This is a genomic window from Niveispirillum fermenti (genome assembly GCF_052474395.1).
Map to the genome: position 1 here is coordinate 1,105,001 of NZ_CP156679.1, position 115,343 is coordinate 1,220,343.

General features: G+C 66.0%; 102 protein-coding genes, 2 tRNA genes and 2 rRNA genes (2 of these 106 running past the window's edge). 63 read left to right on the forward strand and 43 right to left on the reverse strand.

All coding sequences use genetic code 11. From position 1 onward, the window contains the following. The 3 genes from ABC728_RS09055 to ABC728_RS09065 form a co-directional block, all read right to left on the reverse strand. A 23S ribosomal RNA gene (locus ABC728_RS09055) occupies positions 1-8 on the reverse strand; it reaches 2,742 nt to the left of the window's first position. 302 nt (positions 9-310) lie between these two features. Further along, positions 311-386, reverse strand: a tRNA-Ala gene (locus tag ABC728_RS09060). A 170-nt stretch (positions 387-556) separates the two neighbouring features. Further along, positions 557-2,045: ribosomal RNA gene (locus ABC728_RS09065) — 16S ribosomal RNA — on the reverse strand. The 16S and 23S rRNA genes sit together here with 1 tRNA gene alongside, the layout of an rRNA operon. Before the next feature lie 891 nt (positions 2,046-2,936). Here ABC728_RS09065 and ABC728_RS09070 point away from each other — a divergent pair. The 3 genes from ABC728_RS09070 to ABC728_RS09080 all read left to right on the forward strand — a co-directional run bounded on the left by ABC728_RS09070 (position 2,937) and on the right by ABC728_RS09080 (position 6,005). Next, positions 2,937-4,952 carry an oxidoreductase gene (locus tag ABC728_RS09070; protein ID WP_416620472.1) on the forward strand — a complete coding sequence of 672 codons (2,016 nt, stop codon included), beginning with the start codon at positions 2,937-2,939 and terminating at the stop codon, positions 4,950-4,952. 25 nt (positions 4,953-4,977) lie between these two features. Beyond that, positions 4,978-5,415 carry a nuclear transport factor 2 family protein gene (locus tag ABC728_RS09075; RefSeq protein ID WP_416620473.1) on the forward strand — a complete coding sequence of 146 codons (438 nt, stop codon included), beginning with the start codon at positions 4,978-4,980 and terminating at the stop codon, positions 5,413-5,415. 65 nt (positions 5,416-5,480) lie between these two features. Continuing rightward, the gene (locus ABC728_RS09080) at positions 5,481-6,005 is read left to right on the forward strand and encodes a PadR family transcriptional regulator (protein WP_416620474.1); all 525 of its coding nucleotides are present in this window, start codon (positions 5,481-5,483) and stop codon (positions 6,003-6,005) included. Between the two features lie 134 nt (positions 6,006-6,139). On the opposite strand, the gene ABC728_RS09085 is transcribed toward ABC728_RS09080, so the two are convergent. From ABC728_RS09085 to purT, 8 genes are all read right to left on the reverse strand, one after another. After that, positions 6,140-6,682 carry a hypothetical protein gene (locus tag ABC728_RS09085; RefSeq protein ID WP_445376355.1) on the reverse strand — a complete coding sequence of 181 codons (543 nt, stop codon included), beginning with the start codon at positions 6,680-6,682 and terminating at the stop codon, positions 6,140-6,142. Between the two features lie 34 nt (positions 6,683-6,716). Beyond that, positions 6,717-8,339, reverse strand: coding sequence for a fumarate hydratase (locus ABC728_RS09090; RefSeq protein ID WP_416620476.1), 1,623 nt, complete (start codon positions 8,337-8,339; stop codon positions 6,717-6,719). 111 nt (positions 8,340-8,450) lie between these two features. Continuing rightward, positions 8,451-8,798, reverse strand: a complete 348-nt coding sequence (locus ABC728_RS09095; protein ID WP_416620477.1) for a RidA family protein — start codon at positions 8,796-8,798, stop codon at positions 8,451-8,453. 229 nt (positions 8,799-9,027) lie between these two features. Beyond that, complete coding sequence (locus tag ABC728_RS09100) at positions 9,028-12,114, reverse strand: efflux RND transporter permease subunit (RefSeq protein ID WP_416620478.1); 3,087 nt, start codon at positions 12,112-12,114, stop codon at positions 9,028-9,030. 29 nt (positions 12,115-12,143) lie between these two features. Beyond that, positions 12,144-13,463, reverse strand: a complete 1,320-nt coding sequence (locus ABC728_RS09105) for an efflux RND transporter periplasmic adaptor subunit (protein WP_416620479.1) — start codon at positions 13,461-13,463, stop codon at positions 12,144-12,146. A 131-nt stretch (positions 13,464-13,594) separates the two neighbouring features. Further along, positions 13,595-14,563: an AEC family transporter gene (locus tag ABC728_RS09110; RefSeq protein WP_416620480.1), complete on the reverse strand. Its 969-nt coding sequence runs from the start codon at positions 14,561-14,563 to the stop codon at positions 13,595-13,597. An 8-nt stretch (positions 14,564-14,571) separates the two neighbouring features. Continuing rightward, entirely contained in the window at positions 14,572-15,774 is a 1,203-nt protein-coding gene (locus ABC728_RS09115) for an MFS transporter (protein WP_416620481.1), read from the reverse strand. 5 nt (positions 15,775-15,779) lie between these two features. Continuing rightward, on the reverse strand, positions 15,780-16,955 hold the full coding sequence (purT, locus tag ABC728_RS09120) for a formate-dependent phosphoribosylglycinamide formyltransferase (protein WP_416620482.1): 1,176 nt from the start codon (positions 16,953-16,955) through the stop codon (positions 15,780-15,782). 193 nt (positions 16,956-17,148) lie between these two features. Between purT and ABC728_RS09125 the strand changes: the two genes are divergently transcribed. Continuing rightward, positions 17,149-17,778: a TIGR02466 family protein gene (locus ABC728_RS09125; RefSeq protein ID WP_416620483.1), complete on the forward strand. Its 630-nt coding sequence runs from the start codon at positions 17,149-17,151 to the stop codon at positions 17,776-17,778. On the opposite strand, the gene ABC728_RS09130 is transcribed toward ABC728_RS09125, so the two are convergent. Beyond that, positions 17,759-24,502 carry a tetratricopeptide repeat protein gene (locus ABC728_RS09130; RefSeq protein ID WP_416620484.1) on the reverse strand — a complete coding sequence of 2,248 codons (6,744 nt, stop codon included), beginning with the start codon at positions 24,500-24,502 and terminating at the stop codon, positions 17,759-17,761. The two genes, ABC728_RS09125 and ABC728_RS09130, sit on opposite strands and share 20 nt — an antisense overlap. 166 nt (positions 24,503-24,668) lie before the next feature. On the opposite strand from ABC728_RS09130, the gene pseB reads away from it, so the two are divergent. From pseB to ABC728_RS09165, 7 genes are all read left to right on the forward strand, one after another. Beyond that, positions 24,669-25,694, forward strand: coding sequence for a UDP-N-acetylglucosamine 4,6-dehydratase (inverting) (gene pseB, locus ABC728_RS09135; protein WP_416620485.1), 1,026 nt, complete (start codon positions 24,669-24,671; stop codon positions 25,692-25,694). Positions 25,695-25,696: 2 nt separating this feature from the next. Next, positions 25,697-26,914: a UDP-4-amino-4,6-dideoxy-N-acetyl-beta-L-altrosamine transaminase gene (gene pseC, locus ABC728_RS09140; RefSeq protein ID WP_416620555.1), complete on the forward strand. Its 1,218-nt coding sequence runs from the start codon at positions 25,697-25,699 to the stop codon at positions 26,912-26,914. A 4-nt stretch (positions 26,915-26,918) separates the two neighbouring features. Then, on the forward strand, positions 26,919-27,683 hold the full coding sequence (locus tag ABC728_RS09145) for an SDR family NAD(P)-dependent oxidoreductase (RefSeq protein ID WP_416620486.1): 765 nt from the start codon (positions 26,919-26,921) through the stop codon (positions 27,681-27,683). After that, a complete protein-coding gene (locus ABC728_RS09150) occupies positions 27,680-28,159 on the forward strand; it encodes a Rieske 2Fe-2S domain-containing protein (RefSeq protein ID WP_416620487.1) in 480 nt (159 codons plus the stop codon). The genes ABC728_RS09145 and ABC728_RS09150 overlap by 4 nt, the downstream gene beginning before the upstream one ends. Continuing rightward, a complete protein-coding gene (locus tag ABC728_RS09155) occupies positions 28,153-29,049 on the forward strand; it encodes an RHO alpha subunit C-terminal catalytic domain-containing protein (protein WP_416620488.1) in 897 nt (298 codons plus the stop codon). Before ABC728_RS09150 ends, ABC728_RS09155 begins: the two co-directional genes overlap by 7 nt. Next, positions 29,046-29,606: a GNAT family N-acetyltransferase gene (locus ABC728_RS09160; protein WP_416620489.1), complete on the forward strand. Its 561-nt coding sequence runs from the start codon at positions 29,046-29,048 to the stop codon at positions 29,604-29,606. The genes ABC728_RS09155 and ABC728_RS09160 overlap by 4 nt, the downstream gene beginning before the upstream one ends. Before the next feature lie 681 nt (positions 29,607-30,287). Then, a complete protein-coding gene (locus ABC728_RS09165) occupies positions 30,288-31,469 on the forward strand; it encodes a hypothetical protein (RefSeq protein WP_445376356.1) in 1,182 nt (393 codons plus the stop codon). A 12-nt stretch (positions 31,470-31,481) separates the two neighbouring features. Here the strand turns inward: ABC728_RS09165 and ABC728_RS09170 are convergent, their stop codons facing one another. Together ABC728_RS09170 and ABC728_RS09175 are read right to left on the reverse strand one after the other, a co-directional pair. Continuing rightward, positions 31,482-32,564 (reverse strand): 3-oxoacyl-ACP synthase III family protein, encoded by a 1,083-nt coding sequence (locus ABC728_RS09170; RefSeq protein ID WP_416620491.1) that lies wholly within the window; start codon positions 32,562-32,564, stop codon positions 31,482-31,484. 71 nt (positions 32,565-32,635) lie between these two features. Further along, the gene (locus ABC728_RS09175; protein ID WP_416620492.1) at positions 32,636-33,625 is read right to left on the reverse strand and encodes a hypothetical protein; all 990 of its coding nucleotides are present in this window, start codon (positions 33,623-33,625) and stop codon (positions 32,636-32,638) included. Between ABC728_RS09175 and pseG the strand changes: the two genes are divergently transcribed. From pseG to ABC728_RS09235, 12 genes are all read left to right on the forward strand, one after another. Then, positions 33,626-34,729, forward strand: coding sequence for a UDP-2,4-diacetamido-2,4,6-trideoxy-beta-L-altropyranose hydrolase (gene pseG, locus ABC728_RS09180; RefSeq protein WP_416620493.1), 1,104 nt, complete (start codon positions 33,626-33,628; stop codon positions 34,727-34,729). 110 nt (positions 34,730-34,839) lie between these two features. Further along, positions 34,840-35,949: an aromatic ring-hydroxylating oxygenase subunit alpha gene (locus ABC728_RS09185; protein WP_416620494.1), complete on the forward strand. Its 1,110-nt coding sequence runs from the start codon at positions 34,840-34,842 to the stop codon at positions 35,947-35,949. 92 nt (positions 35,950-36,041) lie between these two features. Beyond that, positions 36,042-36,404, forward strand: a complete 363-nt coding sequence (locus ABC728_RS09190; protein ID WP_416620495.1) for a hypothetical protein — start codon at positions 36,042-36,044, stop codon at positions 36,402-36,404. Positions 36,405-36,481: 77 nt separating this feature from the next. Next, complete coding sequence (gene pseI / locus ABC728_RS09195) at positions 36,482-37,528, forward strand: pseudaminic acid synthase (RefSeq protein ID WP_416620496.1); 1,047 nt, start codon at positions 36,482-36,484, stop codon at positions 37,526-37,528. Further along, positions 37,525-38,292, forward strand: a complete 768-nt coding sequence (locus ABC728_RS09200; RefSeq protein WP_445376357.1) for a cytidylyltransferase domain-containing protein — start codon at positions 37,525-37,527, stop codon at positions 38,290-38,292. Before pseI ends, ABC728_RS09200 begins: the two co-directional genes overlap by 4 nt. Continuing rightward, a complete protein-coding gene (locus tag ABC728_RS09205) occupies positions 38,289-38,525 on the forward strand; it encodes an acyl carrier protein (RefSeq protein WP_416620498.1) in 237 nt (78 codons plus the stop codon). The genes ABC728_RS09200 and ABC728_RS09205 overlap by 4 nt, the downstream gene beginning before the upstream one ends. Next, entirely contained in the window at positions 38,525-39,355 is an 831-nt protein-coding gene (locus tag ABC728_RS09210; protein WP_416620499.1) for an alpha/beta fold hydrolase, read from the forward strand. The genes ABC728_RS09205 and ABC728_RS09210 overlap by 1 nt, the downstream gene beginning before the upstream one ends. Next, positions 39,352-39,603 carry an acyl carrier protein gene (locus ABC728_RS09215; protein WP_416620500.1) on the forward strand — a complete coding sequence of 84 codons (252 nt, stop codon included), beginning with the start codon at positions 39,352-39,354 and terminating at the stop codon, positions 39,601-39,603. Before ABC728_RS09210 ends, ABC728_RS09215 begins: the two co-directional genes overlap by 4 nt. A gap of 3 nt (positions 39,604-39,606) precedes the next feature. After that, complete coding sequence (locus ABC728_RS09220; RefSeq protein WP_416620501.1) at positions 39,607-39,786, forward strand: hypothetical protein; 180 nt, start codon at positions 39,607-39,609, stop codon at positions 39,784-39,786. A gap of 42 nt (positions 39,787-39,828) precedes the next feature. Next, complete coding sequence (locus ABC728_RS09225; protein ID WP_416620502.1) at positions 39,829-40,980, forward strand: AMP-binding protein; 1,152 nt, start codon at positions 39,829-39,831, stop codon at positions 40,978-40,980. Next, on the forward strand, positions 40,977-41,705 hold the full coding sequence (locus tag ABC728_RS09230; RefSeq protein WP_416620503.1) for an SDR family NAD(P)-dependent oxidoreductase: 729 nt from the start codon (positions 40,977-40,979) through the stop codon (positions 41,703-41,705). The genes ABC728_RS09225 and ABC728_RS09230 overlap by 4 nt, the downstream gene beginning before the upstream one ends. A gap of 9 nt (positions 41,706-41,714) precedes the next feature. Continuing rightward, positions 41,715-42,746, forward strand: a complete 1,032-nt coding sequence (locus tag ABC728_RS09235) for a 3-oxoacyl-ACP synthase III family protein (RefSeq protein WP_416620504.1) — start codon at positions 41,715-41,717, stop codon at positions 42,744-42,746. A gap of 51 nt (positions 42,747-42,797) precedes the next feature. Here the strand turns inward: ABC728_RS09235 and ABC728_RS09240 are convergent, their stop codons facing one another. From ABC728_RS09240 to ABC728_RS09250, 3 genes are all read right to left on the reverse strand, one after another. Continuing rightward, positions 42,798-43,247, reverse strand: coding sequence for a flagellar biosynthesis repressor FlbT (locus tag ABC728_RS09240; RefSeq protein ID WP_416620505.1), 450 nt, complete (start codon positions 43,245-43,247; stop codon positions 42,798-42,800). Between the two features lie 209 nt (positions 43,248-43,456). Next, positions 43,457-45,376, reverse strand: a complete 1,920-nt coding sequence (locus ABC728_RS09245; protein ID WP_445376358.1) for a flagellin N-terminal helical domain-containing protein — start codon at positions 45,374-45,376, stop codon at positions 43,457-43,459. Positions 45,377-45,522: 146 nt separating this feature from the next. Continuing rightward, complete coding sequence (locus ABC728_RS09250; protein ID WP_416620507.1) at positions 45,523-46,905, reverse strand: leucyl aminopeptidase family protein; 1,383 nt, start codon at positions 46,903-46,905, stop codon at positions 45,523-45,525. Positions 46,906-47,041: 136 nt separating this feature from the next. On the opposite strand from ABC728_RS09250, the gene ABC728_RS09255 reads away from it, so the two are divergent. After that, entirely contained in the window at positions 47,042-47,710 is a 669-nt protein-coding gene (locus tag ABC728_RS09255; RefSeq protein WP_416620508.1) for a glutathione S-transferase family protein, read from the forward strand. Positions 47,711-47,805: 95 nt separating this feature from the next. Here ABC728_RS09255 and rpsI read toward each other — a convergent pair whose 3' ends face one another. Together rpsI and rplM are read right to left on the reverse strand one after the other, a co-directional pair. Then, a complete protein-coding gene (rpsI, locus tag ABC728_RS09260) occupies positions 47,806-48,288 on the reverse strand; it encodes a 30S ribosomal protein S9 (RefSeq protein ID WP_416620509.1) in 483 nt (160 codons plus the stop codon). Positions 48,289-48,292: 4 nt separating this feature from the next. Beyond that, positions 48,293-48,757: a 50S ribosomal protein L13 gene (gene rplM, locus ABC728_RS09265; protein WP_416620510.1), complete on the reverse strand. Its 465-nt coding sequence runs from the start codon at positions 48,755-48,757 to the stop codon at positions 48,293-48,295. A gap of 304 nt (positions 48,758-49,061) precedes the next feature. Between rplM and ABC728_RS09270 the strand changes: the two genes are divergently transcribed. Continuing rightward, positions 49,062-49,298, forward strand: coding sequence for a hypothetical protein (locus ABC728_RS09270; RefSeq protein ID WP_416620511.1), 237 nt, complete (start codon positions 49,062-49,064; stop codon positions 49,296-49,298). Positions 49,299-49,358: 60 nt separating this feature from the next. Here the strand turns inward: ABC728_RS09270 and ABC728_RS09275 are convergent, their stop codons facing one another. Further along, positions 49,359-49,814: a PaaI family thioesterase gene (locus tag ABC728_RS09275; RefSeq protein ID WP_416620512.1), complete on the reverse strand. Its 456-nt coding sequence runs from the start codon at positions 49,812-49,814 to the stop codon at positions 49,359-49,361. A 204-nt stretch (positions 49,815-50,018) separates the two neighbouring features. On the opposite strand from ABC728_RS09275, the gene ABC728_RS09280 reads away from it, so the two are divergent. Further along, complete coding sequence (locus ABC728_RS09280; protein WP_416620513.1) at positions 50,019-50,519, forward strand: CoA-binding protein; 501 nt, start codon at positions 50,019-50,021, stop codon at positions 50,517-50,519. 19 nt (positions 50,520-50,538) lie between these two features. Next, on the forward strand, positions 50,539-51,843 hold the full coding sequence (locus ABC728_RS09285; protein WP_416620514.1) for an O-acetylhomoserine aminocarboxypropyltransferase: 1,305 nt from the start codon (positions 50,539-50,541) through the stop codon (positions 51,841-51,843). 50 nt (positions 51,844-51,893) lie between these two features. On the opposite strand, the gene ABC728_RS09290 is transcribed toward ABC728_RS09285, so the two are convergent. Further along, positions 51,894-53,141 (reverse strand): MFS transporter, encoded by a 1,248-nt coding sequence (locus tag ABC728_RS09290; protein WP_416620515.1) that lies wholly within the window; start codon positions 53,139-53,141, stop codon positions 51,894-51,896. Further along, positions 53,138-53,491, reverse strand: a complete 354-nt coding sequence (gene cutA / locus ABC728_RS09295; protein WP_416620516.1) for a divalent-cation tolerance protein CutA — start codon at positions 53,489-53,491, stop codon at positions 53,138-53,140. Before cutA ends, ABC728_RS09290 begins: the two co-directional genes overlap by 4 nt. A gap of 221 nt (positions 53,492-53,712) precedes the next feature. On the opposite strand from cutA, the gene ABC728_RS09300 reads away from it, so the two are divergent. From ABC728_RS09300 to ABC728_RS09315, 4 genes are all read left to right on the forward strand, one after another. Next, positions 53,713-53,789 (forward strand) — tRNA-Pro (locus tag ABC728_RS09300). Positions 53,790-53,995: 206 nt separating this feature from the next. Beyond that, positions 53,996-54,265: a hypothetical protein gene (locus ABC728_RS09305; RefSeq protein ID WP_416620517.1), complete on the forward strand. Its 270-nt coding sequence runs from the start codon at positions 53,996-53,998 to the stop codon at positions 54,263-54,265. Positions 54,266-54,988: 723 nt separating this feature from the next. Beyond that, on the forward strand, positions 54,989-57,718 hold the full coding sequence (locus tag ABC728_RS09310) for a cation-transporting P-type ATPase (RefSeq protein WP_445376359.1): 2,730 nt from the start codon (positions 54,989-54,991) through the stop codon (positions 57,716-57,718). Between the two features lie 38 nt (positions 57,719-57,756). Further along, positions 57,757-58,665: a universal stress protein gene (locus ABC728_RS09315; protein WP_416620519.1), complete on the forward strand. Its 909-nt coding sequence runs from the start codon at positions 57,757-57,759 to the stop codon at positions 58,663-58,665. Positions 58,666-58,754: 89 nt separating this feature from the next. Here the strand turns inward: ABC728_RS09315 and ABC728_RS09320 are convergent, their stop codons facing one another. Beyond that, on the reverse strand, positions 58,755-59,882 hold the full coding sequence (locus ABC728_RS09320) for an acyl-CoA dehydrogenase family protein (protein WP_416620520.1): 1,128 nt from the start codon (positions 59,880-59,882) through the stop codon (positions 58,755-58,757). A gap of 117 nt (positions 59,883-59,999) precedes the next feature. Then, positions 60,000-61,184, reverse strand: coding sequence for an acetyl-CoA C-acyltransferase (locus ABC728_RS09325; RefSeq protein WP_416620521.1), 1,185 nt, complete (start codon positions 61,182-61,184; stop codon positions 60,000-60,002). A gap of 125 nt (positions 61,185-61,309) precedes the next feature. On the opposite strand from ABC728_RS09325, the gene ABC728_RS09330 reads away from it, so the two are divergent. Continuing rightward, a complete protein-coding gene (locus ABC728_RS09330) occupies positions 61,310-62,317 on the forward strand; it encodes an AraC family transcriptional regulator (RefSeq protein WP_416620522.1) in 1,008 nt (335 codons plus the stop codon). Here the strand turns inward: ABC728_RS09330 and ABC728_RS09335 are convergent. Then, positions 62,302-64,206 (reverse strand): potassium transporter Kup, encoded by a 1,905-nt coding sequence (locus tag ABC728_RS09335; protein ID WP_416620523.1) that lies wholly within the window; start codon positions 64,204-64,206, stop codon positions 62,302-62,304. The two genes, ABC728_RS09330 and ABC728_RS09335, sit on opposite strands and share 16 nt — an antisense overlap. 153 nt (positions 64,207-64,359) lie before the next feature. On the opposite strand from ABC728_RS09335, the gene ABC728_RS09340 reads away from it, so the two are divergent. Next, the gene (locus ABC728_RS09340) at positions 64,360-64,689 is read left to right on the forward strand and encodes an MmcQ/YjbR family DNA-binding protein (protein WP_416620524.1); all 330 of its coding nucleotides are present in this window, start codon (positions 64,360-64,362) and stop codon (positions 64,687-64,689) included. A gap of 189 nt (positions 64,690-64,878) precedes the next feature. Then, positions 64,879-65,457: a transglycosylase SLT domain-containing protein gene (locus tag ABC728_RS09345; RefSeq protein ID WP_416620525.1), complete on the forward strand. Its 579-nt coding sequence runs from the start codon at positions 64,879-64,881 to the stop codon at positions 65,455-65,457. Between the two features lie 7 nt (positions 65,458-65,464). Here ABC728_RS09345 and ABC728_RS09350 read toward each other — a convergent pair whose 3' ends face one another. Then, entirely contained in the window at positions 65,465-65,932 is a 468-nt protein-coding gene (locus ABC728_RS09350; protein ID WP_416620526.1) for an outer membrane protein assembly factor BamE, read from the reverse strand. A gap of 271 nt (positions 65,933-66,203) precedes the next feature. Here ABC728_RS09350 and ABC728_RS09355 point away from each other — a divergent pair, with 271 nt between their 5' ends. From ABC728_RS09355 to ABC728_RS09385, 7 genes are all read left to right on the forward strand, one after another. Then, a complete protein-coding gene (locus ABC728_RS09355; RefSeq protein WP_416620527.1) occupies positions 66,204-66,737 on the forward strand; it encodes a ubiquinol-cytochrome C chaperone family protein in 534 nt (177 codons plus the stop codon). Positions 66,738-66,875: 138 nt separating this feature from the next. Beyond that, positions 66,876-67,466 (forward strand): YceD family protein, encoded by a 591-nt coding sequence (locus ABC728_RS09360; RefSeq protein WP_416620528.1) that lies wholly within the window; start codon positions 66,876-66,878, stop codon positions 67,464-67,466. Between the two features lie 98 nt (positions 67,467-67,564). After that, positions 67,565-67,753: a 50S ribosomal protein L32 gene (rpmF, locus tag ABC728_RS09365; protein WP_054166525.1), complete on the forward strand. Its 189-nt coding sequence runs from the start codon at positions 67,565-67,567 to the stop codon at positions 67,751-67,753. A 50-nt stretch (positions 67,754-67,803) separates the two neighbouring features. Further along, positions 67,804-68,886: a phosphate acyltransferase PlsX gene (gene plsX / locus ABC728_RS09370; RefSeq protein ID WP_416620529.1), complete on the forward strand. Its 1,083-nt coding sequence runs from the start codon at positions 67,804-67,806 to the stop codon at positions 68,884-68,886. Then, positions 68,886-69,860: a beta-ketoacyl-ACP synthase III gene (locus ABC728_RS09375; RefSeq protein ID WP_416620530.1), complete on the forward strand. Its 975-nt coding sequence runs from the start codon at positions 68,886-68,888 to the stop codon at positions 69,858-69,860. The genes plsX and ABC728_RS09375 overlap by 1 nt, the downstream gene beginning before the upstream one ends. A 141-nt stretch (positions 69,861-70,001) precedes the next feature. Next, entirely contained in the window at positions 70,002-70,319 is a 318-nt protein-coding gene (locus ABC728_RS09380) for an integration host factor subunit alpha (protein ID WP_445376360.1), read from the forward strand. Between the two features lie 8 nt (positions 70,320-70,327). Then, complete coding sequence (locus tag ABC728_RS09385) at positions 70,328-70,894, forward strand: MerR family transcriptional regulator (RefSeq protein WP_416620532.1); 567 nt, start codon at positions 70,328-70,330, stop codon at positions 70,892-70,894. A 10-nt stretch (positions 70,895-70,904) separates the two neighbouring features. Here ABC728_RS09385 and msrQ read toward each other — a convergent pair whose 3' ends face one another. From msrQ to ABC728_RS09405, 4 genes are all read right to left on the reverse strand, one after another. Beyond that, positions 70,905-71,510 (reverse strand): protein-methionine-sulfoxide reductase heme-binding subunit MsrQ, encoded by a 606-nt coding sequence (msrQ, locus tag ABC728_RS09390; RefSeq protein WP_416620533.1) that lies wholly within the window; start codon positions 71,508-71,510, stop codon positions 70,905-70,907. After that, a complete protein-coding gene (msrP, locus tag ABC728_RS09395; RefSeq protein ID WP_416620534.1) occupies positions 71,510-72,451 on the reverse strand; it encodes a protein-methionine-sulfoxide reductase catalytic subunit MsrP in 942 nt (313 codons plus the stop codon). Before msrP ends, msrQ begins: the two co-directional genes overlap by 1 nt. 161 nt (positions 72,452-72,612) lie before the next feature. After that, entirely contained in the window at positions 72,613-73,278 is a 666-nt protein-coding gene (locus ABC728_RS09400) for a DUF2987 domain-containing protein (protein ID WP_416620535.1), read from the reverse strand. Positions 73,279-73,293: 15 nt separating this feature from the next. Then, positions 73,294-74,112 carry a class II glutamine amidotransferase gene (locus ABC728_RS09405; RefSeq protein ID WP_416620536.1) on the reverse strand — a complete coding sequence of 273 codons (819 nt, stop codon included), beginning with the start codon at positions 74,110-74,112 and terminating at the stop codon, positions 73,294-73,296. Between the two features lie 283 nt (positions 74,113-74,395). Here ABC728_RS09405 and ABC728_RS09410 point away from each other — a divergent pair, with 283 nt between their 5' ends. The 7 genes from ABC728_RS09410 to pth all read left to right on the forward strand — a co-directional run bounded on the left by ABC728_RS09410 (position 74,396) and on the right by pth (position 82,652). Next, complete coding sequence (locus ABC728_RS09410; RefSeq protein WP_416620537.1) at positions 74,396-74,575, forward strand: CsbD family protein; 180 nt, start codon at positions 74,396-74,398, stop codon at positions 74,573-74,575. A gap of 349 nt (positions 74,576-74,924) precedes the next feature. Then, a complete protein-coding gene (locus tag ABC728_RS09415) occupies positions 74,925-75,857 on the forward strand; it encodes a ribose-phosphate pyrophosphokinase (protein ID WP_416620538.1) in 933 nt (310 codons plus the stop codon). A 241-nt stretch (positions 75,858-76,098) separates the two neighbouring features. Beyond that, positions 76,099-77,550, forward strand: a complete 1,452-nt coding sequence (locus ABC728_RS09420) for an amidohydrolase (RefSeq protein ID WP_416620539.1) — start codon at positions 76,099-76,101, stop codon at positions 77,548-77,550. Further along, entirely contained in the window at positions 77,547-78,848 is a 1,302-nt protein-coding gene (locus ABC728_RS09425; RefSeq protein ID WP_416620540.1) for an amidohydrolase family protein, read from the forward strand. The genes ABC728_RS09420 and ABC728_RS09425 overlap by 4 nt, the downstream gene beginning before the upstream one ends. Positions 78,849-79,024: 176 nt before the next feature. Continuing rightward, complete coding sequence (locus ABC728_RS09430) at positions 79,025-81,199, forward strand: TonB-dependent siderophore receptor (RefSeq protein WP_416620541.1); 2,175 nt, start codon at positions 79,025-79,027, stop codon at positions 81,197-81,199. Between the two features lie 215 nt (positions 81,200-81,414). Continuing rightward, positions 81,415-81,996 carry a 50S ribosomal protein L25/general stress protein Ctc gene (locus tag ABC728_RS09435; RefSeq protein ID WP_416620542.1) on the forward strand — a complete coding sequence of 194 codons (582 nt, stop codon included), beginning with the start codon at positions 81,415-81,417 and terminating at the stop codon, positions 81,994-81,996. Positions 81,997-82,034: 38 nt separating this feature from the next. Next, positions 82,035-82,652: an aminoacyl-tRNA hydrolase gene (gene pth / locus ABC728_RS09440; RefSeq protein WP_416620543.1), complete on the forward strand. Its 618-nt coding sequence runs from the start codon at positions 82,035-82,037 to the stop codon at positions 82,650-82,652. 18 nt (positions 82,653-82,670) lie between these two features. Here the strand turns inward: pth and ABC728_RS09445 are convergent, their stop codons facing one another. Beyond that, entirely contained in the window at positions 82,671-83,084 is a 414-nt protein-coding gene (locus ABC728_RS09445; protein WP_416620544.1) for a hemerythrin domain-containing protein, read from the reverse strand. Between the two features lie 163 nt (positions 83,085-83,247). On the opposite strand from ABC728_RS09445, the gene ABC728_RS09450 reads away from it, so the two are divergent. Both ABC728_RS09450 and ABC728_RS09455 read left to right on the forward strand, forming a co-directional pair. After that, the gene (locus ABC728_RS09450) at positions 83,248-84,219 is read left to right on the forward strand and encodes an alpha/beta hydrolase (protein ID WP_416620545.1); all 972 of its coding nucleotides are present in this window, start codon (positions 83,248-83,250) and stop codon (positions 84,217-84,219) included. 113 nt (positions 84,220-84,332) lie between these two features. After that, the gene (locus tag ABC728_RS09455; protein WP_416620546.1) at positions 84,333-85,979 is read left to right on the forward strand and encodes a M28 family metallopeptidase; all 1,647 of its coding nucleotides are present in this window, start codon (positions 84,333-84,335) and stop codon (positions 85,977-85,979) included. Between the two features lie 184 nt (positions 85,980-86,163). Here the strand turns inward: ABC728_RS09455 and ABC728_RS09460 are convergent, their stop codons facing one another. Both ABC728_RS09460 and tyrS read right to left on the reverse strand, forming a co-directional pair. Further along, positions 86,164-88,488, reverse strand: a complete 2,325-nt coding sequence (locus ABC728_RS09460) for an ATP-dependent helicase (protein ID WP_416620547.1) — start codon at positions 88,486-88,488, stop codon at positions 86,164-86,166. A gap of 251 nt (positions 88,489-88,739) precedes the next feature. Continuing rightward, the gene (gene tyrS / locus ABC728_RS09465; RefSeq protein WP_416620548.1) at positions 88,740-90,017 is read right to left on the reverse strand and encodes a tyrosine--tRNA ligase; all 1,278 of its coding nucleotides are present in this window, start codon (positions 90,015-90,017) and stop codon (positions 88,740-88,742) included. Positions 90,018-90,099: 82 nt separating this feature from the next. On the opposite strand from tyrS, the gene ABC728_RS09470 reads away from it, so the two are divergent. The 3 genes from ABC728_RS09470 (at position 90,100) to ABC728_RS09480 (ending at position 94,043) form a co-directional block, all read left to right on the forward strand. Next, the gene (locus ABC728_RS09470) at positions 90,100-91,179 is read left to right on the forward strand and encodes an anhydro-N-acetylmuramic acid kinase (protein WP_416620549.1); all 1,080 of its coding nucleotides are present in this window, start codon (positions 90,100-90,102) and stop codon (positions 91,177-91,179) included. Between the two features lie 135 nt (positions 91,180-91,314). Next, positions 91,315-93,435: a prolyl oligopeptidase family serine peptidase gene (locus ABC728_RS09475; protein WP_445376361.1), complete on the forward strand. Its 2,121-nt coding sequence runs from the start codon at positions 91,315-91,317 to the stop codon at positions 93,433-93,435. A 59-nt stretch (positions 93,436-93,494) separates the two neighbouring features. After that, positions 93,495-94,043 (forward strand): DUF1697 domain-containing protein, encoded by a 549-nt coding sequence (locus ABC728_RS09480; protein WP_416620551.1) that lies wholly within the window; start codon positions 93,495-93,497, stop codon positions 94,041-94,043. Here ABC728_RS09480 and ABC728_RS09485 read toward each other — a convergent pair whose 3' ends face one another. From ABC728_RS09485 to ABC728_RS09500, 4 genes are all read right to left on the reverse strand, one after another. Further along, positions 94,044-95,588, reverse strand: a complete 1,545-nt coding sequence (locus ABC728_RS09485) for a malonate--CoA ligase (protein ID WP_416620552.1) — start codon at positions 95,586-95,588, stop codon at positions 94,044-94,046. Between the two features lies 1 nt (position 95,589). Continuing rightward, positions 95,590-96,477 carry a 3-hydroxyisobutyrate dehydrogenase gene (gene mmsB, locus ABC728_RS09490; RefSeq protein WP_416620553.1) on the reverse strand — a complete coding sequence of 296 codons (888 nt, stop codon included), beginning with the start codon at positions 96,475-96,477 and terminating at the stop codon, positions 95,590-95,592. A gap of 59 nt (positions 96,478-96,536) precedes the next feature. Next, on the reverse strand, positions 96,537-97,586 hold the full coding sequence (locus tag ABC728_RS09495) for an enoyl-CoA hydratase/isomerase family protein (RefSeq protein ID WP_416620554.1): 1,050 nt from the start codon (positions 97,584-97,586) through the stop codon (positions 96,537-96,539). A gap of 246 nt (positions 97,587-97,832) precedes the next feature. Beyond that, the gene (locus ABC728_RS09500) at positions 97,833-98,927 is read right to left on the reverse strand and encodes a branched-chain amino acid aminotransferase (RefSeq protein ID WP_445376362.1); all 1,095 of its coding nucleotides are present in this window, start codon (positions 98,925-98,927) and stop codon (positions 97,833-97,835) included. Positions 98,928-99,267: 340 nt separating this feature from the next. On the opposite strand from ABC728_RS09500, the gene ABC728_RS09505 reads away from it, so the two are divergent. The 5 genes from ABC728_RS09505 (at position 99,268) to ABC728_RS09525 (ending at position 104,609) form a co-directional block, all read left to right on the forward strand. Beyond that, positions 99,268-100,167 (forward strand): LysR family transcriptional regulator, encoded by a 900-nt coding sequence (locus ABC728_RS09505; protein ID WP_416620271.1) that lies wholly within the window; start codon positions 99,268-99,270, stop codon positions 100,165-100,167. Positions 100,168-100,235: 68 nt separating this feature from the next. Then, the gene (locus ABC728_RS09510) at positions 100,236-101,000 is read left to right on the forward strand and encodes an RDD family protein (protein ID WP_416620272.1); all 765 of its coding nucleotides are present in this window, start codon (positions 100,236-100,238) and stop codon (positions 100,998-101,000) included. Positions 101,001-101,117: 117 nt separating this feature from the next. Further along, positions 101,118-102,014, forward strand: coding sequence for a DMT family transporter (locus ABC728_RS09515; protein WP_416620273.1), 897 nt, complete (start codon positions 101,118-101,120; stop codon positions 102,012-102,014). Positions 102,015-102,149: 135 nt separating this feature from the next. Then, positions 102,150-103,319 carry an amino acid aminotransferase gene (locus tag ABC728_RS09520; protein ID WP_416620274.1) on the forward strand — a complete coding sequence of 390 codons (1,170 nt, stop codon included), beginning with the start codon at positions 102,150-102,152 and terminating at the stop codon, positions 103,317-103,319. Positions 103,320-103,415: 96 nt separating this feature from the next. Next, positions 103,416-104,609 carry a class I SAM-dependent methyltransferase gene (locus tag ABC728_RS09525; protein WP_416620275.1) on the forward strand — a complete coding sequence of 398 codons (1,194 nt, stop codon included), beginning with the start codon at positions 103,416-103,418 and terminating at the stop codon, positions 104,607-104,609. 213 nt (positions 104,610-104,822) lie between these two features. Here ABC728_RS09525 and ABC728_RS09530 read toward each other — a convergent pair whose 3' ends face one another. From ABC728_RS09530 to ABC728_RS09540, 3 genes are all read right to left on the reverse strand, one after another. After that, entirely contained in the window at positions 104,823-106,100 is a 1,278-nt protein-coding gene (locus ABC728_RS09530; protein ID WP_416620276.1) for an MFS transporter, read from the reverse strand. A 252-nt stretch (positions 106,101-106,352) separates the two neighbouring features. Next, entirely contained in the window at positions 106,353-108,326 is a 1,974-nt protein-coding gene (locus ABC728_RS09535; protein ID WP_416620277.1) for a multicopper oxidase family protein, read from the reverse strand. A 96-nt stretch (positions 108,327-108,422) separates the two neighbouring features. Continuing rightward, positions 108,423-109,148 (reverse strand): DUF502 domain-containing protein, encoded by a 726-nt coding sequence (locus ABC728_RS09540; protein ID WP_416620278.1) that lies wholly within the window; start codon positions 109,146-109,148, stop codon positions 108,423-108,425. Positions 109,149-109,258: 110 nt separating this feature from the next. Here ABC728_RS09540 and ABC728_RS09545 point away from each other — a divergent pair, with 110 nt between their 5' ends. Then, a complete protein-coding gene (locus ABC728_RS09545; protein WP_416620279.1) occupies positions 109,259-109,960 on the forward strand; it encodes a Crp/Fnr family transcriptional regulator in 702 nt (233 codons plus the stop codon). A gap of 344 nt (positions 109,961-110,304) precedes the next feature. On the opposite strand, the gene fliN is transcribed toward ABC728_RS09545, so the two are convergent. Then, positions 110,305-110,622: a flagellar motor switch protein FliN gene (gene fliN / locus ABC728_RS09550; protein ID WP_416620280.1), complete on the reverse strand. Its 318-nt coding sequence runs from the start codon at positions 110,620-110,622 to the stop codon at positions 110,305-110,307. 38 nt (positions 110,623-110,660) lie between these two features. Further along, a complete protein-coding gene (locus tag ABC728_RS09555; protein WP_416620281.1) occupies positions 110,661-111,188 on the reverse strand; it encodes a mismatch-specific DNA-glycosylase in 528 nt (175 codons plus the stop codon). A gap of 138 nt (positions 111,189-111,326) precedes the next feature. Here ABC728_RS09555 and flgF point away from each other — a divergent pair, with 138 nt between their 5' ends. The 4 genes from flgF to flgH are packed head-to-tail and all read left to right on the forward strand — an operon-like array spanning position 111,327 to position 114,667. Then, positions 111,327-112,049, forward strand: a complete 723-nt coding sequence (gene flgF / locus ABC728_RS09560) for a flagellar basal-body rod protein FlgF (protein ID WP_416620282.1) — start codon at positions 111,327-111,329, stop codon at positions 112,047-112,049. A gap of 26 nt (positions 112,050-112,075) precedes the next feature. Continuing rightward, the gene (gene flgG, locus ABC728_RS09565; RefSeq protein WP_416620283.1) at positions 112,076-112,861 is read left to right on the forward strand and encodes a flagellar basal-body rod protein FlgG; all 786 of its coding nucleotides are present in this window, start codon (positions 112,076-112,078) and stop codon (positions 112,859-112,861) included. 46 nt (positions 112,862-112,907) lie between these two features. Further along, on the forward strand, positions 112,908-113,888 hold the full coding sequence (gene flgA, locus ABC728_RS09570; protein ID WP_416620284.1) for a flagellar basal body P-ring formation chaperone FlgA: 981 nt from the start codon (positions 112,908-112,910) through the stop codon (positions 113,886-113,888). Positions 113,889-113,899: 11 nt separating this feature from the next. Beyond that, positions 113,900-114,667 carry a flagellar basal body L-ring protein FlgH gene (flgH, locus tag ABC728_RS09575; RefSeq protein ID WP_416620285.1) on the forward strand — a complete coding sequence of 256 codons (768 nt, stop codon included), beginning with the start codon at positions 113,900-113,902 and terminating at the stop codon, positions 114,665-114,667. Between the two features lie 86 nt (positions 114,668-114,753). Here the strand turns inward: flgH and ABC728_RS09580 are convergent, their stop codons facing one another. Then, a protein-coding gene (locus ABC728_RS09580; protein ID WP_416620286.1) for a protoglobin domain-containing protein crosses the window boundary here: on the reverse strand, positions 114,754-115,343 show its 3' portion. Its footprint extends 1,072 nt past the window's final position; only the last 590 of its 1,662 coding nucleotides appear in the window; its start codon lies off the right edge, out of view; the stop codon is at positions 114,754-114,756.

Sequence of the window (115,343 nt, forward strand, 5' to 3'; positions counted from 1 at the left end):
GCTTGATCCATTCATCACGCTCACGCGCAGGGACAAGCCCACACATCATGAACACAACAAACAGCACTATCCGCTCTCCAGGTGTCCCTCATCCCGCTGACGCAGAATGACGACAGAACCAGACCTTCTCGGCTAAGAGGCCAGATCCCCTGCAAAGCGGAACCCATTCGGTCACACTTCACAAAACCATTTTCACGATGTCCAAGAACCGGCAGCCCTTGCTGCCTACAGTCACCCTTTCAGGCAACCGATCTGTTGCTTCCCATGGATCCTCACCACCGCCTCAAACTCAACGTTACGCAACGGAGCTTGGTGGAGGCGGACGGGATCGAACCGACGACCTCATGCTTGCAAAGCACGCGCTCTCCCAACTGAGCTACGCCCCCAATCTCTCGGGAAAAGTCAAGCGGTGACCCCAATGACAAAGCCCGGTGCGATCAAGCACCAGGCCCTATCATCTGATCCATGAGAAGGGATGCGGAGACGGCGGACCCATCACCAAGGTGATGTCCCGGATAAGCCCGGGATTACGTCCAAAGGGAAGGTTCTTCCTTAGAAAGGAGGTGATCCAGCCGCAGGTTCCCCTACGGCTACCTTGTTACGACTTCACCCCAGTCGCTGACCGTACCGTGGTCGGCTGCCTCCCGAAGGTTAGCGCACCGGCTTCAGGTAAAGCCAACTCCCATGGTGTGACGGGCGGTGTGTACAAGGCCCGGGAACGTATTCACCGCGGCGTGCTGATCCGCGATTACTAGCGATTCCAACTTCATGCACCCGAGTTGCAGAGTGCAATCCGAACTGAGATGGCTTTTGGAGATTCGCTTCCATTCGCATGGTCGCTGCCCACTGTCACCACCATTGTAGCACGTGTGTAGCCCAACCCGTAAGGGCCATGAGGACTTGACGTCATCCCCGCCTTCCTCCGGCTTGTCACCGGCAGTTCTGCTAGAGTGCCCAACTGAATGATGGCAACTAACAGTGGGGGTTGCGCTCGTTGCGGGACTTAACCCAACATCTCACGACACGAGCTGACGACAGCCATGCAGCACCTGTGTCCCGGTCCCCGAAGGGAAAACCACATCTCTGTGGCGGTCCAGGCATGTCAAGGGTTGGTAAGGTTCTGCGCGTTGCTTCGAATTAAACCACATGCTCCACCGCTTGTGCGGGCCCCCGTCAATTCCTTTGAGTTTCAACCTTGCGGCCGTACTCCCCAGGCGGTCGGCTTAATGCGTTAGCTGCGACACTGAAACCCTAAGGGCCCCAACGTCTAGCCGACATCGTTTACGGCGTGGACTACCAGGGTATCTAATCCTGTTTGCTCCCCACGCTTTCGCGCCTCAGCGTCAGTTACCGTCCAGTGGGCCGCCTTCGCCACCGGTGTTCTTCCCAATATCTACGAATTTCACCTCTACACTGGGAATTCCACCCACCTCTCCGGTACTCTAGCCTGCCAGTCTCAAGCGCAGTTCCCAGGTTAAGCCCGGGGCTTTCACGCCTGACTTGACAAGCCGCCTACGCGCCCTTTACGCCCAGTAATTCCGAACAACGCTAGCCCCCTTCGTATTACCGCGGCTGCTGGCACGAAGTTAGCCGGGGCTTCTTCTCACGTTACCGTCATCATCGTCACGTGCGAAAGAGCTTTACAACCCGAAGGCCTTCATCACTCACGCGGCATGGCTGGATCAGGCTTCCGCCCATTGTCCAATATTCCCCACTGCTGCCTCCCGTAGGAGTTTGGGCCGTGTCTCAGTCCCAGTGTGGCTGATCATCCTCTCAGACCAGCTACTGATCGTCGGCTTGGTAGGCCGTTACCCCACCAACTACCTAATCAGACGCGGGCTGCTCCTTTGGCGATAAATCTTTCCCCCACAGGGCTCATCCGGTATTAGCGTCCGTTTCCAGACGTTATTCCGAACCAAAGGGTACATTCCCACGTGTTACTCACCCGTGCGCCACTCACCAGTCCGAAGACCAATGCGTTCGACTTGCATGTGTTAGGCCTGCCGCCAGCGTTCGTTCTGAGCCAGGATCAAACTCTCAGGTTTTATGCGGCTCGCTCGCCTAAGCAAACAAACCTCGTTGACGGATACGAAAAAACGCCAAACTTCCCAATCGTCTGCCCTAACCCATCCACCATCCATAGACCCGATAAGGTCAATAGCGTGGATGGCGTATAGAGCAACATGTACCAGGATGCTCAAGCGCCATACGTATCCATACGAACCAGACCCTCCAGCTCATAAAGACCCGCCGCCTGCGCATCCCTTCTCAACAGATTCACTTGTCCAAGAACCTTGGCCGCCACAAGGCAAGCCAAACGACACCCGCCAACCGGCTCAACACCGGCCAACCAAACCCCAACATAAAGAAGAGGAAGGCATCAATGGCAGCGACCCCAAGGCCACCGCCCGACCCCTTCTCATCTAGGCCTTCCGGTCTAAACCGTCAAGCCCCAAATCCAGGGATCATTCAACCATCGCCGCCAGAGCGTCTCCGGCGCGTCGGTGGGGCGCTTTCTACTCGCTCCACCAAACCCCGTCAACCAGTTTTTTTCACCGTCCCGTCTTTTTTTTAAACCGCCCAGACAGACGACCCAAAACAACAAAGACAAAACAAACCAGCCAACAGACGCAGGCAAAAATGCCCACAGCCACGATGATCTTTTCCAACAATGTCAGTGGCTTAAAACCACCAAGAACCGCCCGCACCGCCACAACCACCAGGGCCGCCTCGCTGCGGGAGCCGGGGTATAGGACAGACCTTCACTCATGCGCAACAAAAATCTGAACTGCTCAGACACTTTCTTCAGGAAGGCCCGGAACGCCGGCCATGAGAGGCACGCAGGCGGTATCCGTCCGGCCATGTTCTGAAACAGGTTGCGGATGATCCAATAGGCAATCATGGTTTACTCAACCAGTTGCATAAAGGATAACGACATGACGGCCTACCCCCACCTGCTTCAGCCGCTTGACCTTGGCTTCACCAGCCTGCGCAACCGCGTGCTGATGGGATCGATGCATGTGGGGTTGGAAGAGGCGCCAAACGGCTTTGAGCGGATGGCCGCCTTTTATGCCGAGCGGGCACGCGGCGAGGTCGGGTTGATTGTCACCGGCGGCATCGCCCCCAGTGAACGCGGGCGCCCTGCCCCCTTTGGCGCGGTACTGGCGACGGAGGAGGAAGCCGAGCATCACCGGATCGTCACCGATGCCGTCCATAGGGAGGGCGGTAAGATCGCCCTGCAGATCCTGCATTTCGGCCGCTATTCCTATCAGCAGGACCTCGTCGCCCCGTCAGCAATCAAGGCGCCCATCAACCCTTTCGTCCCCCATGCCCTGACGGGGGAGGAGGTGGAGGAGACCATCGCCGATTTCGTGCGCTGCGCCGCCCTGGCCCAGATGGCCGGTTATGACGGGGTGGAGGTCATGGGCTCCGAGGGCTATCTGATCAACGAGTTCATCGCAGCCCGTACCAATCATCGCGACGATGAATGGGGCGGGCCTTATGAGAACCGCATCCGCCTGCCTGTCGAGATCGTTCGCCGCATCAGGGAAAAAGTCGGCCCTGACTTCATCATCATCTATCGCCTGTCCATGCTGGATCTGGTGGAGGGCGGATCGACGCTGGGAGAGGTGGTGCGGCTGGGACAGGCCATTGAGGCAGCCGGCGCCACCATTCTGAATACCGGCATCGGCTGGCATGAAGCGCGCATCCCAACGATTGCCACCTCTGTGCCCCGCGCGGCCTTTGCCTGGGTGACGAAGCAGCTGAAGGGCAAGGTGTCGATTCCGCTGATCGCCACCAACCGGATCAACACGCCCGAGGTGGCCGAGAGCCTGCTGGCGGAGGGTTATTGCGACATGGTCTCGATGGCCCGGCCCTTCCTGGCCGATGCGCATTTCGTGATCAAGGCGCGCGAGAACCGGGCCGATGAGATCAATACCTGCATCGCCTGCAACCAGGCCTGCCTGGACCACACGTTCAGTGGCAAGATCACCTCCTGCCTGGTCAATCCGCGGGCCTGCCACGAAACCAAGCTGGTCATCGCCCCCACGCCCACGCCCAAGAAGATCGCCGTTGTCGGGGCCGGTCCGGCCGGTCTGGCCTTTGCCGTGACCGCAGCGGAGCGCGGGCACAAGGTCACCCTGTTTGAAGCATCAGCGCAGATCGGCGGCCAGTTCAACATCGCCAAGAAAATTCCCGGCAAGGAGGAGTTCAACGAAACCCTGCGCTATTTCCGCCGGCAACTGGACCTGAAGGGCGTCACCGTCCGCCTGAACACGCGGGCCGATGCCGACCTGCTGGCCGCAGGCGGGTTCGATGAGGTGGTGCTGGCCACCGGCGTCGTGCCGCGCAAGCCGGCCATCGACGGCATCGACCACCCCAAGGTGCTGGGCTATCTGGACGTTCTGCGCGACGAGGTGCCCGTGGGCCGGAAGGTGGCTGTCATCGGTGCCGGCGGCATCGGATTCGATGTCAGCACCTATCTGGTGGAACGGCACGAGGCGCCGTCGACCGACCGTTTCTTCAAGCAATGGGGCGTCGATCCCGATTATCGCCGGGCCGGCGGCTGCGCCAAGCCGGAAGTGGTGCATAATGGAAGACAGGTCTTCCTGCTGCAGCGCACGGAAGGCAAGCTGGGTGAGAATCTGGGTAAGACGACCGGCTGGATCCATCGCACCGTGTTGAAGATGCATGGTGTCGCCACCATCGGCGGCGTCACCTATCGCCGCATCGACGATGAGGGCCTGCATGTCACCATCGGCGGCCAGGACAAGGTCCTGGAGGTGGACAATGTCGTCATCTGCGCCGGCCAGGAGCCGCTGCGCGCCCTGCAGGCCGATCTGGAGGCGCGCGGCGTCCGTGTCCACCTGATCGGCGGGGCCGATGTCGCAGCTGAACTGGACGCCAAGCGCGCCATCAACCAGGGCACGCGCCTGGCGGCCACCCTCTGAATTCTGTATGAGAAGGATCAAGACCATGACCACCCATACCGGCCTGCATCCGGCCGCCGCCGCCTCCCTGGCCATCTGGCACGACATCGTCGCCAAACAGTCCATCGACGCCCTGCGTAGCATCACCCATGAACAGGCCGTGTTCCGGTCGCCCGTGGCCCATACGCCCTATCAGGGGGCGGATGCCCTGCTGATGGCGATCGGCAACGTCATGCAGGTATTCGGTGACTTCACCTATCACCGCACGGCCGTGACGGCGGATGGGCTGAATGTCGTGCTGGAATTCAGCGCGACGGTGGAGGGCCGCCAAGTGAAGGGAATCGACTTCATCCGCTTCGACGAGCAGGGACTGATCCGGGAGTTCGAGGTGATGATCCGGCCCTTGAGCGGATTGCAGGCCCTGGCGGCGGAGATGGGCCGGCGCGTCGGCCAGGACATCGCGGCCTTCAAGGCCAAGACCTGATTGGACATTGCCGGGAGGGGGCTCCTATGAAGGCCCCTCCCGCCCCCAAGCACCGGAATTTCCGCATGTCCCTGCCCCATGCCCTGCTGACTGCCCTGATTGAACGTCCCGGCGCCGGATCGGAACTGGCCGGGCGCTTCGACCGGTCCATCGGTTATTTCTGGCAGGCCACGCATCAGCAGATTTACCGCGAACTGGCCCGGCTGGAGGCAGCGGGCTGGATTGAGGGCCGGGCCGTGGACGGCGCACGGGGACGCAAGCGCACCTATCGGGTCTTGCCGGCGGGCCGCGCGGAACTGGCCCGCTGGACGGCTGAAAGCCAGGAACCCCTGCCCATCCGGGACGAGATGATGGTCCGGTTGCGGGCGGAAGCCGTGGTCGGCCCGACGGCCCTGCCGGACAATCTGGCCGCCTTGACGCGGCATCACCGCGAGCGGCTGAAAACCTATGAGGACATCGAGAAGCGGGACTTCACCCCGCCCCCGACCGACCGCGCTCAGCAACTGCGCCATCTGGTCCTGAAAGCCGGCATCGAATATGAGCGGCAACGGGCCGCATTCTGCGAACAGGCGATGGCGCTGCTGTCATGAAGGCTGCCTTATCGTCCGCCCATCGCCGGCAGCGGACAGTGCGCGGCCGACAGGGCGGCGACTAGGTCGGGGACGGCCAGGCCAGGCTCTTCCATCACCCGATCTATGTGCAATTGCCGATTGGTGGCCAGCCATCATGCCTCCCCGGCGCGATAGCGGATCAGGCGGGTGGCCAACGCCGCCGATCCCTGGCCCTGCAGGGTGTCCGCCGTCAGCCGGGAAAGCGGAATGACGAACTGGCCATCGCGGTCACGGACAACGCTGGCCACCAGTCCGGACAAGCCATAGTCCGTCCCCGGCCCCCGGCGCGCCAGAATCAGAAAATGGCGAATGGCCGGACTGAAGCCGACATGCTGCACGGCGTGCACCTGCAGCCACCGCTCCGTAGCGTCCGGTGTGAAATGCTGCTCCACCTGGAAGCGCATCCGAAACACAGCATCCGGCAAGATCTCTTCCGCGTCCGGTGTCTGCGGAAGGGCCACCTGTTCGGTCAACCGGCCCACGGCCGCCACATCGAAACAGTCCGCCTGAAAGCGCCCGGCAGCCTGGACATCGAAAGACAGGGACAGGAGTGCCAGCAGGCAGAGAAACAGGCGTGTCATGCCCGCCATAGTAGCGCAAATCGGCCAAAGAAAGGGCGCCCGGTGGATGCCGAGCGCCCTTTTCATCGCCATCATCCCCCCGCCGGGAATGGCCCGGCGGCGGATATCGTCACTTCGTCGCCTCGAAGAAATCGTTGCCCTTGTCATCGGTGATGATGAAGGCGGGGAAATCCTCCACCTCGATGCGCCAGATGGCTTCCATGCCCAATTCGGGATAGGCGATGCATTCCACCTTTTTGATGCAGTCCTGGGCCAGACGGGCGGCGGCACCGCCGATGGAGCCCAGATAGAAGCCGCCATGCTTCTGGCAGGCATTCTTGACCGCCGGCGAGCGGTTGCCCTTGGCCAGCATGACGAAGGAGCCGCCCGCCGCCTGGAACTGATCCACAAAGCTGTCCATGCGGCCCGCCGTTGTCGGGCCGAAGGAGCCCGAAGCGTATCCTTCCGGCGTCTTGGCGGGGCCGGCATAATAGATCGGATGGTTCTTGAAATAATCCGGCAGCGGCTGCCCGTCATCCAGCAGGGCCCGCAGCTTGGCATGCGCGCTATCGCGCGCCACGATCAGCGGACCGGTCAGGGACACGCGGGTTCGGATCGGATACTGGCTCAGCACCTTGCGGATCTGGTCCATGGGCTGGGTCAGGTCGATCTTGACCACCTCACCCGACAGCGCCGCGTCGTCCACTTCCGGCAGGAAGCGGGCGGGATCGGTCTCCAACTGTTCCAGATAGATGCCGTCTTTCGTGATCTTGGCCAGCGCCTGGCGGTCGGCCGAGCAGGAAACGCCGATGCCAATGGGCAAGGAGGCGCCATGGCGCGGCAGGCGGATGACGCGGACATCATGGCAGAAATACTTCCCACCAAACTGCGCCCCGATGCCCAATCCCTGCGCGGCCTTGAACAGCGCCTTTTCCATATCCAGGTCACGGTAGGCATGACCGCTTTCCGACCCTTCCGTCGGCAGGCTGTCATAATAGCGCGCCGAGGCGAGCTTCACCGTCTTCAGGTTCTGTTCGGCCGACAGGCCGCCGATCACCACGGCCAGATGATAGGGCGGGCAGGCGGACGTCCCCAGCGAGGCCATCTTCTCCTCAATGAAGGGGATCAGACGGTCAGGCGCCAGCACGGACGGCGTGGCCTGGAACAGGAAGGTCTTGTTGGCCGACCCGCCGCCCTTGGCCATGAACAGGAACTTGTATGCATCCTCGCCCTCCGCAAAGATCTCGACCTGGCCCGGCAGGTTGGTACGGGTGTTCTTCTCTTCATACATCGACAGGGGTGCGACCTGGCTGTAGCGCAGGTTGCGCCTGGCGTAGGCATCGGCCACCCCTTCGGACAGGGCCGCCTCGTCGGCGCCCTTGGTCCAGACCCGGCGGCCCTTCTTGCCCATAATGATGGCCGTGCCCGTATCCTGGCACATGGGCAGCACGCCACCGGACGCGATGGAGGCATTCTTCAGCAGGTCCAGCGCCACGAACCGGTCGTTGGGCGATGCCTCCGGGTCCTCCAGGATGGCGCGGAGCTGACCCAGATGGCCGGGGCGCAGGAAATGGTTGATGTCGGAGAAGGCCGTTTCGGCCAGGAGGCGCAGGCCCTCGGGCTCCACCTTCAGCATCGTCTCGCCATCGAAGTCGACGGTGGAGACATGGTCGCTGGTCAGCTTGCGATAAGGGGTCGTGTCAGGACCCAGCGGGAACAGGCTGAAGGATTGGCGCGCGTTATCGTCGGGCATTGGTCTGGCTCCGGGTCTTTCGGGGGCGGCGGGCCGGGGGCCGCCGTTCAAGCGGTTCAGATAGCGCGACGAACGGCCCACCGCCAGAGCGCCGTTCGTCGCGTCTCGAAATCAGACCGCCGCGATGCAGACGATTTCCACCAGATAGCCGGGGGCGGCCAGACGGGCTTCCACCGTAGCGCGGGCCGGCGGGTTTGCTTGGTCCACCCAGGCGTCCCAGACCTCGTTCATGGCGGCGAAATTGCCAATGGCAGAGAGATAGATGGTCGTGGACAGAATCTTGGACTTGGCCGAGCCGGCTTCGGCCAGCAGGGCGTCGATCTGCGCCAGGACCTGGGCCGTCTGGCCCTTGATGTCGGCCGTCACATCGGTGGCCACCTGGCCAGCCAGATAGACAGTGCCGGCATGGATGGCAGCTTCGCTCATACGGCGGCCGGGCTGCAGGCGGGTGATGCTCACCGGATGGTCCTTTCACAGGCTGGGGCCGCACCGGATGGCGGCCTGTCGGCTGCCGGAATAGGATGCCATCCCCCCGCCCGCAAGCCCCGGCAGAAGCCGAATGGCAAATGCCAGACATGCATTGCCGGCCGGTTATTACAAGAATACGGCGAATCCACGTAACAAGATTACGCCCGGATGGCGGGGCCATCCGGGCGTCGTCGATCATGGGTACACAGGAATGACCCGGTTATTCGCCGTCCACCGGGTGGGGGCGCAGGGGCACCTCCTCCTTCGGTGTCAGGAACCGGCCCAGCTTGGGGCTCAGCCAGTGCTGGAAATCATCCATCAGGGTGAACATGATCGGCACAAAGACCAGCGACAGCAGCGTGGAGGTCAAGAGACCGCCGATCACCGCCACCGCCATCGGCTGGCGGAATTCCGTATCCGCGCCCCAGCCCAGGGCGATGGGCACCATGCCGGCCGCCATCGCGATGGTGGTCATGATGATGGGGCGGGCGCGCTTGGCACCGGCATCCATCAGCGCGTCGTGCCGGTTCATCCCGTGGTCCTGCATCGCGGCCATGGCATAATCCACCAGCAGGATGGAGTTCTTGGTCACGATACCCATCAGCATCAGGATGCCGATCAGCGCCGGCAGGGACAGCGCCATGTCGCACATCAGCAACCCGGCCACTGCCCCGCCCAGCGACAGGGGCAACGCCGTCATGATGGTGATCGGCTGGAAGAAATTGTGGAACAGCAGCACCAGCACCGCGATGATCAGCAGGAAGGCGGTGCCCAGCGCCACGGCGAAACCCATGAACAGGATGGCCATCTGTTCCGAACCGCCATAGGCCGGCTTGGTGACACCGGACGGCAGGTGGCTCATGGATGGGAGGGCGTTGATGGCCTTCATGGCATCGCCCAGTTCCACCCCGTTCAGGTCGGCCTGCACCGAGATGCGGCGGGCGCGGTCGAAACGGTCGATCTGGACGGCACCGGCGCCCATCTCAAGCTGGGCCACGGCCGACAGGGGGACGGTTTCACCCGTGTTCGTCCGCACCCGCAGGTTGGCAATGGTATCCAGGTCACCGCGGGCCGCCTGGTCGAGCTGGACGCGGATCGGCACCAGCCGGTCGCCCAGATTGAACTTGGCGGAGTTGGTGTCGATTTCACCCAGCGTGGCCACCTTGGCCACCTGACCGATGGAGAAGACCGACACGCCCTGCTCGGCCGCCCGGTCGAACATCGGCTTGATCTGGATTTCCGGACGCTGCATCGGCGCCGTGGACGTGACGTTCTTCAGGATGGGGAGCGAGCGCATCTCCGCCAGAACCTGATTGGCGTGGGCATCCAGCAGCGGACCATTCTCACTGGTCAGCATGATGGAAACATCGCGGTTGGAGAAGCCGCCCGTGGAGTTGAAGCTGAAACGCGCGCCCGGCAGCTTCTGCAACTCGGCCAGGACCCTGTTCTCGAACTCCTTCTGGTGGACACGGTCCGACCGCGGCTTCAGCAGGACGATGATGGAGGCCTTGCGCACCTGGCCGCCACGTCCGTTGCGGGCCCAGGTCGTCTCCACCTCGGGCTGGGCGGCCAGGATGGCGGCGGCCCGCTGTGATGTGGCGTCCATCTGTTCCAGGTTGACGCCCGGCGCCATCTCGATCTGAAGGTTGGAAAACCCGATATCCTGGGCCGGGATGAAGCCGGACGGCAGCATGGCCGTCAGACCCAGCGACATCAGGAAGAAGGCGATGCCGGCGAACAGCGTCGTCTTGCGATGGCCCAGGCACCAATGCAGGACACCCAGGTACCGCTGCACCCAGCGCCCGCCCTCATGTTCCTCCTTCTGCGACGGGGTCAGCAGATAGGCAGCCATCAGCGGGGTTAGCAGGCGGGCCACCAGCAGGGAGAACAGCACGGCGACGGCCACGGTGATGCCGAAGGACTTGAAGAACTGCCCCGCAATGCCCGGCATGAACGACACGGGCAGGAACACGACGACGATGGTCATGGTGGTGGCCACCACGGCCAGGCCGATCTCGTCCGCCGCCTCCAGCGCGGCCGCATAGGGCCGCTTACCCTGCCGGATATGGCGGACGATATTCTCGATTTCCACGATCGCGTCATCGACCAGGATGCCGACGACCAGGGCCAGGCCCAGCATGGTGATGCCGTTCAGCGTGAAGCCCAGGAAATCCATGACCAGAAAGGTCGGGATCGTGGACAGCGGCATGGCCAGCGCAGAGATCAGCGTGGCACGCATGTCGCGCAGGAACCACCAGACGACACCCACCGCCAGCATGGCGCCGATGACCAGCGCCTCGATGGAGGCCAGATAACTGTCGATCGTGAATTTGACGTTGGAGATGATCAGCTTGACGGTAAGGTCGGGATAGTCCTTCTCAAGCTGGGCAATCGCCTCCTTCACGCCGTTATAGACGGTGACCTCGCTGGAATTGGGGGCGCGGCTGATAGCGAAGCCGACCGCCGGCACACCGTCCAGGCGCGAGACATTGCGCAGCTCCGACGTGCCATCCACGACATCGGCGATATCGGACAGGCGTACCTTGCGGCCGCCCGGAATGGCGATTTCGATATTGCGCAGTTCCTCCACGCTCTGGGCCCGGCCCAGGGTGCGGATGGATTGTTCGGCAGCACCCAGTTCGCCCCGGCCGCCCGGCATGTCGACATTCAGCGCCTGGAGCTGCTGGTTCACCTCGCCGGCCGTGACACCCAGCGCCATCATGCGCACGGGGTCCAGGTTGACGCGGATCTCACGGCTGAGACCGCCCATCCGCTCCACCTCGCCCACGCCGCTGACGCGCTTCAGGCTGCGGGCGATGTCACTGTCGATCAGCCAGGAAAGCTGTTCGACCGTGCGGTGCTTGGACGTGACCATATAATAAAGGATGGCGTCGCCCGTGGCTTCCAGGCGCTGCACCTGCGGTTCGTAGATATCCTGCGGCAAGTCCGACCGGATGCGGCTGATCGCGTCGCGCACATCGGACACGGCGCGGTCGGTGTTGTAGCCGATCTTGAATTCGATGGTCGTATTGGAATAGCCGTCGGTGACGGTGGAGGTCACATGGTCGATGCCGGTGATGTTCGATACCGCATCCTCGACCTTCTTCGTCACCTCCTGTTCCAGTTCCGACGGGGCGGCGCCCGGCCGGCTGACCCCGACATTGACGATGGGGAAGTCGATGTCGGGATTGTTGGTGATGTCCAGCGTCATGAACGACACCAGACCGGCCAGCGTCAGGATGATGAACAGGACGATCGGTGGAACGGGATGGCGGATGGCGACCGCCGATATATTGCCACGGCGCATGGGTCCGGTGCCTTTCTCTGGAGCGGCGGTTACTTCGTCTGCGGCAGCGGGTTGACGGCGTCGGCCGGCTTGTCGGTGACGATGACCTTGTCACCCGTCTTCAGATAGCCGGCACCCGTCAGCACGACCTGTTCCCCGCCCTGTACGCCGGACAGGATGGACACCCGGCCATCGGCACGCGGGCCGGTCTGCACTTCCCGCGCGGTCACCAGATGGTGGCCCTTGTCATCGACGGCCGGGTCCATGACGATCGCCCAGCTTTTGGCGTCGCGATAGACGATGGCTTCCTCCGGCACCAAGGGCGCGTTCTGCGTGCCGGTACGCACGCGCGCCGTCAGGAACATGCCGGGGCGCAGACCCGGATCGTGCGGCACCTCGATCTTGACCGTGCCGATCCGGGTCTTGGTCTCCACAATGGGGGAGATGATGCGCACCGCACCCGTGAAGGGCTTGCCGTTGCCATCCACGGCCGACAGTTCGGCCGTCTGCCCCACGGCCAACTGGCGCAGGTCGATCTCCGGCACCTCGGCCAGCAGTTCGACCCGGTCATCGCGGATGATGCGGAAAAGCTCGGTCCCGCCGGCCGACATGACGGCACCAAGGCGGGCATTGCGGCGGGACACGGTACCGTCGGCGGGGCTGCGCACTTCCGTCTGGGCCAGCCGGGCTGCGGCCTGGGCGCGGGCGGCCTCTGCCACGCCAACGCGGGCCTTGGTCGTCAGCGCCGTGGAGCGCCGGGCATCCAGGTCGCGGGTGGAAATGGCGCCCGTGCGCGCCAGTTCCTCCGCCCGGCGGATATTGGCATCGGCCTCGGTCGCCAGGGCCTGCGCCTCGCGCAGCGATGCCTCGCGCGACATCAGGTCGGCGCGCAGCACGGCGTCATCGAAACGGGCCAGCAACTGACCGGCCTTGACCTGGTCCCCTTCCTCCACCAGCACCTGGGTGATGGCCAGACCCGAGGTCTGGGTCCCGATAGGCAGTTCGTCCCACGCCGCCAGCGATCCCGTGACCAGCAATTGCCGGGGGATGTCGCCGGGCTGGGCCGTCACCGTCGTCACGGTGAGGATGCTGGAGGTATCGACGGGGCTGTCCCCGGCCACGGGCTTGCCATCCGGCTTCAGCATCAGGTAGGTGCCGATGCCGGCCGCCACCAGGACGATGGTGCCCAGGATGATCCATTTCAGGCGCGACGGCGGACGTCCAGCCGTCCGCGACATATGCCGGGGTCCCGGCATCGGGGGGGCGCTGTCATTGCCAATCGGGGTGTGCAGGCGCTGAACCGTCATCTTGATCACCATCATCGGGGCCACGGCGTCGGGCGTGGCTTCCGGGCGAGGGCAACCGCTCATGGCCGCCCGCCCGCAAGCGGCATGGCCATGTTTCCCCCGTCCTCCTGAGCCGGACATTACATGCGTCGGCTTATGGCGGGAAGTCACACATGGTTTCTCAGATGTAACGAAATATTACGGGAAAGGGCCGGTTACCCGTGTAACAACGGAACCACTGTGGCTGCGCGGAAATATTCGATGATCAGACCCGTCACCAGCGCCGATAGCAAGGTGGTCAGCAGCGTGGCGCTGGCCACAGGTGACACAAGGGTTTGATAGCGCTGGGCGAACAGGAACACGTTCATGCCGCTGGGCAGGGACGCGGTGGTGACGGCCACAGCCAGGGTCAGCGGCGGCAGATCGAAAATGTAACGGCCCGAAACAAAGACCAGGGCCGGCAGCACCAGAAGCTTGGCCACCACCATCATGCTCGTCCGGCCCAGCAGGCCCCGGGCTTCCAGCCCCACCAGGCTGGCGCCCAGCGCGAAGAGGGAACAGGGCACCGCCGCGTCCCCCAGCATGCGGATGATATTGTCCAACGGAACCGGAATAGTGCCCCCGACCGACCCGAAGGCCAGCCCGGCCAGGATGGAGACGATGACCGGGTTCCTCGCCAGCGCACCCGCCGTCTGCATCGTGATGCGCAGGAAGCCGGCCCCGCCCTGGGCCGCGCGCGACGCCTCGGCCAGCACGGTGGCGCCCCCCAGCAGATAGGCCGAGTGACAGGTCACCAGCAGCAGCATCTGCTGCAGGCCGGCCTGGCCATAGGCGGCCAGGATTAGCGGCACCCCGACCAGCACCGTGTTGGAGAAGCTGGCCCCCAGCATCAGTGTGGCAGCCCCGGCCAGGCTTTCGCGATGGACCTGCCGGGCATAAAGGAAACTGCCCAGCATCAGGACCGTCAGCGCCAGATAATAGGCCGCCATCAGGTTCAACTCATCCCCGTGCGGCAACCCGCGGGCGGCCATCGACCGGAACAGCAGGCAGGGCAGCGCCAGATAGAAGATGAAATTCGACAGCGACCGCGCAAAATCGGCCTGAAACAGCGGGGGGCGCCCCGTGATGAAACCGATCGCCACCAGGCCGAAGACGGGCAGGATGACGTTGACGATGGTTTCCATGCCGTCTCCTATCCGGCCCGTGAGAGGATACGGATCAGCAGCAGCGACAGGCACAGCAGGCCGCCCACCACCAGCGCCAGACCCGTCCAGCCCATGGCCGCCCAGATGACACCCCCGCCCGCCCCCACCAGGCTGGACCCCATATAATAGGAGAAGAGATAGAGCGAGGATGCCTGCGCCTTGCCCGTGACCGGCGCCAGCGCCCCGACCCAGCCGCTGGCGATGGAATGGGCACCGAAGAAACCGAAGGTCAACAGCCCGATGCCGGCCACCACCAGCGGCAGCAGACTGGTCGCCGTCAGCGCCACGCCGGCCGCCATGATCAGCACGCCGGCCGCCATGACAGGACCACGCCCATGGCGGGCAACCAGCCGGCCGACCCAGGCCGATGACCCCATGCCCAGCAGATAGGCCGCGAAGATCAGCCCGATCAGCGATTGCGGCAGGTCGAAGGGCGGCGCCAGCAGGCGGAATCCGATATAATTGTAGATGGTGACGAAGGCGCCCATCAGCAGGAAACCCTGCAGGAACAGCAGCCGCAACCGCCCCTGCCCCAGCGGCACCAGCAGGGCGGACAACATGGCGCGGGGCCGCGCCGGGCGCCGCGTGAAACCGGCGGATGGCGGCAGATAGCGCCAGACGGCCAGGGCCGCCAGCAACCCCGCGGCACCGATGCCGGCCGTCGCCACCTGCCAGGGCAGGAAATCGACAACGACACCCATCACCAGCCGCCCGGCCATGCCCCCCAGCGCCGACCCCGCGATATAGAGCCCCATGGCGGGGTCCAGGGCGCCGGGGTCCATCTCCTCCCCCAGATAGGCCATGGCCACGGCCGGCAGCCCGGCCAGGGTGATGCCCAGCAGAGCCCGCGCCGCCAGCAATCCATGCCAGGATGGCACGATGGCCGTGGCCAGCGTCAACAGGGCCGACAGGGTCAGCGACGCCACCATGACGGGACGCCGCCCATACACATCGGCCAGCGCACCGGCCAGCAGCATGGCCACGGAAAGGAAGCCCGTGGCCAGCGACAGCGCCAGCGCCGCCTCCGCCGGGGCGACGCGAAACGTATCGGCCAGCAGCGGCAACAGCGGCTGAACATGGTAGAGCAGGGAGAAGGTGGCAAAGCCCGCCGCGAACAGCGCCAGACTGACCCGACGAAAGGCCGGGCTGCCGGCCCGGATGCCGGTGATGGCGCCATCCAGCGGGGGCATGCGGGTCATCCGCGATAGTCGATGCGGATGCGCGACGCGGCCTCGAAAGCCGTGGCACGGGCCTCATCGGTATCCGCGCCGCGGGCCAGTGCCACACCCATGCGGCGATAGGGCCGCGTCGTCGGCTTGCAGAACAGGCGCACATCCACCGCCTGGTCCGGCCGCCCCGTGAACAGGGCATTGGCCAGACCCGTGAAGGAAAATTCCTGCGACAGGCGATCGGCCAGGATCACAGCGCTGGCCGAGGGGCCGTAAAGTTCCACCGCCGGGATGGGCAGACCCAGAATCGCGCGGGCATGCAGGTCGAATTCCGACAGGTTCTGGGAGACCAGCGTCACCATCCCCGTATCGTGCGGGCGCGGCGACAGTTCGGAGAAGATCACCTCCGTCGCCGTGACGAAAAACTCCACGCCGAAAATGCCATAGCCGCCCAGGTCGTCCACGACCTTGCGCGCCATCTGCTGCGCCTCGGCCAGCAGTTCCGGGCGCATGGCCATGGGCTGCCAGCTTTCCTGGTAATCACCCCGTTCCTGACGGTGACCGATGGGCGGGCAATAGATCACCCCATCGCGCGTGCGCACGGTCAGCAACGTGATCTCATACTCGAAGGGGATGAACTCCTCCACGATCACCTTGGCCCGGTCGCCGCGCATGTTGGCCACGGCATAGTTCCAGGCCTCTTCCAGCCCCGCTTCCTCCCGGACCGTGCTCTGTCCCTTGCCCGATGACGACATGACGGGCTTGATCACGCAGGGCAGGCCCGTGTGGGCGATGGCGGCCGTCACCTCCTCCAGGCTTTCGGCATAGCGGTACTTGCTGGTGCGCAGGCCCAGATCCACGGCCGCCAGTTCGCGGATACGATCGCGGTTCATGGTCATCTGCGTGGCACGGGCGGAGGGCACAACGGTAAAGCCGTCGGCCTCCAGCTCGGCCAGCATCTCCGTGCGGATGGCCTCCACCTCCGGCACGATGAAGTCGGGCCGGTGCTTCTCCACCGTGGCGCGCAGCCTGTCCCCGTCCAGCATGGGGAACACCTCGCGCCCGTCTGCCACCTGCATGGCCGGGGCATTGTCATAGGCGTCGCAGGCAATGACCTGCGCGCCCAGGCGCTTGGCGGAAATGACGAATTCGCGACCCAGCTCGCCGGAGCCGAGAAGCAGGATTTTCGCGGTGAATGGCATGGGCCCACCTTCTGGTCTTGCCGGGCGGCCTCCGTCCCCGAGGCCCCCTCTTTGGACCAGACCCTAGGGGCAGATGCCGGCCAGCACAACGGCGCCCCGCGCGCGGGTGTCATGCCCGGCGGCGGGTTCGCCATGCCACCCGGCCAGGCGGGCATTGACGACCCCGCCGCCGCACCGTAAGCCTTGTGCCATCATGACAGAGCCCGGCGCCCCCCAGATCGAAACCCTGTTCGCGACCCGCCTTTACCGTGCCGACCTGGACGGGATGGAGGGGCTGAACGATGAGTTGGCCGCCTGCTGCCGGTCCGCGGCGGAAGATGACGCGGCGGGCCGCAAATGGTCGGCCAAGAACGGTTATACGGGCTACACATCCTATTCCTCGCTGGACGATCTGCCCTGGCGGTTCCCGGCCTTCAAGCAATTGAAGGCGCACCTGGACCGCCATGCCAAGGCGTTCGCGAAGCTTCAGGAATGGAACCTGGGATCGAAGAAGCTGGAACTGGACAATCTTTGGATCAACGTGCTGGACCCCGGCGGTTTCCACGGGTCCCACATCCATCCCAACAGCGTGATCAGCGGCACCTATTACGTGGACATCCCGGATGGCGCCTCCGCGATCCGGTTCGAGGATCCGCGCCTGGCGCTGATGATGGCCGCCCCGCCGCGCAAGCCCAAGGCAGCGCGGGAAATGCAGCCATCCGTTCCCGTCGCCCCCCGCACCGGCACGCTGCTGATGTGGGAAAGCTGGCTGCGGCACGAGGTGACGCTTAACCAGGCCGATGCGGAGCGAATCTCCGTCAGTTTCAACTACGCCTGGCGCTAAGCAGCAGGCGCACGGCGTCAGCCACGGCGCCCCCCATCCCGCACCCCCGGCCCAGCAGGCGCATGCCGGGAAACCAGGGCCGCACGCCCGTGCCCAGACTGGTCCAGTCGGGCGGGGACAGGCGCCAGACGGGCACACCCAGCGCGCCCGCCAGTTCGCCGACCGCCGTCGGGGCCGTGATGACCAGGTCCAGGGCCGTGATCAGCGCCGCCTGTCCTTCCAGATCATCATCCATATCCAGGTCGGGCAGGCGCAACAATGGCACGTCACCGTCATCCCAGCCGGCAACCCCTTCCCCCCGCTGCAGGCTGACCAGCGTCACACCCGGCACAGCGGCCAGGGGCGCCAGATCGGACAGGCGGGCATAATCACCCTTCCGTTCCGCCGTCAGCAGGGCTGAGCGCCAGCAGACGCCGATCTTCAGCCCGGGCCCCGTGGCCGCCAGCCGGTCCCGCCAGATGGCCACCCGGTCCGTCCGGGCCTGAAGATAGGGGGTGGGGGACTGGGCGGACAGGTGCGGCCAGAGATGCCGGGCCACGTCCCCCGCCGCCACGGCCAGGTCGGCATCGGCCGGGCACGGCGTCGGCGCACGCACCGTGGCCGTGGGAAAGGCGCGGGTGAAAAGAGAGACCAGCCGGGCATCGGCTTCGATCACCAGATGGGCACAACGCGCCAGCAGGGCGGGGTAAAGGGACGCGAACATCAACTGGTCCCCCAGCCCCTGCTCCCCCCAGACCAGCAGGCGCCGGCCGGCAAGGTCGCCCCCATCCCAGACGGGCAGCGGCAGCGACCGGCCGCGGATCGTCTCCGTCCCCCGGAACCGGGCAGCATAGCCTGCCCAACCGGCGGCCAGGCGCCCCGCTGCCAGATCCATCAAGCCGCGATTATAGAGGGCCGAGGGCAGGTCCGGGGCCAGGACCAGTGCCTGATCATAGGCGCCACGCGCCGCCGCCTTGTCCGCTGCCGCCTCATGCACCCGCCCCAGATTGTTCCAGGCCTCCGCATTGCCGGGATCACGGTCCAGCACCCGCGCCAACTGCCGCCGCGCCGCCGGCAGATCGCCCAGCAGGCGCAGGGCATCCCCCAGGCCCGCGCGCAGCATCCCCTCGTCGCCCCCCAGGTCGAGTGCCTGATGATAGGCCGCGACGGCCTTGCCGGCGGCATCCATCTCCTTCCAGACCACGGCCAGATTGCCATGGGCGGCGGGGCCGGCGGGATCGAACGCGATGGCGCGCTGGTGGGCCTTCACCGCATCGGCATAGCGTCGCTGGGCGCGCAGGGCATTGCCCAGGTTGGTCCAGGTACCGGCATCGCGGGGCTGCAGGGCCAGTGCCTGACGATAGGCGGCCTCCGCCTCCCGCGGCTGGTCCAGTTCCTGCCACAGGTTACCCAGATTGACCCAGGCCGCCACATAATCCGGGGCCGCGGCCAGGGCACGGCGCATCGGGTCCAGCCCCTCCGCCCCGCGACCGATCTGCTGAAGGGCCAGCCCCAGAAGGTGCAGCGCGACAGGCTGCTCCCCCTCCCGTCCGATCACGGCCTGGTAGAAGGGCATGGCACCGGCGGGATCACCCGATTTTTGCAACGCGATGCCCCGTTCCAGCCACCCGGCCGGGTCACCATCGGGAAGGGCCGGGTGGCTGGGTTTCAGGTCCTGCAACCGCCGCATGACAGCCTGCACCTGCGAGGCGGCGGGCAGATGCACGGGCACGTTCAGGACGATCATGGACCCGAAGCCCGGCCGGACATCCGTGCCCAGCCGCGTCCAGTCCACAGGACCCGAAAGGCGCCAGACAGGCACGCCCAGCGCGCCCGCCATCTCTCCCACCGCGGTGGCCACCGTCACCACCAGATCAAGCCCGGCCGTCAGGGCCAGCGCCGTTTCCAGGTCGTCGCGCAGGTCCACCCCTTCCCAACGATGCAGGCGGACACCGTGGTCCGCCTCCACCGCAGCGATTTCCGCCAGCGCACCATCATATTGCAGGGAAACAACCTGGATGTCCGGGGCCGACAGCAGGGGCAGCCAGTCCGCCAGGGCGGTGTAACCGGCCACCCGGTCGGCCGTCTGCAACTGGCTGCGCCAGCACAGGCCGACGCGCAGGCCCGGCGGCAGTTCCGCCAGCCGTTGCCGCCACAATTCGGCAAGGTCCTCACGCGGCACCAGATAGGGCGCGGGGTCCCATTGGGCGGGCTCCTGCTCCAGCAGCAGCGGCAGGCTGCCGGCCGGCGTATGGCATTCGATCTCAACCGGCGTGCCGTCGGGCAGCACGGTCAGGAACGGAAAACTGCGGGCCAGGATGCCGACCAGGCGCGGATCGGCCCAGACCTTGACCTTTCCCCCCAAACCCTCCAGGCCGCGATAATGCCGGGCGAACATGATCTCGTCCCCCAGCCCCTGCTCGCGCCAGACCAGCAGGCGACGACCGGCCAGGGCAAGTCCTTCCCAGCGGGCCTTGTCCAGCGGGCCGCTCCACGCCACCTCCCCGCTGTCGAACCGGGCCTCCATCTCCTGCCAGCCGGTGTCGATGTCCCCCTGCCCCAGGGCCAAAAGCCCGTCATTGTAGAGCGCGCGCGGGAAATCGGGTCGGATGGCCAACGCATCGGACAGCGCGGCCCGCGCCGCTTCCACCAGGCCCTGCCCGGCCAGCAGCATGGACCGGTTGACCTCCGCCTCCGCATAATCGGGGGCGGCGGCCAGGGCGCGATCCTGGCAACGCAGCCCCTCATCCACATCGCCCAGCGCCGCCCGGCACAGGCCCAGATCGCTCCAGGCATCGGCCAGATCGGGCGCCGTGGCCAGCGCCTTCTCATGCCATTCCACCGCTTCGCCGTAGCGGCCCATGTGACGCAGGGCGATGCCCAGATTGGCCTGGGCGCGGGGATAGACGGGACGTTGGGTCAGGGCGCGGCGATGGGCCTTTTCCGCATCCTGCGGGCGGCGCAGTTCCAGCAGCGTGGCGCCCAGGTTGGTCCAGGCCTCCGCGAAGTCGACGCGATGCGCCAGCGCCTGGCGGAAGGCTTTCTCCGCCTCCGCATAGCGGCCCATCGCCTTCAGCAGGCTGCCGCGCGTATTGTGAGCGGCAGCGAAATCCGGGTCGAGTGCCAGCGCACGATCGACCAGCGGCAGCGCATCAACCGCCCGTCGCGTCTGGAACAGCACCTGCGACAGAAGGTGCAGGGCATCGGGATCATCCGGCTGCGCGGCCAGGATAGCACGATACCCATCCTCCGCCGCCGGAAGATCGCCGGCCCGGTGGAAATCCATCACCGTTTCAAGCGGCAGTGGCGGAGCGGTCGTGGTCGCGGCGGGGGCCGGGACCTGCTCCGGTGCGCCCGGTGACGGCACCCGCAGCAGGTGCAGCAGTTCCCGCCGCATCAGCGGCACCGTGTCGGTGACGCGGGCCGCCGTGAACAGCCGCATGCAGGAAAACCAGGGCCGCACGGCCGTACCCAGGCCGCTCCAGTCCGGCGTGGCCTGGAAACGCCAGACGGGCACACCCACTGCGCCGGCCATTTCCCCCACGGCTGTGCCTGCCGTGATCACCAGGTCCAGCCCCGCGATCAGCGCCGCCGCCGCCTCCAGATCATCTCTCAGATCGATGTCGGGGAACCGGTGCAGCGTAACACCCGTCTGATCGGCCAGTTCCGCGATCTCCGCCGCGCCACCGTCATATTGCAGGCTGACGGGAACAAGGCCCGGCAGGGTCAGGACCGGCAGCAGGTCGCGCGGCCGCAGATAGGACAGCGCCCGGTCCCCCGCCTGCAACTGTGACCGCCAGCAGAAGCCGACCCGCAGTCCGGGCGGCAGGCCGCCCAGCCGCGTCGCCATTGCGGCCGCCAGTGCCGGGTCTGGCCGCATCCAGGCGGGGGCGCCACCCGGGAAATCCGCCAGCGCCGGCCGCAGCAGGGCCGGCAGGCCACCCACTGGGCATTGGAAATCGGCATCACGCGGATCGGCGGTCTCCGCCCGCACCTGTGCCGCGGGGAAGGACCGGGCCAGCAGCCCGGTCAGCCGGCGATCGCATTCGACAACCACCTCCGCTCCACGGCCAAGCAGGTCGGCGACCTGCCCCATGAACAGGATCTCATCCCCCAGACCCTGCTCACGCCAGACCAGGAGGCGCCGGCCGGCCAACGGCTGGCCATGCCAGGCCGGGATGGCGAAATGGCGGTCGGGCACCACCTCACCGGCCGCGAACCGGATGGCATAATCGGACCAGCCCGTTGCAAGGTCGCCCTGTGCCAGCGCCAGCAGCGCCCGGTTCCAGCGGGCCAGCCTGTCGCCAGGCTCCCGCGACAGGGCACGGTCCAGCAGGGCCCGCGCCTCCGCCGGCCGCTGCTGCGCCTCCCGGATGCGGGACAGGTCGATCAGGGCGGGGACATGGTCGGGCACCAGCGACAGCGCCCTGTCCAGGGCCGCCTCCGCCGCCGCGGCGCGCCCCGTGCGGAACAGGGCATAACCCAGGCTGGTCCAGACCTCCACCCGGTCCGGGTCCAGGTGCCGCGCCTGTTCCAGCGCGTCCACGGCCTCGGCGTACCGCTGCGCCTCCTTGGCGGCGGCGGCCAGATTGACCCACCCGGCCAGCAGACGGGGATCGATGGCCAGGGCGGCCCGGTGGGCGGCCGCGGCGCCCGCCGCGTCCCCCAGCGCCAGCAGCGCCAGCCCCAGTGCGTCATGGGCGGTAGCCGTCTGCGGTGCGGCGGCGATGGCGGCGCGCAAGGTGGCGGCTGCGGCTTCCGGTTCGCCGCCTTCCAACTGGCAAAGGCCGATATTCACGGCGATCAGCGCATTGTCGGGCCACAGGCGGGCAGCCTGCCGATAGGTTTGAAGGGCCGCTTCCGTGCGTCCCAGCCCTCGCAGCGCCGCCCCCAGCCGGGTCAGCGCCAGCGCATCGCCGGGCCGCAGCGCCACGGCCCGTTCCAGCGGAGCCAGCGCATCGGCCGGCCGTCCATCCCGCATCAGGGCATGACCCAGCAGGTGCAAGGCCGCCGCATCATCGGGGCGGCGGGCCAGGATGTCGCGGCAAAGGGCCACCGCCGCGGCCGGCTGCCCGTCCTTGACCAGGACCGTGGCCCGTTCAAGGGCATCGGGCGGCAGTGGCGGCAAGGTGGCGGGGTCAGGCCCCGGCACGGCATCCGGCAACAAGGCGCGCAGTTCCCGTGCCATGCCCGCCAGCAACGCACCATGGGTGCCGCCTTGCCTCAGGGTGAAACAGCGCGTGCTGCCATACCAGGGCCGCACGGCGGCCCCCAGCCGCGTCCAGTCGTCGTCTGCACCGATGCGCCAGACCGGCACACCCAAGGCACCCGCCAGTTCCGCCACCGCCGTGGCGGCGCTGACCACCAGATCGAGCCCCGCCATCAGCGCCGCGACCCCGTCCAGATCGTCACGCAGGTCAAGGGGCGGGCGATACAGGTCGATGCCGTCGGGCAGTCCCGCAGACAGCTCCGCCGCCGTGCCCGGCTCGTCCAGATCATATTGCAGCGGCACCCAGCGGATGCCGGGCAGGGCGAACAACGGCGCGAAATCGGCCAGCGACGGATATAGTCCCTGCCGTTCGGCACTTTTCAGACCGCTTCGCCAGCAGAACCCCACCGTCAGGGCCGCCGGTCCCGCCCCGGCCAGCGTCTGACGCCATGATGCGGCCCTGGCCGGGTCGGCCGTCAGCCAGGGACGGCCCGTGAAGCGGGACAGCACCGGCCGGGCCAGCCCCGGCAGGCTGCCCACGGCAATCTGCAGGTCGGCCGACGCCACGCCGCCCGCCGCCGCGACGCGTAGATGCGGGAACGAGCGGGCGAACAAGGGCACCAACCGCGCATCGCATTCCACGCTGACCGGCCCGTCGATGCCATCCAGGTCGGGTAGGACGCTGGCGAACAGGATCTCGTCCCCCAGCCCCTGCTCGGGCCAGACCAGCAGGTGACGGCCCGCCAGCATCTCGCCCTGCCAGAACGGAATGTCCAGGTTGCGCTTTGCCTGCCGCTGGCGCGCCCGGAAACGCAGCTCGTAATCGGCCCAGCCTTCCGCCAGCCGGCCGACGGCCAGATGATCCAGCGACAGGTTGAACCGGGCCACGGGCTGGTCACCATCCAGCGCGACGGCCCGGCGGAAACTGTCGACGGCCTGCCCGTCCTTGCCGGCCCGGCGCAGCAGCGTGCCCAGGTTGGCATGCGCCACGGCAAGCTTCGGGTCCAGCGACAGCGCCTTGCGCTGGCATTTCTCCGCCTCCGCAAACCGGCCCAGTTCCAGCAGCGCAACGCCGCGGTTGGACCAGGCATCGGCACGACCGGGGGCGGCGGCCAGCGCCTTTCGCGCCGCCTCCTCCGCCTCAGCCGGGCGGTTCAGTTCCAGCAGCACGGCCGCCAGGTTGGATTGCGCATCCACCAGTTCCGGCCGGGCGGCCAGGGCGGCGCGAAAGGCGCGCTCGGCCGGCCGGAACTCCCGCAGGGCCATCAGCATGCCCCCCAGATTGTTCTGGATCGCAGCAGCGCCGGGTGCTGCTGCTGCTGCCGCCATGACACGGCGCAGTCCCTCCTCCTGCTGGCCGGACTGCCACAGGGCCAGACCCAGAAGGTGACCGGCATCGACATTGCCGGGAACCTGCGCCAGCACCGCGCGATAGCCGGCCACGGCACCGGTCAGGTCGCCCCGCTGATGGCAGGCAACCGCCCCGTCCAGCAACCGGGCGGGCGAGTCGGCATTCTTGTTCTTCTTGCGGTCCATCGGCGGTCCGTCGGAGGCGGGCGGGCCGCAGCTTAACTCATCGGCGCCAGCCGCTCCAACCCGGATGCGCAGCCCGAAACGTCCTTTCGACGGAATTGCTTAACCCGGTGGGCCAAACTGGCTAGCATGGCCCCATCAATTGGCCGCCAGCGGACCCGCCACGACGATGACCACGCCTTCCCCCCGCGCCCCCGTCCTGTTCAAGGGGGCGTCCATCCTGATCACTGGCGGCACCGGCTCGTTCGGCCGGCAATTCACCCGTTTTCTGTTGAAACATGCCAAGCCGCGCCGGCTTGTCATCTTTTCCCGCGACGAGTTCAAGCAGTACGAGATGCAGCAGCAGTTCGCCGACATGGACAACCGCGACGTGCTGCGTTTCTTCATCGGCGACGTGCGCGACCAGCAGCGGCTTTCCATGGCGATGCGGGAGGTGGATTACTGTATCCATGCCGCGGCGCTCAAGCATGTGCCCACGGCGGAATATAACCCGATCGAATGCATCCGCACCAATGTGAACGGCGCGGAGAACGTGGTGCAGGCCGCCCTTGCCAACAAGGTGAAGAAGGTCGTCGCCCTGTCGACCGACAAGGCCGCCAGCCCCGTGAACCTCTATGGCGCCTCCAAGCTGGCGTCGGACAAGATCTTCGTGGCGGCCAACAATCTGTCGGGGTCCGTGGGCACGCGGTTCGCGGCGGTGCGCTATGGCAATGTCGTCGGCTCGCGCGGGTCGGTGGTGCCGTTCTTCCGCGGGCTGATTGCACAAGGGGCGAAGGAACTGCCCATCACCGACACCCGCATGACCCGCTTCTGGATCACACTGGACAAAGGGGTGGATTTCGTTGCCTCGTGTTTCGCGATGATGCAGGGCGGGGAAATCTTCGTGCCCAAGATCCCGTCCATGCGCATCGTGGATCTGGCCCGCACCATGGCGCCGGATCTGCCGCATCGCATCGTCGGCATCCGTCCCGGCGAGAAGCTGCACGAGATCATGATCACCGAGGATGATGCCCGCCAGACGGTCGAGCTGCCCGACCGTTTCATCATCGAGCCGGCCTTCAAATGGTGGGACCGCGGCCCCTATGCCAAGCAGGGGGCGGGGGCGGTGCCCGACGGGTTCAATTACCGCAGCGACACGAACCCCGAATGGCTGACCGCCGCCGCCATGCGCGTCCTGCTGGAACGCAACCCGTGACCATGAGCAGGGGGCCCTTCCTGCCCTATGGGCGGCAATGGATCGACGAGGCCGACATCGCCGCCGTGAAGCAGGTGCTGCGGGGGGACTGGCTGACACAGGGCCCCAATGTGGGCTGGTTCGAGCGCGCGTTCGCGGAAAAGGTCGGTGCGCGCCATGCCGTGGCCTGCACCAGCGCCACGGCCGCCCTGCATGTGTCGATGCTGGCGCTGGACCTGGGTCCGGGGGATGCCGTGGTCGTGCCCAGCATCACCTTCCTGGCCACGGCCAACGCCGTGCGCCTTGCCGGGGCGCAGGTGGCCTTCGCCGATGTCGATCCCGACACGGGCCTGATGCGCCCGCAGGACGCGGCAGGCGCCCTGGACCGGGCCAGGGCGCGCGGCTGGCGGGTCCGGGCCCTGGCCCCGGTGCATCTTGCCGGCCAGACGGCGGACATGGCCGGGCTCTCCGCCCTGGCCACCGGGGAGGGGCTGGCCATCGTGGAGGATGCGGCCCATGCCGTCGGTACCCGCCTGACGGGACATGACGGGCGACCGGTGGCCGTGGGTGCCTGCGACCGGTCCGATCTGGCCTGCTTCTCCTTTCACCCGGTCAAGACCATGGCCACGGGGGAAGGCGGCATGGTCACCACCGCCGACGACACGCTGGCCCGGCGGGTACGCGCCGCGATCTGCCACGGCATGGTGCGCGAACCCTCGGCCTTCGCCAATCCGGCCGCCGCCCTGGCTGCCGACGGCACGCCCAATCCCTGGTATTACGAAATGCCTGACCTGGGCCTCAATTACCGGATGACCGACATCCAGGCGGCCCTGGGCCTGTCGCAGCTCGGCAAGCTGGATGCCTTCATGCGGGCGCGACAGACGCTGGTCGATGCCTACGACGCGGCCCTGACGCCGCTGGCCCCGGTGCTGCGTCCGGCCGGTCGCGTGGCGGGGGTGCAGGCCGCCTGGCATCTTTATGCGGTGCTGGTTGATTTCGCGGCCCTGGGCCTGGACCGGGCCGGCTTCATGGGGGCCCTGCGCCGGGATGGCATCGGCAGCCAGGTCCATTACATCCCCGTGCATACGCAGCCCTATTACCGCAAGCTCTATGGCGACCTGGACCTGCCCGGCGCCGCGGCGTGGTATGCGCGCTGCCTGTCTCTGCCGCTTTATCCCGCCATGTCCATGGCGGACCATGAAAGGGTCGTCACGGCCCTGTTCCGCATCGTCAGGGGATAGTCCCATGCCTGCCATCACCAACCCCATGGATCTGTCGGGCCGCCACATCCTGGTCACGGGCGCGTCGGCCGGCATCGGCCGGGCCACGGCCGTGCTGGCATCCCGCCTGGGCGCGCGTGTGACCGTGACGGGTCGCGACGCCGGACGCCTGGCCGCGACGCTGGACGCACTGGCCGGCCATGATCATCACGCTTCGGCCTTCGACCTGTCAGCCGTCGATGCCATTCCGGGCTGGATGAAGACGTTGGCCGCCGCCAGCGGCCCCATCGACGGGCTGGCCCATTGCGCAGGCATCCAGACCCTGCGCCCCATCCGTATCTTCCAGGCCGATTTCTTCGACGAGGTGATGCGGACCAACCTCGGCGCCTCCCTGGCCCTGGCGAAGGGATTGCGGCAGAAGGGCGTGAAGGCGGAGAAGGCCAGCCTGGTCTATATCTCCTCCACGGCGGCCACGGCAGCCTCGCCGGCCAATGTCGTCTATGCCGCGGCCAAGGGCGGCATCATCGCCGCCACCAAGGGCCTGTCGGCAGAGATGCTGCCCGATGCCGTCCGCGTCAATTGCGTCGTGCCGTCCATCGTCATGACCGAACTGATCGAACGCGGTTTCGAGAAGCTCAATACTGATCAGATTGCGAATCTGGAAAAGCTGCAGCCCCTGGGCTTCGGCCATCCAGACGATGTGGCCAACGCCATCTGCTTCCTGTTGTCCGACGCTGCGCGCTGGATCACGGGCACGGCCATGGTGGTGGACGGGGGCCGCACGGCATGACCGGCTGGGTACTGCTGGGCAGGATGGCGGATGTAGACGGCAACGGCCGGTGGATCGCGGGCTGGGCCGGCGCGATCCCTGTGCTGGTCCGGAATTTCCAGGGCGACCTGCGCGGGTTCCGCAATGTCTGTTCGCACCGCTTCGCCCGGATGCTGACGGAACCGGCCGGCAAGGGTCCCCTGCGCTGCCCCTACCACGCCTGGGTCTATGATGCCGACGGTGTGCCGCGTGCCATTCCCTTCAACGATACCGACTTCCATCTGGACGAGGCCGGACGCCGTGCCCTTGCCCTTCCCCCCATCGCCGTGACCGCAACCCATGGCCTGGTCTTCGTCCATGCCGATCCGTCGGCCGATGCGGGCATTCCGCTTGGCTGGATGGCAGCCGGGCGCACGCATCTGCCCGACGGCGCCGTGATCGGGACCAACGGGGTGATCCTGCACCGTCCCTCCGCCGGGCGGGAGGGCGCATGCTGAGCTATGATCTGGCCCCGCCCCGGCGCACCCTGCTGCCCCCCGGCTGGTTCCATGATCCGGCGGCCCATCGGGCCGAGGATGCGGCGTTGTCCACATGCCTGCCCTGGCGCTTCGCCGGGCTGGCAGGTGATCCCGACATTGCCGGGGACGCCGCCGTCACGGCCTGCGGTCGTTTTGTTTTCTGCCGGCAGACGCCCGACGCGCCGCCCCTGTCCGACTGGCTGCTGCCCTTCGCCGCGCAACTGGAACGGCTGTCCCTGGTGATGGACGACAGCCCGGTTGCCTCGGACAGCCTGGAATTCGCCGCGAACTGGAAGATTCTGGCCGAAAACACGCTGGATGACTTCCACGGATCGACGGTGCATCCGCAGACCATCCACCCGGCCGTCGATGCCGACTGGCGCCGGCACCTGGAAACGTGGCGCGCCGGCCCGCACAGCCGGTCAAGCTGGAAACTGTCGGACAGCACAGCCGGATGGTGGGACAAGCTGGTCGCACGGGGAAGGCTGCGCCGGTTCAGCGACCAGAACCGGTACGACCATACCTTCATCTTCCCCGATCTTTATGTTTCCAGCTTTCACGGAGCCATGGTCATCGTCCATCGCATCGTGCCCCTGTCCGTGGGGTGCAGCCGGCTGGAATGGCGGATATATCTGGCTACCGACCAGCCGGATGACCGGCGGGCCGGCAGTTTCCGCCGGGGGCTGGCCAGCATGCTGTCCAGCTCTGCCCGCCAGGTGATCGAAGAGGACAGGCCGCTGTGCGAGCAGGTGCAGCAGGCAAGGGGCGCTGCCACCGGTCCCGGCATGCTGGGCTGGCGCGAACAGCGCATCGGCGATTTTCATGCCGCCCTGGCCGCCATCCTGGACCCGGAGTGCGTCCCCGCATGAGCCCGTCGCTGACATTCAGGCCCCCGACGACCGATGACGCCGCCCTGCTGCTGGCCTGGCGCCGGCTGCCCGAAATCGCCGCGCAATCCTTCAGCGATGTGCCGGATGACATCGACCGGCAGCGCGCCTGGATCGAACGATCCAACGCGCGCGCGGATTATGTCCACCGCATCATCCAGGTGGATGGTGTGGATGTCGGGTATGGCAGCATCACGGTCACCCATGCCGAATGGCGGATCGGCACCATCGGCGTCTATATGGGCGACAGGCGGGGGCGGACGGGCATCGGCGCCCTGAACTTCGCCCCGATGCTCAATCACTGCTTCCACACGCTGGGCCTGCGCAAGCTGGTCAACCAGATTTTCGACAGCAACCCGCGGGTGCTGAAGGGACAGGCACTGCTGGGCTATCGCCATGTCGGCGTGCTGAAGGACCATGCCCTGAAGGACGGCACCCCGCGCGACGTGCATCTGTTTGAAATGCGGGCAGCCGATTGGGCCGCCGTGCGTCACCGTTTCGGATTGTTCCGCGACATGGACGCAAACGTGACCGGTTGATGATGTTGGCCGCATCCCAGACAGGGTAAAGTTGTAGAAAATCTCATATTAACGCATATCTGCTATTCGATTTATGATGATCCACCACTAACATGCCCTGTCGGGATGCGAATGGTTGCGCGTCGGAATGTCGCGCAGCAGTCCGGAAATGCCAATCAATTTCCGAACGTTCGATCGGCTATGCGAAAGCTATAGCCTGAATGTTTCCTCCGGTCGAATGTCCGATAACTTTAAATATAAGACAGCCAATATTAACTAATTAACGCCGAAATGACTATGTATAAAAGTATAGAATTTCCATAAATCAAGACAATATTAAGCACCCTCCTGAATGAATCACATGACACAAAGTGATTGTGTGTGTAGTGTATTATGCAGATCGATAGAATTTTAAGCATTTTACGTTTACTTAACACTTAGAAGACCATAATATGCTTAAGAAGCGCGGAGAAAGAAAACGCCGATGAGCATCGGGAAGATACTGAGAGCATTGCTGTCAGTGAGCCTGAAGAAGGGAGTGGACGGCCCCGACGAGCGCGGCCGGCGGCACACTATGGGCAGATTTTCTCCCCCCACTCCGGCAAGGTCGGCAAGACGACGGGCTCCAGCTCCGAACTGGGCCCAACCCTGCGTCGCATCTTCAAGAATAATGACCCCACACAGGCGGGCAGCATCCATCTGGTGGGGCTGGAAAGCCTCCGGGAGAAACTGGGAAACCGCTGGGGGGCCGTCGCCGATCGCGTCCATCAACTGACGGAACGCCTGCTGCGCCAGCAATTGAAGCCGGCGGACGCCTGGTTCCGGTACAATAATGAATCCTATGTCGTGGTCTTCGCCAGCCTTGGCCCTTCCGAATCTCGGCTGATCTGCGCCAAGATTCTGGAGGAACTGCAACGCATGCTGTTGGGAGAGGCGGACGCCCAGTCGATCGTCGTCCATACCGCCGTCTACGAGATGAACTCGGATGTGATGTTCGAACCGGCCCGCCTGTGCGACATGCTTGACAATTTCGCCACGCAGGCGCGGGAGGATGTGGCCGCCGACCAGTCCTCCACCAAGCCCTGGAACGGCTATCGCTACAATTCCCAGGAAAACTGGGGGCCGCTGGAAATCAAGTATGCCCCCTTCTGGGATACACGCACGGGAACGGTCTCGGTATTCATGGCACGGCCCATGCGTTCCCGTCCCGAACGCTCCCCCGTCTGGGGGTATGATTGCCTGGAAAATCCGGAAGACCCGGCGCCGATTCTGGAGATGGATATCCAGGTCATGCGCAGCGCCGTCGTGTCGGCGCTGGAACTGCACGATCAGCGGGTACGCTTCTTCCTGTCGCTGCCGGTGCATTTCGAAAGTCTGGCCGTCATCGGCCGACGGCGGGAGTTCCAGGCGGCCTTGCTGGAAATCCCCGGCCATATGCGTCCCTTTCTGACCTACCACATCGTGGGAGCCCCCTCGGGTGTGCCGGTTGGCCGGCTGGCGGAGATGGTGTCCCTGCTCCGCCCCTTCGGCCGCATGACCATGGTGATGCTGGAAGCCGGCAGCGGCGACCTGCCGGCCGTTGCCGCCGCCGGCGCCAAGGTGGCCTGCACCGCCCTGCCGCCGGGAACGGCCGGCGACCGGTTGCGACAGGACATGCTGCGCTTTGCCACCACGGCCGCCAAGCTGCGCCTGCGTACCTCGGTGGAAGGGGTGATGGACAGTGCCATGGGAGAGTTCTGCGAGGCGGCCGGCGTCTCCTTCATCGGCGGTCCGCTGATCTCCAACTGGCTGGACCGGCCGCGCCAGGCCATGCGGCGCACGCGCGAGGAAGTGCTGAACCTGCGCGTCTATGAAAGCGGCAGCCACCCGCAGGATGTGGAATAGCCCGGCACCGGATCACACCACCATTGCCGGGTAATCCGCCGGCAGTTCGGCCACGGCCGGTGCCGGAATGGGGCCGATATCGGCCAGGATCGTTCCCCAGGACCAGCCGACACCGAACCCGGCCATCAGCAGCTTGCGCGGCCCCGCCGTCAGTTCCCCGCCCAGCCGCGAGCAGATGGCCAAAGGCACCGACGCGCTGCTGGTGTTGCCGTACTTCTCCATGTCGATGATGTATTTGCCGGGATCGCAGCCGATCTTCTTGCGGATATGGTCCAGCATCATCTTGTTGGCCTGGTGCGGCACGACAAAGTCCAGCGTGTCCACCGTCACCCCGGCATCCGCCATCGCCTCCTTCAGCAGGCCCGGGACGGCGCGCAATGTGAAGGTGAATACCTCCGCCCCGTTCAGATGCAGGCGCGCATCACGGTAGAGCCGTTCCATCTCCGCTTCCGACCGGGGGGGATCGGTGGGGATCAGGCAATCGCGCTTGCCACCCGCCTTCACGAAGATGTGCTTCGCCCCGCCGCCATCGGTTCCCAGGCTGACATGCATGGCCGGCGCCGCGGGGTCGATCTCCAGCGCCGTGGCCGACCCGGCATCCCCGAACAGCGGCAGGGTGGCCTTGTCCTGCGGATGCAGCCAGCGGGTGGAATTGTCCCCGCACAGGACGAGCGCCCGTTTGGCCGTGGAACCGCCCAGCAGCTTCGACGCCATCCACACACCATAAACGAAGCCCGAACAGCCCAGCGTCACGTCGAAACAGGCCGCACTTGTCGGCAAGCCCAGATGGCGCTGCAGCACAGCGGCGGTGACGGGCAGCACGTAATCGACATCCTGGCTGACAAAGACCAGTATATCGACGGACGCCGGGTCCCAGCCCAGTTGTTCCAGAAGCCCCTCGGCGGCGGCACGGCACATGTCGGATGCGCAATAGGGCGGCGGCAGCACACGGCGTTCATAGACGCCGATGCCGGCATGCAGCTTGCGCGCCTCCTCCTGCGTGAAAATCCCCGGCGTTTCGACAAAGGAATGGCGCTGGCGCGGCACGACGGCCCGCACACCCGCGATCCGCACCCCTTCGATGATGGCCTTCATGCTTGGCTGTCCCGATCCTTGTCTCTGGCCCCACTAGAACATAAACCCCGCCCCGGCTCCAAGCCGGACGCTTACCGCATGAGGGCACGGTTGATATAGGGATCGAAGCCGTCGCGGCGGGGCATGAAAGGCTGGGGGGCGCTGTGTGGCGTGCGCCAGACACCATATTGCGCCGTCGCCAGCAATCGGGATCGCGCCAGCGGCAGCCTGCCGCGATGCACGCCGAACGTATCCGCCAGGAAGACCGTGCCCGCCGCACCCGTGACGGAAACGGACGGCAGGTCTCCCAGGACAGTTGCCACTTTCTCGTCCGACAGACGGTTGATCTCCACCAGCCGTTCATCGCGTTGCGAGGTCGCAACATACTCGAACGGCCCGTCATCCGGCCCCACATCGCTCAGATACACAAACAGCTTGAAGCCGCGAATATTGTCCCAATCGCGATGGAACCACTGCGTGCCCTTGGCCTGGGTGCGCGCCGTGAAAGACCACCAGGCCCCGATATTGTCCAGCGTTGGCTTGCAGCCCAGGAACAGGCCAGCCACATCCAGCACCAGCGGATGGTTGAACAGGGCCCACAGACCCGGTGCCGCCAGGATTTGATCCTGGCTGTAATAGCCCATGTTCGTTTCCTCTGACGGCACGGCGCCGTGCCGGAAACGGCCGAGATGCGGGCGATAAGGATCGTGGCAGTCCTGGTCGTCGAACCAGTCGCGCGCCGCCATGGCCTGCCCGGCGGTCAAAAGGGCCAGCGGCTCGGTATAGCCCCGATCCAGCAATTGTTCATGCAGGCGCCGCGCTTCCTGCTGCGGCGGCGACGTCATGCGCGGACGGCCCAGCGTGGCAAGCCATGCCAGCCAGCGCCGCCGCCCTGGTCCGCCCGACAGGGGCAGCAGGTCATAGGGCAGGTTCCGATGATCCTGCCGGGCACGGCGGATGATCTGTGACAGGGTCAGATTGCGGATGGTCGGCATGGCCGTAGAAGCTACACCGGTCCGGCAGGTGCTGCAAAGGGGGAACCTTGCCGTGCGCCGGCCGGCCATGATAGGGATTTCAGACATTTGTCGGCATTCCTCCTGCCCCGTACCGATCCAGCACAGGCGCCCATGCCGCTGATCCTGATCCGCGCCGATGCCAGCCCGGCCAAGGGTACTGGGCATGTCATGCGCTGTCTGGCGCTGGCAGAGGCCTTGCGGGCGCAAGGGGCCCGTGCCGCCTTCGCCTGCATGGAAATCACCCCCGCCCTGGCGGGTCGGCTGCGGGATGAAGGGATCGATCTTCACCTGCTGGACGGCGACGACGCCACGGCCACCCTGGCGCTGGGAAACCGGCTGGACGCGGCGGCTCTGGTGGTGGACAGCTATTGGCTGGATGCCGGCTGGCGCCGGACCGTGCGGCCGGGGTTCCGCGCCGTGCTGGCGCTGGATGATCTGGCCGACACCGATCTGCATGCCGATATGGTGTGGAACCCCGCATCGCGTGCCGCCGACCTGCCCTATGATCGCCGGGCACCGGGGGCGGGGCGCCTGTTCGGGCCCGCCTTCCTGCTGCTGCGCGCGGAGATCCGTCGCGCGGCCAATGCATCGCGGCCGCCACCGGACCAACGCGACACCATCCTGCTGACCTTCGGCGGGTCTGATCCGGCCGGACTGACCGTGCCGGTGGTCAAGCGGCTGGCACCTGCCCTGCCGCCCGGTGTACGGCTGGAAGTCGTAGCCGGTGGCAGCAATCCGGCGCTGGATTGCGTGACGGCAGCCTGTGCCCGTCATGCCGGCCGCATCGCCCTGCATGTGGACAGCCGCCGGATCGGCGCGCTGATGGCCGGGTGCGGGCTGGCCATAACGGCCGGTGGCGGCACGGTGGCCGAACTGGCGGCGCTGGCCACACCCTGCCTGCTGGCCATCGTGGCCGACAATCAGGCTCCCGCGGGCGAGGATGCACGGGCCCGCGGCTGGGCCGCCGTCATCGACGGCCGCGGCGACCGCGCCGCCGCGGCGGACGCCATTGCCACCATGGCCCTGTCGCTATGGGCCGACCCCGCACGCCGGCTGGACCTGTCCCGTCGCATCACGATGGATGGCATCGACGGGCTGGGGGCGGATCGGGTGGCCGCCGCCCTGCTGGCCCGGCTGGCGGCGGGGCCGGCCCGGACCGGCCAGAACTGAATATCGACGTTCCCCGCTTGCCCGGTCCCGCTTGCCCGGCACATGATGGCGGGTGCGGATGGCACCCGCCATTTCCCTTCTGTCTGCTCCCTGCCCTGGACGCTCCCCACATGCTGGCCCGCCCTGCCGCCCTTTCCGCAGCCGATTACCGCGACCCGGCGATCTTCGCCGCCGAACAGCGCGACCTGTTCGCCCGAAGCTGGCAGTTCGTGGGCTTCACCGATGAACTGGCGGCCCCCGGTTCCTGGCTGGCCCGGCAGATCGCGGGGGAACCGGTGCTGGTACAAGATTTCGATGGCGAGGTGCGTGCCCTGCGCAATGTCTGTTCCCACCGGTTCGCCCGGTTACGGATGGGGGAACAGGGTGTGGCGGGCGGCCCCCTGCGCTGCCCCTATCATGGCTGGACCTATGACCGGGACGGGGTGCCCGTGGGCGTTCCGGGCAATGCCGAATGTTTCGGCCTGGACCGGGCCGCCCGGCAGGGGCTGGCCCTGCGCCGCTATGAACTGGACCGGGCCGGCCGTTTCCTGTTCGTGCGCGTCACGCCCGGCGGGCCATCGCTGGCCGACTGGCTGGGCCCCTACCGGGACCTGCTGCAAGCGCTGTCGGACGGCATGGCCGCCCCCTTCGCCCAGGCGGCACAAACCTGGGCCGCCAACTGGAAGGTGGGGGTGGAGAATGTGCTGGAGGTCTATCACGTCGATGCCGTGCATCCCGACAGCTTCCGCACCGTGGTGGATGGGTCCTGGCGCGTGGAAGGCACGGGCCCGCATTCCACGGGCTATGCCGGCATCCGGGCGGAGGCGCAACGCTGGTGGGAGGGGGCGGGCAAGCGGCTGGGCCTGGCCCCGGTGCAGGCGGTTGCGGGCATGGAAGGCTATGTCCATCTGCTCCTGTTCCCCAATCTGGCCATCGGCATCACCGCCGGCCGGATGATGAGCGTCCAGACGCTGGAACCCACCGGGCCCGAAAGCTTCACCCTGCGCTATCGCCTGTGCCTGGCCCCCGCCCGTGAGGGGGCCAGCCGGGCGGCGCTGGCGGCCGTCACCACCCATCTGGCGGCCCTGAACGAAGAACTTCTGTCCGAAGACAGGGCGGTCTGTGCCGCCGTGGGGGCCGGCCTGCACCATGCCGAGGGGGCCGCACTTCTGGGCCGCAACGAGGATCGTATCCGTCATTTCCACGATGCACTCACTGCCGGCCTGCTCCGGCAAACCTGACCTCAAGGCTATAAGACGAAAAAACCCTAGGATGCGTGCGACCCGGGCTCTACGGTACGCACGGTTTTATTGTGGAAACGGAGGGCACGCGCGTGAAAGAGATGCGCACGCTCGGCTTCACCGAACGCGAATCGATCCAGGCCATCATCGACCTGTTGCGCAAGCAGCGGGTGAAGATTCCCGTCGGACAGGTCGTCGGCCTGGCCCTGACGGAAGAGCCCGTGTCCGCCACGCTGACGATCGAGGACAATGACGGCGAGCATCACCAGGTGAAGCGCAACGCCGCCGAACTGGCGGCATCGCTGGTCAATTACTGCATCGAGCGCAAGATCCGCCTGCCTGCCATGTCCAACAAGTTCGTGGAGGTGATCGGCGGCGCGCTGAACCTCATCGTCTATCTGGACGATGTGGAGGCGGCGGCACCGAAGAAACGGCGCAAGCCTGCCGGCGGCTGACCTTTTGGGCTGACCGCTTCCGCCCGCCCCCCTGTCGGTGCTAGCATCGGATGCCCTTCCCCATCCGGCCATCCCGCATGACCCGCTTTCCCAACCGTTTCCAGCCCGGCCAGCCGCCCTTTCTCATCGCGGAAATGTCCGGCAACCATAATGGCGATATCGACCGCGCCCGACGCCTGATCGATGCCGCCCGGGATGCCGGGGCCGATGCGGTGAAGCTCCAGACCTACACGGCCGACACCATCACCATGGATGTCGACCGGCCGGAATTCCGGCTGGAGGGCGGGCTTTGGGCCGGCCGGTCGCTGCATGAGCTCTACCGGGAGGCACATACTCCCTGGGACTGGCACGAGGCGCTGTTCGCCCATGCCCGTGAGGCCGGCATCGCTATTTTCAGCAGCCCCTTCGACCCCACGGCCATTGACCTGCTGGAAGGGCTGGGGGCGCCCGCCTACAAGATCGCCAGTTTCGAACTGATCGACCTGCCCCTGATCAGCAGGGCCGCGGCCACGGGCAAGCCGCTGATCATGTCCACGGGCATGGCATCCCTGGGAGAGATCGCGGAAGCAGTGGCCACGGCACAGGCGGCCGGGGCCGGCAGCATCGCGCTGCTGCATTGCGTATCGGGATATCCGACGCCGGTGGAGGATTGCGACCTGCGCACGATCCCGCACATGGCGGCGGCCTTCGGCCTGCCGGTAGGCCTGTCGGACCATACGATGGGGGTGGCCGTGCCCGTGGCAGCCGTGGCGCTGGGGGCCGTCATCGTGGAGAAGCATTTCACGCTGGCCCGCGCCGATGGGGGGCCGGATGCGGCCTTTTCGCTGGAGCCCGCCGAATTCCGGGCCATGGCCGATGCCTGCCACATGGCACACGCCGCCCTTGGCAGCATCTCCTATGCCCTGAAACCGTCGGAGGCGGGCGGCAGGACCTTTCGCCGTTCCCTTTACGTCAACCGCGACGTGCCAGCGGGCACCGTGCTGGGCGAGGGGGATGTAAGGTCCATCCGGCCGGGCCTGGGTCTCGCCCCCAAGCACCTGCCCGACATACTGGGCCGCACGGCCGCCCGCGATCTGAAGCGTGGCGAACCGGTGGACTGGACCATGCTGGGCCGGGCCCCATGATACAGGCCGCCCCGCGCGTGATCGGCGTCATCCAGGCCCGGATGGGTTCCACCCGGCTGCCGGGCAAGGTCATGATGCAGGTCGCGGGCAAAAGCCTGATCGCCCATCAGGTGGAACGGCTGCGTCGCTGCCGCCGGCTGGATGGACTGTGCCTCGCCACCAGCGACCGGCCCGGCGACGATGCACTGGCCGATCACGCCGCGGCCCTGGACGTTCCCGTATTCCGCGGCAGCGAAACGGACGTGCTGGACCAATTCTACCGCGCCGCCTATGGCCAGGGGGCCGACATCGCCGTGCGCTTCACAGGCGATTGCCCGCTGATCGACCCCGCCCTGGTCGATACGCTCGTGGCGCTGCATGATGGCACCACCCCCCCGCCGGATTATGCCGCCATCGACGTGTCGCGCTATCCGCGCGGGCTGGACGCGGAACTGGTGTCCATGGGCGCGTTGCAGGCTGCCTGGACCGACGCGCAGGAGGATTTCGAGCGTGAGCATGTCCTGCCCTTCATCTGGCGCCGGCCAGAGCGGTTCCGCCTGTCCTGGCTGACCGATCCGGACCTTGACGCCCCGTGGCGCTGGTGCGTCGATACGGAACAGGATCTCCTGCTGGTACGGCACTTGCTGGAATGGCTTTTGCCCGTTAATCCAGCCTTTGGCTGGCGGGATGCCGATGGTGCCATGCGCGCGCATCCCGAATGGGCAGCGATCAATCGGGAGGTGGTGCAGAAGACCCTGCCCCCCTGCAATAGTGAAGGAGCATGATGATGACCCGCGCCGAATTCCTGGCCGCCCTGGAGGAGATGCTGGAACTGGATGCCGGCACCCTGGCGCCCGATGCGCCGCTGGACAGCCTGGAGGCCTGGGACAGCCTAGCCGTGATCAGCTTCATCGCCCTGGTCGATGAGCATTTCGACCATGTCGTCGCAGGCGAGGACCTGGCGAAGGCCCGGACGGTTTCCGATCTTCTGGCCCTCACGGGCGCCGATCTGGCCTGATGTCCGGCCTGCCCCGCCCCGCCATCCCCGCCGGCCGCACGCGGCGGCAGGTGGTCGACCTGGCCGGTGGCCCGGCGGCCTGGCTGATGGGCGGCCGCCTGGGACCCGGCGACGGGGATGCCCCGCCGCTGGTCTTGCTGCACGGGCTGGCCGGCGACGCGCTGACATGGCAGTTCAACCTGACGGCCCTGGCCGCCGACCGTGCCGTGCTGGCGCCGGATCTGCCGGGGCACGGGTCCAGCACGCTGGATGTCGGTCATGGCCATGTGGATGATCTGGCGCGCTGGGTGGGCGGACTGATCGATGCCTGGGGGGTGGGGCGTGTGGACATTGTCGGCCATTCGCTGGGCGCCCGCGTGGCATTGTCCCTGGCCCATCAGCGGCCATCCCTGGTGGGCCGGGCCACCCTGATCGCCTGTGCCGGCCTGGGCAGTGACCTGGACCACCTGTTCCTGGACAGGCTGGCCGAGGCGGGATCGATCGAACAGGCACGCCTGGCCGCCGGCGCGCTGTTCGCCGAACCCGGTGCCCTGGTGGAGCCGATGGCCCGCGCGCTGGCCCTGCGCCTGTCGCAGCCGGCCAACCGCGCAGCCATCAAATCCCTGCTGGATGCCAATCGCGCCGACCTGTCGGAACGGCTGGTTCAGCGGGACTGGGTACCGGCCGCGCCCGTTCAGCTCATCTGGGGGCGGCGGGACACTATCGTGCCGCCCCCGGCGGCCGGCCTGATCCCCGCCGGCATCCCTTATCACCTGCTGGATGGTGCCGGCCACATGCCGCATGTGGAGGCGGCCAGCCGCGTCAACGCCCTGATCCGGAGTTTCCATTGACCGACAAGAACGCGATGCTGGCCCTGATCGGGCGCGAGGTCGGCCGCATCCTGGCCGACAAGGGCGAAGCGCCGGCGATCATCACGGCCGATACGCTTTTCCTGGAAGGCCCGCTGCCCTTCGACTCCCTGGACCTCGCCACCCTGATCGTGGCGCTGGAGGGGGAGACGGGCAAGGACCCGTTCCGCCAGGGCTTCCGCCAGTTCACGACCGCCGGCGAACTGGCCGCCCTTTATACGGCAGCGTAGCCAATGCCGACGGTGTGGCAATGGATCGCCGGCGGCGTCGCCCTCTACCTGCTGCTTCTGGCCCGCAGTGCCTGGAAGCAAGGGGAGTTCAAGCAGTTTCTGTGGGGCCTGGTGACCGTGATCGGCCTGCTCACGCTGATCGGCGGCATCATCTGGGCCTGGGATGCCGCGCGTGGACCGTGAGAGGGCTTGGATTGCCCCCCTGCCCTGCCGCATGATGGCACCATGCGACCTGCCCTGACCCCGCCCTGGACCCACCCCGGTTTCCGCCTTGTCTGCGGCGGCCGGGAATGGGCTTGGCCGGATCTGTCAGACCTGGCGGCCAGCCTGTCATCCGGTCCGCTTGTGGCCGGCGGCGGCGATCTGCCGCGACTGGTGGCCACCCTGGTTGCGGGCTGGCAGCGCGAACAGCCCGTCGCCCTGCTGCGCGGCGGCTTGCCCCCGCCCACGGCCATGACGGGGCGGGAGCGCCTGCTGCTGCTGGAAACCTCGGGCACCACAGGCACGCCAAGGCGAGTGACCCGCCCGTTCGATGCCGTGCTGGCCGGTATCGAAGCGACGCGGGGGGCCGGCGGGCGCTGGCTGCTGACATATGACCCCTGCGGCTTCGCTGGCCTTCAGGTGCTGTTGACCGCGATGCGCGGCGGCGGCACCCTGCTGGCCGATCCCGCCGCCGATGTCGCCACGCTGGTGCGACTGGCTCTGGAAGGCGGTGCCAGCCATATCAGCGCCACGCCCAGCTTCTGGCGCCTGCTGCTGCTGTCCGGCGCCACACCGCCCCTGAAGCGCATCACGCTGGGCGGGGAGGCGGCGGACCAGCCCCTGCTGGATGCCCTGCGCGCCCGGTTTCCCGATGTTCCGCTACGCTGCATCTATGCAGGCACGGAATGGGGACGGCTGTTCACCGTGGCCGACGGACAGGCCGGCTTTCCGGCCCGATGGCTGACTGACCCTCCTGGTCCCTATTCATTCCGTATCCGGAATGATATTTTGCAGGTGCGGGTGGGCGAGGCATGGCAGGAGACCGGCGATCTTGTGGAGATCGTTGGCGACAGGGTTTTGTTCCGGGGCCGGAACGATCTTGTGATCAATGTTGGCGGGGCAAAGGTGAACCCTGCGCTGGTCGAGGCGCGGTTGCTGTCGCTGACCGGCGTGAGTGACGCCGTGGCCTATGGCATTCCCAGCCCCATCACCGGATACTTGGTGGCCGCCGACATTGTTGCCCCCACCTGGGAAGGTGATGATGGCTGGAGAACGCGGGTTCAGGCCGCCCTGTCTGACCTGCCCCCGCCATCCCGGCCCCGGCGGTTGCGGCTGCTGAACCAGCTCCCCTTGTCGGCAGCCGGCAAGAAACGACGCCTTGCGGAGGATGCATGAAAAGCCCCGTCATCGTCACCGGCGGAAGCCGTGGCCTGGGCCTGTCCATAACCCGTGCCCTGCTGGAGGAGGGGTATGCCGTGGCGACTTGCAGCCGCACCCTGGGCGATGCCCTGCCCGGCCTGATGGCTGCCCATCCGGACAGTCTGTTCTGGCAGGTGGCGGATATCGGGGACGCGACATCCACGCAGGCATTCGTCAAGGCCGCCGTGCAGCGCTTTGGCCCCCCCTGGGGCCTGGTCAACAATGCCGGTATCGCGCGGGAGGGCATCCTGGCCACCTTGCCGCTGGTGGAGGTGGACAGCCTGATCCAGACCAACCTGACGGGCGCCATACAAATGGCGCGCGGGGTGTTGCGGCATATGTTGTCACGGCCCGGCGGCGGGCGGATCATCAACATTTCTTCCATCATCGGGCAGCGCGGCTATACCGGTCTGGCCGCCTATGCCGCAACAAAGGCCGGGCTGGATGGGCTGACGCGCGCCCTGGCACGGGAGGTCGGGCGGCGGCAAATCACGGTCAACAGCGTGGCGCCCGGTTATCTCGATACCGAAATGTCCGACACCCTTTCTGCCGGGCAACGCGAACAGATCGTCCGGCGCACGCCGATGGCACGCCTGGGCACGGCCGGGGATATCGTGCCCGCCGTGCTGTTCCTGCTGGGTGACGGCGCGCGCTTCATCACGGGCCAGACCATCACCATCGATGGCGGCATCACCTGCTGAGGGATCGACATGGCTCAGGCCCGTATCCACGCCATCGCCTTGCGCGGCATCGTCTCTGCCCTGCCCACCACGGTCGAAGGCGAGGCGGAGATGGCCGCCCGGTTCGGGGCCGATCAGGCCCGCCGGATCGCGGCCGCCACCGGTATCCGGCAGCGTCATATCATCGGTCCAGACCAATGCATGTCCGACCTGGCCGTGCCCGCGGCCCATGCCCTGCTGGCGGATCTCGGGTGGCTGGCCGGGACGATCGACCTGCTGATCACGGTCACGCAGACGCCTGACCACCCCCTGCCCGCCACGGCCTGCCTGTTGCAGCAGCGCCTGGGGTTGGGCCGGCATTGTGCGGCCTTCGATGTGGGGCTGGGATGCTCGGGCTATGTCTACGGCCTTTGGCTTGCCGCCTCGCTACTGTCCGGCATGGGCCGGGGGCGCTGCCTGTTGGTGGCCGGTGACACGACCAGCCGCACCCTGGACCGTGACGACCGCTCCGTGGCCCCCCTGTTCGGGGATGCCGCCAGCGTGACCGCGCTGGAATTCGATCCCGGCGCCGGCATGCTGACCATCGATGCCGGCACCGATGGCACCGGCGCGCCCTATCTCATCCAGCCGGGTGGCGGGGCACGGCGGCCCGATGGGGGAAAGCTGTTCATGGATGGCACACAGGTCTTCGCCTTCACCCTGCGGGAAGTGCCCAAGGCCATCGCTGCCACGTTGGCCGCCGCCGACTGCGATATCAGGATGATGGACCATGTCGTGCTGCATCAGGCCAACGAGATGATGGTACGCCGGCTGGGGCAAAAGATCGGTGCCGATACAGGCCAGATGGTCATGGCCCTGGCCGATCGCGGCAATACCAGTTCGGCTTCCATACCGCTTGCCATCTGCGACACGCTGGGCCCGTCGCTACGGTCCGACCGGCGTCACCTGCTGCTGTCGGGATTCGGGGTCGGCTGGTCCTGGGCAACCGCTGTCTGGCAGGTGGGACCTGTGGATACCTGCCGGACCATCCTTGTCGACCGGGACGGGCTTGTCACCGGCTGAGCGGCCGCACACAAACGGGCAGCGCACGCACCGCCGGCGAGGGAGCCGGCGTCAGGTGGTGGGGGGTGACCGGCGGCGAACCTTGGTGACGACGACGGGCGCCTTGCCCGGCTTCTCACCCTTGGCCGTCTCCCCCCCTTCGGCCGGAAACAGCTTCCGGCATATCTTCAACGCGCGATAATAATTCCCGCCTTGGACAAGCTGCTGTACCTCATCAAACAGTTCGGCATCATCGGGCCGCGCTGACCGGACCTCATCCAGGATGATGCCGAACTTCATGAGGTTAAGTTCTGCATCCTCGGGAAAGATGTAAATCAACTGAATGATGAAATAGAGCTTCTTTTCAATCGTATCGCAGTTCTCTTCTTTCAAAATCTCCCTGCCGCGCAGGAAATTCACCTTATTATAGAAGAAAAGCGACACCGGATGGTCGCCGACACCAATGACGGCACCGTTCACGATGAGCTTTTCACCAGGTCGCAGAACGAGTTTCAAAGGCACAGCAATATTCCCTGTATGGCAGCAGGGGACGGACCACCCCGGCAATGACTAGGAAGTAAGCCACCGTCACCGCCAGGTCACGAAAAAAGGCGGGGCACCAGCCCTGGCATATTCGCCATGGACAGGATATCGGCGGTGACAATCCCGGAATCAAGAACGGCGGGCTTTTGAAGCCCGCCGTTCCCTTAGCCATCAGGCTCCTGGGCTTATTAGAACAGCCGCAGGATCGACTGCTGCGCCTGGTTGGCCAGCGACAGGGAGATCGTGCCGAGCTGCTGGCGGGTCTGCAACAGCAGCAGGTTCGCACCTTCCTCGTTCTGGTCAGCCTGGGTCAGCTTGTTCGCGCCTTCCGTCAGGACGTTGGAGAACTCGCTGGTGAAGTTCTCACGGGTCTGGATGACGTTCAGGTTCGTGGACAGCGACTGGGAGGCGCTGCGCAAGGTGGCCTTCGCGTAATCCAGGCTGGCAACGGCGTTGTCGATGTCCGACCGGTCCAGGAAACCGTTCTGGGCATAGTCGACGCGCAGACCCTGACCATCCGTCTGGACATTCCGGCTGACGACCTGGATGTTGCTGGTGTTGTCGGAATTGAACTGCACCGACAGGTCGTTCTCGGTATTGGCGTCCGTGCGCTGCACGGTCGTCAGGTTTGCCGAGCTCTGGGCCGAAGCCGCACCCTTGATGGTCTTGGCATCCACCGTCACGCGGACCGTGCCACTGTCGAAGTTCAGGGAGTTCTCACCGTCCGACAGCTTGGCGTTACCGCGGGCGTTGGTACCCGACCGCTCGACCGTGACACCGTTCAGGTTGGTGGCCGACAGGGTGATGTCGACATTCTTTTCGATCGTCGACGTACCATTGGCGGAGGTGTTCAACGCTTCCAGCGAAGTACGGTCGATCGTGAAGCTGACAGTGGTGCCAGAGGAGAAGGTGATCGACACGGCCTTCTCAGCCGCGTTGCTGGCCGACGCACCCACCGTGAAGGACACACCCGTGCCCGCCGTCGAGTCGGACCCGATGAACAGTTCCTCGCCATCATTATAGGCGACGTTGAAGCGGGCGCCGGTATCGTCACCATTGGCCAGGGCGGTGCCGGAGTCGTTGAAGTTCGTGGTATCGGCAACCATCGCGTTGTAGAGGCCCTCGGCCACGACCTTGCGACGATCGGCCGGGTTGTCGCCCGTGCCCGCACCGCTGTTGAAAGCGTCCAGATCATCCTGCGTCACGGTGTAGGTGTAGGCCGTGCCGTTGACCGTGGCCGTGAAGGTGTCACCCACCTCGACCGCGCCGCTGATCGTCACCTTCGACTGCTGGCTGGTCCCGCTCACACCAGCCGTGGTCGTGCTGGCCACCGCGTTCTGCGTATTGTCGAAGAACTTGATGGTGCGCGATTCGCCGTTCTCCGTCACAACGACGGTGCGCTCACGGCCCGTGTTGCCGCGCATCTCGATGCTGATATCGGCGAAGTTGCCGGCCGTGGAGGAGATCGTGCCCGACACCTTCAGCGAGGTGATGCCGCGCGCATCCTCGGCCTTGGCGATGTCGCCCAGATTGGCGGTGATGGCGCCGGTGCCGCTGACATTCACGGAATAGGTGTCGGCGCGGACCACGTTGGTGACCCGGCTGTTCGACAGACCCGTCACCGAGTTGACGGCAGTGCGGCTTTCCGAGGTGCTGTCCAGGCTGAGACCGGAACCGGTCAGCAGGTTCTTGCCGGCGTAACCGCTGTCCTGGGCGATCTTGTCGATCTGCTCCTTGATGCGGTTGAACTGGTCGGCCAGCGACTTGCGCGTGGCGACCGACGCAGCGTCGGTACCCAGATTGGAATAGGCGGTGGTGGTCAGACCGCGGGCCTGCTCGACCAGGCTTTCGATCGCGGTGATACCCTTGTCGCCGGCCTGGATCGTGCTGATCGCCTGCCCCATCAATTCCTTGAGGCTCGACAGGTCGCTGGACCGCGTCGACAGGGACTTGGCCGCGAAGAAGGAATTGGGGCCGTCCAGGGCCGAATTGACCTTGTTGCCCGTCGCCAGCTTGGTCTGGATGGACTCGACCTGGCGGTTGGTCTTTTGCAGCAGCAGCAGGTTGCTGCGCATACTGGAAGTCAGGCTGACATCGCTCGAAGACATTGTGTCTCTCCTTTGGAGGTATGGAACCCCGAATTTTTCGGGTCAGGATCGAGAAAACACCGATCCCCGCACAGAGTCAAGCGGATTAGCCGCAGCGGAACAGAGGCTATCCGTTTGGACTGCGGCTGGCCGGCCGCGGGATTGCCTCAGAGCTTCCCGAAACGGGCAGCGATAGCGGCGAAGACAGCGCGCAGCGTCATGGCCTCCCCGCCCTCTGGGCGGCCGGGGCGGCTGGAATTGTTCCAGGCGAACAGGTCCAGATGTGCCCATGGCGTCTCCCTGGATACGAATTGTTCCAGAAAAAGGGCCGCCGTGATGGCGCCCGCCATGCCGCCGGCAGGCGCGTTGTTCAGGTCGGCAATCTTGCTGTCCAGTTGCGGCCGGTATCCCTGCCAGAGCGGCAGCCGCCATATGGGGTCGCCGACCTCCATGCCCGCGGTCAGGATGTCGGCCGCCAAGGCATCGTCATTGCTGAACAGGGCCGGCAGGTCGGGGCCCAGAGCCACCCGCGCGGCACCGGTCAGGGTGGCGAAATCCAGCAGCAGGGCGGGTTTCTCCGAATCGGCTTCCGCCAGCGCATCGCACAGGATCAGCCGGCCCTCCGCGTCGGTATTGCCGATCTCCACCGACAGGCCCTTGCGCGTGGGCAGGATATCCATGGGACGGAAGGCGTTGCCCGCCACGGCATTTTCCACGGCCGGCACCAGAACACGCAAGCGCACGGGCAACCCCGCTTCCATGATCATGCGGGCCAGACCCAGTGCATGCGCACCGCCCCCCATGTCCTTCTTCATGATCAGCATGCCGGATGCGGGCTTCAGGTCCAGGCCGCCGGTGTCAAAGCACACACCCTTTCCCACCAGCGTCACGCGCGGGTGCGTGGCATCACCCCAGACAAGATCGATCAGGCAGGGGGGCCGTACCGCAGCCCGGCCAACGGCATGGATCATGGGATAGTTCGCCGTCAGCAGGTCGTCACCGACGGTGACACTGCAACTGGCCCCGAATTCCGCCGCCAGACCGGCGGCGACTGCGGCCAGTTGCGGGGGGCCCATATCTTCACACGGGGTATTGACCAGGTCGCGCACCATGAAGGCCGCTCTGGTGAACCGCGCTATCGCCGCCCCGTCCGCATTGGCGGGCAGCACCAGTCCCGCAAAGCCCCGGCCCGCCTTCTTGTAGCGGGTGAACTGATAGGTGCCCAGCACCCAGCCCGTCGCCACGGCCGTGGCCGCCGCCGCTTCCAAGGCGGTTTCCAGCAGATAGCTGCCGGCCGGCAGGGTCGCAGGCAGCCCGGCCAGAGACCAGATGTCCACCCGCTCGCCAATGCCCACCAGCACGCGAGCCAGGCCCCCGTCGCTTCCCGGCACCAACGCCGTGGAGCCGGCGGCCCCCGTGAAGCCCACGCGCTTGACCCAGGTCGCCTGCGCCTGGGGAACCGAGGCCAGCCATTCCTCCAGCCCCTCCTTGCGCAGCAGGGTCACGGGCACGGCGTCGGCGGGGGTCTCTGTCAGCAAATGGGCAGTCACGGTCGCGGCTTCCTTCAGGGATCAGGCGCTGTCAGGTTCGGCCATCGGGCAGCCCGCTCAAATCGGGCTTGGTGGCCACAGGCCTTCAGCCCTACTCTTCCAGCCCTTTCTTAGCAACGGTGAAGCAGGACCTCCCATGACGGCCGCCCCCTCCCCCGCATTCACCCTGGTCCTGGGCAACAAGAACTATTCCTCGTGGTCGTTGCGCCCCTGGCTGGCCATGCGGCAGGCCGGGCTGGCCTTTGACGAACAGGTGGTGCCGCTGCGCCAGACCGACACGAAGGCCAGGCTGCTGTCCCATGCCCCCAGTGGCAAGGCACCTGTGCTTCACCATGGCACAGTGACGGTATGGGACAGCCTGGCCATCTGTGAGTATGTCAACGAATTGTGCCCCCAGGCCGAGCTATGGCCCACGGACCCCGTCGCCCGTGGCGTGGCGCGGTCGGTCGCGGCGGAAATGCATTCCGGCTTCCCCGACCTGCGGCGCAACCTGTTCATGGACATGCGCAGCCGCTACGACCGGCCGGCCCGGGTCGCGGCGGCCCAGGCCGATATCGACAGGGTGCTGGCCATCTTCACCGATTGCCGGGCACGATTCGGTCAGGGTGGCCCCTTCCTGTTCGGGGGCTTTGGCATCGCGGATGCCATGTTTGCGCCCGTCTGTTCCCGCCTGCGCACCTGGGGCGTGGCACTGGACCCCGTATCCGGCGCCTATGTCGAGGCCATCCACGACCTGCCCGCCATGCGGGAATGGCTGGCCGACGCGGAGAAGGAGCCCTGGACCATCGACTATGAAGGCATGTGAGGCCGGCACCGGCCGGCCAAAAGAAAAAGGGCGTTCCCACACGGGAACGCCCTTTCTCCATTCCTTGGACCCAGGCTTGCCAGGATCCAGGCGCATCAGCGCTTGGAGAACTGGAAGCTGCGGCGGGCCTTGGCCTTGCCGTACTTCTTACGCTCGACAACGCGCGGATCGCGGGTCAGCAGGCCGGCGGCCTTCAGCGAGGGACGCAGGCCCGGCTCGAAGAAGGTCAGGGCCTTGGACAGACCATGGCGCAGGGCGCCTGCCTGACCCGACAGACCGCCACCGGAAACCGTGGCGATAACGTCGAACTGCTCGATCCGGCTGGTGATCTGGAACGGCTGGTTGATCATCATGCGCAGCACGGGACGGGCGAAGTAAACCGCCAGTTCGCGACCATTCACGGTGATCTTGCCGGTGCCGGGCTTCAGCCACACGCGGGCGACGGCGTCCTTGCGCTTGCCGGTCGCATAGGCGCGGCCGAAAGCGTCCAGCTTGGGCTCCACCGGGGCATCCGGGGCGGCAGTGACAGCGGCGGCGGCGCCGGCCTTCAGGTCAGCGAGGCTGTTGATGGTGGCCATGATATCAGGCGCTCCGCTTGTTCTTGGCGTTCAGGCCGGCAATGTCCAGCACCGCCGGCTCCTGGGCGGCGTGCGGGTGCTCGGCACCGGCATAGACGCGCAGGTTGGACATCTGGCGACGACCCAGCGGGCCGCGCGGGATCATGCGCTCGACGGCCTTCAGGATGACGCGCTCGGGGAAGCGGCCGTCCAGGATCTGGCCGGCGGAACGGCCCTTGATGCCGCCCGGATAGCCAGTGTGCCAGTAGAACATGGCATCCTGGCGCTTGTTGCCGGTCAGGACGACCTTCTCGGCATTGATGACGATGACATTGTCACCGCAATCCAGGAACGGGGTATAGGTGGGCTTGGTCTTGCCGCGCAGGATCATGGCGATCTGGCTGGCGAGACGACCCAGCACAACGCCCTCCGCATCGATCAGAATCCACTTCTTCTCGATCTCGGACGGCTTCAGGTTAAAGGTCTTCATCGGAGCACTCGGGCTTGAACGGATGAAGGCGCCAACCACCGGGCTGGCACCGAAGCGGTGGGTGGTTTACGGCCAAACCCGCATCGCGGCAAGCAAAAAATGCAGCATGAACAATGGGCTGGGGAACGGTATTATAGTACCTCAATCCGAAACACCTTGATATTATTGGACTTTTTTACCTCAAATCTCCTGCGCATGCCCCGACCTTTCCCTGGCATGCGGTTGTGGCATCGGCCCCATGCGAGGGAACCTGGAACCTGCACGGGTGTTGCTTGTCCGGTGCAACCGTTAAGAGGAGGTTCGAATGTCCACCATCGCGACGATCCGCGCGGGCGCCGCCGCCGTGGCCCTGGCGGGCCTGCTGGCCGCCTGTGGCAACAGCATGGAACAGCGCGCGGCCAGCGGGGCCCTGATCGGCGCCACGGGCGGTGCCGTGCTGGGCGGCAATGTCGGCAGTGCTGCCCTGGGCGGCTTGGCCGGTGCGGGCGCCGGTGTCGTCACGCACGAGATGCAGAAGGACAAGCAGAAGCGCAAACCTTGATCATCCCGGCCTGAAGGCCCGCCGCCCGCGAACCGGCTTTCCCGGCAAGGGAAATCCGGTTCAGGCCGGCGTCGCGGCCGGAATGGCGTAGGTGCCTGTCGCATGCGCGACCGGATCGGGGTCGCCATCGGAATGGATCAGCACCTCGCCGTAGGCAAGCCGCTTGCCCGGTTTCAATATCCGGGCCTCGCCCACAAGGGCGCGCGGCGGCGGCTTCTTCAGGAAATGGATGGTCATGTTGCTGGTGACCGCCAGCGGCACATGGCCGATCTGGCTGAGCACGGCACCATACAATGCCACATCGGCCAGCGCGAACATGGTGGGGCCGGAAATGGTGCCCCCCGCCCGGATGGTGCGCGGCGAGGCCCCCACATCCATCACACACCGGCCCCACCCCATTTCCCGCACGGCGAAACCATCGTCCCGGACCTGCGGCATATATTCATCCAGCAGGGCGGTGAACGCCGCAACATCCAGGGACGGCAGCCGGAGATTGCCAGACAGGTGTCGCGCCATGGGCCGGTCTCCTCTCACTTATTCCCGTTGTTCACGGACAGACCAACCAGTGTAGCCTGCCCCGCCCATAGGGAGCAGCCAGGACTTTCGGCGTGCGTTTTTAACATAAAAATACAGTGAAACAGCACATTGTGCCAATCGAGCCTGTTGAAAAGACGGGCGATTTGTCGTTCCCTGTCCTCCCCATGGCCGGGACCAGGATGCATGCAGCACGATTTCTACCCTGACGAGTTCATCCGCGGCGTCTTGAACGCGGTGAAAACCATCGCCGTCGTCGGCGCCACCGATAATCCGGTGCGCGCCAGCTTCTACGTCATGAAATACATGGCCGACAAAGGCTATCGCATGATCCCCGTCAACCCGGCGCTGGCCGGCAAGAGCGTGCTGGGACAGCCGGCCTATGCCAGCCTGACCGACCTGCCGGAAAAGCCGGACATGGTGGATATCTTCCGCAACACCGCCGAGGCCGGCCGGGTGGCGGAAGAAGCCGCCGCCATGGGCATCCCCTATATCTGGATGCAGCTTGGCATCCGCAACGACGAGGCGGCGGCCAGGGCAGAGACGGCAGGGGCCACCGTCATCATGAACCGCTGCCCCAAGATCGAATATGCCAGGCTTTACGGCGAGATCGGGCGCCAGGGGGTCAATTCCAACATCATCACCGCCAAGCGCCGGCCCGTGAAACCGGCCAAGAAACTGATGTGACATCGCAGAGGAACGCCAGATGAGCGACGAAACACCCCGCAGCTTCGGATTTGAAACCCGCGCCATCCATGCCGGCGCGGCCCCCGACCCGGCAACCGGCGCGCGCGCCACGCCGATCTATCAGACCAGCAGCTATGTCTTCGAGGATGTGGACGAGGCTGCGGCCCTGTTCAACCTGCAGAAGGTCGGCTTCATCTATTCGCGCCTGACAAACCCCACCGTGTCGGTGCTGGAAGAACGGATCGCCAATCTGGAAGGCGGGGCGGGCGCCACCTGCACGGCGTCAGGCCATTCCGCCCAGATCCTGGCCCTGTTCCCCCTGATGCGCCCCGGTGACGAATTCATCGCCGCCAGGAAGCTCTATGGCGGCTCGCTGAACCAGTTCGCCAACAGCTTCCCGCGCGCCTTCGGCTGGAACTGCGTCTTTGTCGATGGGGACGATCCGGAGAATTTCCGCCGGGCCGTCACGCCCAAGACACGCGCCATCTTCATCGAAAGCCTGGCCAATCCCGGCGGCGTGGTCAGCGACATCGCCGCGATCGCCAAGGTCGCGGACGAAGCCGGTGTGCCGCTGATCGTCGACAATACGATGGCGACGCCGTATCTGTGCCGCCCCATCGAGCATGGGGCCACGCTGGTCGTGCATTCGACGACGAAATTCCTGACGGGCCATGGCACGTCGGTGGGCGGCGTCGTGGTGGATAGCGGCAAATTCGACTGGCGCCGGGACGGCCGGTTCCCCGCCCTGTCTGAGCCGGAGCCCGGTTACCACGGGCTGCGCTTCGCCGATACGTTCGGGCATCTGGCCTTCACGATCTATGGCCACGCCATCGGGCTGCGCGACCTTGGCCCCGCCATGGCCCCCATGAACGCCTTCCTGGGCATTCTGGGGACGGAGACGCTGGCCCTGCGGATGGAGCGCCACTGCACCAACGCGCAGAAGGTGGCGGAATTCCTGTCTACCCACCCGGCCGTGGCCTGGGTGAACTATGCCGGGCTGGAAGACAGCCCCTACAACGCACTGGCCCGGCGTTACCTGCCCAAGGGGGCGGGCGCCGTCTTCACCTTCGGCGTCAAGGGCGGCTACGATGCGGGCGTGCGCGTCGTGGAATCGGTGGAACTGTTCAGCCATCTGGCCAATATCGGCGACACCCGGTCCCTGATCATCCACCCTGCCAGCACGACGCACCGGCAGTTGACGGAAGAAGGCCAAGCCGCCGCCGGGGCCGGGCCGGATGTGGTACGCCTGTCCATCGGCCTGGAATCGGTGGAGGATATCATCGCCGACCTGGACCGTGCCCTGACGGCCTCGCAGGAGGGATGATCCGCATCAGCCCGCCCCCGGCTGTCCATATGGCCGGGGTGCGGGGATGATCAGTCCCCGGCGCCGGCCACCGGTACCGGGGACAGCCCCTCCTTGCCCTGGACCGCGCCATCCGGCCCCTTTCCTTCCCGCGGCAGCAGGAAGGCGGACAGCAACACCATGGAGGAGAGCACGGCCAGCACCGCGAACACCAGTTCCGGACCCGCCGTGCGCCCATAGGCCCACGCGACAAGTTGCACGCCCAGCGGCGCCATACCGAAGCTGAGCACGAATTTAGACCCATAGGCGATGCCGCGGTAACGGGCCGGCGTATAGTGGGCCAGCAACAGGTTTTCCGCCGGGATCTGCATGTTCATCAGCGCGACCATTCCCGCCGCCAGCACGATCGAGGACCAGCCCAGCACCTGCATGGCCAGGAAATAAAGCGGAATCTGGAACAGCGCGCAGCCCATATAGATCCATTTGACGGGCAGGCGGTCGGCCAGAAGCCCGCCCAGGAACTGCGGCAGGGCACCGGCCAGGAAGACGGCCGTGACCAGGCCGCCCACACCAAGCGTACTGCCCGCCAGATCGGTGCCCACCGCCTGTTCAAACCATTTCGGCGACATGGTCAGCAGCGACTGGAAGATGACGCCGCCGCACATCATGGTCACCGACAGGATGATGAAGGCGCGCACCAGCTCGCGGCGGCCGGGAACCGTGCTTTCCACCATGTCGGCCCGCCGATCCATGATGGCGCCGCGGGCGATGTGCCAGCCCAGCGCCAGCGCAAAGACCAGACAGATCAGGCCCGGCACCAGGAAGGCACTGTGCCAGCCCCACAATGCCGCCAGCCCGCCGGCCACGATACTGCCGCCGGCCACGCCCATACTGCCGAAAATGCCCAGCACACCCATGGCACGGCCACGGTTGGCGGCATTCTTCATGGTCCAGGAGATGCCGACGGGATGATAGATGGCGCCGCCCAGCCCGATGACGGCCAGGGCCCACATCATCTGGTCGGGCGTGTCGGCCAGGGCGGCACCGATCGCCCCCAGGCCCGACAGCACGAACATGACGACGATCATGCGGCTGTCCGACCAGCGGTCGCCCAGCCACCCGGCCAGCGGCGCCCCCAGGCCGATCAGCAGCGCCCCGAAGGTCCACAGCCGGATCAGATCCTCGTACCCCATCTGCCATTCACGGACCAGTTCCAGCACGATGGTCAGGTAAAGACCCGTCATCACATGCATGGTGGTGTGACCGATATTCGAATAGGCCAGCGACAGTCTGGCCGAACGCTGCTCCGCCGGCATCATGCCCCCTCCCCTTCCGGGGTGGCCTGGGCCGGCGCCGTGCTGCCCGCCACCAGCCAGGCCAGATAGGCCGGCAGCCCGCCCGTGATGGGCAGGGTGACGATGCAAGGCAGTTCATAAGGGTGCAGGGCGCGCACGCGCGCCGTCAGCGCCCCGGCCCCGCCGGCCCGGCATTTGGCGATCAACACCACCTCCGACGCCTGCTCCACCCGCCCCTGCCAGCGGTAAAGGCTTTCCATTCCCGGCAGGATGTTGACGCAGGCGGCCAGCCGCTCCTCCACCAGGGCGGCGCCGATGCGACGGGCCGTTTCGATATCGGGTGCGGTGACATAGGTCAGGACAGGCGCTTCCATCCCTGGATTTCCTTCGCTGCTGGGCCGCCGATGGTAGCCCCCCGCCCCCTCGCTGTCCCGCGCGGGCGGCGGGCCGCAGCCCCGCGTACCGGACAGGGCAGACCGGAAAACGACAATCATGCGATTTTTTGTTGATAGAGGCGTTGCATCCCTGGAAGTCGGTGGCTATAGTCCGCGCCCGAACGACGGCGGGGTTCCCCGGCGTGGTTCGCACGAGAGGTCGGAGCGTGGCGCAGCCTGGTAGCGCACTAGACTGGGGGTCTAGGGGTCGCAGGTTCGAATCCTGTCGCTCCGACCATTCTCTCGCTAACCCTACCAATGGGTTACACGGAAAGCCGCCGTCGGAAACGACGGCGGCTTTCGTGCTTTTTGGGGCTGGGTGCGGATTTTGGGTGCGGATCGGGAGCGCAGCCAGTCGCTTTTCTACTTGACCCTGCCCATAATTGTCCGCATTATGCGGACATGGCAAGGGAATGGCCCCAGCCAGATTGAGGGAAAGCCCCGATGACCGATATGTCCGCAGACCTGACGGAACAACTGGCGCGCACTGACCGCTCGCTGGAGGAAACCCGCAAGTTTGTCGCCGAACAGCACAAACTGATGGCCGAACAGCAAAAGCTGATGGCGGAAGAACGCAAGCTGCTGGCGGAGGCTGACAAACTGCGCCGCGATCACGGCTTCGCCCCCTTCACCGCTTCCGTCGCCATGGTCACGTCGGTCGTCACCGGTATCGTCGCCATCGTCGCCATGTTGAAATCCATGGGGGTCCTGTGACCCCCGACGAAATCCGGGAATGCTTGGCCCTGCTGGGTTGGTCCCAGCGGGGCTTAGCCTCCATGCTAGACATGGATGAACGTCAGGTGCGCCGTTGGGCGTCCGGGCAAGCCGCCATGCCTTCGGACATTGCCGGCTGGCTGCGTCGGATGGCCGATACCATCCGCCGCGACCCGCCCCCCGCGCCGCGCCGCCGTACGGCTGCCATCAGCACCGGCTGAACGACGCACGCGCCACTTAGTCCAACTGAACAGGCTCCACTCAGACGATACGGGGGCGGGGCCATATTCTCATCGGGAACCGATCAGCACGCGAGTATTGCCAAGCTTCCCGGCAATCGTCGCTCGCAACAGAATCCAACGCCCCCGAAACCAAAGGGACAGAACCCAAAGTGCAAGGAAATGCCGCGGGGGCCCTACGTCATGATCGCAGCTTGGGAGAGGGACCTCACGCACCCTTTCCCAATTGCTTTACATTTAAATGTTGTATTCTGTTCATATCAAATTTCTTTCGTGCCTTCACAGCCGTTAGCCGCTGACCCGCGCTGTCCATCACCGGCGACGGACGGCCGCAGCCGAACGCCGATACGGCCGCCACCAAATCCCCCCGGCTTTTGATCAGGATCAATGGGGTTCCGCCCTGCCCTGGTAAGTTTCCCGGATGAATAATGCCAGTCCTTGATGACCGGCCCCGGAAACCACGGCAGAGAACGGACCCCTTGCGATGAATGAGAAGCCGGCGGCACCGACGCCCGAAGAGTACCCGATCGCCTGGCATGCCCTGCCGGAAGCGGACGTGTTCGCAGCACTGGCTACCAGCGTCAGCGGCCTGGACGCGGCGGAGGTGCAGCGCCGGCTGCGGGTCAACGGGCCCAACCAGCTGCCGGCAGCCCCCGGAAAGCATCCGATCATGCGGCTGCTGGCACAGTTCAACAACGCGCTGATCTATTTCCTGCTGGCCGCCGCCGTGGCCGCCGCCACGCTGGGCCATCATATCGATGCTGTCGTCATCCTGGCCGTGGTCACGGTGAACGCCATCGTCGGCTTCGTGCAGGAGGGGCGTGCCGAGAAGGCGTTGAACGCCATCCGGTCGATGATTTCCCCCCACGCCCAGGTGATCCGCGATGCAAGGCGGCAATCCATTCCGGCCACCGACCTGGTCCCCGGCGACATTGTGCTGCTGGAAGCGGGTGACCGCATTCCGGCCGACCTGCGCCTGACCCGGGCCCGCGCACTGCTGATAGAGGAAGCCGCCCTGACAGGCGAATCCGTGCCGTCAGAGAAACGGGAAGCTCTGGTGGATGCCCGAAGCCCGCTGGCGGAGCGGTTCTGCATGGCCTTTTCCGGCACCATGGTCGCCGCCGGCCAGGGCATGGGCATCGTGGTGGCGACGGGCGCCCATACGGAGATCGGCCATATCAGCCGGATGATCAGCCAGGTGCAGGAGATCACGACCCCGCTGCTGCGTCAGATCAACGAGTTCGGCCGCCGTTTCACCTGGACGGCCGTCAGCGCCGCCGTGGCCTTGTTCATCTTCGCCGTGCTGGTGCGGCAGTTCCATTGGGAAGAGGCACTGATCGCCGTGGTGGCGCTGGCCGTGGGCGTCGTGCCCGAAGGACTGCCGGCCGTCATCACCATCACGCTGGCCATCGGCGTGCAGCGCATGGCCGCACGGAATGCCGTCGTCCGTCGCCTGCCCGCGGTGGAGACACTGGGCGCCACCTCCGTCATCTGCTCCGACAAGACGGGCACGCTGACCCGCAACGAGATGACGGCCCGCCGGCTGGTCACGGCCGGGCATGAGATCATGGTCGGCGGCTCCGGCTATCGGCCGGAGGGCAGCTTCCGTGTCAGCGGCCGGGACGAGGACATGGAGTTGCTGGCCCTGGCGGCACCGCTCCTGCGCACGGCCCTGCTGTGCAACGATGCCCAATTGCGCCAGACGGGTCCCGACGCCTGGCATGTCGATGGCGACCCGATGGAAGGCGCGCTGGTCTGCCTGGTCATGAAGGCCGGGTTCGATCCCGGCCATGTCCGCGGGGAATGGCCGCGCGTGGACGAGATCCCCTTCGACGCCAAGCACAGATTCATGGCCAGCCTGCACCAGGGCCCCGGTGAACGGGTGATCTTCGTGAAGGGCGCGCCCGAACAGTTGCTGGCCAAGGCCGCCGGTCAGGCCGGTGCCCACGGGACGGAACCGCTGGACGCTCCCTGTTGGCAGGAAAGGATCGAAGCCGCCGCGGCACAGGGGGAACGTGTGCTGGGTTTCGCGATGAAGCCGGTTCCGGCCGGGCTGGACCGGCTGTCCTTCGCCGATCTGGACACGGACCTGATCTTCATCGGCATCATCGGCTTCATCGATCCGCCGCGCGACGAGGCGGTCGACGCCATCGCCGAATGCCGGTCGGCCGGCATCCAGGTGAAGATGATCACGGGTGACCATGGCGCCACGGCCGCCGCCATCGCGGGGCAACTGGGCCTGGCGGACCGGCCGGAGGTGGTGACGGGCGCCGATATCGACCGGATGGACGATGCGGCGCTGAAGCAGGTGGCCGAGCGCGCCCATGTCTTCGCCCGCACCAGCCCGGAGCATAAGCTACGTATCGTGCAGGCGCTTCAGGCCGATCGGGCCATCGTCGCCATGACGGGCGACGGGGTGAACGATGCCCCGTCGCTGAAACAGGCCAATGTCGGCATCGCCATGGGCGGCAAGGGGACCGAAGCCGCCAAGGAGGCGGCGGAAATCGTGCTGCTGGACGATAATTTCGCCTCCATCGTCGCCGCCGTGCATGAGGGCCGCACCGTCTATGACAATATCCGCAAGGTGATCGCCTGGACCCTGCCCACCAATGGCGGCGAGGCCCTGACCGTCATCGCCGCCATCCTGCTGGGCTTCACCATGCCCATGTCGCCCGTGCAGATCCTGTGGATCAACCTGATCCTGACGGTGACGCTGGGCCTTGTCCTGGCATTCGAACCGTCCGAACCCGGCGTGATGCAACGGCCGCCACGGCCGGCCAATGCACCATTGCTGTCCCGTTTCCTGGTCTGGCGGGTGATCCTGGTTTCCTTCCTGTTCCTGGGCGGGGCACTGGCCATCTTCTTCTATGCCCTGAACCGCGGACATGATGTGGAAACAGCGCGGACCATGGTGGTGAACACCATCGTCGTGCTGGAAATCTTCTACCTGTTCAATGTCCGCTATCTGCATGTCGGGTCGGTCACCTGGCGCGGCGTGCTGGGCACGCCGGCCGTGCTGCTGGTGATCGCCATCGTGGTGGCCGCACAGCTCGCCTTCACCTACACCCCCGTCATGCAGGCGTGGTTCGCGACGCGGCCCGTTCCGCTGGCCGATGGCATCGTCATCATCCTGACGGGCGTGCTGCTGATGGCCGTGCTGGAAGGGGAAAAGGCGTTGCTGCGCCGGTGGCGTCTGTTCGGGGATGAAATCTGAGCAAAAGACATTACTTATGAACGACAGGAGGAGACCCCATGACGAATGAAACCCCGCCCATGGCCGCCCGCCCGCGTCGCCTGCTTCTGGCCACGGACCTGTCCGCCCGGTGCGACCGCGCCCTGGACCGCGCATTGCTGCTGGCCAATGAATGGCAGGCCGAACTGATCCTGTTGCATGTGGTCGAGCCCGACCGGCAGGACATGCAGGACGAGCGCGACACGGTCCTTCCCTGGCGCCGCCCCGACGACCCGGTACAGGTCGCCACGCGGGAGATCGAGACCGAGTTGCGCCGCGCACCCGGTCCCGTTGCCATCATGGTGGAAAAGGGCGACGTGTCGGAAACGGTGCAGCGCGTCGCCAGCGAGCGGGCCTGCGACCTGATCATCACGGGCCTGGCCCGCAGCGAGGTGCTGGGCCGCTTCAGCCTGGGCACCAGTGTGGAAAAGCTGGCCCGCCGGGCGCCGGCGCCCGTGCTGGTCGTGCGCAACCGGGCGCGGGAGACCTATCAGAACGTGCTGGTCACCACGGATTTTGCCGCCCCGTCGCGTCGCGCCCTGCAAATGGCGGCACATCTGTTCCCGCAGCAATCCACGGCCCTGCTGCACGCCTTCCAGACGCCGTTCGTCGGTATCGTGCGTGATCAGGACCAGATGCGCGACCAGTATCGCACATCGGTACAGGAAGAGGCGGCGGCCTTCGTGGCATCGGCCGAACTTGCACCGGATGCCGCGCGAAAGCTGCGCGTCCTGGCGGAAGAGGGCGCACCGGCTGATCTGGTGCGCGATTATGTGGCCGCCAACGACACCGACCTCGTCGTGCTGGGCACCGACGATCGCGGCAGCGTGCTGGATTTCCTGATGGGCAGCACGACCGACACGATCCTGGAAGTGCTGCGCTGCGATGCCCTGATCGTGGGCTGCGCCGTGACGGACGCCGCACCATAGGCTCCGTTGCCGTGATGCCGTTTGCCCGACCGGGCGACGGCATCACGAGCCGACAGAACAGGCCTGCGGTGCCGGAACCGGCCGGCCCATCACAGGTTGCGGGCGATGACCAGGCGCTGGATGTCGCTGGTGCCTTCATAGATCTGGCAGACCCGGACATCGCGATAGATGCGTTCCACCGGAAAATCATCCACATAACCGTAACCGCCAAACGTCTGGATCGCATCGGAGCAGACACGCTCCGCCATCTCCGACGCGAACAGCTTGGCCATCGACGCTTCCTTCAGACAGGGCTGGCCGGCCCCGCGCAGCGACGCGGCATGCAGGACCAGTTGCCGGGCCGCCTCGATCCGGGTCGCCATATCGGCCAGGCGGAAGGATACGGCCTGATGTTCGATGATGGGCACGCCCATGGAGGTGCGGTCGCGGGCATAATCGCGGGCCGCCTCGAAAGCGGCCTGGGCCATGCCGACGGATTGCGCCGCGATGCCGATGCGACCGCCCTCCAGGTTGGCCAGCGCGATACGATAGCCGTCACCCGGATGTCCCAGCATGGCCGATGCCGGAACGCGCACATCCTCCAGCAGGATCTGGGCCGTGTCGGAACTGCGCTGACCCAGCTTGTGCTCCAGCCGCGCGACCTTGTAGCCGGGATTGTCGGTGGGCACCAGAAAGGCGGAGATGCCCTTCTTGCCCGCCGCCGGGTCGGTGACGGCGAAGACCAGCGCGACGCCGGCATGCCGGCCGTTCGTGATGAACTGCTTGGCACCGTTCAGCACGTAATGGTCGCCATCGGCCACGGCCCGGGTCTTCAGCGCCGATGCGTCGGAGCCTGCCTGCGGCTCCGTCAGGCAGAAGGCGCCCAGCAGGCGGCCGGCCGCCATCTCCCGGAGATAGCGTTCCTTCTGCTCCGCGTTCCCGAATTTCAGGATGGGGGCGCAGCCGACGGAATTATGCACGCTCATGATGGTGGATATGGCGCCGTCACCCGCCGCGATCTCCTCGATCGCCAGGGCATAGGAAACGGCGTCGGCCCCGGCCCCGCCCCATTCCTCGGGCACCACCATGCCCAACAGGCCCAGCTCGCCCATTTCCCGCAGTTCCGCTGCGGGGAACCGGCTTTCGCGGTCGCGTTCCGCCGCACCGGGGGCCAGGCGCTCGCGCGCGAACTGGCGCGCCATGTCGCGCACCATCACCTGTTCTTCGGTGAAAAGCATGGAATGTCCTTTCCGGCACCCTGCCGGCATCACGGCGGCAGGCCGGAAGCCGGGTGGGGCGTTATCGATCATGCGCCCATGCGGGGTGGGCAGGCTTCGTGAAGGCTGACTACCCGATTACAGCATCTCCACGGCCATGGCAGTGGCCTCGCCGCCACCGATGCACAGGCTGCCGACCCCACGCTTCAGCCCACGCTTCTTCAGCGCGTGCAGCAGCGTCACCAGGATACGGGCACCCGACGCACCGATCGGATGGCCCAGCGCGCAGGCCCCGCCATGCACATTGACCTTGTCGTGGGGCAGGTCCAGTTCCTTCATGGCGGCCATGGCCACGACGGCAAAGGCCTCGTTGATCTCGAACAGGTCGACATCGCCCGCGGTCCAGCCGGTCTTGGCGAACAGGGACTGCATCGCACCGACAGGGGCCGTGGTGAACCAGGCCGGGGCGCGGGCATGGCCAGCATGGCCGACGATGCGGGCCAGCGGCGACAGGCCCCGCTTATCCGCCTCGCTGGCCCGCATCAGCACGAGCGCCGCCGCCCCATCGCTGATGGAACTGCTGTTGGCGGCCGTCACGGTGCCATCCTTGCGGAAGGCGGGCTTCAGCGTCGGGATCTTGTCCGGGCGGCCCTTGCCCGGCTGCTCGTCACGGGCGACCACGCTTTCCCCGCCGCGGCCCTTCACGGTCACGGGCGCGATCTCCGCGTCGAAGGTGCCATCCTCCACGGCCGCCTTGGCACGGCGCAGGCTTTCCAGGGCATAGGCGTCCTGTGCCTCCCGGGTGAAGCCGAAATGGCTGGCCGTATCCTCCGCGAAGGTGCCCATGGCACGGCCGCGCTCATACGCATCCTCCAGACCGTCCAGCGCCATATGGTCGAAGATGGTGGCGTGGCCATAGCGATAGCCGCCGCGCGCCCGGTCCAGCAGATAGGGGGCGTTCGACATGCTCTCCATCCCTGCGGCCACCACGATGTCGGCGGAACCGGCCAGGATCAGGTCGTGGGCCAGCATGGTCGTCTTCATGCCGCTGCCGCACATCTTGTTCACGGTGGAACAGGTGACCGACAGCGGCAGGCCGGCGCCCAGCGCCGCCTGACGGCCCGGCGCCTGGCCCTGTCCGGCCTGCAGCACGTTGCCCATCAGCAGTTCGTCCACGCTCTCGCCGGAGATGCCGGCCCGGACCACGGCTTCCTTCACGGCGGCGGCACCCAGCTGGGCAGCCGTCAGGCCCGACAATTCGCCCAGCATCCCGCCCATGGCGGTACGGGCGGCGGACACGATGACGATCGGATCGGCGGTCATGGCGGTTTCCTCAAAGCCTATTGCTTGTCCGGGACAGCGTAGACTTGCCGCTTCCGATCATCCATAACCGTTTTGATCAAATTTCCTGACCGGTTATATCAATTCCGCAGGGGATGCCGACGGGCATGGAGAAGGGCAGCGTTTCGATCCATTTCGTGCAGGCAGCCCTGGCGGGCATGCAGGCGCGCGGGCTGGACACGGCCCCGGTGATGCGCAAGGCCGGCATCGCCCCGGCCTTGCTGGCACAGGCATCGGCGCGCGTGCCCGTCGGCGCCTATGCCGCCCTGTTGCGCGGGGTGGCACAGGTGCTGGATGACGAGTTCTTCGGCCTGGACAGCCGCCGCATGAAGATCGGCAGCTTCGCGCTGTCCTGCCTGCTGACCCTGGGCACCGGCGGGCTCGGGCGCGCGCTGACCCTGCTTTGCCGTGCCTACAACACCACCTTCGATGACCTGCGCGTCGCCGTGCGGCGGGAGGCCGGCCGCGCGGCGCTGGAGATCATGCCGACCCGGCCCGACCGGCCCGTGCCCGTCTTCGCGGTGGAGACACTGTTCGTCTATATCCATGGCGTGGCCTGCTGGCTGACCCGCCGCCGCATCGCGATCCTGGAGGCGGAACTGCCCTATCCGGCGCCCGGCCATGCCGGGGAGTATCAGGTGCTGTTCAGCGCCAACCTGCGCTTCGACCGGCCGCATTGCCGGCTATGGTTCGATGCGGGCATGCTGGATCTGCCTGTCGCGCAGGATGCCCGCACCGCGCGATCCTTCCTGAACCAGGCGCCCGACAGTTTCCTGGTGAAGTATCGCAACCCCGATGGCCATGGCCGGCGGGTGGCCGCCATGCTGCGCCGGCGCCCACCGGCCGAATGGCCGGGACTGGACCGGGTGGCCGCCACGCTGCGCTGTTCCCCGGCCACCTTGCGCCGGATGCTGCGGCAGGAGGGGACATCCTTCCAGGCCATCAAGGACCGTTTGCGGCTGGAAATGGCACAGGAGGCGCTGGCCCGGCCCGACCTTTCCATCGCCGACATCACATCCTTGCTGGGCTTTGCCGAGCCGGCCGCCTTCAACCGCGCCTTCCGGCAATGGACGGGCACAACGCCCGCCCGTCACCGGCGTCAGATCTCGACATGACCCCCCAGTTCCACCACGCGATTGAGCGGCAGATGGAAGAAGTCGGCCGAGGTCGTGGCGCTGCGCATCAGGAAGGCGAACAGTTCCTCCCGCCAGCGGGCCATGCCGGGTTCCGGTGAAGGCACGATGGTTTCCCGCGTCAGGAAATAGGAAAAGCGCAGGGGTTCATAATCGAATCCCAGATCCGAGCGCCGGGCATTGGCCAGCGCCTTGGGAATGTCGGGATCGTCCATGAAGCCGCAATGCATGGTGACGCGGTGGACATCGTCGCGCAGCTTCTGAGAGACCAGCCGCTCGCCCACCGGCACGCGGGGGCGCTCCGTCACCTTGACCGTCATAATGACGACCTGTTCATGCAGGACATGATTGTGCTTCAGATTATGCAGCAGGGCCAGCGGCACGCCCGTCGGGTTGGTGGTCAGGAAAACGGCCGTGCCCGGCACGCGCGTCACCCGGCCGCTGCCGGCGATGCCCGCCAGGAACTCCTCCAGCGGCACGGCATTGGCCCGCAGCTTGGCCTGCAGCAGTCTACGGCCCGTCTTCCAGGTCGTCATGATGATGAAGGCCACGATGCCCGCAGCCAGCGGGAACCAGCCCCCATGCGTGATCTTGGTGGCCGTGGCCAGGAAATAGGCCAGGTCCACAGCCAGCAGCAGGCCGAAGAAAGCCAGTGCCATCTTTCCGTTCCAGCCCCAATGATGGAAGGCCAGCAGCGCCACCAGCGTCGTCGTGATCAGCATGGTTCCCGTCACCGCCACACCATAGGCGGAAGCCAGGTTGGTGGAATTGCCGAAGCCCAGGACCAGGGCCACCACGGCCAGCATCAACGCCCAGTTGACCAGCGGGACATAGATCTGCCCCATCTCCTTTTCCGAGGTATGGATGATCTTCATCCGCGGCAGGTAGCCGAGTTGGATCGCCTGCCGCGTCACGGAAAAGGCGCCGGAGATCACGGCCTGGCTGGCGATGATGGTGGCCAGCGTCGCCAGCCCGACCAGCGGCAGCGCCGCCCAGGCCGGCCCCAGCAGAAAGAAGGGATTGGCCGCCGTGGCCGGGTCGGAGAGAAGCAGCGCCCCCTGGCCGAAATAATTCAGCATCAGCGACGGCCAGACCAGCAGATACCAGGCCAGCCGGATGGGCAGCCGGCCGAAATGACCCATGTCGGCATAAAGCGCCTCCGCCCCCGTCACAGCCAGCACCACCGACCCCAGCGCCAGGAAGCCAATCCAGCCGTCATGGGCGATGAAGGCGATGGCATGATGCGGCGACAGGGCGGCCAGCACCTCCGGTGCACGCCCGATATTGGTCACGCCCAGCACGGCCAGGACGCTGAACCAGAGGACCATCAGCAGGCCGAAGCCCCCGCCCAGCGCTGCGGAGCCCTTGGATTGCATCGCGAACAGGGCCACCAGGATGGCGATGGCGATCGGCACGGTCCAGGGTGCCAGATCCGGCGCCGCCACATTCAGGCCTTCCACGGCGCTCAGGACCGATATGGCCGGGGTGATGGCGCTGTCGCCATAGAAAAGCGCCGCCGCGAAGACCCCCAGCACACCGGCCAGCACCGACAGGCGCGGATTGTCGGCCAGGGTTTTCTGCAACAGGGCCAGCAGGGCGAAGCTGCTGCCCTCCCCCTCATTGTCGGCGCGCATGATGATGGCGACATATTTGACCGATACCACCAGCAGCACGGTCCAGAAGACCAGCGACAGCACGCCCAGCACATGCAGCTCATCGACCGGCAGCGGGTGCGGGCCGGCGAAGGCCTCCTTCATGGCATAGAGCGGGCTCGTGCCGATATCGCCGAAAACAACACCGATGGCCGACAGGAACAGCACGCCGAATGACGAACGCGGGGCGCCATGCGCCGCACTGGCCGGATGACCCACGATGCCCACCCCTGTCCCGCAATTGCGAAGCAGACGCTAGCCAATTCCACGCAAAGGTGCAAGGAAGCAGCGGCAGGGATCATGGTCCCTTGCCCCGCCCCTTCCTGTCCGGCACGCTGCCTTATTTAAAGCAGTGGGAGACGGGGAGAAGACATGGTGACAGGATCGGACCTGCGCCGGCTGGCACTGGGGCTGCCGGGAACAACCGAACATCCGCATTTCGACCGCGCGGCCTTCAAGGTGGCCCGCACCTATGTGACGCTGGCACCAGACGGATTGACGGCCAATTTCAGGTTCACACCCGATGAGCAGGCGCTGAAATGCACCGTTGCACCCGATGCCTTCATCCCCGTTCCCAATGGCTGGGGCCGGCAGGGATGGACCACGGGCACGCTGTCGGGCCTGACGGAAGCTGAACTGGCTGCTGGGCTGCGCATGGCATGGGCCCATGCCCAGCCCAGCAGCCGGCGCCGGCAGCGGTGAGCCCGGCTGGACGGCCGGGCAACCCTGGGCTAATACCGGAACCTGATGAGTTGGACAGATCCGGTCCCGGTTCGGCGGCGACTGCCACCGCGCGGCACATGCTGCGTCGCCAGGCTGCCGGATGGCCGCGCCGGCAACTGAGGCTGGCGACCGGTTACGATCACCAGGATTTGGTGTATTACAGGCTGCATGAAGCCGACATGCCGCAATCCCGCTTCTTCCCGCCCCACCCTGCTGGCCCGCCGCGCCCTGCTGACCGGTGCCGCCGGCCTGCTGCTGGCCGCGAGGCCGGCCCGCGCGTTCACGCTGACGGGTACGATCTGGGAACGGGCGGGGCGGCTGGCCCGGATCGACCCCTATCTTCTCTACGCCGTATCCTATGTCGAAAGCCGGCTGGACAGGCGCGGCCGCACGGGCCCCTGGCCCTATGCCGTGCGGACCAGGATGGAGTCCTTCTATCCCGATGATTTCGACGCGGCCATGGCCCTGATCCACAGCCTGCCGGCCGATCAGGTGCGGGACGCAGATTTGGGATGGATGCAGGTGAATGTCCGCTGGCACGGGCACCGGGTTCCCGATATCAGCCACCTGCTGCACCCGGAAATCAACCTGCGCATCGGCGCCGGCATCCTGCGCGAGGCCCTGGACAGCCTGCCCTCCGATCCCGCCCGCGCCATCGGCCGCTACCATACCTGGATGGACGAGGCGCGCGGCCGGTCCTATGGCACGCGCGTCCTTCTGCTGCGGGACCGTTTGCGGACGGGATGACGCCGCCTCAGCGGCTCTTTCCGTCGTCCTTCTTCTTCTTGCGCGCAGGCTTGGACAGGTTGCCCAGCAACTGTTCGAAGAAGCCGAGATCATGGCCCACGGTCGGGGTCACACGGGCCACGGGGGCAACATAGGCGGCATCGTTGCCGTCGATCTCCGTCATCTCCTGCACCGTGCCACCGGCGTCGAAACGGACGCGCAGGATGCGCTGTGCCGTCACCTCGGGGTCGAGGAAGGCGGTCTGCTCCGTCCGGCGGCCGATATAGTACCAGGTGGAACCGTCGACCGTGCCTGTGGTGGTCGGCGTGCCCAGCACATACTGGACCTGCTCGCGCGTCGTCTGGCCGACCTGGATCTGCGCCATCCGCGAATCCTCCACCAGATTGCCGCGCTGGGCGACGATGGGGGCGCAGCCCGTCAGGCCCAGGCCGAAAAAGGCGAAGGTCAACAGGGCGGTTGCATGGGTCTTGCGCATCAACGTGACGTCTCTCAAACCTGTAGTGACCGGCGGCGTTACGGGCGCCCCCGCCAGACCATGCACGGGGCAGAACCCCGATGACCAGCGGCCGGCAAGCCGGAAACCGGCAATCCGCCCGCCGGGAACCGGCAATACGACCCGCCATGGCTTGACGGCAAGGCTGCCGCCCCCTATCTGGCCGGTGACATTGGCACCGGCCTTGGCGCAATGTCAATGTCCGCAGTATCCATATCCACGAGCCTGTGAAAGCCAGGGGAGAAGGCCCGCCTTGTTCAGTCGCCTGTTCCAGCGCCCCCGGCGCGAACGCACCATCGCCGCCCTCTATGGCGCGATTGTGGCCCAGTCGCGCCAGCCCCCCTTCTTTGCCGACCAGGGCGTGCCCGATACGCTGGAGGGGCGGTTCGAGATGGTGGCGCTGCATGCCTGGCTGGTCATGCGCCGGCTGGCCATGGGCGGCAAGGCGACAGCCGATTTCAATCAGGCCCTGTTCGATTTCATGTTCGCCGACATGGATTTCAACCTGCGCGAACTGGGTGTCAGCGACATGAAGATCGGCGACAAGGTGAAGGATCTGGCCAGCCATTATTATGGCCGCGTCGCCGCCTATGATGCCGGGATCGCCGCGGGTGACGACCCGTCCGTGCTGGAATCGGCGCTGGACCGCAACCTGTTCGGCTCCACCCTGCCCGAACCGGCACAGGTGGCCGCGATGGCCGACTATGTGCGCCGGCAACTGGCGCATCTGGAGAGCGTCCCCATCGACAGGCTGCTGGCCGGACAGGTCGAGTTCGCCGCCGCCTGAGGATTGCCATCCGATGTGCCGGGGCGATGTCGCCCTGGCGCATCCTTATATATTAAGGTGTCGGGGATGGCCGCCAGCGATCCCCGACCACAAACATCAGACATAGTGCCTGGCCGCAGGCCGTCCGGAGTTTTCGTCATGAACAATCCCAGCCGCACCCCGGAACTATCCCGTACCGTCATCGCCGACAAGGTGACCACCAGCGGCGGGTATGAGGTCGTCACCGCCGGCGATGCCGAATGCGCCGCCCTGGCCACACGATTCGACCTGATTTCCCTTTCGGGCCTGACCGCCAAGCTGCGCCTGCGCCGCGTCAGGGGGGATTTCATCAAGGTGACCGGCGAACTGGAGGCCGATGTCGTCCAGCGCTGCGTGGTGACGCTGGAGCCCGTGCCCGCCCATGTGAAGGAGGAGTTCAGCGCCCTCTATGCGCCGGACCACCTGATCCCCAAGGAGGAAGAGGACGCGGAAAGCGACCATTTCCAGTATCTGGGGGCCGAGGAGGATTTCCCGGAACCTATGCCGGGTGGGCGTATCGACATCGGCGAACTGGTAGCCCAGAATCTGTCCCTGGCCCTTGATCCCTATCCGCGTCGCGACGGGGTCGAATTCACCCCAATTCTGGAGGATGTGGGCCCCGATACCTTGTCCCTGACAGGCGACGAGCCCGCCGAACCGCCCCGCCAGAACCCATTTGCGGCCCTGTCCCGCTTAAAGAAGCCCTCTTGAGCAGGGTTTCGCACTTGCCCTCCGGAACCATATCCAGTATTCAAGCGCCTCTGTCCGGGCGGCCCTTGCGGCCGCCTAAAACATTGTGAGTTACGATCATGGCCGTTCCCAAGAAGAAGACCTCCAAGTCGAAGCGCAACATGCGCCGCTCGCACGATGGCTTGACCGCCGCCGCCTACAACGAGTGCGGCAATTGCGGTGAGCTGAAGCGCCCGCATCATGTCTGTGGCTCCTGCGGCCATTACGATAGCCGCGAAGTGACCGCGACCGCCCCGGCCGCGGCCTGATTTGCGCCTGACGGGCCCAGATTGACGCGGCATTGAGGACATCGAAGGACGTGACGACGCGCCTGCGGATCGCTCTGGACGCCATGGGTGGCGACCATGCCCCCGACATGGTTGTCGAAGGGGCTGACCTTGCACGGGAGCGTTGCCCCAACGTCGATTTCCTGTTCGTCGGTGACGAAGCGCGCATCAACGCATTGTTGGAACGCCACCCGGCTTTGAAATCCATATCCACGGTCCGGCACACGCCAGATTTCGTGGCGATGGATGCAAAGCCGTCGGTGGCGCTTCGTTCTGGGCGCAATTCCAGCATGCGGCTGGCCATCGATGCGGTCGCGGCCGGTGAGGCCGCCTGCATCGTATCGGCCGGCAATACCGGCGCGCTGATGGCCATCGCCAAATTCGTGCTGAAGACCCTGCCGGGGATCGACCGGCCGGCCATCGCCTCCATCATGCCGACTCAGCGTGGTGAGCTGGTGATGCTGGATCTGGGCGCCAATCTGGAATGCGATGCCGACAATCTCGTGCAGTTCGCCGTCATGGGCACGGTGTTCAGCCGGACCGTCCTGGGCCTGTTGAACCCGACCATCGGCCTGCTGAATGTCGGGTCGGAGGAACAGAAGGGCCATGAGCAGATTCGCGAGGCCGCCGCCGCGCTGCGCGCCACGCCGCTTGCACCCTATTTCCACGGCTTCATCGAAGGCAACGATCTGGGGCTGGGCACGGTCGATGTTGTCGTCACCGACGGTTTCACGGGCAATATCGCCCTGAAGACAGCGGAAGGCACCGCCAAGCTTTACGCTGAGTTCCTGAAGCGGACATTCGGGTCCTCGCTTCTGGCCAAGCTGGGCTATGTCCTGGCTTCCGGCGCGTTCAACAAACTGCGTCAGCGCATGGATCCCCGGCGATACAATGCCGGAATGTTCCTGGGCCTGCGCGGCATCTGCGTGAAAAGCCATGGTGGCACCGACGCCGTGGGCTTCTCCAATGCCATCGCAACGGCCTTCAACATGGCCAGCCATGGTTTCAACGACAAGATCCGTGACCAGTTGGCGGCATTGCAGGCGGCTCTGACCGCCGCCGCCGACAAGGCCAGGGACGACAGTGCAACGGGTAGCGAAACGGCGGTAAAGTAATGGCGATCCGGTCTGTGATCCTGGGCTGCGGCTCCTACCTGCCCGAAAAAGCGCTGACCAACGCCGATCTGGCGAAGATCGTCGACACCTCCGATGAATGGATCACCGAGCGCACCGGCATCCGGTCCCGCCACATCGCCGCCGATGGGGAACTGACCTCCGATCTCGCCTATCAGGCCGCTGTCGCGGCCCTGGCGCATGCCGGTATCACGGCCGGAGAACTGGATCTGATCGTGCTGGCCACGGCCACGCCCGACAACACCTTTCCCGCCACGGCTGTCAAGGTGCAGGCGCGGCTGGGCATGACCCGCGGCGCGGCCTTCGATGTGCAGGCCGTCTGCTCCGGTTTCGTCTATGCCCTGTCGGTCGCCGACAATTTCATCAAGGCCGGTCAGGCGAAGACGGTTCTGGTGATCGGTGCCGAAACCTTCTCCCGTATCCTGGACTGGACCGACCGCACCACCTGCGTGCTGTTCGGCGACGGGGCCGGGGCGGTGGTCCTGCGCGCGCAGGAAGGTGCCGGCACGGCCGACGACCAGGGCATCCTGTCCACGCACCTGCATTCCGACGGCAACCATCACGACCTGCTTTATGTCGATGGCGGCCCGTCCAGCACGCAGACCGTCGGCCATGTGCGCATGCGCGGTCAGGAAGTGTTCAAGCATGCCGTCGTCAATCTGGCCGAGGTGGTGAAGGAAGCCCTGGCCGCCAATGGTCTGGCGGCAGACGCCATCGACTGGCTGATCCCGCATCAGGCCAATCGCCGCATCATCGAAGGCACAGGCCGCAAGCTTCGGCTTCCGGCTGAACGGGTGGTGGTCACGGTTGACCATCATGGCAACACTTCCGCCGCCAGCATCCCGCTGGCCCTGGCGGAAGCCGTGCATGACGGCCGGGTGAAGCGCGGCGATCTGCTGCTTCTGGAAGCCATGGGCGGCGGCTTCACCTGGGGCGGGGCGCTGGTACGGTTCTGAGCCCGTTATCAACGGCACAGCCTGTTTGCGGGTTTCCCCTTCTTTTGCGGGGTGGGATCAGCAATTCCCGCCAACCATCTGAATTGACGGATTTCTCCTGTCAAAGTACCGTCATCGCTCGATAAATCGGGGAGGACGAACATGACCAACACTGTCACCCGCGCGCAGTTGAGCGAAGCCGTCTATCAGGAAGTGGGCCTGTCCCGGAATGAGTTGGCCGATCTGGTGGAAAGCGTCCTGAATGAGATATCCGACGCGCTGGCCAATGGTGACATGGTCAAGATTTCCTCCTTCGGCAGTTTCGCGGTGCGGTCCAAGGGCCAGCGCATCGGCCGCAATCCCAAGACCGGGGAGGAAGTGCCCATCCTGCCGCGCCGCGTTCTGGTCTTTCGCGCCTCGCACGTGCTGAAAAGCAGGATCAATGAACGGTTCGAGGCCGCCAGCGGCGGGAAAGGCTGACCCTGTCGATGACCGACCTTTCGAGCGATGGGACGAAGGCCAAACCGGGGGCTGCCAAGTCCGCCTCCGCCTTCCGGACCATCAGCGAGGTGTCGGTCGAGCTGGAAGTGCCGCAGCATGTGCTACGGTTCTGGGAGACCAAGTTTCCCCAGGTGAAGCCGATGAAGCGCGGCGGCGGCCGGCGGTATTACCGGCCGGACGATGTGGAACTGCTGCGCCGCATCCAGTCTCTGCTCTACCAGGACGGGTACACGATCAAGGGCGTGCAGAAATTGCTGCGCGAGTCGCGGGGTCTGGCCGGCCTGCCGCCGCCCGGCACCCGCATGCCGTCGCTGTTCGATGCCGACGAGCCGGCGGACGAGGCAGGGGGGGCGGATCATGCCGATCCCGATATCCCGGCCGAGGGGGAAGGCGAGGACGACCCCGTCCGCTCCCCTGGCCCGGCTTCTTCCCCTGGCCCGGCCCCCTCCCCTGTCACGGCGACGTCACGGCGCGCCCCGCTGTCACCGGACGTGCGCCAGGCCCTGTCGGAAACATTGATGGACCTGCTGGCCATCCGACGCCTGCTGGAATGACCATCCCTGGTCAGGGGGCACGGTGCGACCGGCCGCGCCACAGGCGCCAGCCCAGCAGGGCCAGCACGATGGCAGCATAGACCAGCGGTTCCAGCGGCCAGGATTTCACCAGCATCACATAATGCAGCGCTCCCGCCAGGGCGGCCGGATAAACCAGCTTGTGCAGCCGGGACCAGTTGCGGCCGCCCAGCCAGCGGATGGCGGCATTGAAGGAGGTGGCGGCCAGCGGCAGCAACAGTAAGAAACCCGCCATCCCCACCGTGATGTAGGGCCGCCTCAGAATGTCGGCACCGACGGAACGCCAGTCCAGCCCCTGGTCCAGGACGGCATAGACGCCGAGATGCAGCAGCACATAAAGGAACGCCAGAAGGCCCAGGGCCCGGCGGTATTTCAGCAGGTTGATGCCCAGTTCGCGCCGCAGCGGCGTCACGGCCAGCCCGGCGATCAGGAAACGCAGGGCCCATTCCCCCAGGGCATGTTCCAGCACCTTCAGCGGATCGGCCCCCAGGTCGCCGTATATTCCCTGCCAGAAATAATAGACCGCCGGCACCAGACCCAGCAGATAGACGGGCCAGGTGGGCATCCGGGGCGGCGGGCGGGGTCTGGCCGGCGCCATCAGTAGAATTTCCGCAGATCCATTCCGGCATACAGTCCGGCCACCTGCTCGGCATAGCCGTTGAAGGGCAATGTCGGCCGTCGCTTGGCGAACAGGCCGCTGCCTTCTCCGATGCGCCTCTCCGTGGCCTGGCTCCAGCGGGGATGGTCAACCGCCGGATTGACGTTGGAATAGAAGCCGTATTCCTGCGGCGCCTGCATATTCCAGCTCGTGGCGGGCTGCTTGTCGGTCAGGCTTATGCGGACGATGGATTTGATGCCCTTGAACCCGTATTTCCAGGGCACAACCAGCCGCAGCGGGGCACCATTCTGGTTGGGCAGGCTCTCCCCGTAAAGCCCCGTGGCCAGTAGGGTCAGCGGATGCATCGCCTCGTCCAGCCGCAGCCCTTCGCGATAGGGCCAGTCCAGAACCTTGATGAAGCCGCCCAGGCCCGTCATCTCCGCCGGACGCACCAGCGTTTCGAACGCCACATATTTTGCCGATCCCAGCGGCTCCACCTTGGACAGAAGGGCCGACAGGGGAAAGCCGACCCAGGGGATCACCATCGACCAGCCTTCGACACAGCGCATGCGGTAGATGCGTTCCTCCAGCGTCACCGCCTTCAGGATGTCGTCCAGATCGAAAGTCGCGGGCCTGGCCACCATCCCGTCGACCTTCACGGTCCAGGGACGGGTGGTGAGACGGCCAGCATTGCGGGCCGGATCGGATTTGTCGGTCCCGAACTCGTAGAAATTATTGTAGCCGGTAATGTCCTTCCGGCTGGTCGGCGGTTCATCCGTCGACAGGGGGCTCCGCATGCCCGGCATGGGCCCCGCGCCGGCCGGGACGCTGCCCGCCAGCATCAGGCCGCCGACACCGGCCAGCAGGCGCCGACGATCAAGATAGACCGCACGCGGGGTGACATCACGTTCGCAAAGGTCCGGGGCTTGGCGCAGCAACATGGGACATCCTTCCATCCGGCAAGGGGGAAACCGGGGCCATCCTTGCCAAGATAGACCACCTGCCCGCCCCGACCAGCCTGGATTGACGTCCACCGGCTGTCGCCCGGCTTTCACCGGCATGAATTATCTGCAATGCGCCCGGCTGGCGCCCCCCCCCGATATCAGCCCTTCGTGGTCAACACTGTGTAGGAGACGGGATGGCTGAAGGTCAGGGTGGGATTTTCCCGCGCCAGATTGCGGTCGTTGGGAATGTTGATGCGGCCGCGATTGTCAGCCTTCAGGACACGGCGGCCCTTGGCACCGTCCAGTGTCGCCGTGCAGTCGGGACCGCATACGACGCGCAATGTGCGGGGCGACGGCGCCAGGAATGACACGACGCCCGCCTCCCGGTCGATCAGCTTGCCGAACTGGTCGAAGGCCTGCTTCACATCGGCATAGGGAAAGGCGGCGGCAGCCGGCAGCTTCATGCCGATCTGGGCCCGCATCTTGTAGCTGCCTTCCGCCTGATTGATGGTCACCGTGGCACGCACCGCGACCCAGTCGGGCCGGAAGGGCATTTCCACCTCCTGGTCATCGCCATCCACCACCAGCGGCATCTGCCCTTCGGGCGTGGAAATGACCATGGTCACCGGCAGGTCCAGCGGCCCCGCCTTGTCCGCAGGCTGCACCGACAGGCGCAGGGCCAGCCGGTCGTAATTGCCGGCATAGAAGCGGACCATCTCGTCATGGAATTCCTTGTAGGGCGCGGTATGGGAACCGGGTGCCGCCAGCGATGGCTGGGCCAGCGACGGCATGACAAGGATGGCAGCGAGAATCGGGAAACGCATGGGGCCGGAAACTCCTCAACCGGGCGGATCAAAGGGAAAGACCTGGACATGCCCGCCCTCGGCCACCAGGAAGCTGCCTTCGGCAACCTCGTTCCAGTGGCTGGCATCCTCGTCCAGCGGTTCGGACAGGACCATGACGGACTGCCGCCCCTCCCCCAGGACGACAAGACCATCGCGGCAGCCCTCCACGCGCCCCGCCGTCCAGTAAAGGCTGGGCGACCGGCCATCGCTGGACCAGCGCAGGGCATAAAGCCGGCGGCCGTCGGTACAGGCCGCCGTCATGCGGAACGGCTCCGACACCCCCTCCCGCGCCATCAGGTCCAGGATCTGGGCCACGGTCCGCGCGCAAGCGGCGACGGGGTCCGCCATCAGGCCATTGCCCAGCGCCAGATGGAAGAAGGCCTCACTGTCCGTCGACCCCTCCCGGGAGCGATAGAGATCGCGGCGGATCATGCCCTCCACATCCTGACGCACCGAAGCCCAGCCGCCGATCTGGCCATTATGCATGAACAGCCAGTCTTCATAACGGAAGGGGTGGCAGTTCAGGCGCGAGGTCGCCGTGCCGGTGGAGGCGCGCACATGCGCGAAGAACAAGGGTGAGCGTATCTGTTCGGCCAGCGACCGCAGATTGGCATCCGACCAGGCCGGCATCGTATCGCGGTAAAGACCGGGCCGCGGCAGGTCGCCGTACCAGCCCAGACCAAAGCCATCGCCATTCGTCACAGCCACGCTGCGCTGGGCGGACAGGGACTGCCGGATCAGCGAATTACGCGGCTGGAACAGCAGCGTATCCATGGCGATCGGTATACCGGCATAGGCCAACCAGCGACACATCGTCCTTTATGCCCTCCTACCTTTCTCGGCCCGCGCTTCCATCAGGACGGTGCGGACATCGGGCGGGCAGCCCTGCAAACCCGCTTATGTCCTAGAGTTAATCAGGCCGGCATGGCGGGACAAGGGCAAACCGACGGCATTTTGAACATTGTTCGAAATATCATTCCGCCGCCCGCCTCTGTGACATTGCAAGGAAGCCGCGAAACAATCCCGGTGTCTTGCCGTTAATGGGTCACAGGGTCGCCAAGACGGCCGACCCATCCAACACGACGGAGGCACTCCGATGAGCGGTGAGATCATCAAGGGCAAGCTGAACGAAGCGAAGGGCAGTGTGAAGCAGGCCGTGGGCAAGGCAACCGACAACCGCAAGCTGGAAGCCGAAGGCACGGTCGACAAGGCCAAGGGCAAGGCCCAGCAGGTGGCCGGCCATCTGAAGGAAGCGGCCCGCGAGGTCCGGCACTGACGGGAGCGGTTCCCGGCGCCTCCCCATCAGCACCGGGAACCCGGGCGGCGAAAGCCGCCCACCGCGCCGGGGCCGGACCCGCCCGGCGGTTCTGGAGACACCGGACCGTCCGCCCACCCACCGGCCCCTGGCTGCCACCGGCCCCTTCCACCGCCCTGGTGGAAGGGGCCGGTTCGCATTCGCGTCCATGTGATTGCCGACGGTCACACCGTTGTAGGGTGCAACGGTCGCGGCGTTTACAGTCCCAGGGGTCGGGGTTATGGTGCGCCCGCCTTCGTGAAGGTTTGGCGACACCCTGGGTGGTGCCGCCGTCCACCCTTGATCACCACCACAGACGGGCAGCACGACCATGAAGCTGATCGCCGGGAACAGCAATCAGCCTTTGGCTGAAGCCATTTCGCATTGCCTTGAAGTCCCGCTGACCAAGGCAACGATCCGCCGCTTCGCCGACAACGAGATCTTTGTCGAGATCAATGAGAATGTGCGCGGCGAGGATGCGTTCGTCATCCAGTCGACCTCGTTTCCGGCAAACGACCACCTGATGGAACTGCTGGTGACCATCGACGCGCTGCGGCGCGGGTCTGCCCGCCGAATCACGGCCGTCATCCCCTATTACGGTTATGCCAGGCAGGATCGCAAGACCGGCCCCCGCACGCCGATTTCGGCCAAGCTGGTGGCCAACCTGCTGACCACGGCCGGCGCCAACCGCGTGCTGACCATGGACCTGCATGCCGGCCAGATCCAGGGCTTCTTCGACATTCCGGTCGACAATCTGGTCGCGGGCGGGGAGTTCACCAAGGATATCAAGGAGAGCGTGCGGGTCGACAACCTGATGATCGTCTCCCCCGATGTGGGGGGTGTGGTCCGCGCCCGCGCCATCGCCAAGCGGCTCGACGCCGATCTTGCCATCATCGACAAGCGCCGCGAACGCGCCGGCGTATCGGAGGTGATGAACGTCATCGGTGATGTGACGGGCCGTGACTGCATCCTGATCGACGATATCGTCGACAGCGCCGGCACGCTGTGCAACGCCGCGATGGCGTTGAAGGAGCGGGGTGCCGTGTCGGTCCGCGCCTATGTGACGCACGGCGTGCTGTCGGGTGGGGCCGTGGACCGTGTGGCCAAGTCGCCGCTGGACGAACTGGTCATCACCGACAGCATCGTTGCGACGGAAGCGGTGCGCAATTCCCGCAACATCCGCCAGCGGTCCATCGCCCGCCTGATGGCCGACGCCATCGAGCGCATCAGCAACGAACGCTCCGTGTCCAGCCTGTTCGACTGATCGATTTCAAGGCTCAATGGCCTGTTGCCCGCCAGGCCCCCGCCCATCAGGGCGGGGGCTTTGCTTTTCGGCCTCACCCGCTTCCGGCCGTCGTGCGGCATGAAGCGGTCGCCGGTGGCCCACCGGATACACAAAGCAACCAAAGAGTTACAAAGCCGTTACACCCCGATCCGTTGACGTGCCCCGCCGGCACGACCCACACTGACGCCTTCGTTTCAAGAACAACAATGGAGCGGGGGCTATGGCGCGGTCGCGGACCGGACGCTGGATGGTGGCGGGGCTGGCTTTGGTGCTGGCGGGCTGCACCACGGGCCAGGCGGCAAACCAATCACGGGACAAGGATGGCAAGGAACTGGCGCGGGGCCTGGACCCGTCCGCCAACCGCGACCCGTATCCCAGCCGCTATGTGCCGCAGCCCAGCGGGCTGGTGGCGCTGACGGGGGCCACATTGCTGACGGGTGCCGGAACGCGCGTCGATGGCGGCACCATCATCGTCCGCGACGGCCGGATCGAAGCAGTGGGAACGGGCCTGCCTGTGCCCGCGGGTGCCACCGTCATAGACGCCACAGGGCGCTGGATCACGCCCGGCATCATCGACATGCACTCCCACCTGGGCGTCTATGCCTCGCCCGCCGTGCAGGCCCATTCCGACGGCAACGAGATCACCGACCCCAACACGGCGCAGGTCTGGGCCGAACATTCGGTCTGGCCGCAGGACCCCGGATTCGAGCGCGCCCTGCAAGGCGGTGTCACGGTGCTGCAGATCCTGCCCGGCTCGGCCAACCTGTTCGGCGGACGGTCCGTGACGGTCAAGAACGTGCCCGCCCGGTCGGTGCAGGAGATGAAGTTCCCCGGCGCGCCCTACGGGCTGAAGATGGCCTGCGGGGAGAACCCGAAGCGGGTCTATGGCGGCAAGGGCCGCGCGCCGGGCAGCCGCATGGCCAATGTCGCCGGTTACCGCAAGGCGTGGGTGGAGGCGGCGGAATATCGCCGCAAATGGGACGATTACCATCAATCCAAGGACAAGAAGGGCGACCCGCCCAAGCGCGACCTGCAGCTTGACACGCTGGCCGACGCGCTGCGCGGCGACATCCTGGTCCACAACCATTGCTACCGCGCCGACGAGATGGCCGTGATGCTGGATGTGGCGAAGGAGTTCGACTATGGCGTCTCGGCCTTCCACCATGCCGTCGAAGCCTACAAGATCCCCGACCTTTTGAAGGAGGGGGATGCCTGCATCGCCACCTGGGCGCACTGGTGGGGCTTCAAGATGGAAGCCTATGACGGGGTGCCGGCCAATGCCGCCATCGTCCACCGCGCCGGGGCCTGCGCCATCATCCATTCCGACGACGACACGCTGATCCAGCACCTGACCAAGGAAGCCGCCCAGGCCATGGCGGAAGGCAATTACCTGGGCCTGGACATCAAGGAGGAGGAGGCCATCACCTGGGTCACCGCCAACGCCGCCCGGAGCATCGGCGTGGCGGACAAGGTCGGCACGCTGGAACCCGGCAAGATGGCCGATATCGTGGTGTGGAGCGGCAATCCCTTCTCCATCTACACTTTGGCCGATCTCGTGCTGATCGACGGCGTGGTCCAGTATGACCGCAGCCGCCCGGCCACGGCGCCGCGATCCGATTTCGAACTGGGCCAGACCGGTCCGGACGTGTTCATGCAGCGGGGGGCCGAATGATGCGCGGGTTCAAGCAGTTCCTTTTGGGGACCGCGCTGGTGGCGCTGGCCCTCGGCGCGGCCCGGGCGGAGACCATCGCCATCCAGGGCGTCACCCTTATGACGGGCAATGGCGCGCCACAGGGCAATGCCACGCTGGTCATCCGCGACGGGATCGTCGTGGCGGCCGGCGCCGGGGTCATCGCGCCGGCCGGCGCCACGCTGGTCGATGGTACGGGCAAGGTGGTGACCCCCGGCCTGTTCGTGTCCAGCAGCGATATCGGGGTCGAAGAGGTGAGCGCCGTGCCCACCACCAACGACAGCCGGGCCGACAATCCCCGCATCACCGTGGCTTACGACCCCTCATATTCCGTGAACCCCGCCAGCACGCTGATCCCGCTGGCCCGTGCCGGCGGCGTGACACGCGCCGTCGTCATGCCGGCCGTGGCCTTCGGCGACGGCGCCCATGTCCATGAGGGTGAAACCGCCGGCCATGTGGAAGAGCCGCTGTTCCAGGGCCAGCCGGCCCTGATCCATCTGGGTGCCGCCCCCGACATCATCGTGCGTCCGCGCATCGGCGTGGCCCTGCCGCTGGGCGAAAGCGCCGCCAGGAATGCCGGCGGCAGCCGCAGCCTGACAGTCACCATCCTGAAATCAGCGCTGGAGGATGCCCGGCATTTCGCCGCCAACACGGCCGCCTTCAACCAGGGCGCGACACGCGAATACGGCCTGTCGCGGGAAGATCTGGCCGCCCTGGTCCCCGTCGCGCGGGGCGAGGCGCCGCTGTTCCTGGCGGCTCATCGCGCAGCCGACATCCGCCTGGCCTTGCGTCTGGCGCGGGAGGAGAAACTGCGCATCGTGCTGCTGGGGGCTGAGGAAGGGTGGATCGTGGCACCGGAGATCGCCGCGGCCGGCGTTCCCGTGATCATCAAGCCCACGACGAACCTGCCCGGCCGCTTCGAAACCCAGCGCGCCCGGCTGGACAATGCCGCCCTGCTGGAAAAGGCCGGCGTCACCGTGATCATCACGGGCAGCGCCGATGGCCATTTCGCCAATCAGGTCCGGTTCGAGGCCGGGACCGCCGTGGCGCATGGTCTGCCGCGGGACAAGGCCATCGCCGCCATCACCAGCCGTCCCGCCGCCCTGTTCGGTGCGCCCGACAGCGGCGTCATCGCCATCGGAAAGCCCGCCGATCTGGTCCTCTGGGGCGGTGACCCGCTGGAACCCACGGTGCTGGCCGAACAGGTGTTCATCAACGGCGTGTCGCAATCGCTCCACACCCGCGCCCGCGCGCTGGAGGAACGTTACAAGCCACGGTGATGGTGCAGCGTCTCCCCCGCTGGCCTGGCACGGCCGGCGGGGGATTACCCTTGCGCACCCCCGCATGAGCCTTCCGCAAGGGTCATATGCGGTTAAGAATGATTTTCATATTCATGGTAAGCCCATACAACGAGATGTGAATAATTCGCATGTGCGAGATTTGGGGGAGCCGGAATATGAATATCTTGTCCAGGCAACGGCCAGCCGCGCGGCTGGCATTGCTGTCGCTGCTGCTGGGGGGAAGCAGCCTGCCGGCGCTGGGGGCCGAACCCGATGCGGGCCTGCAGGTTGCGGATGCCGATGGCATCGGGCGGGACCAGATCGTCGTGATCGGGGAACGCGCACGCCGCAGCAGCGGCGGGACCAAGACCGACACGCCCGTGGCCGTCACGCCGCAATCCATCGCCATCGTTACGGCGGAACAGATGATGGAACGCGGCGCCCTCTCCCTTCAGGATGTGCTTCTGTACAGTTCCGGCGTGCGGTCGGACGCCTATGGCCAAGACAGCCGTGTGGACAGCTATCAGGTTCGCGGCACGCGCCCGTTGCAATATCTGGACGGCATGCGCACGGCCTATGATTCCTACAACAACGCCCGCGCCGACACCTACATGCTGGAGCGGGTGGAGGTGGTGAAGGGTCCGGCGTCCGTGCTGTACGGCCAGGGCAGCGTCGGCGGCGTGATCAACCTGACATCCAAGCGCCCCGCCTTCACGGCAGCCGGAGAGGTTCTGCTGTCCTATGGCAGCCATGATCGCAAGCAGGTGCAGGTCGACATGACCGGCCCCCTGGACGAGGCCGGTACCCTGGCGTTCCGTATCACCGGCCTGCTGCGCGATGCCGACACCCAGGTGGATCATGTGGATGACGACCGCTGGTTCATCGCGCCGCAACTCACCTGGCGTCCCACCGACCGGACGGAAGCGACGATCCAGCTCTATCATCAGCGGGACGATACGGGCCTGACAACCCAGTTCTTCCCCTGGTGGGGCACGCTTTACGACAACGCCAATGGCAAGATCGATTTCAGCACCTTCATCGGGGAGCCGGATTTCGATGAATACAAGACGAAGCAAACCAACCTGTCGGCCTTTCTGGCGCAGGAAGTGATGGATGGCCTGGTGTTCCGCCAGAATTTCCGTGCCGCCTGGAGCGAGGTGACCTATCAGACCATCTATTCCAATTCCTTCAGCAACCCGTTGAACCCGTTCCTGTCGGCGGGTCAGGCGGGTTATACGGGGCCGCAGCGCACCGTCGGCCGCTACCTTTCCGGCTCCTATCCCGAGGTGCGCACCCTCTCCTCCGACAGCCAGCTTCAGGGCGATTTCACCACGGGCGCGCTCAGCCATGTGCTGTTGGCCGGCGTGGACTGGCAGGATTATCGCCAGGAGCTGCAGCAGATCACCAGCCGCCTGACCACGCCCATCGACCTGTATGATCCCGTCTATACACCGGGCTTCGCGGCGCCGGCCCGCACGAAGGGCAACAGGACCGAGCAGAAGCAGCTGGGCTTCTACCTGCAGGACCAGATAAAGTGGCAGGGCTGGAACCTGTTGCTGGGCCTGCGCCGTGACAATGCCCGGTCATCGACCCTGACGCCGGCCGGCGTGAAGACGAAGAAGAAGGATACCGCCACCTCCTACCGCGCCGGCCTTCTGTATGAGGCGCCGGGCGGCATCGCCCCCTATGTCAGCTATTCGGAAAGCTTCCTGCCCGTGGCGGGCACCAACCTGGCGGGCGAGGCGTTCGATCCCCAGATCGGCAAGCAGTGGGAAGCCGGCGTGAAATGGCAGCCAACGCCGGAGACCCTTGTGACCACGGCCCTGTTCGACCTGCGCGACACCAACCGCGTGACGACCAGCCCCACCAACCCGCTGGACCGTGTGCAGACGGGGGAGATCAAGGCCCAGGGCTTCGAATTGGAGGCGCAGGCCACGCTGCTCGCGCTCTACACCGTCAGCGCCAGCTACACCTACACCGACGCGAAGACATCCAGGAGCAATGTGGCCACGGAGATCGGCAAGCCTGCCAGTTCCTCCCCACGCCACATGGCCTCCGCCTTCGTCACCCGGGCCTTCCCCCTGGCCAATGGGGCGGAGTTCAAGCTGGGCGGCGGCCTGCGCTATGTCGGCAGCCAGACCGATCAGAACAGTGCCCGCACCATCATCATCAACACACCGGCCAACATGCTGGCCGACCTGATGGCCTCCTATCAGCAGGATGCCTGGCGCCTCAGCCTCAACATCAACAACCTGACGGACGAGAAGTACATCTCTACCTGTCTGGCCCGCGGCGACTGCTTCCTGGGCGCACGCCGTTCCGTGGTGGGCACCCTGGGCTATCGCTTCTGACCGGCAGGCGGGCGGCCACCAGCGGCCGCCCCTTTGCCGCCGCGCGGGCCGGCCATCGGCAGCGCGCAACGGTGCTCAACCTTGACTCCGGGCCGGTTTACGCCTACAAGGCCGCACCATTTTCGACGGCGTACAGCACCCCTGGAGGCTGGCGCCACTACCGGACCCGACGCGGAAAGCCGCGACCGGGTCTTTTTTCGTACTAGGAGAGTACCATGACCCAGATTATCGCGCTCGCCGCCACGGCCCGCGACCGGGCCGGAAAGGGGACCGCCCGGGCCACGCGCCGTGAAGGCCAGATCCCGGCTGTGATCTACGGCAACAAGGAAAAGCCGGTGATGATCGCCGTCGACTATGCCAAGTTCATCCGTGAACTGCATCGTCCGGGCTTCTTCACCCACCTGTTCGACGTGACGGTGGAAGGCAACACGCACCGCGTGCTGCCTCGCGACGTGCAACTGGACCCGGTCTATGACCGTCCGCTGCATATCGACTTCCTGCGCGTCAGCGACAGCACCGAAATCACCCTGAAGGTGCCGGTGGAATTCCTGAATGCCGATACCTGCCCTGGCCTGAAGAAGGGCGGCGTGCTGAACGTCGTGCGCCACGACATCGAGGTGTTCGCCCGCGCCGGCAACATCCCGGAGAAGATCACGGTGGATCTGGCCGGTGCCGAGGTCGGCGCCTCCATCCACATTTCCTCCGTGACGCTGCCGGAAGGCGTGCGCCCCACGATCGAGGATCGCGACTTCACCGTCGCCACGATCGCCGCCCCGACCGTGAAGGGCGAGGGCTGATCCCAGCCCTTTTGCGACAGCGTATCGGGACCTGACACATGCGCCTGCTGGTCGGACTGGGCAATCCTGGCCCGGAATATGAGCGGCACCGGCATAATGTCGGGTTCATGGCCGTGGATGACATCCATGGCCGACACGGCTTCGGCCCCTGGAAGCGGCGCTTCCAGGGGCTGATCGCCGAGGGGGTGGCCGGCGGGGAGAAATGCTTTCTGCTGAAGCCCCAGACCTTCATGAACCTGTCCGGCCAGTCGGTCGGGGAGGCCATGCGCTTCTACAAGCTGACCCCCGCCCAGGTCATCGCCCTGCATGATGAACTGGATGTGGCACCCGGCAAGATTCGGGTGAAACAGGGCGGCGGGCATGGCGGGCATAACGGCCTGCGTTCCATCGACGACCATATCGGCAAGGATTACTGGCGCGTGCGCATCGGTATCGGCCATCCCGGCGACAAGGACCGGGTGCATGGCTGGGTGCTGGGCAACTTCGCCAAGGCCGACGAGAACTGGCTGCCCAAGCTGCTGGACACGCTGTCGGCCGAACTGCCGTTGCTGGTCAAGGGGGAGCCGGAGAAGTACGCCTCCCGCATCGCGGCCCTGACCGCCCCGCCCAAGCCGCCCCGGCCGCCCAAGCCGGACATGCCGGTGCCCGGCGCCTGATTGTCCGTCATGTGAGCGTCACGCCGCCGTGCGGCTGGCCATCTCCTCGTATCGGGCGTAAAGGATCGCTTCCTCCTTGTGCAGACGCGACTGCAACAGCGCGCTCATGCGGCCGAAATCGACGGCGAATTCCAGGCCCGATCCCCCATCGCGATATTTGTCGAAGAAGGCCAGGACCCGGCCGCCCAGTTCCACCATTTCCGCACTGAACTGTTCCGCCATGGCGGCACGAACGGGATCACGCAGCGCCAAGCGGCGATAGTCAGGATAGAACTCCTCATTCTCCCGCCGGATATGGTCGATGAACAGGTCCCGCGCCGCCAGCAACGTGCGCTGGCCGTCCGGCGTGCCAATGCCCTGACGCCGCACATCCTCCAGTACCCGCTTCAGTTCCGCGTGGTCGTCCTTCAGTCGGGGAACGATCCGGCCCATACTGGCCTCCTTTAAAGATGTATTTTCTATGTAAGTTTATGTGCCGCCGGCCGTGTCGGCGATGTGGCGGGGTGTCGCGGGCAAGCCGCGGGCGCCCTTGCCAGGTGCGGACCGGACGGGCAGATTGTCTACCGGTTACCAACAGCATCGGAAGAGAACGGGCATGGCGGTGTCGCGGCGGGACTGGTTGCGCGGATCAATGATGGCGGCCGGGCTGGCAACAACAACCGGACTGGATCGCACGGCCGGCGCAGGCACGACGGAAAGGGTCGAGATCTGGCCCGGCGGCACTGGTCCGGGCTCCGAAGGTGCTCCGCTGGAACAGCGGATGGTGGCGCGCAGCCACGATCCGGCACGGCCCGACCGCTACATGGAGGGCATCACACGCCCCTTTCTCACCATTTACCGCCCGGCCCGGCCCGATGGCCGCGCCCTGCTGATCATTCCGGGTGGCGGCTATCAGCGGGTCGTGGTCGACAAGGAAGGGGGCGAGGTGGGCCCCTTGCTGGCCGCACGGGGATTCACCTGCTTCGTCCTGACCTACCGTCTGCCGGGGGAGGTGCCGCAACACGGACCCGCCGTTGCCCTGCAGGATGCCCAGCGCGCCATGCGCGTGATCCGCAGCCAGGCCGGGATATTCGGCATCGACGGCGGGGCGCCGGGCGTCATGGGCTTTTCCGCCGGCGGGCATGTGGCCGCCATGCTGGGCACGCGGCATGCCGACACAACCTATGCCGCCGTGGATCAGGCCGACCGGCTGCCGGCGCGACCGGCCCGGCTGGCGCTGATCTATCCCGTCATCGGGATGGGGACATCCATGGCGCATCGCGGCTCCCGCGACCGCCTGCTGGGCCCCAGCCCGACGGCGGCCATGGTGGAACGCTGGTCTGCCGATCATCAGGTGACCACCGACACGCCCCCCGTCTTTCTGCTCCACGCCACGGATGACCAGGCGGTGCTTCCAGAGAACAGCCTGGCCTTCCACGCGGCCTGCCGCCGGGCCGGCGTGCCGGCGGAGCTGCACCTCTATCCGAAGGGTGGGCACGGGTTCGGGCATGGTGATCGCATCGCCGCAGACAATCCGCTGCGGCGCTGGCCGGACCTGTTCCTGGAATGGCAGGCCCCGGCGGGTTGATCCGGACCGGCACGGCGTGGAACCCGCATGGCTTGGCCGCTGCGCGGGATCGGGCGTATAGCTTGGGACATCAAAGGCAATCCAACGACATCCCCAAGGGAGTATCCCGCCGCATGAAATATCTGCTTCTCGCAACGGCTGCGCTCTGGTCGACCGTCGCCTTCGCCGCCGAACCGCACTTCGACATGGGCCGCTTTTCCGGCGATGTGCGCACCCTGTCCAGCGACGCCTTCGAAGGGCGGGCACCGGCCACGGCCGGCGAGGCCCGGACCCTCGAATTCCTCATCGACCGCATGGCGGCGGCCGGGCTGGAACCGGGCGGCACACCGGGTCCGGACGGGAAACGCAGCTGGACCCAGGACGTCCCGCTGCTGATGGCCGACATCGCAGGCCGTCCGTCCGTCGCCCTGACCGCGGGCGGGCACACCCTCACCCTGAACCAGGGACAGGAGGTGGCCGTGCGGGCCGCGCTGACCGGAGACAAGCGCGTATCGCTGACCGACGCGCCACTGGTCTTCGTGGGCTATGGCGTGAAGGCACCGGAACGGAACTGGGACGATTTCAAAGGCATGGACCTGAAGGGCAAGATCCTGGTCGTGCTGGTGAACGATCCCGATTTCGAAGGGGGCGACGGCGATTTCGGCGGCAAGGCCATGACCTATTACGGCCGCTGGACCTACAAGTACGAGGAAGCCGCCCGCCAGGGCGCCGCCGGTGTCCTGATTGTGCATGAGACGGCCCCGGCCTCCTATGGCTGGGCCACGGTGGCCAGTTCCAACACCAACACCATGTTCGACATCGTCCGGCAGGAACCACGCGCCGCCCACACGCCCATGGAAGCGTGGATACAGCGCGATGTGGCCGTCAACCTGTTCAAGGCCGCCGGCCTGGATTTCGAGAAGGCCCGCGTCGCGGCCCGCAAGGCCGATTTCCAGCCCATCCCGCTGAAGGCCACCCTGTCCGCCGACTATGAGGTGACGGCCCGGGTGATCACATCGAAGAACGTACTGGGCCGTCTGCCGGGAACCGAGCGGCCGGATGAGACCGTGATCTATTCCGGCCATTGGGACCATATCGGCATGGGCGAGCCCGATGCACGGGGCGACCGTATCTTCAACGGCGCCATGGACAATGCGACCGGCATCGCCGCCATGCTGGAACTGGCCCGCGCCTTCAAGGCCGCCCCGCCCACCCCACGGTCCATCGTGTTCCTGGCCGTTACCGCGGAGGAGAAGGGCCTGCTCGGTTCCTCCTACTATGCCGACAATCCTGTCTGGCCGCTGGCCCGGACGGTTGGTGTCATCAACATGGATTCCATCGTCGGGCCGGGCCCCGCCCGCGATTTCACCATTTCCGGTCAGGCCAGGCTGGACCTGCTCGACCTGCTGATCGCGGAAGGCAGGAAGCGGGACCGCACCTATACGCCCGACCCGAAGGTGGAGGCCGGCGGCTTCTTCCGGTCCGACCATTTCCCCTTCGCCAAGCGCGGCGTACCGGCCCTGTCCTTCGGACCGGGGATCGACCTGCTGGAAGGCGGCGTGGATGCCGGGCGGCAATGGCGTGACGCCTATACGCGCGACAAGTACCATCAGCAATCCGACGAATGGTCGGCTGACTGGAACCTGGATGGCACGAAGCGCGACCTTGGCCTGCTATACGCCGTGGGGCGCGGGCTGGCGGACGGCACGGCCTGGCCGAACTGGAGCGGCGACAGCGAGTTCCGCGCCGCGCGCGATGCCAGCGCCGCCGAACGCCGGTGATGCCCATTCCTTCGCGCCGGACACCCCGTCCGGCGCGGGTTCATACGTATCTGCATTGATCAGAACCTATGGTCCTGATCAATGCCTCCTTCATGCGCCGGGCGCCGCCATCCGGCGGCTGGGCTTGTGCGCGCATGGGCGCGCCAACCAAGGTGCGATGAGTTCAACTCACCGCAACTTTGTATCAGCCGGCCTGATCGGCCGGCACCACGAAGCTGTCCATCACCTTCTTGATGCCCGCCACGTCGAAGCTGATCTCCAGCTTGTCATTCTCCACAGCCTTGACCGTGCCGTACCCGAATTTCTGGTGGAAGACGCGGTCGCCCGGATTGAAGGCGCGGTCGGGCCGGCGGCGGGCTGTCACATCCACGGCCGTGCCCTCGATCAGCCGGCCGCCGCGCGCCGGGGCCTGGGCTGCTTTCTGGCCCATGCGATTGAACCGGTCGCCGAAGCCCCCGGCATTCTTCCAGCCACCACCGAATCCGCCCCCATAGGCGCTTTCGCGCATCGCACCGCCGAATCCGGCACCGCCGATGCCGGGATTATTCTCCGTCTCGATATGCTCCGCCGGCAATTCATCGACGAAGCGTGACGGAATGGCCGTGGCCCATGTGCCATGGATGCGACGGTTGGCGGCATGGCTGATATGGACGCGGCGGCGGCCGCGCGTGATGCCGACATAGGCCAGCCGCCGTTCCTCCTCCAGGCCCGCAATGCCGTTTTCGTCCAGGGTCCGCTGGCTGGGAAAGACGCCCTCCTCCCATCCCGGCAGGAACACCACGTCGAATTCCAGCCCCTTGGCGCCGTGCAGGGTCATCAGCGATACCTGTTCGTCGCCGGACCCCTGGGCATTTTCCATCACCAGCGAGACATGTTCCAGGAACCCGGTCAGGTTCTCGAACTCGCCCATGGCGTTGATCAATTCCTTCAGATTATCCAGCCGGCCGGGCGCCTCGGGGCTCTTGTCCTCCTGCCACATGCGGGTATAGCCGCTTTCGTCCAGCACGGTCCGGGCCAGTTCCCCTTGGGGCACCCGGTCGATCAACGACTGCCAGCGGAAGAAATCCTGCAACAGCGCCGACAGTGTGCTGCGCATCTTGGGCTTCAGCTCATCGGTCTGCGACAATTTCCATGCCGCCTCCATCAGCGGCACGCCCATGGCGCGGGCTGCGATGTAAAGCTGCTGGATCGTGGCGGCCCCGATGCCGCGCTTGGGCACGTTGATGATACGCTCGAACGCCAGATCGTCCTCCGGACTGGCCAGCACGCGCAGATAGGCCAGCGCATCACGGATTTCCTGGCGTTCATAGAAACGCGGCCCCCCGATGACACGGTAGGGCAGACCCAGTGTGATGAACCGCTCCTCGAATTCGCGCGTCTGGAAGCCGGCGCGGACCAGCACGGCCACCTGGCCCAGACTGACACCCTTGCGCTGCTGCGCCTCGATCTCCTCACCGACCCAGCGGGCCTCCTCCTCCGCATCCCAAAGGCCGCGGACGCGGACCTTCTCCCCGCCATCGGTCTCCGTCCAGAGCTGCTTGCCCAGCCGGCCTTGATTATTGGCGATAATGCCGTGCGCTGCCCCCAGGATATGGGCGGTGGAGCGGTAATTCTGTTCCAGGCGGATGACCTGGGCGCCGGGAAAATCATGCTCGAACCGCAGGATGTTCCCCACCTCCGCCCCGCGCCAGCCATAAATCGACTGATCATCATCACCCACGCAGCAGATGTTCCGGTGCGACTGCGCCAGCAGCCGCAGCCAGAGATACTGGGCCACGTTGGTGTCCTGATACTCGTCCACCAGGATATATCTGAAGCGGTTCTGGTACTCGATCAGTACGTCAGCATGCTGCTGGAACAGCGTGATGTTATGCAGCAGCAGGTCACCGAAATCGCAGCAATTCAGGCTTAGCAGCCGGTCCTGATATTGCCTGTAGATGGAGAGAATGCGGCCATTGGCAGCATCGCCGGCATCTTCCGGCTTCAACTTGTCCGGGGTCAGTGCCCGGTCCTTCCAGCGTTCGATGATGGACAGCAGCAGGCGTGCCGGCCATTTCTTGGCATCGATATTTTCCGCCTCCATCAATTGCTTGATCAGGCGGATCTGGTCATCGGTGTCCAGAATGGTGAAACTGGGCTTCAGGCCGACCCGTTCGGCATGCCGGCGCAGGATACGGGCGGCCAGCGAATGGAAGGTGCCCATCCACCAGCCTTCCGACTGCCCGCCCAGCAAATTATCCACGCGGTCCCGCATCTCCCTTGCGGCCTTGTTGGTGAAGGTCACCGTCAGGACGTTCCATGGACTGACCCGGCGGGACAGCAGCAGATGCGCCAGCCGGGTGGTCAGCACGCGCGTCTTACCGGTGCCCGCACCGGCCAGGACCAGCACAGGGCCGTCCAGCGCCTCCACCGCCTGCTGCTGGACGGGATTCAAACCCTCCAGATAGGGGCGGTGCGCGGTCGCGGGCGGGCGCGTCGGATACGGTTCGTCGATCAGATCGTCAATCATGATAGGGAGAACATATACAGAATTGTCACGCATGACAAAGGGATCACGCCGATCGGTACGCGCGTGCAAGTCTATATTATTTCTCCCGTTTCCGGCTGAGCCCGTCAGACGCGACGGCGGCAGCCTGCGCCGCACGCCACGATCTGCATCCATCCGGCATCCGGGCGGATGGGCCGGTGTCGCGAGCACCGTCCCACCTTCTCCCGGCGATCAGTCACCTCTTCCCGCCTGACCAGGAAGACGTGACTGGATCACACCAGCTTCACCAGCGCATGGCGCTTCTTGCCGGCCGACAGCTTGATGAGGCCGTCATCGCCGACATGAGACGCGAACAGCTTGTATGCCTCGTCCGACACGGCGCCGTCATTGACCTTCACGCCATTGCCCTTGATCAGGCGGCGCGCCTCGCCCTTGCTGGCCGACAGGCCGGCCTGGACCATCAGGTCGGCCAGATAGGCACCGTCGGCCAGGGCGGCCGCGCCCATCTCGATGGTGGGCAGCCCTTCGGCGGCGGCCCCTTCCTCGAACGTCCGGCGGGCGGTCTCCGCAGCCTGTTCGGCGGCATCGCGCCCGCGCACCAGGGCCGTCACCTCGGTGGCCAGGATCTTCTTGGCCTCGTTGATCTCTGCCCCTGCCAGGGCGCCCAGGCGCGCGATCTCGTCCAGCGGCAGTTCGGTGAACAGCTTCAGGAAGCGGACAACGTCCGCATCCTCCGTATTGCGCCAGTACTGCCAGAAATCCAGGTTCGACAGCCGGTCCTCGTTCAGCCAGACCGCACCGGCCGCCGTCTTGCCCATCTTGGCACCCGACGCCGTGGTCAGCAGCGGGCAGGTGAAGCCGAACAGGTCCACCTGCGCGATGCGGCGGCCCAGTTCCACGCCATTGACAATGTTGCCCCACTGATCACTGCCGCCCGTCTGGAGCAAGCAGCCGTAGCGGCGGCTCAGTTCCACGAAATCATAGGCCTGCAGGATCATGTAGTTGAATTCAAGGAAGGTCAGCGGCTGTTCACGATCAAGGCGCAGCTTGACCGAGTCGAAAGTCAGCATGCGGTTGATGGTGAAATGCCGGCCGACATCGCGCAGGAAGGGGATGTATTCCAGCTTGTCCAGCCAGTCGGCGTTGTTGACCAGCCGCGCCGTGCCGGGGGCGCCGTCACCAAAGGTGAACAGGCGATCGAACACGGTGCGGATCTTGGCGATATTGGCATTGATATCGTCATCGGAAAGCAGCCGGCGCGTCTCGTCCCGGCCCGACGGGTCGCCCACCTTGGTGGTGCCGCCCCCCATCAGCAGGATGGGATTGTTGCCGGTCCTGCCCAGCCAGCGCTGGATCATGGTCGGCAGCAGGTGGCCGACATGCAGGCTGTCGGCCGTCGCGTCATAGCCGTTATAGGCGGTGACGGGGCCTGCCAGCAGTTTCTTGTCCAGTGCCTCAAGGTCGGTGGCCTGATGATAATAGCCACGCTCCACCATCACGCGCAGGAATTCGGACTTGATGCTCGCGGGGACGGTGGTGGTCGTGCTCATCTTCCATAGCCTTGAAGTTCGGGAATGGCCCAATCGGCCCTGGGCGTGGTAGCACATCCCGACGCCTAGAACATGGTGCGTGATGGCATTGCAGCGTTTCCTGACCATCGGACTGATGAGCGGCACATCGATGGATGGCATCGATGCCGCGCTGATCCGCACCGATGGCCACGGCCAGGTCGAACCGGTGGGTTTCACCTTCACCCCCTATCAGCCCGCATTCCGGGCCCGCCTGCGCGCCGTGCTGGGTGGCGGGGGCGATGTGGGGGCCGTGGAACAGGAAGTGACCGACCTGCATGGCGACGCCGTCATGGCCCTGCTGCGCGCGCATGATCTGACGCCGCGTTCGATCGACCTGATCGGGTTCCATGGGCACACCATCCTGCATGCCCCGGACCGGCGGCATACCTGGCAAATCGGCGATGGCGCCCGGCTGGCGGCCGCCACCGGCATCGATGTGGTGCATGATTTCCGCACCGCCGATGTGAAGGAAGGCGGCCAGGGCGCGCCGCTGGTTCCGCTGTACCACCAGGCTCTGGCCGGCAACCTGGAACGGCCCCTGGCCATCTTGAATATCGGCGGGGTGGCCAACGTCACCTGGCTGGGGGAAGGCCCGCTGGATGTCGTGGCCTTCGATACGGGTCCCGGCAATGCCCTGATCGATGATCTTGTCCTGTCGCGCACGGGCGCCGCCTATGATGAAGGGGGGCGGATCGCGGCAGGCGGCACGGTTGATCACGACCTGCTGGCCCGGCTGCTGGATCACCCCTATTTCAACGCCCCGCCGCCCAAATCGCTGGATCGCGACGCCTGGGTACGGCTGGCGCTGACCAACCAGGCGACACCGGATGCCGCCGCCACGCTCACGGCCTTCACCGTGGAAAGCATCGCGCGGGCACTGGACCACCTGCCCGCACCACCCCGGCGCTGGCTGGTCTGCGGTGGAGGGCGGCATAATGCAGTGCTGATGGCCGGCCTCGCCGCCCGCCTGGGCGTACCCGTGGCGCCCGTCGACGGGCTGGGCTGGAACGGCGACGCGCTGGAGGCGGAGGCCTTCGCCTATCTGGCGGTGCGCTCGCGCCTGGGCCTGCCGCTGTCGCTGCCCGGAACGACGGGCGTGCCAGCCCCGCTGACGGGCGGGCGCTTCCATCCGGGCCGGTGATTTGTTTCGGCTTTGTATCAGCCGCTGACCGGCACCCGCGACGATGGTACGCAGATACCAAGGACCGGTGGCTTAGGACGGCCCCGGCGCAAACGGACAGTGGGACAGCGGTACATGAAACTGCGGAGCTTTCTGATGACGGCAGCGGCCCTGATCGCCCTGACGGCGACCCCGGTATCGGCCAATGGCACCAGCCCGGGCGGCAGCCATCCCTTCGCCGATGAACAGGCCCGGCTGGACCCGTTCGCCTGGCTGGAAGCGGTGGAGGGCGAAAAGGCCCTGGACTGGAGCCGGCAGCATAATGACCGGACCTTTGCCCGCCTGAAGAACGACCCGCGGTTCGAGCCCGTGCGGGCCGAGGCGGAAAAGGTGCTGACGGCGCGGGACCGCATCGCCTATGGCCGGCTGGAAGGTGGCAAGGTCGATAATTTCTGGCAGGACCAGACGCAGGTCCGCGGTATCTGGCGGCGGACCACGCTGGACAGCTATCGCGCCGCCGAGCCGGATTGGGACGTGGTGCTGGATATCGACAAATTGTCGAAGGACGAGGGCAGGAACTGGGTCTACAAGGGCCATAACTGCTTCGGGGCCGATGCCAACCGCTGCCTTGTCCACCTGTCCGACGGCGGCAAGGACGCCGTCGTCGTGCGCGAGTTCGATGTCGCCACGAAAAGCTTCGTCCAGGGTGGGTTCCAGCTTCCCGAATCCAAGCAGACCATCGACTGGCTGGACCAGAACACGTTGCTGGTCGCCACCGATTTCGGCCCCGGCAGCATGACGGACAGCGGCTATGCCCGGCAGGTGCGCCTGTGGAAGCGCGGCACCGACCTGGCCACGGCTCCCATCCTGCTGGAAGTGGGGCAGAAGGATGTCTGGGCCCGCCCCTATGCCGTGCACCGTCCGGAGGGCAGCACGATCCTTCTGCAGCGCGGCCCCGATTTCTTCACCGAGGAATGGCACGTGCTGGGCACCGACGGCAAGCTGGCCAAGTTGGCCCTGCCGCTGGGCGTGGACCTGAAGGGCGTCATGGATGGCGACCTGATCGTCGCCCTGCGTGCCGACTGGTCGGTGGCCGGTCAGGACCTGAAGAAGGGCGATCTGGTGGCCGTGCCGCTGTCCCAGGCCGCGGCCGGCACGATCACGCGCGTCGATCTGATCCATTCGCCGGGCGAAACGGCGGCCATCCAGGGTGTCGGCATCGCCAGGGATGCCATCTATCTGGACCTGCTGGACAATGTCACCGGCAAGCTGCTGGAAACCCGCAAGGGGGCCGGCGGCTGGACGGGCAAGGAGATCGGCCTGCCGGCCAATGGCAGCCTGTCCATCGTGTCCACCGACGGGCACAGCACCGATGTGCTGGTCAACTACACCAACTTCCTGCAGCCCGACACGCTGTATCTGCTGCCGGGCGGCGGCACGCCGGAAGCCATCAAGTCCCTGCCCGCCCGGTTTGACGCCAGCCCGTTCACGGCGGAGCAACGCTTCGCCACATCCAAGGACGGGACACGGGTGCCCTATTTCATCGTCCATCGCAAGGACATGAAGGCAGACGGGGAAAACCCGACCCTGCTCTATGGCTATGGCGGGTTCGAGATTTCGATGACGCCCGCCTATATGTCGGCCATGGGCAAGGGCTGGCTGGAACAGGGCGGCACCTATGTCGTGGCCAATATCCGGGGCGGCGGTGAATTCGGCCCCCGCTGGCATCAGGCCGCCCTGAAGGAGAACCGCCAGCGCGCCTATGATGATTTCCAGGCCGTGGCAGAGGATCTGATCCGCACCCGTGTCACCAAGCCCGCCCGCCTGGGCATCCAGGGCGGGTCGAATGGCGGGCTGCTGACGGGCGTCACCATGACCCAGCGGCCGGACCTGTTCGGCGCCGTGATCGTGGCCGTGCCGCTGCTGGACATGCTGCGTTACCACACGCTGCTGGCCGGCGCGTCGTGGATGGGCGAATATGGCGACCCTGAAATCCCGGCCGAACGGTCATGGATCGCACGTTACAGCCCGTATCAGAACCTGCGCGCCAATGCCCGATACCCGGAGGCCTTCGTCTACACCTCCACCAAGGATGACCGTGTGCATCCGGGCCATGCCCGCAAGTTCGTGGCCCGGATGGAGGAGCAGGGGCACAAGGTCATCTATTACGAGAATATCGAGGGCGGCCATTCCGCCGCCGCCAACCTGAAGCAGCGGGCCGAGGTGACAGCCCTGCAGATCGTCTACCTGACGCAAAAGCTGATCGACGGGAAATAAGCGGTGGCGGGGTGGGTTTCCCCCACCCCGCCATCGCCATTCCATCATGGAGGCACCCGATGGCCACCCTCGCCTGCCTGCTGCGCGGCATCAATGTCGGCGGCAACAAGATCGTGAAGATGGCCTTGTGGAAGCAGCTTTACGAGGAGATGGGCTTCACCCGCGTGCGCACCCTGCTGCAAAGCGGCAACCTCCTGTTCGACGGCGCGGATGTGGCGGAAGATCGCGGCGATCTGGCCCGGCGGCTGGAGGGGGCTTTCAAGGATCGGTTCGGCTTCCACGCCGACCATGTCCTGCGGGACGGGGGGCAGCTTGCCGCCGCCATCCGGGACAATCCTTTTCCCGATGCGGCGGCCGGCAGCCCCAGCCACCTGCTGGTCTTCTTCCTGGCCGCCGCCCCCACGGCGGAAGGGGCCGCACGGCTGGCCGCCCTGGAAACCGGGCCCGACCGGCTGCACCTGTCCGGCGACCGGCTCTATGTGCATTTCCTGAACGGGGCCGGCCGAGCCGCGCTGGACCCCGTCAAGGTCCTGCGGGCGATGGGCGTGTCGGGCACGTCGCGCAACTGGACAACCCTGGGCCGGCTCGCCGGCCTGGCGGCCGCGTGATCAATCGGCAAAGGCGGCCTTGTGCTGTTCGCGCAAGGCCGCCTTCTGCACCTTGCCCATCTGGTTGCGCGGCAATTCATCCACGAACCAGATGCGCTTTGGAACCTTGAAATTGGCCAGTTCACCCTTCACATGGCCGATGATGGCGGCTTCTGTCACGTCGTCACGGCCCGGCTTCCTCTGGATCACGGCGGCCACGGCCTCCCCGAAATCGGGATGGGGCAGACCGATGACCGCACTTTCAACGACGCCATCAATGGCATCCAGCACGGTCTCCACCTCCTTGGGATAGACGTTGAACCCGCCACAGATCACAAGATCCTTGGCCCGGCCCACGATGTGGACATAGCCGCGCGCATCCACCCTGCCCACATCGCCGGTGATGAAGAACCCGTCGGCGCGCATGTCTTCCGCCGTCTTCTCCGGCTTGCGCCAATAGCCCTTGAACAGGTTGGGGCCCCTGATCTCGATCTGCCCGATCCCGTCGGTCGCCACGGGGGCGCCCGTGTCGTCGGTGATGCGCAGGTCAACACCCGGCAGGGGAAAGCCCACGGTGCCTGGCACGCGCTCTCCATCCAGCGGGTTGGACGTGATCATGCCGGCTTCCGTCATGCCGTACCGTTCCAGGATGGCGTGTCCCGTCCGTTCGGAGAATTCCCGGTGCGTATCGGCCAGCAATGGGGCCGAGCCGCTGATGAACAGGCGCATATGGGCGGCAAGGTCATGTGTGAAGCCGGCATGCGTCAGCAGCCGTGTATAGAAGGTGGGCACCCCCATCAGCACGCTGGCGCGCGGCAGCAGTTCCACCACCCTGTCGGCATCGAATTTCGACAGGAACAGCATGGACCCGCCATTCAGCAGGGTCGTATTCGTGGCCACGAACAGCCCATGCACATGGAAGATGGGCAAGGCATGCAACAACACGTCACCCGGCACGAAACCCCACAATGCATGCAGGGTCAGGGCATTGGACGCCAGATTCCCATGGCTGGTCATAGCACCTTTGGACCGGCCGGTCGTTCCGGAAGTGTAAAGAATGGCGGCAAGATCGTCTTCCGCCATCATTACGGTATCGAAATCATCCGGCAGGTCGATGGCCATGTCGGGCAGCGTGCCGTCGGCGGCCACGCCGAGTGTCACCACCTGCGGCACACCGCATTGCGATGCCAGATCGGCCAGGGCGACCCGATCCTCCGGCCGGCAGACAAACAGGGCGGGTGCCGCATCCTCCAGGAAATAGCGGATCTCGCCCTTCTGATAGGCGGTGTTCAGCGGCAGGTAGACCGCACCCAGCCGCAGGGTGGCTAGGTAGAGGAAAAGGTTTTCCGGGCTTTTCTCCACCTGCACGGCCACCCGGTCGCCCCGCCCGACGCCCAGGCCGGCCATGGCATGGGCGAAGCGGGCGGAGATGGAGGCGACGTCGGCATAGCTGTACCAGACGCCGGCCCGCGGACCATCCTCCACCGTCAGGAACCGGGACTGGGGATCGGCGGGAAAGCGGCTTTCGAACAGATGGTAGAGATTGCCGCTTTTCACGCCGGTCATGTCATTTCCCCTGAAGCATCTTGACGATGGCGGAGAAGTCCAGACCCCCGTTCCCCGCCGCGGAGAATAGCTGATACAGCGCTGCGGCCTGCGCGCCAAGGGGGGTGGAAGCGCCGCTGCTGCCCGCGGCCTGCTGGGCCAGCTTCAGATCCTTCAGCATCATGTCCACGGCGAAGCCCGGCGCATAGTCCCGGTTGGCGGGAGAGGTGGGCACAGGCCCCGGCACCGGGCAATAGCTGGTCAGCGACCAGCACTGACCCGACGAGGTGCTGGCAATGTCGAACAGCTTCTGCCGTTCCAGCCCCAGCTTGTCGGCCAGGGCGAACGCCTCCGACACAGCGATCATGGAAATGCCCAGCACCATGTTGTTGCAGATCTTGGCGGCCTGGCCCGTGCCCGGCCCGCCGGCATGCACGATATTCTTGCCCATCAGCGACAGGAAGGGCCTGGCCTTGTCGAAGGCGGCATCCGTCCCGCCGACCATGAAGGTCAGGGTGCCGGCCGCCGCCCCGCCCGTGCCACCGGACACGGGCGCATCGACCATGAAATGGCCGGCCTTCTCCGCCTGTGCCGCCACGGCGCGGGCGCTGTCCACATCGATGGTGGAACTGTCGATGAACAGAGTGCCGGGGCGGGCCCGCTCGATCACGCCGCCCGGATTGCCGTAAACGGCCCGCACATGCGGGCCGGCCGGCAGCATGGAAACGACCACATCGGCCACAGCCGCAGCATCGCCGGCGGACCTGCCCGTATCGATCCCTGCCTCGGCGGCGGCGGCGATGTTGGCCGGCGCCAGATCGACGCCCAGCACCGCATGGCCGCCCTTCAGCAGGTTGCGGGCCATGGGCAGACCCATATTGCCCAAGCCGATGAACAGGATGGTGGCCATGGTCGTTTCCTCCTTGGTTGGTTGCGCCCGCCGGTCACGACCAGGCTGCCGGCTTCACATCAGAATTCCAGGTCCCCGCCCGGTGGCACCGCGAAATAGGCGGCGACATCGGCCGGCTTCACATCGACCAGCCTGGCCGGGTTCCATTTCGGGTTCTTGTCCTTGTCGACCAGCAGGGCGCGGATGCCTTCATAGAAATCGTGGCCGTCCATGACGGCCTGCGTCATGCGATATTCCAGGCGCATGCAATCGTCGAAATCCAGTTCGGCCCCCCGGCGCAACTGCTCGAACGTCACCTTCAGGCTGGTGGGCGACATGGACAGGATGGTCTGCGCCACCTGATCGGCCCAGCCGCTGCCCTGCGACAGCAGGGCGGCCAGAATGCCCTCCATGTCAGGCGCGTCGAAACAGTCATCGATCATGGCCCGATGGCCGGCCAGCGCCGGTTCGCCCATCGGCACGGCGTGGGAGGCCAGAACCTGTTCCACATCGTCGGCATTGGCCAGCGCCGCCTCAATCTCGTCCAGCGATGCGCTGGCGGCGCTGTGGGTCGCGATACCGGTATAAAGCAGATCGGCCGCCGTGACCCGTGCCCCCGTCAGCCCCAGATAGAGGCCCAGACGGCCCGGCAGGCGGGGCAGGAACCAGGTGCCACCGACATCCGGAAACAGACCGATACCCGTTTCCGGCATGGCCAGCAGGGTCTTTTCCGTCACCACGCGATGGCTGCCATGGACCGACAGACCCACGCCGCCACCCATTGTGATGCCATCCATCAGCGCGATATAGGGCTTGGGAAAGCGCTTGATCTTGCGGTTCAGCCGGTATTCGCCACCGAAGAACGCGCGGGTCAGCGATCCGTCGCCCTGTCCCTGCTGGCGGGCACGGCCGGCATCCCACACGGCGCGCACATCACCGCCGGCACAGAAGGCACGGTCGCCGGCACCGCGGATCACCACGGCCTTGATGGCCGGATCGGCGGCCCAGGCGTCCAGTGCCGGGGAAATGACATCCACCATGCCCAGCGTCAGCGCGTTCAGCGCCTTGGGCCGGTTCAACAGGATGTGACCGATGGCACCGCGCACGGTGCAAAGCACTTCCTCGCTCAAAACCCATCCTCCCTTTCAATCGCAATGGCCGAGGCTTTCCGGGAGCCATTCTATAGCGCCATTGCGACCAGCGCTGCGATCAAAGCAGTAGCATTGCGGGGTTGCGCACATCCATGCGAAGTTCGCCGCCGCCGATGTGCGCAATTTCCCATGCATCCGGTCCTGCCCGCCTCTGGACGCAAAACGGCCCCTCCCCGGATGGGGAAGGGCCGCAGCGAAAACAACTGAGGAGAACCGGGGAGCGGGTCAGAGAGCGACCTTGTGCCGCCAGGAATAGGGATCATCCGTTTCCCCGCGTTGGATGGCGGTGAGCCGCGTCCTGAGGCTTCTTGTGACCTCGCCGTCGGTGCCGCCGCCGATGGTGAAGCTGCCATCCTTGTAGCGGACGGTGCCGATGGCGGAGACGACAGCGGCGGTGCCGCAGGCAAAGACCTCGCGCAGGCGGCCGCTGGCCGCGTCCTGGCGCCACTGGTCGAAGGAATAGAGGCTTTCCTGCACGCTCATCCCCTGACCACGGGCCAGCCTGATAATGCTGTCGCGGGTGATGCCGGGCAGGATGGTCCCGGTGAGCGGCGGGGTCAGCAGCGTGCCATCGTCGAAGACGAAGAACACGTTCATGCCGCCCAGTTCCTCCACCCACTTCTTCTCCGCCGCGTCCAGGAACACCACCTGGTCGCAGCCCTGGCGGATGGCCTCGGCCTGGGCGATCAGGCTGGCCGCGTAATTGCCACCGCACTTGGCAGCCCCCGTGCCCCCGGCCGCCGCGCGGGTATAGTCCGTCGAGGCCCAGACCGACACCGGCTTGGCCCCGCCCTTGAAATAGGCGCCGACCGGGCAGGCCACGACGCAGAAAATGTAGCTGGCCGCCGGGCGCACACCCAGAAAGCTCTCATTGGCGAACATGAAGGGCCGCAGATAGAGGCTGCCCCCCTCCTCCTTCGGGATCCAGTCGGCATCGGTCCGCACCAGCGTTTCCACCGCCTCCAGGAAAAGCTGCTCGGGCAGGTCCGGCATCGCCATGCGCGCCGCAGAGCGTTGAAAACGCCGCGCATTCTCCAGCGGGCGGAAAAGCACCACCTCCCCATCCGCTGTCCGATACGCCTTCATCCCCTCGAATATCTCCTGCGCGTAATGCAGGACGGACGCCGCAGGGTCCAGCGTGAACGGACCCCGCGCCCGCAACTGGCCATCGTGCCAGCCCTTCTCCGCAGACCATTCGATCGTGACCATATGGTCGGAGAAGACCTTCCCGAAACCCGGATCGGCGATCAACCCCGCACGGACATCGGCCGGCGTCGGGGAAGCATGGGGAACGTGGCGGATGTCGATAGTGGCACTCATTTGCCCGGATTCTCCAGAATGCGAATGGAGGAACAGCCCGGAGGATGGACCGGCACGGCCCCGTGGGTCCACCCTCTTTGCGCCATTGCCCGCTATGCGTGTCCCACCACCGGGCCATCGGCCGGCACCGGGCAGGTGCGGCCGGCGGCCTTGTGCGGGGTTTGCCCTCTTTAAGCCGAAACGGACCACCGCGTCATCATTATTACGATTGTGCGCTGCGGCGGGTTCCCGGCCCGCACCGCACAAAAGACGGGCGGTGACGCCCTGAACATTGCGTGGATACGCACATGCGTGCAAATTCAAACCTGTTTCGATGTGCGCATTTTCCCATGGATGTGGAATGGCCAGCCGGTTTGACTGGGATGATTTGCAATCCTTCCTGGCTGTGGCGCGGTCGGGGCGGCTGACCCTGGCCGCCCGGCGCATGGGGGTGGACCATACGACCCTGGGCCGGCGCCTGACATCGCTGGAACATGCGCTGGGGGCCACCCTGTTCGAGCGCCATGCCACCGGTTACAGCCTGACGCAGCAGGGGGAAACGCTGCTGCGCAATGCGGAAGCCATGGAAGGCATGGCGCTGACCATCATGGAGCAACTGGCCGGATCGGGGGCGAAACTGTCGGGGGCCGTGCGCATCGGCGCGCCCGACGGATTCGGCAGTTTCTTCCTGGCACCGCGCATCGGCCGGCTGGGGGCGGCACATCCGGACCTGGAAGTGCAGCTTGTGGCCATGCCGCGGCTGTTCAGCCTGTCCAAGCGCGAAGCCGACATCGCCATCACCGTCGCCCAGCCGGAAGCCGGTCGCCTGCATGCCCGCAAGCTGACCGATTATGAACTGGGCCTTTACGCCTCCCGCACCTATCTGGAGACGGCCGCCCCGATCCGGGGTACGGGCGATCTGGCCGCCCACCGTTTCATTTCCTATATCGACGACCTGCTTTATTCCCCGGAACTGGATTATGTCCCGCAGGTGTCACGCGACATCAGGCCCTATCTGAAAAGCGCCAGCCTGGTGGCGCAGTTCCGCGCGGTGCAGGCCGGCAGCGGCGTCGCCATCCTGCCCTGTTTCATGGTGGCGGGGGAACAGGATCTGGTCCGGCTGCTGCCGGCAGAGGTCAAGCTGATGCGCAGCTTCTGGCTGGTGATGCATTCCGACGTGCGGCATCTGTCGCGCATCCGCGTCACGGCCGAGTTCATCGCAGAGGAAGTACATCGCAACGCCCGACTGTTCCATGGTTAACGAAATCTTGACGAAATGATGACAGCAGGTACCATCCCCTTCCACCGGCAGGCACCGACGGGGTGGGCATGGACCGCTTGTGGTATATCGGCGACGGGGAAGTGAACGGCCCCTGTCCCGACCTTCAGATACGCCGCATGCTGCAGGAAGGGCGGATCGCGCCGGGGGGCTGGCTGTGGGCGCCGGGACTTTCCGGATGGACCCGCGCCCGCGACCTGCCCGACATGCGGCCGGCCCTGAAATTCGTGGCTGACCTGACGCCCGACCCGACGGGACCCGACCTGCCCCTGCCCGATCCGGGGCGGCCGCAGCGTGCCGGGGTGCTGGCCCGCTATCTGGCCCAGTTCATCGACCAGGGATTGACGGCGATAACGGTTCACCTGCTGTTGCTGCTGATCGGACGATGGTGGGTCTTTCCCGAATTGCAGGGCCTGCCCAGAATCGCCATCGCCATGGCCGTCGTGCCGCTCAGCCTGTTCTGGCAGGCCCTGTGCCTGGCACGGTTCGGCACGACGCCGGGCAAAGCCCTGCTGGATATCAGGGTCTGCGACGGCCGGGGTGGCCGGCCGGGGCTGGCCGCCATCATCCGCCGGCAGACCGACCTCTGGATGCGCGGCTTCATTCTCGGCGTTCCGGTCTTCAGCTTCGTCGGCACCGTCCTGGCGGGCGCCAAGGTCTTCGAGGGCCGCCGTGCGCCCTGGGACGTCGCCAACGGGCTGGAGGTGCTGCGCGGCCCCCAGGGAATGGGGCCTGTGGTGGTGGCAGTGCTGCTGAACGTGCTGTTCGGCTTCACGGCCAGTTTCCTGCTCAGCGAGATACCTCAACACCCATGAGGCCTTGCACCCCGGCAGCCGGTGCGGGCGGGCCAGGGTCCCGTTCCCGCAGGCTTGATCCGGATGGGGCTTTGCGCCTATGCAGCGGCGAAGCGCCATCATCATCGGCCTGCCATCATGCCCGTCCGGCCCTCCCTCGCCTCCTGGTTCCTGCTGCTGGTGGGACAGCCGCTGCTGTTCGGGTCCAACGTGCTGGTATCCAAGCTGATGGCCGGCCAGATTCCCGGCGTGGCCATGGCATTCTGGCGCTGGGCGCTGGCCCTGCTGATCCTGGCGCCCTTTATCCGGCGTGAACTGGTTGCAGGCTGGCCGGCCATCCGGGCCGACTGGCGGGGCTTTCTGCTGCTGGGTGCGCTGGGGATGGGGGTATGCGGCGCCCCCGTGTATCTGGCCGCCCAGACCACGACCGTCACCAATATCAGCCTGCTCTACGCCTCCGCCCCCGTGCTGATCGTGCTGTTCGGCCGGCTGTTCTGGCGGGAGAAGGTGGGGGCGGTGCAGGCGCTGGGGGTGGCGGTCAGCCTGGCGGGCGTCATCACCGTTATCCTGAAGGGCGATCCGGCGGCATTGCTGCACCTGACCTTCACACCGGGCGATCTTTGGGTCGTGCTGGCCGCCACGGGCTGGGCCTTCTATTCGCTGCTGTTGCGCCACCGGCCGGCTGAATTGGCGCCTGTTGCCCGCTTCGCCGGCATCTGTGCGGGCGGCGTCATGGCCATGCTGCCCTTCTACGGCCTGGAAATGGCCCTGGGCGTGGCGATATCCCCAAGCCCGGAGACCATCTCGGCCCTGCTGTTCCTGGCGTTGGTGCCGGGGTTGGCCTCCTATCTTGTCTATGGCCGGCTGGTGGCGGTGTTCGGGCCCGAACGGGCCGGCATGACGCTCTATCTGATGCCGCTCTACAACGCGATTCTGGCCGGCCTGCTGCTTGGCGAACGGCTGGAGGCCTATCATATGGCGGGTGCGGCCCTTGTGTTGCCCGGCATATGGCTGGCCACACGGCGGGCGCAATAAATCATCATCCGACCCCGCCAGCCGGGCCGGAAGTTACGTGATAAGGGCTCCAGATCGCACAGTAATTGCGCCGCAACGGGCCTATGCTGAGGCCCGTCCCACCAACCCCGCCCCGCAACAAGAGGCATTTGTCCCATGTCCTTCTTCGCGCCGCTGAACCCGCAGCCCGCTGACGCCCTGCTGGCCCTGATCGGCCTGTTCCGCAACGACCCCCGTTCCCACAAGATCGACCTGGGCGTGGGCGTGTTCCGCGATGACGCCGGCAAGACCCCCGTGATGCGCGCGGTCAAGGCGGCAGAGCACAAGCTTTGGGAAAGCCAGGACAGCAAGTCCTATCTGGGTCCGGAGGGCAATGTCGCCTTTGCCCGCCATATGGCGCGGCTGGCCCTGGGCGAGGTGGAACTGTCCGGCCGTCTGTCGGGCGTGCAGACGCCGGGCGGCACGGGCGCACTGCGCCTGGCGGCCGAACTGGTCGCCGCCACCCGGCCGGGGGCCACGGTCTGGGTCGGCACGCCGACCTGGCCCAACCATCCGCCCATCCTGGCCGCAGCCGGCCTGAAGATGCAGACCTACCGCCATTTCGATCCGGCCAGCCAGACGCTGACCTTCGATGCGGTGATGGACGCGCTGAACAAGGCGCAGGCCGGCGATGTCGCCCTGCTGCATGGTTGCTGCCACAACCCGACGGGCGCCGATTTCAGCCTGGACCAGTGGAAGGCCATTGCCGCGACCCTGTCGGAACGCGGCATCGTTCCCTTCCTGGATCTGGCCTATCAGGGGCTGGGACTGGGCATGGAACAGGACGCGGCCGGCGTGCGTCTGGTCATGGGTGCATGCCCCGAGGCGCTGATCGCCTATTCGTGCGACAAGAATTTCGGCGTCTATCGCGACCGTGTCGGAGCCCTGATCGTGCAGACGGCCAGCGCGGCCGACAGCGACCGGGTATCGTCCAACGTGCTGGCGCTGGCCCGCGCCAACTGGTCCATGCCGCCCGACCATGGCGGCGCCGTCATCGCCACCCTGCTGGACGACCCGGCCCTGGCCGCCGACTGGAAGGCGGAACTGGACACGATGCGCGACCGGCTGCTGGGCATCCGCGACGCGCTGGCCAGCCATGGCGGCGTGCTGGCCCGCGTGGCGGAACAGCGGGGCATGTTCTCCCTGCTGCCCTTGTCGCCGGACGTGGTGAAACACCTGCGCGAGGACCATGCCGTCTACATGGCGGGGTCGGGCCGAATCAACATTGCCGGCCTGTCGGTGGAAACGGCCGGCATCTTCGCCAAGGCCCTGGCCGCCAGCCTGTAACGGTGCCATGCGGGCGGGGGGATACCGTTCCGCGGGCGGTGCGCTTAGGATGCGCATCGCCCGCCCTTCCTGCCCCTTCCTGGAACCATTCGATCCATGGCCACGCCGCTCGCCCCCGCCCTTGCCGAGATCAAAGCCCTGCTGCTGGACGGTGGCCGGCTGGTGCGGGCCGTGGCCGGCGGGCGCATGCGCAACATGGACCCGCCATGGCGGCGCATCGAATTGCGGCCCGTGGCCCTGAAGGCCGGTCCGCACCTGCAGACCGTCGCCTATGACGAGCGCCAGGCCCATACCAGCAATGCCGCCTTCGGCCCTGCCGCCGAACAGGCCGTGGATGCGCTTCTGGCGCTGGGCATGGGCACATGGCATGTGGAAACCCTGGACGGCACCGTCCAGCTTCGCGTCACGAAAAAGGGGGAGGCCATGGTCAGCCGCAGCGGCCGCGCCACGCCCGTGGCGCGCAGCCTGGACCATGACCGGGCCAAGCCCCGCCTGCTGGACCCGGCCGATCCCTTCTGGCGCGCGGTGGGTATCGCCGACGGCGATGGCCGCATCAAGCCGACGCGCCAGGACAAGTATCGCCAGGTGGAAGAGTTCGTCCGCGCCCTGGACGCCGTGCTGAAGGAGGCGGAACTTCCGGCCGGCCGCCCCTTGCGTGTCGTGGATCTGGGCTGCGGCAATGCCTATCTGACCTTCGCCGCCTATCGGTTCCTGACCCATGTGCGGGGGCTGTCAGTGGCGTTCACGGGCGTGGATGCCAAGCGCCAGGCGCGTGAGCGCAACACGGAACTGGCCGCGAGCCTGGGCTGGGACGGGCTGCATTTCATCGAGGGGACCATCGCCGAGGCCCCCGTGGACGGGGCCGACGTGGTGCTGGCGCTGCATGCCTGCGACACGGCCACGGACGATGCGCTGGCCCGCGCCGTGGCGTGGGGTGCGCGCCATGTGCTGGCGGCCCCCTGCTGCCATCACGACCTGCAGCGCCAGTTGCGGGAGGGGGAGCCGCCCGCTTCCTATGGGCTGCTGACGCGCCACGGCATCCTGCGCGAGCGTTTCGCCGATGTGCTGACCGATGCGCTGCGCGCCAGCCTGATGCGCCAGGCAGGTTACCGGACGGAGATCATCGAATTCGTGCCGTCCGAACACACGCCGCGCAACACCCTGCTGCGCGCGGTCCGGACGGGTGCCAGGCCGGATGCCAGGACGACTGCCGACTATGCCGCCCTGGTGAAGGAATGGGGGGTGACACCGAAACTCTCCACGCTGCTGGCGCGCGAACCCGGTTTTTGATGAACCCGGTTTTTGACAGGGGGCACGCGCCGGAGAACGGGCGGCCACTGGCGGTATGACCGTCAATGGCCGCCCGCCGTCACGGTCATACCAACTTGCGGTGAGTAGAACTCATCGCAAGTTGGTGCGGCGGCGCCCGCGCCAACGAATGGTGGCGCCGGCGATTGAGGGCAGTGATCAGAACCAATTGGTTCTGATCACTGCAAAATAGTATCAGTCCTTGATCACTGCCGGTTCCATGCGCGGGCTGAGCAGGTGGACGATGCCCAGCGCCAGCAGATAGGCCGAGGCTGCCACCACGAAGATCGGCGTGTAGCTGCCGATCTTGTCCAGCACGTAACCGGCATATTTGGCCATGGCCATGCCGCCAAAGGCACCGATCATGCCGCCGATGCCGACCACCGATCCCACCGCCGCACGCGGGAACACATCCGACGGCAATGTGTAGAGATTGGCGGAGAAGCCCTGGTGGGCAGCCGTGGCGATGCCGATGATCAGGACGGCCACCCAAAGCTGATCGGCAAAGGCCGCGAAGCCGACCGGCAGGGCGAACACGGCGCAGATCAGCATGGACAGCTTGCGCGCCCGGTTCAGACTGGCACCGTTCTGCATCATCCTGGACGACAGCCAGCCACCGGCCACCGATCCCACATCTGACAGAAGATAGATGATGACCAGCGGGATGCCAAAGCTCATCAGGTCCAGCCCATGGCGCTTGCCCAGGAAATCGGGCAGCCAGAACAGGAACATCCACCAGATCGGGTCGATCATGAACTTGCCCAGCGCGTAGGCCCAGGTCTCCTTCACGCGCAACAGGCGCAGCCAGCCGATCTTTTCCGTCGTGTCGGGCGGATCGCTTTCGATATGGGCCAGTTCGGCCGCCCCCACCGCCTTGTGATCACGCGGGCGGCGATAATAGATCAGCCACAGCGGCAGCCAGACCAGGCTGGCCACACCGGTGATGATGAAGGCCATCTCCCAGCCATAGGCAATGGTGATGGCCGGGACCACCAGCGGCGTGACGATGGCGCCGATGTTGGTGCCCGCATTGAAGATGCCCGTCGCGAATGCGCGTTCCTTCTTGGGGAACCATTCCGCCACGGCCTTCACGCCGCCGGGAAAGCCGCCGCCCTCACCCACGCCCAGCACCATGCGGGCCATGATGAAGCCGGTCAGCGACTTGGCCCCGGCATGGGCGAAATGGCCGACGGTCCAGATGGAGAAAGCCAGCGCATAGCCCCAGCGCGCGCCGATCCGGTCCACGATGCGGCCGAAGGCGACATAGGCCAGTGCATAGGTGAACTGGAACCAGAAGATGATGTCGGCATAGTCGGACTCGGTCCAGCCGAACTCCGCCGACAAGGTCGGCTTCAGCACGCCGATCATCTGCCGGTCGACATAATTGATGATCATGGCGAAGAACAGAAGCGTCACCACCACCCATCTGACCCGCCCGACCCTGACGCCGGACCCGTCCGTATCACTTCCCATGCTTTCCCCCGACTGTTGCGCGAAATTATTCGTGGGCTTGCCGGCAACCCGGCCGCAGCAGGAAGAGACCCTAATGGAAACCGGTGTCAATTGCAATGACACCGGTGGTCAACTGATGGATTTGGTGCCGCGCCGGCCATTGACCGGAAAGGAAAAGGGGCGGGTCAGCCGACCCGCCCCTTTCAACGTCACGCCGGCAGCCGGGGAGGAAGGCCGCCGGACGGACGTTGACCGGTCCCTGTCCACGGTCCGTCAATGATGACCGGGCATCACCGGTTTGCCATCCGTGCCGGGCAGCACGATCTGGACATTCTGCATCATGCCCTGGTCCTCATGGTCCAGGATGTGGCAATGCAGGACGAAGCTGCCGATATAGCGGTTATACCGGGTGCGGATCGTAATGATGGCATCGGTGCCTGTCATGATCGTGTCGCGCCACGTCCCCTTCATCCCGGCATAGATGCCGCCGGTCAGTTCCTGTCCGGTGGTCTTGGACTTGATGGAGATGATCTCGAACGGATTGACATGGATATGGAACGGGTGGCTGACCCGGTCCGACGACAGGCGCCATTCCTGGGCCGCCCCCAGCAGCAGCGTCTGGTTCATCACCGCCGGATCATAGGCCTTCCCATTGATCAGGTACCGTGACGGGCTTTCATCGGTCAGGTTGAAGACGATGTCGATGGGGTCCACGCCTGTCTTCTGCCAACGCTCGATCTCCGCTTCGGTGATCGCCTGATGGGGCAGGTATTTGGTCAGCCGCATGCCATCGGCGCCGTTCAGGTCGGCCTTGACGATCGCGGCGACATCCGGCGGCAGGCGATCGGCCGACCGTGTGAGCTGTTCCTGCACGAAGGCGGCACTGTCGGCCACCTTGGCCGGGCCGGTGGCCCGGATGAAGCCGATGATCTTGGCATTGTCATTGTCGACGATCTGGTCGCCGGACTGGTCGGCGTCGTCATAGACGCAGTAATCCCCGGCTTCCGGCAGGACGAACAGAATATCGCTTCGATAGCCGGGCTGGAGGTTGTTGACGGTCTTCGCATAGATCGACGGCCGGGTCAGCCCGTCGACCGCCACCTCGTACTGGGTGACATCGGCACCGGCGCACAGGCCCTTCACCTCCGCCTCCTGGTCGCGGGCGCTGGTGATCCGGGTCAGGCGCCGGGCCGGATTGCTTACCTTGCGGATGCGCAGGTTGATCGTTTCCTCCACGCCGGCATGGATCAGCCGCCAGCGATAAAGCTGCCCGGCCTGCAATGTGTCGGTCCCGCGCACCACCCCATTGAACATGGTGTAGCGGCCGGATGCCTTCCATGCGCGGAAGTCGAACTGAGCGGCGAAGTTCTCGACCTTGCCGATGTCACCCTTGTCACAAATCCACCGGCCTCTGGCATCCGTCTTGATTTCCCCCTTGTTGTTGAAGCAGGCGTAAGGGATCTGCTGGATCAGCATCACCTCTCCCGCGACACCACCGGCAGGCGCGAAGGGGGACAGCAGCGTGTCCAGATCGCCATTGCCGACCAGCGTGGGCGGGCGTGACCCGCGTACCACCAGGGCGCCGGCCATGCCGCTGCCCACCTGCATGGCCGTCGATCCATGCTTGTGCGGATGATACCAGAAGGTGCCGGCCGGATGATCCTCCGGCACATTATATTCATACTGGAATTTCACCCGCGGCTTGATGGTCAGCAGCACATTGTCGCTGTTGCCCGTCGGGGAAACCCACAGCCCGTGGCTGTGCAGGTTGGTATCGTTGAAGCAGTGCGGCTGGTTGATGGGCATGGGCTGGCCATCGGGCTGCCGGCCGCAGAGCGGTTCGGGGTCCAGCCGGTTGTCCAGATTGATGCGCACCGTCTGGCCGGGATCCATCACGATCGTCGGAGCCATGAAGGCATCGCCATAGGATCGCAGCGAGACGGTGTCGTAGCTGTCCGTGGCGGGGTTGTAGATGCGGCCCGTCGTGTACTGGATGGGCAGGTCGTAATGCAGTTCCCGCCCCGCCCGGATGGCTGTTGCCAGTGCCCCCTGGCTCAACAGGTTGTACCCGCGCGGGTCGGCGGCATCGCGCGCCTGCTGCGGCACCGCGGACAGGACCGCAGGCGGTTCCAGTTCCCGGACGAGTTCGGCACGCTGCGCCGTGGCCGTGCCGCAGCCGGCCAGTAGCAGCAAGGCCGCCATGGCGATGCTCCGGCCGCGCCAGGGCTCCATACCAAGATCACCCATCACCATTCCCCCGTGAATTGATGGCCTATTGGTACTATGACCATCAATTTACGGGAGTGGCAATATACAATCCAGGATGGGATTAATGTCGTTGAATTACGCGCTTGACGACTTTGTGTCGGCCGCTGGCGGCACGTCGTCGCTGGGCATGACGATGCCGCCCGACACCACCGCCTTCAGCCCGTCCTCCACGCTCATGCTCAAGGGGCGGACATCACTGCGCGGCACGAAGATCAGGTACCCGGACGTGGGGTTGGGGGTGGTGGGGACAAAGACATTGACCCAATCATCATAGCCGGCACCCAGCAGCGACTGCCGCAACTGCCCCTTCGTCGCGCCTGTGACGAAGGCGATGCACCAGGCGTCCTTGCGGGGATATTCGACCAGCACCACCTCGCGGAACGCATCGGATTGCTGCGTCAGCACGGTTTCGAATATCTGCTTGGTGGCCGAATAGATGCCGCGCATCACAGGCATGCGCCCCACCACACCTTCCCCCAGCCGGACCAGCAGCGCGCCGACGAAACCGGCAGAGCCCATGCCGACCAGGATCAGAAAGGCCAGCATGATCAGCAAACCCAGGCCCGGCAGGGTAAAGGGCAGGTACTGGTCCGGGTGGTACTGTGCCGGCAGCAGATTATTGACCAGCCCGTCGACCCAGTCGATTACCAGCCAGGCCAGATAGAGCGTGATGGAGATCGGGGCCGTCACCAGGATGCCGGTGAGCAGATAGGCCTTCAGCCGGGCCCCCAGCGTCAGATGGAAGCTGGAGAACGGACCCCGCCGCTGCTGGGCCTCTCCGCCGCCATCCTGCTTCGCCATGATGTTTCTCCTTCTCGTCCCCGTGAACCATTTTCGATCGACACCGTAGCGGTTTGCAGCCGCGGCTCCTAGATATACAATCCTGTGGAACCAATCATCGGACGCCCGACGTGAGCGACTCCCCCTCCGCCAATCTCGACCGGATCGACCTTCTGCAATGCCTGACATCCGACGCGCGGGCCGCCATCGCGCGGCAATGCAGTTGGCGGCATTTCCACCCGCATGAACAGATCGTCGACCGGTCATCCGACAGCCGCGACGTCTGCCTGATCGTCGAAGGACGGGTGCGGGTCGTGAACTATTCCCTTTCCGGCCGGGAAATCACCTTCGACGATATCGAATCGGGTGGCTATCTGGGGGAATTGTCGGCCATCGATGGCGGCTCCCGGTCTGCCAGCATCGTGGCGCTGACCGACACGCTGGTGGCCTTCATGTCGCCGCGCCTGTTCCTGGAAACAGTCACCAACAACCCCACCGTGGCGGCCATCGTCATGCGGCGCCTGGCCCAGATCGTGCGCACCTCCACCGGCCGCATCATGGACCTGTCGACACTGGGCGCCAACAACCGGGTGCATGCCGAATTGCTGCGTCTGGCCAAGGCCGGGCTGAAGCCCGATGGCCGGTCGGCGGAGATCACGCCCGTGCCCATCCATTCCGACATTGCCAGCCGCGTTTCCACCACGCGCGAAACCGTGGCGCGCGTGATGAGCGACCTGGCCCGCGACAATATCGTGATCCGCCAGGGCAACAGCCTGATCATCCCCGATTTCGGCCGGCTGGAAGAGATGGTGGAGGAGGTGCGCGGTGACTGATGGGCTGGGCCGCGTTTTGTGCATCGGCTGAAATATGAACTTTTTTGTGTGTGACACCGCCGCAACGCTTTTTAGGCTTTTAAACAGCGCCGGGATGCATTATAAGAAAGTGACTTGACCGTTGCATTAGGGCAACTGTCAGGGACTTTACCTCCTTATGAGGCTCCCTTCATCTCTGCCGGCTGCGCTTCCGCAGCCGGCTTTTTTTTGGCCAGTCGGCAGGACGACAAGGATGTCATGAATGGGCGGCAGAAGCCAGCCCGCGTCTATGCGCCGTTACGGCCGCCGCCCTATTCAAATGGAAATGTCACAGCCCCGGCAGTCTGCCTGCCCGTTCAATACGCTCAATTATTGATGCGGGCAAATTCCCGGAAGGTAACGGCGATCTTGTCCTCGACGATGGTCACCTCGCCGCGCCCGACCATCCGGCCAGAGACAACGATGTCGGACAGGTCGTCGATTTTACGGTCCAGTTCCACGATGGCCCCGCGGCCCAGCTTCAACAGGTCCCGCACGCGGATGTTGGAGGTGCCGAGCACGACGCTCATCTCCACTTCCGTGTCATAGACGGCGGAGATTTCCTGTTGTTCGGGCAAGGCGCGGACGGAACCGCCGCTGGCCATCTCGCCGAACATCGCATCGATATCGTCCTGATCGGGCATGCCCCTGACCCCGGAAAAGCCGCTGTGGAAGGTAGACCCTACCTTATCACGGACCGGCCCCGTCTTGCAGCGACAAAGGCGGCAGCCTCCTGCCAGGGGCCCAGCGAGAAGGAACGGCGGGCCTGGCCGGAAGGAGAGGGCAGCACGAACAGGGCGACCCCCTCCCAATCCACCGGCTGCCGCCCCCACGGGATCGGCGCGGCGGCCCCCAGGAACAGCCGGGCGCCATTCTTGGACGTGAAGGCGATGCCGGCCGGACGATGATGCCGCATCTTCTCCATGAAACCCGGCACGTCGAAGCCATCCGGCGTCAGGTCGGCATCATTGCCGATTTCCACCTTGTTCAGGTCGGTCAGGCCCAGCCCCAAATCATTCATACGGTCGAAATCGGCCGCGCGCCAGCCTGCCGGCACCAGGCCCAGGCGTGCCAGCGTCGGCCAGAAGGCATTGCCGGGATTGGCATAATAAGCGCCCTTCGCCGCAGAGACACGGGACGGCGCCGTACCGCAAAAGACGAGGTGGAGGCCGGGAACCAGGATATCGGGCAGGATCATGATGGCCGGCATTATTTGCCGCCCCCGTCTTCCACGCAATGGAAAAGCGCAGAATTCTGGCGTTTCACCAGGGATGGCACGCCCCTTGCTTATCATTTTCCCGAACACAGGGCCGCCCCGGCCATCACGTGTCACGAGGAAGTGGAAGCGATGGAAAACTCACTCTACATCACCCTGTCCCGCCAGGAAGTCCTGCGCCGGCAGTTGGAAGTGGTGTCGAACAACATCGCCAACATGAACACCACGGGCTTCAAGTCGCAGCGCATGCTGTTCCTGGAATATCTGGAGCGTCCGGACCGCCAGGGCGACCGGATGAGCTTCGTCCAGGATTACGGCCTGCTGCGCAATGTCGATGTGGGTCCGTTGAACGTGACCAATAACGAGATGGATGTCGCCTTGCGCGGCGAGGGTTATTTCGTTCTCGAAACACTTTCCGGCCCCCGCTACACCCGCGGCGGCGCCCTGCAGCTCAATGCCGATCGCGAGATCGTTGACCGCGCCGGCCTACCGCTGTTGGACACCAACAACCAGCGCATCGTGCTGCCGGCCGACAGCGTCCAGGTCCATATCGCCGGCGACGGCAGCATCAGCACCGAGAACGGCCCCCTGGCCCAGCTCAAGGTCGTCACCTTTGCCGATCAGCAGCGGATGATGGAACTGGGCGGCGGGCTGTACGAGACCAACCAGGAAGAAATTGCCGTGGCACAGCCCGAGGTCAGCCAGGGGGCCATCGAAGGGTCCAACGTGCAGGGCGTGGTGGAGATGACGCAGATGATCGATGTGCTGCGCACCTACCAGAGCGTCCAGAAACTGATCGATACCGAACATGAGCGCATCCGTGGCGCCATCGGCAAACTCACCCGCGTTCAGTAAGCAAGCCAGCAGGAAGGATCGGAACCATGCGTAGCCTCTCTATCGGCGCCACCGGCATGCTGGCCCAGCAGCTCAACGTCGAAACCATTTCCAACAACATCGCCAACATGACGACGACCGGTTACAAGCGTCAGCGGGCCGAATTCCAGGACCTGCTGTACCAGAACCAGCGCCGCGTCGGCTCCACCTCCTCCGACGCCGGCACGATCGTGCCGTCGGGCATCCAGGTGGGCACGGGCGTGAAGGCCGCCGCCATCTACCGCATCAACGAGCAGGGCAACATCAACCCCACCGGCAACACGCTGGATCTGGCCATCAATGGCCAGGGCTATTTCCAGGTCGAACTGCCCAACGGGGAAACAGCCTATACCCGCGCCGGCTCGCTCCAGCTCAATGCCGAGGGCACCATCGTGACGGCCGATGGCTATCAGGTGCTGCCCGGCATCGTGATCCCGCAGAACACGATCGACATCACCGTGAACCCGAACGGCGAGGTGCTGGCCAAGATCGACGGGCAGATCGAGCCGCAGAATGTCGGCCAGATCCAGCTTGCCACCTTCCCCAACACGGCCGGCCTGGAAGCCATCGGCGACAACCTGCTGCTGGAAACCCCGGCATCGGGCGCCGCCATTGAAGGCCCGCCGGGCGCACCGGGCTTCGGCCGCATCATGCAGGGGGCGGTGGAAACCTCCAACGTGAACATCGTGGCGGAGATCACCCAGCTCATCACCGCACAGCGTGCCTACGAGATGAACTCCCGCGTCATCTCCACCACCGACCAGATGATGCAGTCGGTCAGCCAGCTCCGCTGATCCCGACCTGACCGCACCGACCCAGCCCGCCCAGGGAGATCCCGCCATGATCCGCTTCGCCGCCCTGCTGCTTGCCGCCACGCTGCTGACCGGCCCCGCCGTCGCCGCCACGCTGAAGCCGGCCGCCACGGTCCATGGCGACCAGATTCTGCTGGGGGACCTGTTCGACGGGCTGACGGCCGATCAGGCCATGCGGCCCGTGATGATCGCCCCGGCGCCGGGGCGGCAGGCGGGCCTGGATGCCCCCACCCTGACACGTCTGGCCGCCGCCAACGGCATCGGCTGGGCCGCCACCAGCGGGGCGGACCGCGTACAGGTCGAGCGTGCCTCTGTGGAAGTGACGACGCAGGCCATCACGGACGGGCTGCGCAACGCCATGCTGGACACCGGCGCCGCGGACGGGATCGAGCTGCTGCTGGATAATCGCACGCTGAGCTTCTTTCTGCCGGCCGGCAACGATGCCTCGGTCCGGGTGGAAAAACTTGCCTATGACGCCCAGCGCGCGCGGCTGACGGCCGATCTCGTGATCCCGGCCACCGGGCCGGAGCAGATCCGCCAGACCGTCGGCGCCCGCGTGGTCGACATGGTGGAACTGCCGGTGCTGGCCCGCCGCATGGCCGGTGGCGAGGTGATCGGTGAGGGAGACATCACCTATATCAGCCAGCCTCGGGACCGGGTCCAGGCGGGAACCGTCACCGATGTCTCTGAAATGATTGGGAAAAGCCTTCGCCGTGCGGTGGCGCCCAACCGTGCCGTCAATGGCCGCGACGTGCGCGAACCCGTCGTTGTCGGACGTGGCCAGACCGTGACGATCCAGTTGCAATCCTCCGTCATGACGCTGACGGCATCGGGGCGGGCGCTGACGGACGGCGCGATGGGCGAGTTGGTACGGATTGTGAATACATCCTCCAACAGAGTGATCGAGGCGATCGTGGCCGGCCCCAATCTGGTGACCGTCCTGCCCGCCGGCCAGATCGCCGCCCCCATCACCCCGTCCACGGGCATGGCAAAAACCGCCGCCCGCTGAGGAGAACCGAAATGTCCGCCCGTACCGCGCCGATCGCCCGCTCCGTTCGTACCCTGGCCCTGCTGTCCGCCACCGCGCTTCTGGCCACCGGCTGCGTCACCGACAAGCTGGCCGCCGTGGGCCGGACACCGGCCCTGTCGGGGATCGAGGACCCATCCCGCGCACCGAACTACCGCCCCGTGCATCTGCCCATGCCCGATGCGCCGGTGCAGGACCGCCAGGCCAATTCCCTGTGGCGGGCCGGTGCCCGCGCCTTCTTCAAGGATCAGCGGGCCGGCCGTGTGGGGGACATCCTGACCGTCACCATCCAGATCAACGACAGGGCACAGTTGCAGAACAATACCAGCCGCAGCCGCGATGGCAGCGACAGCCTGGGCATCCCCAACCTGTTCGGCCTGGAAGCCAGCACCAACAACATCCTGCCCGACACGGTGTCGGCCGCCAGCCTGGTCAGTGCCAACGGCACGTCCAACAGCACGGGCACGGGCCAGATCCAGCGGCAGGAACAGATCAACATGCAGGTGGCCGCCCTGATCGTTCAGGTCCTGCCCAACGGCAACATGGTCGTCAACGGCAAGCAAGAGGTGCGCGTCAACAACGAGGTGCGCGAACTGACCCTGACCGGCATCATCCGGCCGGAGGACATCACCTCGGCCAACACCATTTCCTATGAAAAAATTGCCGAGGCCCGCATCTCCTATGGTGGCCGCGGCCATATCAGCGATGTGCAGGCGCCCCGCTGGGGCCAGCAGGTGCTGGAGGCGATCAGCCCGTTCTGATCCCCCACCCTTTTTTCACCAGCCCGGTGGCCGTCGCCACCGGGCGGCAGAATATGCCGTGTCCCCCGCGTCACGGACGCTGGCGGTCAGCCGGGGCGGGGTGCGGCCTGTTGGGCCGGTGCCGGTGCCCGCAACAGGCCGTCGATGGCCAGTTGCATACTGCTCGGCACCTCGGCAAAGCGGATATGCAGGCCGGCGGGGCTGACGGCGCGCACCACGGCCCGCGCCTCCCCCAACCCCACCAGCCTCACCCGCCCTTCCGATCCGTGCGACAGGTCGGGGTGGCTGCCATCCAGCAGGCAGCCTTCCAGCGACAGGTCCACGGTACGTCCCCGCAGGCGGCAACCAGCGAATTCAGCCTCGAAGGTCAGGGAAACCGGCGCGCGGCGGGTCCGGCGGCGATCGCCGGCAGAGGAATGGCGCAGCACCTCCGTCACGCGGCGGCGCAGGCCTGTCAGCCGGTCGTTCACATGGCCGGCCAGTTCGCGGACCTGCGCCGCCGTATCGCCTGTGATGCGGGCATGGTCCAGCATGCCGTCGGCCCGGCAGGCCAGGTCCTGCACCTGTGCCGCGGCCGACACCGCCCCGCGGGAGATTTCCGCCGTGGCCTCCTGCTGCTGCCCCGTGGCATGGCTTACCTCTGCGGCGATGGCGTCGACCATGCGGATGTCCTGCA

Bases quoted from the DNA above. Each gene is read 5' to 3' on its own strand.
- ABC728_RS09080 (WP_416620474.1), top strand. From the start codon at position 5,481: ATGTCCCTGCCCCATGCCCTGCTGACTGCCCTGATTGAACGTCCCGGC.
- ABC728_RS09430 (WP_416620541.1), top strand. From the start codon at position 79,025: ATGAATATCTTGTCCAGGCAACGGCCAGCCGCGCGGCTGGCATTGCTG.
- ABC728_RS09525 (WP_416620275.1), top strand. From the start codon at position 103,416: ATGGCCACGCCGCTCGCCCCCGCCCTTGCCGAGATCAAAGCCCTGCTG.
- ABC728_RS09410 (WP_416620537.1), top strand. From the start codon at position 74,396: ATGAGCGGTGAGATCATCAAGGGCAAGCTGAACGAAGCGAAGGGCAGT.
- ABC728_RS09185 (WP_416620494.1), top strand. From the start codon at position 34,840: ATGCTGGCCCGCCCTGCCGCCCTTTCCGCAGCCGATTACCGCGACCCG.
- ABC728_RS09155 (WP_416620488.1), top strand. From the start codon at position 28,153: ATGCTGAGCTATGATCTGGCCCCGCCCCGGCGCACCCTGCTGCCCCCC.
- ABC728_RS09125 (WP_416620483.1), top strand. From the start codon at position 17,149: ATGACAGAGCCCGGCGCCCCCCAGATCGAAACCCTGTTCGCGACCCGC.
- ABC728_RS09500 (WP_445376362.1), bottom strand. From the start codon at position 98,927: ATGAGTGCCACTATCGACATCCGCCACGTTCCCCATGCTTCCCCGACG.
- pth (WP_416620543.1), top strand. From the start codon at position 82,035: ATGCGCCTGCTGGTCGGACTGGGCAATCCTGGCCCGGAATATGAGCGG.
- ABC728_RS09530 (WP_416620276.1), bottom strand. From the start codon at position 106,100: ATGGGAAGTGATACGGACGGGTCCGGCGTCAGGGTCGGGCGGGTCAGA.
- ABC728_RS09360 (WP_416620528.1), top strand. From the start codon at position 66,876: ATGAACAATCCCAGCCGCACCCCGGAACTATCCCGTACCGTCATCGCC.
- ABC728_RS09270 (WP_416620511.1), top strand. From the start codon at position 49,062: ATGTCCACCATCGCGACGATCCGCGCGGGCGCCGCCGCCGTGGCCCTG.
- ABC728_RS09205 (WP_416620498.1), top strand. From the start codon at position 38,289: ATGATGATGACCCGCGCCGAATTCCTGGCCGCCCTGGAGGAGATGCTG.
- ABC728_RS09110 (WP_416620480.1), bottom strand. From the start codon at position 14,563: ATGGAAACCATCGTCAACGTCATCCTGCCCGTCTTCGGCCTGGTGGCG.
- ABC728_RS09445 (WP_416620544.1), bottom strand. From the start codon at position 83,084: ATGGGCCGGATCGTTCCCCGACTGAAGGACGACCACGCGGAACTGAAG.
- ABC728_RS09350 (WP_416620526.1), bottom strand. From the start codon at position 65,932: ATGCGCAAGACCCATGCAACCGCCCTGTTGACCTTCGCCTTTTTCGGC.
- ABC728_RS09275 (WP_416620512.1), bottom strand. From the start codon at position 49,814: ATGGCGCGACACCTGTCTGGCAATCTCCGGCTGCCGTCCCTGGATGTT.
- ABC728_RS09200 (WP_445376357.1), top strand. From the start codon at position 37,525: ATGATACAGGCCGCCCCGCGCGTGATCGGCGTCATCCAGGCCCGGATG.
- ABC728_RS09435 (WP_416620542.1), top strand. From the start codon at position 81,415: ATGACCCAGATTATCGCGCTCGCCGCCACGGCCCGCGACCGGGCCGGA.
- ABC728_RS09555 (WP_416620281.1), bottom strand. From the start codon at position 111,188: ATGCCGGCCATCATGATCCTGCCCGATATCCTGGTTCCCGGCCTCCAC.
- ABC728_RS09090 (WP_416620476.1), bottom strand. From the start codon at position 8,339: ATGCCCGACGATAACGCGCGCCAATCCTTCAGCCTGTTCCCGCTGGGT.
- flgF (WP_416620282.1), top strand. From the start codon at position 111,327: ATGGAAAACTCACTCTACATCACCCTGTCCCGCCAGGAAGTCCTGCGC.
- ABC728_RS09225 (WP_416620502.1), top strand. From the start codon at position 39,829: ATGCGACCTGCCCTGACCCCGCCCTGGACCCACCCCGGTTTCCGCCTT.
- ABC728_RS09340 (WP_416620524.1), top strand. From the start codon at position 64,360: ATGGTGACAGGATCGGACCTGCGCCGGCTGGCACTGGGGCTGCCGGGA.
- ABC728_RS09485 (WP_416620552.1), bottom strand. From the start codon at position 95,588: ATGACCGGCGTGAAAAGCGGCAATCTCTACCATCTGTTCGAAAGCCGC.
- ABC728_RS09255 (WP_416620508.1), top strand. From the start codon at position 47,042: ATGACGGCCGCCCCCTCCCCCGCATTCACCCTGGTCCTGGGCAACAAG.
- mmsB (WP_416620553.1), bottom strand. From the start codon at position 96,477: ATGGCCACCATCCTGTTCATCGGCTTGGGCAATATGGGTCTGCCCATG.
- ABC728_RS09175 (WP_416620492.1), bottom strand. From the start codon at position 33,625: ATGTCTGAAATCCCTATCATGGCCGGCCGGCGCACGGCAAGGTTCCCC.
- ABC728_RS09345 (WP_416620525.1), top strand. From the start codon at position 64,879: ATGAAGCCGACATGCCGCAATCCCGCTTCTTCCCGCCCCACCCTGCTG.
- ABC728_RS09285 (WP_416620514.1), top strand. From the start codon at position 50,539: ATGAGCGACGAAACACCCCGCAGCTTCGGATTTGAAACCCGCGCCATC.
- ABC728_RS09245 (WP_445376358.1), bottom strand. From the start codon at position 45,376: ATGTCTTCGAGCGATGTCAGCCTGACTTCCAGTATGCGCAGCAACCTG.
- ABC728_RS09130 (WP_416620484.1), bottom strand. From the start codon at position 24,502: ATGGACCGCAAGAAGAACAAGAATGCCGACTCGCCCGCCCGGTTGCTG.
- ABC728_RS09425 (WP_416620540.1), top strand. From the start codon at position 77,547: ATGATGCGCGGGTTCAAGCAGTTCCTTTTGGGGACCGCGCTGGTGGCG.
- ABC728_RS09470 (WP_416620549.1), top strand. From the start codon at position 90,100: ATGGCATTGCAGCGTTTCCTGACCATCGGACTGATGAGCGGCACATCG.
- flgH (WP_416620285.1), top strand. From the start codon at position 113,900: ATGTCCGCCCGTACCGCGCCGATCGCCCGCTCCGTTCGTACCCTGGCC.
- ABC728_RS09460 (WP_416620547.1), bottom strand. From the start codon at position 88,488: ATGATTGACGATCTGATCGACGAACCGTATCCGACGCGCCCGCCCGCG.
- msrQ (WP_416620533.1), bottom strand. From the start codon at position 71,510: ATGGCGCCGGCCAGACCCCGCCCGCCGCCCCGGATGCCCACCTGGCCC.
- ABC728_RS09535 (WP_416620277.1), bottom strand. From the start codon at position 108,326: ATGGGTGATCTTGGTATGGAGCCCTGGCGCGGCCGGAGCATCGCCATG.
- ABC728_RS09520 (WP_416620274.1), top strand. From the start codon at position 102,150: ATGTCCTTCTTCGCGCCGCTGAACCCGCAGCCCGCTGACGCCCTGCTG.
- ABC728_RS09100 (WP_416620478.1), bottom strand. From the start codon at position 12,114: ATGCGCCGTGGCAATATATCGGCGGTCGCCATCCGCCATCCCGTTCCA.
- tyrS (WP_416620548.1), bottom strand. From the start codon at position 90,017: ATGAGCACGACCACCACCGTCCCCGCGAGCATCAAGTCCGAATTCCTG.
- ABC728_RS09405 (WP_416620536.1), bottom strand. From the start codon at position 74,112: ATGTGTCGCTGGTTGGCCTATGCCGGTATACCGATCGCCATGGATACG.
- ABC728_RS09315 (WP_416620519.1), top strand. From the start codon at position 57,757: ATGACGAATGAAACCCCGCCCATGGCCGCCCGCCCGCGTCGCCTGCTT.
- ABC728_RS09085 (WP_445376355.1), bottom strand. From the start codon at position 6,682: ATGATGGCGATGAAAAGGGCGCTCGGCATCCACCGGGCGCCCTTTCTT.
- ABC728_RS09305 (WP_416620517.1), top strand. From the start codon at position 53,996: ATGACCGATATGTCCGCAGACCTGACGGAACAACTGGCGCGCACTGAC.
- ABC728_RS09330 (WP_416620522.1), top strand. From the start codon at position 61,310: ATGGAGAAGGGCAGCGTTTCGATCCATTTCGTGCAGGCAGCCCTGGCG.
- ABC728_RS09540 (WP_416620278.1), bottom strand. From the start codon at position 109,148: ATGGCGAAGCAGGATGGCGGCGGAGAGGCCCAGCAGCGGCGGGGTCCG.
- ABC728_RS09220 (WP_416620501.1), top strand. From the start codon at position 39,607: ATGCCGACGGTGTGGCAATGGATCGCCGGCGGCGTCGCCCTCTACCTG.
- pseC (WP_416620555.1), top strand. From the start codon at position 25,697: ATGAGCAGGGGGCCCTTCCTGCCCTATGGGCGGCAATGGATCGACGAG.
- ABC728_RS09230 (WP_416620503.1), top strand. From the start codon at position 40,977: ATGAAAAGCCCCGTCATCGTCACCGGCGGAAGCCGTGGCCTGGGCCTG.
- ABC728_RS09505 (WP_416620271.1), top strand. From the start codon at position 99,268: ATGGCCAGCCGGTTTGACTGGGATGATTTGCAATCCTTCCTGGCTGTG.
- cutA (WP_416620516.1), bottom strand. From the start codon at position 53,491: ATGGAAGCGCCTGTCCTGACCTATGTCACCGCACCCGATATCGAAACG.
- ABC728_RS09075 (WP_416620473.1), top strand. From the start codon at position 4,978: ATGACCACCCATACCGGCCTGCATCCGGCCGCCGCCGCCTCCCTGGCC.
- ABC728_RS09235 (WP_416620504.1), top strand. From the start codon at position 41,715: ATGGCTCAGGCCCGTATCCACGCCATCGCCTTGCGCGGCATCGTCTCT.
- ABC728_RS09450 (WP_416620545.1), top strand. From the start codon at position 83,248: ATGGCGGTGTCGCGGCGGGACTGGTTGCGCGGATCAATGATGGCGGCC.
- ABC728_RS09150 (WP_416620487.1), top strand. From the start codon at position 27,680: ATGACCGGCTGGGTACTGCTGGGCAGGATGGCGGATGTAGACGGCAAC.
- ABC728_RS09375 (WP_416620530.1), top strand. From the start codon at position 68,886: ATGGCGATCCGGTCTGTGATCCTGGGCTGCGGCTCCTACCTGCCCGAA.
- ABC728_RS09320 (WP_416620520.1), bottom strand. From the start codon at position 59,882: ATGCTTTTCACCGAAGAACAGGTGATGGTGCGCGACATGGCGCGCCAG.
- ABC728_RS09415 (WP_416620538.1), top strand. From the start codon at position 74,925: ATGAAGCTGATCGCCGGGAACAGCAATCAGCCTTTGGCTGAAGCCATT.
- ABC728_RS09400 (WP_416620535.1), bottom strand. From the start codon at position 73,278: ATGCGTTTCCCGATTCTCGCTGCCATCCTTGTCATGCCGTCGCTGGCC.
- ABC728_RS09290 (WP_416620515.1), bottom strand. From the start codon at position 53,141: ATGATGCCGGCGGAGCAGCGTTCGGCCAGACTGTCGCTGGCCTATTCG.
- msrP (WP_416620534.1), bottom strand. From the start codon at position 72,451: ATGTTGCTGCGCCAAGCCCCGGACCTTTGCGAACGTGATGTCACCCCG.
- ABC728_RS09380 (WP_445376360.1), top strand. From the start codon at position 70,002: ATGACCAACACTGTCACCCGCGCGCAGTTGAGCGAAGCCGTCTATCAG.
- flgA (WP_416620284.1), top strand. From the start codon at position 112,908: ATGATCCGCTTCGCCGCCCTGCTGCTTGCCGCCACGCTGCTGACCGGC.
- ABC728_RS09145 (WP_416620486.1), top strand. From the start codon at position 26,919: ATGCCTGCCATCACCAACCCCATGGATCTGTCGGGCCGCCACATCCTG.
- pseB (WP_416620485.1), top strand. From the start codon at position 24,669: ATGACCACGCCTTCCCCCCGCGCCCCCGTCCTGTTCAAGGGGGCGTCC.
- ABC728_RS09455 (WP_416620546.1), top strand. From the start codon at position 84,333: ATGAAATATCTGCTTCTCGCAACGGCTGCGCTCTGGTCGACCGTCGCC.
- ABC728_RS09280 (WP_416620513.1), top strand. From the start codon at position 50,019: ATGCAGCACGATTTCTACCCTGACGAGTTCATCCGCGGCGTCTTGAAC.
- rpsI (WP_416620509.1), bottom strand. From the start codon at position 48,288: ATGGCCACCATCAACAGCCTCGCTGACCTGAAGGCCGGCGCCGCCGCC.
- flgG (WP_416620283.1), top strand. From the start codon at position 112,076: ATGCGTAGCCTCTCTATCGGCGCCACCGGCATGCTGGCCCAGCAGCTC.
- ABC728_RS09515 (WP_416620273.1), top strand. From the start codon at position 101,118: ATGCCCGTCCGGCCCTCCCTCGCCTCCTGGTTCCTGCTGCTGGTGGGA.
- ABC728_RS09070 (WP_416620472.1), top strand. From the start codon at position 2,937: ATGACGGCCTACCCCCACCTGCTTCAGCCGCTTGACCTTGGCTTCACC.
- ABC728_RS09325 (WP_416620521.1), bottom strand. From the start codon at position 61,184: ATGACCGCCGATCCGATCGTCATCGTGTCCGCCGCCCGTACCGCCATG.
- ABC728_RS09210 (WP_416620499.1), top strand. From the start codon at position 38,525: ATGTCCGGCCTGCCCCGCCCCGCCATCCCCGCCGGCCGCACGCGGCGG.
- ABC728_RS09115 (WP_416620481.1), bottom strand. From the start codon at position 15,774: ATGCCCCCGCTGGATGGCGCCATCACCGGCATCCGGGCCGGCAGCCCG.
- ABC728_RS09420 (WP_416620539.1), top strand. From the start codon at position 76,099: ATGGCGCGGTCGCGGACCGGACGCTGGATGGTGGCGGGGCTGGCTTTG.
- ABC728_RS09510 (WP_416620272.1), top strand. From the start codon at position 100,236: ATGGACCGCTTGTGGTATATCGGCGACGGGGAAGTGAACGGCCCCTGT.
- purT (WP_416620482.1), bottom strand. From the start codon at position 16,955: ATGCCATTCACCGCGAAAATCCTGCTTCTCGGCTCCGGCGAGCTGGGT.
- ABC728_RS09105 (WP_416620479.1), bottom strand. From the start codon at position 13,463: ATGAGCGGTTGCCCTCGCCCGGAAGCCACGCCCGACGCCGTGGCCCCG.
- fliN (WP_416620280.1), bottom strand. From the start codon at position 110,622: ATGCCCGATCAGGACGATATCGATGCGATGTTCGGCGAGATGGCCAGC.
- rplM (WP_416620510.1), bottom strand. From the start codon at position 48,757: ATGAAGACCTTTAACCTGAAGCCGTCCGAGATCGAGAAGAAGTGGATT.
- pseI (WP_416620496.1), top strand. From the start codon at position 36,482: ATGACCCGCTTTCCCAACCGTTTCCAGCCCGGCCAGCCGCCCTTTCTC.
- rpmF (WP_054166525.1), top strand. From the start codon at position 67,565: ATGGCCGTTCCCAAGAAGAAGACCTCCAAGTCGAAGCGCAACATGCGC.
- ABC728_RS09385 (WP_416620532.1), top strand. From the start codon at position 70,328: ATGACCGACCTTTCGAGCGATGGGACGAAGGCCAAACCGGGGGCTGCC.
- ABC728_RS09475 (WP_445376361.1), top strand. From the start codon at position 91,315: ATGACGGCAGCGGCCCTGATCGCCCTGACGGCGACCCCGGTATCGGCC.
- ABC728_RS09480 (WP_416620551.1), top strand. From the start codon at position 93,495: ATGGCCACCCTCGCCTGCCTGCTGCGCGGCATCAATGTCGGCGGCAAC.
- ABC728_RS09160 (WP_416620489.1), top strand. From the start codon at position 29,046: ATGAGCCCGTCGCTGACATTCAGGCCCCCGACGACCGATGACGCCGCC.
- ABC728_RS09310 (WP_445376359.1), top strand. From the start codon at position 54,989: ATGAATGAGAAGCCGGCGGCACCGACGCCCGAAGAGTACCCGATCGCC.
- ABC728_RS09170 (WP_416620491.1), bottom strand. From the start codon at position 32,564: ATGAAGGCCATCATCGAAGGGGTGCGGATCGCGGGTGTGCGGGCCGTC.